Here is a 111,429-nt window from a genome sequence, read left to right as displayed (position 1 = left end):
CACCTTCGCGGTCAGTCCGGTGCTGGGCGGCGATGGCACGGTCACCGCGGTAACGGCGTCCGTCACCGACGTCACCGACGGGGCACTGGGCGAGTTCGACCTCTTGTCGTCGCGGCCGCGCCCGGCGGCCGGGGCGCCCGCCGAGCGGTCCGCCGGCCTGGTGCAATTGGACGCCGCGGTCCAGCAGGCCGACTCCGTCGCCGGTCTCCTCGACGCGGTGTTGAGCTCGCCGGTCGGCTCTGCCGACGCCGCTGCCGCCGCGATCGGTGTCGTCGTCGACGGCGAGGAGTACGTGCAGTTCGAATTCGCCGGATCGCTGCCCGCCGAATTGCGCGACCGCTACCACGTGGCGAGGTTGGACAGCCCGCTGGTAGGGGTCGACGTGATCGGGTCGGGCCGGCCGATGGTCGTCCCCGATACCCTCGAGCTTCCCGTGCGCTATGACCACGCCGTGCACGACACCGCCGCCAGCGTCCGCGCCTGCGTGGCGCACCCGTTGCGCGCGGGCAGCGGTCGCGTCGTCGGTGCGCTGATCCTGCTGTGGCCGCAACCGCGGCGATTTTCCGGCACCGAGCTCGAGATGTTCACCTGCACAGCCGATATCACGCAGTCGGCCCTGGACCGGATCAGGCTTGCGACACGTGAACACCGAATGGCCGTCGACTTCCAGGAGCACCTGCTGGACCTCGATCGCGGGTCGACCGCCGCGGTCGTTGCAGCGCTCTACCAGCCGGCCGGTGAGGTCATGCGGGTGGGCGGTGACTGGTATTCGGCGACCAAGCTCGACGATCCCGACCGCGTCGGGGTATCGGTGGGCGACGTGGTGGGCCACGGTCTGCCCGCGGCGATCGTGATGAGCAGGTTGCGGGCGGCGGTCACCGTGTCGGCGTTGACGGCCCCCGATCCGCCCCTGGTGCTCGGCGCCCTGGACAAATACGCGCTCACGGTCACCGGTGCGCACGGCGCGACGGTCGCCTACGCCGTCATCGACGCCGGCGGGGAACCGGCCTGCATCAGCTACCTGTGTGCCGGGCATCCATATCCGTTACTGGTGCTTCCGGAGCAGGGTCCGGTCTGCCTGGAAGCGGGGCGGCGCCCCCCGGTCGCGACCAGGGCCGGCGACGAGGCGCCGGCCGCCGCGACCGCCGAACTGCCGCCGGGCACCCTGGTGCTGCTGTACACCGACGGGCTGATCGAACGGGCCGGCGAATCGCTGGACGCCGGATTCGACCGGCTGAAGGCCGCCGCCGCCGATTGCGCCGACCTTCCCGTCGAATCGGTGTGTGCCGAGCTGCTGCACCGGTTGAGGCCGCCGGGCGGCTACCGCGACGACGCGGTCGTGCTTGCGCTGCGTCCCCGTCACGCGGCAAGGCGCAGCTTTGCCGTGGTCGTGCCGGCCGGTGCGCATCACGTTCCCGCGGCGCGCACCAGGCTGCGGGATTGGCTGAAAACGACGGCCATCGGGCGGGAAGAGGACATTCTGCTGGCGGTGGGCGAAGCCGTCACCAACGCGATCGAGCACGGCAGCGGCGGCCAGCCCGACAAGACGGTCTCTATCGAGGCGTTCCTGCGGCAAGACGCGGTGTCGATCACCGTCAGCGACTCCGGCCGCTGGGCCGGCGACTCGTCGGCCAGCCGGCGCAGCCGACGCCGTGGTCGGGGGCTCACCCTGATCAGCGGACTGGCCGACTACGTAGACACCGTGCGCACACCCGGGGGAACCCGGGTGACCCTACGTTTCGACCACGCGGCCGGTGCCTAGTCGACTTCTTCCAGCGCCTCGCCGATCTCCTCGAGGATCTGGCTGTGATGGTTGCTGGCCAACAGGTGTCCGGTGCCGATCACCAGGGCCACCGGCCAGTCGATCAGTTCGAACGCCGCCAAGGCGGCCAGCCCGCCGAAATAGGCCAGCTGCTCGGGTGGGGGAACGGTTACCCGTCCCACGATCGGCAGGTTCACCGCAAAGGTGTGTCCTGCGCGAATCTTCTCCACCGCCTCGCGTTGCGGCGTGTGCCGGCGCTCTTTCTTTTCCGCCATCATTTGCCTTTCGGTAATGAAGGATTTGCCGTCCTGCCGGTTGGCAGGGTCACCGTCGGAGCTATGACGACGACAGAACACCCGACCGAACCGTTAGCTTCGTCGTTCGCAATGTTGCTGAGGGGGCCCCTGACCGAACTTTATGCCCTGCTGTGGCGCGCTGGCGTGCTGGAGGTGGTGACGACCAAGCGGCGACAGTCGGAGTCGGAGCCCACTCCACCGGCATACCGCAGTGCAACGGGTTGATTATCCGGATCGGCTGAATCGACGCCTCGTCAGTTGGTGCTGCGCAGGTCGCCGGTGCCGGCCCTGCGGCCCGTCGTCTTCTTTGCGGCGGCCTTGACGGGCGACTTCCTCGGCGCCGGCTCGTCGGGTACCGGGGCAAGCTTGGCCTTGGCCGGCTGCACGGGTTGCACCGGCGGCTCGGGTTTTTGGCTCAGCCTGCGCAGCAGGAGGGCGCCGCCGCCGACGGCCAACAGGATCGGCCATTCCACCAAACCCGCCGCACCGATCGCGCCGATGGCCAGCGCGGCCGCCGGTGTCGACTTACTGCCGGTGCTGATCCCTTGCTGGATACCCTCGGCGGCGCCTTTGACGCCGCCCACGATGCCGTTGACGGCCGCCCCGCCGACGGCCCCGGCGGCCGACGTTGTCGCGGTCGCAGCGCGACTCACTGTTCGACCCATACTCCGCACTGCTCGATCGACGACGCCCATGATGACTCCTGGCCTAGGTTTTTCTCTGCTTTGTATACCCCGATGCCGTCCACATGACCAGACATTCACCCGGCCCGCAGATCGACGATGACCGGCGCGTGATCGCTGGGCGCTTTGCCCTTACGTTCCTCCCGGACGATCTGCGCGTTCACCACCCGGGCGGCCAACGCCGGTGAGCCGAGGATGAAGTCGATCCGCATGCCCTGCCTCTTCGGAAAGCGCAGCTGGGTGTAATCCCAGTAGGTGTATACGCCCGGGCCCGGTGTGAAAGGCCTTACCACGTCAGTGAATTGGGCGTTCACGATAGCGTCGAACGCCTGCCGCTCCGGGCCGGAGACGTGCGTGCAGCCCTGGTAGAACTCGGTGCTCCAGACGTCCTCGTCGGTGGGCGCGATATTCCAGTCCCCCATCAGTGCGATCGGCGCTGACGGATCCGCCTGTAGCCAGCCTTCGGCCGTGTTACGAAGCGCGGCAAGCCAATCCAGCTTGTAGGTGTAATGCGGGTCATCCAGTGCGCGGCCGTTGGGCACATACAGGCTCCACACCCGCACACCCCGACAGGTGGCGCCCAGCGCACGCGCCTCGGACCCGGCGGCGACATCGGCCTTGCCGCTCCAGCTCGGTTGCCCGTCGAAACCGACCTGCACGTCGTCCAGGCCGACGCGCGAGGCGATCGCGACGCCGTTCCACTGGTTGAAACCGACGTGCGCCACTTCGTAACCGCGTTCGATCAATGGCAGAGCGGGGAATTGGGTGTCCGAGCACTTGGTCTCCTGCATGGCCAGCACGTCCACCTCGGCCCGATCGAGCCAGTCGACCACGCGGTCCAGTCGGGTGCGGATCGAGTTCACGTTCCAGGTGGCCAGCCGCAGCAGCGGACCGTCGCCGCCCTCAACAGTGCCCTCGGGCATAGGTCGTCTCCCATCTCATCCGAACATCACGCGCGGAAGTAGCGGCGGCGGTGGTGCAGCCGGAAGCCCAGTGACTGAGCCGGTGCGGTGGAGCCGGTATCCGGGATGCACAGGTATGCCCGCGTCGCACCGCGCCCGGCGCCCCATGCCAACAGATTCTCCCAGTCCTGGACGGAGCGTTCGGCCGGCAGGGCCAGCCAGCGGGTGCCGTCGGGCGCCTCGGTCACGAGGCCACCCGCTGCGCCCCCGCCGGGGCCGTGCGGCGCAATCCCTATGTCTCGCATCAGAACTTGCTCGACGCTCGCACAGGCCAGACCGGGCGGTGTTGCCAGCAGCCGGTCCGGGATGGCCAGTCGCGTTGCCACCCCGCGGTCGGCATACCAGTCGACGATTGCCGGGATGGTGCCCGCTTGCGCCGAAATATGAAGCGGGACAGCTATATTGGCGTCCGGATCGGCACCGTGGCGGCGCAGCAGCCAGCCGCTCAGCCAGCTCTGCTCGGTTCCGGGCGAGGCGGCAGCGGCGGCGTATTCGAGATTTCGGATGTCGGCGGTGCGTACCGGCGTATGGGTGAGAATTCGCAGCGCCGTCACGTCCGCCGGGGCCACCTCGACCACCGCACCGGACTTCGTCTTTATGCGCACCGTCGGGTCGGTCGCCAGCAGGTGGCCCACCGCGTCGGTCAGCGGCGGTACCGACCCGGGCGGCCGCCGGTAGCGCAGCGTCACCCTCGTGCCGAGGGCCGGCCAGGCGACCATCAGTGACCGAACGGGTCGGGTCCCTCGCCCGGCAGCCAGGACAGGCCGGGAACGCCCCAGCCGTGCGACTTGATCGCCCGTTTGGCGGCCCGGGCGTGCCGGCCGATCAGGCAGTCCACATACAGAAAGCCGTCAAGGTGCCCGGTCTCGTGTTGCAGCATGCGGGCGAACAGACCGGTGCCCTCGATGGAGACCGGCTTTCCCTCGCCGTCCAGCCCGGTCACCCGTGCCCAGTCGGCGCGACCGGTGGGGAAGGACTCGCCGGGCACCGACAGGCAGCCTTCGTCGTCGTCATGGCCGGCGGACGGCATGGTTTCGGGGATTTCAGAGGTTTCCAGCACCGGATTGACGACGACCCCGCGGCGGCGGTTGGTCAGCCCGCGGTCGTCGGAACAGTCGTAGACGAACACCCGCAGCCCGTAACCGATCTGGTTGGCGGCCAGCCCCACGCCGTGGGCGGCGTCCATGGTGTCGTACATGTCCTTGATCAGCCCGGGCAGATCGGCCGGAAGCGATCCGTCCTCACCCACCGGGATCGGCGTCGTCGGAGTGTGCAAGACGGGATCGCCCACGATGCGGATGGGTACGACTGCCATGGTCGGCTAGCTTAAGGCTTGCCGACGCCGCGAACTCTGAGCGGCCCGGGACGGGCCGCGGGGCAAGTGTGACCAATCCGACGGAAGCCGCGCGCCGGGCGCGCCTGCCAGGCATCCTGCACCGCGCCCGGGCCGTACGCTGCGCAGCAACTCGGCCGACTCGCGGGTCCGGTTTCCGGCCCGGCCGATGCCGGCGTGTTTCAATAATCGCCGGAGAATGCCCCCAAGTTGGTCAGGTCATTCGAGTCGTCGAGTATTCGCCGGAAGGGTCCAGGGGAAGCGATATGGACAGCGCCATGGCGCGGGCACATCGATCGGGGGACAACTCTGAGATCGCCGACGGGCTGACCCGTCGCGAGCACGACATCCTGGCCTTCGAACGTCAGTGGTGGAAGTTCGCCGGCGTGAAGGAGGACGCCATCAAGGAGCTGTTCTCGATGTCGGCCACGCGCTACTACCAGGTGCTCAATGCGCTCGTCGACCGGCCCGAGGCGTTGGCGGCCGACCCCATGCTGGTGAAGCGTCTGCGCCGGCTGCGCGCCAGCCGGCAGAAGGCCCGGGCCGCGCGTCGGCTCGGCTTCGAGGTGACCTGACGCCCCCGCCCGAAGCGCTAGTGTGGGCTCGATGAACGAGCGCGTACCGGACTCTTCCGGGCTTCCCCTGCGGGCCATGGTGATGGTGCTGTTGTTCCTGGGCGTCATTTTTCTGCTGCTCGGCTGGCAGGCCCTGGACTCTGCCGGAAAGTCCGACGACGACGCGTCGCCGGTCACCACCGTGTCCAGCGCCACGGCACCGGCATCGTCGAGCGGCGCCAAACCCGCCGCGGCGAATGAGGCCGAGGTGCGGGTGTACAACATCTCGTCCAGGGAAGGCATCGCCAAGTCCACTGCCGACGACCTCAAGGCGGCCGGTTTCAAGGTGACCGAGGTGACCAACCTCGCGGTTTCGGATGTCCCGGCTACCACGGTCTATTACGGCGACGAGGGTGAGAGGGCCACGGCGGAGGCCGTCGGCAAAAAGCTGGGAGTGCCGGTGGAAAAGCGCATCTCGGCGCTCTCCGACCAGCCGCCGGGCGTCATCGTCCTGGTGATGGGCTGAGGCTCGACCCGCTCGGTCAGTTTGGGGTCGTCACGCTAGGCTCTGCGCTATGCCTAAGCCTGCCGGAAAGAAAGTCGCAGCCGTCACCGTCACCGCCGTTGCGGCGGCCGCTTGCACCCTGGCGAGCGCGTGCTCGTCGCCTCAGCAACCCACGACGACTCCGGGTACCACCCCGTCGGTGTGGACAGGTTCTCCGGCGCCCTCGGCCTCCGGCCGTCAGGAGGCGACGCCCAGTCCGCAGGCAGGGGCGTCGGCCCAGATGCTGATGACGGTTTTGAAGGGGCCCGACGGCGCGCAGGTCGCCACCGCCAAGTTCGAGTTCACCAACGGTTACGCCACCGTCACGGTGGCGACGAGCGGCAATGGTGTGCTTTCGCCCGGCTTCCACGGCATGCACCTGCACAAGGTGGGCAAGTGTGAGCCCAATTCCGTCGCGCCCAACGGTGGGGCGCCCGGCGACTTCTTGTCGGCGGGCGGGCATCTGCAGCTGCCCGGGTCCACCGGCCACGCCAGCGGTGACCTGCCGCCGTTGCAGGTGCGCAAGGACGGTTCCGGAATGCTGGTGACCACCACGGACGCCTTCACCATGGACGACCTGACGTCCGGCAGCAAGACCGCGATCATCATTCACGCGGGCGCGGACAACTTCGCCAACATCCCCGCGGATCGGTACAAGCAGAACGACGGGACACCGGGGCCCGACGAGACGACGATGACAACCGGTGACGCCGGCAAGCGGGTGGCGTGCGGTGTCATTGGATCCGGGTAGGGGCTCGGGTAAGGACGCGGGCGGCCTGCCGGCCACCCGGGCGCGCAGCCACATCGATTTCGCCCGCTCGCCGCGGCCCACCGTCGGTGTGGAGTGGGAGTTCGCTCTCGTCGACGCCCAGACCCGCGACCTGAGCAACGAGGCGACCGCGGTCATCGCCGAGATCGGTGAAAACCCGCGCGTCCACAAGGAATTGCTGCGCAACACCGTCGAAGTCGTCAGTGGCATCTGCGAAAACGCCGCGGAGGCGATGCAGGACCTGCGCGACACCCTGGGCCCGGCCCGGCAGATCGTTCGGGACCGCGGCATGGAGTTGTTCTGTGCCGGCACCCACCCGTTCGCCCAGTGGTCGAACCAGAAGCTCACCGACGCACCGCGTTACGCCGAGCTGATCAAGCGCACCCAGTGGTGGGGCCGGCAGATGTTGATCTGGGGTGTGCACGTGCACGTCGGAATCTCGTCGGCCAACAAGGTCATGCCGATCATGTCCTCGCTGCTCAACCAGTACCCGCATCTGCTGGCGCTCTCGGCGTCGTCGCCGTGGTGGGGTGGCGAGGACACCGGCTACGCGAGCAATCGGTCGATGATGTTTCAGCAGTTGCCCACCGCCGGGCTGCCGTTCCAGTTCCAAACGTGGTCGGAGTTCGAAGGTTTCGTCTACGACCAGAAGAAGACCGGGATCATCGACCACGTCGACGAGGTCCGCTGGGACATCCGGCCGTCGCCGCACCTCGGCACGCTCGAGGTGCGCATCTGCGACGGCGTGTCCAACCTGCGGGAGCTGGGTGCGCTGGTCGCGTTGACGCACTGCCTGATCGTCGACCTGGACCGGCGGCTGGAGGCCGACCAGCCGCTGCCCACCATGCCGCCCTGGCATGTCCAGGAGAACAAGTGGCGAGCGGCCCGCTATGGGCTGGACGCGGTGATCATCCTGGACGCCGAGAGCAACGAGCGGTTGGTCACCGAGGACCTCGACGACGTGCTGAACCGGTTGGAGCCGGTCGCCAAGTCGCTCAACTGCGCCGACGAACTGGCCGCGGTGGCCGACATCCCGCGCCGCGGCGGGTCATACCAACGGCAGCGGCGGGTGGCCGAGGAACACGACGGCGACCTGCGCTCGGTCGTCGACGCGCTCGTGGCCGAACTGGACATCTAGGCGAGTGCTGCGGCCGGCGGACGGGCCGCGGCAGCGACGCGCCGGAGCATCCTGCGCACCACGATCCGGTGCCCGCCGGTGCCGATGACCAGCGCGCGATACACCCTGCCGCGCGCCCCGGGGAAGGCCGCGAATGTCAACGCGCGCAACCGCACACCGTCGGCTTCGGGATCGATCTCGAAGACCAGACGGTAGGCCGCGAACGGGTGACGGCCCTTGAGCGCGAGCCGGCGCGGTGGCGTGGCTTCCTCGAGGCTGAAGCCGAACGGGACCGTTGTCGGATCGGCGGGGTCGCGACACGTCTTGGCCAGCAGCGCCGCCCAGGCGTCGGCCGGCGAGGCGGGGATCGCGATAGCATGCTCATCGATATAGGGTAATCGTTCCATATAGAAGGAACATACTAGATCGTGGCACCTCCGCGGAAGCACCAGACCGACGTGATCCTGGACGCCGCCCGCGCCCTGGTGCTCACCGCGGGTCCGCGCGCGGCCAGCGTCGCGGCGATCGCGCAGGCCAGCGGCGCCCCGGCCGGAACCCTGTACCACCGGTTCGGCAACCGTGACGGCGTGGTGCTCGCGGCCTGGCTGCGGGCACTGGACCGGTTCCAGCAGCGTGCCCTGGCGGCCGCCCGGGATCCGGCGGCCACCGCTGACCGGCGAGCCATGGGCATGGCCGTCGCGGCGATCACTTTTGCGCGCGAGCTGCCCGACGACGCGCGGCTGCTGCTGACCATCCGCCCGGCCGACCTGGTCGACGGCGAGCTCGGCGCGGCGTTTCGGGAGACGCTGGCCACGATGAACGCGCCGCTGCACGAAACCGTGGTTCAACTGGCCGAACAGCTCTACGGCAGCCGGGACCCGCGGGCTCTCGACGCGGTCAACCGCGCCGTCTCCGATCTGCCGTACGCGGTCGTGCGCCGCCACGCCCACGATGATCCGTTACCGGAGTGGCTGGAGGCCGATGTCGCCGCCGCCGCCCGGGCGGTGCTGCATAGTTATGGGGAGAAGGAGTGAGGCGGATGGAATCAATGGAAGTGGCGATGTTTCCGCTCGAGAACGCGCTGCTGCCGGGTGAGACCCTGCCGCTGCGCATTTTCGAACCGCGCTACACCGCGCTGGTCCGGGACTGCCTGGACCGGCCCGATCCGCGGTTCGGGGTGGTGCTGATCTCCCGGGGCCGCGAGGTCGGCGGGGGAGACGCCCGATGTGAAGTCGGAACCCTGTCGAGCATCACCGATTATGCGGACGCCGGCGCGGGCCGGTACGCGTTGGACTGCCGGATAGGTGATCGCATCCAGGTGCTGCAGTGGCTGCCGGACGATCCGTATCCGCGGGCCCGGGTGCGGGTGTGGCCCGACGAGCCGGGGCCGCCACTGACTCCCGCTGCGTTCCTTGACGTCGAGGACCGGGTATGGGCCCTGTTCGAGCGGATCGCCGACGTGCGTGGCGTCGACCTGCCGGATCGCGACGCGCTGCTCGACTACGGACCTGACGGCGCGGACCTGCCCACCATGCTGTATGCGTTGGCATCGCATGTTCCGATGGGCCCGGCCGACCGTTATGCCGTGCTGTCGGCTCCGTCTGCCGCCGACCGGTTGACCGCGCTGGTCGAGGCCGTGGATTCCGTTGCCGCGGTGGTGGAGTTTCAGCTGTCGGAGTGAATCATCGCGCTAGGGCGCTTCGGCGAACTGGCGCAGCGCCTGCACCTGCAGCGGGTCCAGCGACGGCCGCACCTTGTCCCGCGCGGCGGCCAGGTCGGCCGCGGTGACGTCGGCGGCGTCGATGGAGCGCCGCATCGCGGTCAGCGCGGCCTCGCGCAGCAACGCCACGCAGTCGGCGGCGCTGTACCCGTCCAGGCTGGCCGCCACCTCGTCCAGGTCGACATCGGAGCTCAGCGGAATGGATTTGCCTGCGGTGCGCAGGATTTCGCGGCGCGCCTGCGCGTCGGGCGGCTCGACGAACACCAACCGTTCCAGCCGGCCCGGGCGCAGCAGCGCCGGGTCGATCAGGTCGGGCCGGTTGGTGGCCCCCAGCACGACGACGTCCCGCAGCGGGTCGATGCCGTCCAGCTCGGTCAGCAGCGCGGCCACCACCCGGTCGGTGACTCCGGAATCGAAGCTCTGCCCACGGCGGGGCGCCAGCGCGTCCACTTCGTCGAGGAAGATCAGCGACGGCGCGGAATCGCGGGCGCGCCTGAACAATTCGCGCACAGCCTTCTCCGACGAGCCCACCCACTTGTCCATCAGCTCGGAGCCCTTGACGGAGTGCACGCTGAGCTGCCCGGTACTGGCCAAAGCGCGGACCACGAAGGTCTTGCCGCAGCCCGGCGGCCCGTAGAGCAGCACCCCGCGCGGCGGGTCCACGCCGAGCCGGGCGAAGGTGTCCGGGTGCTGCAGCGGCCACAGCACCGTTTCGGTCAGGGCCTGCTTGGCCTCCACCATGTCACCGACGTCGGCCAGGGTGACGCTGCCGACACTGACCTCCTCGCCGGCTGATCGGGACAGCGGCCTGATCACCGAGAGGGCGCCGACCAGGTCGTCCTGACTCAGCTTTGGTGGTTGACCGTCGCTGCTGGCCCGCGAGGCCGCCCGCAGCGCGGCCTCGCGCATCAGCGCCGCCAGGTCGGCGACCACGAAACCCGGTGTCCTGGCGGCGATCGCCTCCAGGTCGAGATCGGCGGTGGGCACGTTCTTCAGCAACGCCTCCAACAGCGCCTTGCGGGTACCGGCATCGGGCAACGGCAGCCCCAGTTCCCGGTCGCACAACTCGGGCGAGCGCAACCGGGCATCGATCTGGTCGGGCCGCGCCGACGTCGCGATCAACGCGACGCCGCCAGTGGCCACGGCGGTGCGCAGCTCGGTGAGGATGAGCGCGGCCACCGGCTCGGGGGTTTCGGGCAGCAAGGCATCGACATCGGTGATCAGCAGCACTCCGCCGCCATTGCTGACGTTGGCCACCGCCGTCGACACCGCCCTGAGCCGATCCTCGGCGGCCAGTGCGCCGGTGGCCGGGCCGTCCAGCTGCACCAGCCTGCGCCCGGCGCACACCGCCCGCACCAGCGTCACTTTGCCGACGCCGGCCGGCCCTGACACCAGGACGCCGAGGTTGGTGCCGGCGCCCAAACTCTTGAGCAGATGCGGTTCGTCGAGGGCCAGCTTGAGCCACTCGGTGAGCTTGGCCGCTTGCGGCTGCGCCCCCTTGAGCTCCTCGACCTGCATCTCGGGCGTGGACACGTCGACGGCCGGAATGGTGCCGGCCGTGCCAGGTACCGAGGTGCCCCAGGTGACCAGCGAGTTCGGTTGCACGCTGACCGGTCCGGCCGGGTCCACGCCGGTGACCGTCAACAGCTCCGAGGTCCAGCTGATGCCCACCGACGATGCCAGGGCACGGGTGGCCGCCGACGTCGACGTGCCCGGGCCCAGGTCGCGCGGCAGCAGTGAGACCGCGTCGCCGACCGTCATCACCTTGCCGAGCAGCGCCTGGCGCAGCGTGGCCGGCGACAACGACTGGGTGGCCAGCGTCGAACCGCTCAACGTCACGGTGCGCGCCCCGTACACGGTGACCGGACTGACGAGCACTTCGGTGCCCTCCCGCAGGCCGGCGTTGGACAGCGTGACGTCGTCCAGCAGCACGATACCGATCGGGATGTCGCCGCCGGCCATGGCCGCCACCGCGGCAGTGGTGCGTGACCCGGTGAGCGACACCGCATCCCACTCCCGGATACCCAGCGCGACGATAGTGCTCGGATGAAGGCGCACCACCCCGCGGCGCGAGTCGACTGCCGAGGTGTTCAGCCGGGCGGTGAGAGCGAGCTGATTGTGGCGTGCCACGTCACCTGCCCGGCTTGCGCAACCCGAGGCGCGCCATCGACCGCCGGTGTGGCTGGGCCCGCCTGGTCGCCCGCCGGGCGGCGCGCCGTTGCTTGTTGTCGTCCTCCCACGCCTCGGGGTGTTTGGCCAGCCATCGCTTGCTGCGCACCGCGAACGGGATGTGGCACACGTAGGAGATGATGATCACCCAGATCAGGACGTAGGGCGCCAGCACTGCCGCCGCCGCCGCGATCGCCAGCACCGCCAGCAGCGGGGCCGCCCAGTTCGGCGGTACCGCCAGGGTATGGAACTTCTTCATCGGGATCGCGCTGACCATCAGCAGCGACGTCCCGGTGATCCAGAAACCCAGGAACCAGATCGAGCTCCACCATCCCTCGCCGAACTGCAGCTGGAGGCCGATCGTCCCGATCATCGACACGGCGCCCGCGGGCGCCGGCATGCCGACGAAGTATTCCCTGGCGTAGGGCGGCAGCGTTCCGTCGTCCTGCTGGGCGTTGTACCTGGCCAGGCGCAACACGACGCACACCGCGTACAGCAATACGACCGCCCACCCGATCGGCCACTTGGACAACAGCGTCACATACACCACCAAGGCGGGCGTCACGCCGAAGTTCACCGAGTCAGCCAGCGAGTCGATCTCGGCGCCCATCCGGGACTGCGCGTCGAGGATGCGGGCCACCCGGCCGTCCAGCGCGTCAAGGATGGCGGCCACCGCGATCAGCGCCATGGCCGGTATGGGCATGTGGTCGAGCGCGAATTTGATCGAGGTGAGGCCCGCGCAGATGGACAGCACGGTCATGGCGCTGGGCAGCAGGTGCAGCGCCTCGGCGCGCCGGACCCGCGGTTTGTTGATCATGACAGCTCTGCCAGCACGGTCTCGCCGCCCAGGGTGCGCTGACCGAGGTCGACCAGGGGCCGCGTGCCCGGCGGCAGGTACGTGTCGAGTCGCGAACCGAAGCGGATCAGCCCGTAGGTTTCGCCGATGGCCAGCCGGTCGCCGACGTGGGCATTGCACACGATGCGGCGCGCCACCAGTCCGGCGATCTGGACGACGATCACCTCGGGGCCGTCAGCCGCCAGGTCCATCCGGATCCGCATGCTGTTGCGTTCGTTGGCCTCACTGGCTTCGGGCAGGTCGGCGGACAGGAAGCTGCCCGGGCGATGTTGCACGGCGATCACCTCGCCGCCCACCGGTGCCCGCTGCACGTGGACGTCCAGGATCGACAGGAAGATGCTGATGCGTGGTCTTGGTGTGTCGCCCAAGCTGAGTTCGGCCGGCGGGGCGGCCGTGTCGATGAGGCTGATCGTGCCGTCGGCGGGTGCGACGACGACACCGGCCCGGGTGGGGGGCACCCGATTGGGGTGTCGGAAGAAGCCCGCGCAGGCGCCCGCCGCCAGCAAACCCGTCCGGCGTACCCAACGGTGCCGGTAACCCGCGGCGGCCAGGGCCAGGCCGGCGCCGATGAACGGCCGCCCGCCCGGGTGAATCGGCGGAATGGTGGAGCGCACCAACTCGATCAGGTGCGCAGGACCTTCGGAAGAGCCAGGGCGTCGTGCCACGCGGGTCATCTTACGTAAGCGCCGAGGGCCGCCGTGGTTCGTTCGGCCGCGCGATGGGAAAGCAGCGGACTAGCCTGCTTGTCCGAGGAGTCCGATATTCCAACGCAAAGCCTCAGCGCCGCGCAACTGCGCCGGGCCAAGATTGGTGTCACCGCAGCATTCGTCGCCCATGCTGTGGTTTTTTCGTCGTGGGCGGCGCATATCCCGCAGGTCAAAGCCGCCCTCGGGCTGTCCGACGGAGCGCTGGGAACGGCGCTGTTCGGTGCGCCGCTCGGGTCGGTCCTGGCGACGTTGTTCAGCCACTGGGCGCTGCCGCGATGGGGCAGCCGGCGGTTGGTGCCCGTCCTGGTCGGCGGCTACGCGATAGCCCCGATGACGGTGGGCCTGGCCGGCTCCGGGCTGTGGCTGTTCCTGACGCTGATGCTGTGGGGCTGGTTCCAGGGCGCCCTGGACGTCGCGATGAACACCCAGGCCGGCACGGTGGAAAGACTGGAGCAGGCCCCGATCATGGCCCGCTTCCACGGCATGTGGAGTGTCGGCGCACTGGCGGGGGCGGTGATCGGGGCCGCCTGCGTGAGCGTGGGAATCGGGCTCGGCCCGCAGTTGACGGTGCTCGGCGTAGTGGTGCTCGTCGTGGTCGGGCCACTCACCCGGGGTCTGGTTCCCGATGAGGCCGTACCCGCCGCGGCCGGTGCGGGCGGACGTACCTGGATGACTCCCACGGTGGCCATTCTGGCCGCGGTGGCGTTCGCGTCCTTCCTGTGCGAGGGCGCCGCCACCGACTGGTCGGCCAACTACGTGCACGACGTGGTCGGAGCCGGTGCCGGCGTTTCAGCGCTGAGCTATGCGGCTTACACCCTGGCGATGGTCGTCATCCGGTTCGGCGCGATGGGGCTGCATGCGCGGGTTTCGGCGCGTCGGCTGCTGCCGGTCCTGGCGCTGCTCGGCGCGGTCGGCATGAGCGTCACGCTGGCCACTGCCGATCCGGTGATCAGCGTGATCGGGTTCGCCGCCCTGGGGGCGGGTGTGGCGCTGTTGGTGCCCACGGCGTTCAGCGCCGCGTACTCGGCGGCCGGGGGCGGGTCGGCGATTGCCCTGGTCGCCGCGACGGGCTGGGTGGGCTATCTGCTCGGCCCGCCGTTGATCGGTCACCTCGCCGAATGGGTGGGCCTGCCGGCGGCTTTGGTCACCATCCCGGTGGTGATCTCGGCCGCGGCCCTGGCCATCGCGGCGACGTCCGCATTCGAGGCCGCCGACGAATTCCACCGCTCTTAGCTCAGGTCCCACACCTGCACTTCGGTCCCCGCCGCCACCTCCACCACGTCCTCCGGGATGTCGAGCAGCGCGTTAGCCGAAGCCAACCAGCGCAGGTGGTGCGACGCGGGTGGTCCATAGCTGGTGACCTGTCCCGCCGCGGTGTCCAGCAGTGCGCGCCGGAACTGCCGCTTGCCGCGCGGCGAGGTCACCGACTCCGTAAGGACCGCGGTCCGCTTCGGGCGCCGGGGGTGCGGTAGTCCCATGGCCGCGCGCAGTGCTGGCCGGATGAACACCTCGAAGGACACCAGCGCGCTGACCGGGTTGCCGGGCAGCGTGATGATCGGCGTGCCGGCCACGACGCCGGCCCCCTGCGGCATGCCCGGCTGCATCGCCACCTTGACGAACTGAACCCCCTGGTCGCCGTCCCGGCCGAAGGCGTCCTTGACCACCTCGTAAGCCCCGGCGCTGACGCCCCCGCTGCTGATGATCAGGTCCGCCTCGGGCGCGTAGCGGTCCAGGACCGCGGTGAACTGCGCGACGTCATCCCCGGCGGTCGCGGTGGCCGCGACCTCGGCGCCCGCCTCCCGTACCGCGGCGGCCAGCATCACCGCGTTTGACTCGTAGATCTGCCCGGGCCGTAGCGGAGTCCCCGGCATCACCAGTTCCGAACCGGTCGAGATCAGCAGCACCCGCTGCCGCGGAACGACCGGCAATTCCGCCAGCCCCAGAGCGGCGAGCAGGCCGAGGGCGGCCGGTGTCACCACCTCACCCGCTCTGAGCACGGTGGTGCCGGCGGTGACGTCCTCGCCGGCCCGACGGATGTGCCTGCCGGGCTCGGAAGGCTGCCGGATCTGCACGGAGTGCACGCCGCCGTCGGTGGCCTCCACCGGCACGATGGCCGTCGCACCGGCCGGCACCGGAGCGCCGGTCATGATCCGGTGCGCGGTGCCGGGCTGCAGCGCCAGTTCGTCGGTTCGGCCGGCCGGGATGTCTTCGGCGACCGGCAGCACCGCCGGTCGTTCCGGCGTGGCCGCGGCGGTGTCCTCGGCGCGCACGGCGTAACCGTCCATCGCGGAGTTGTCGAACACCGGCAGCGACAACGGCGCGACAACGTCGTCGGCCAGCACCAGGCCCAAGGCGTCGGCCAGCGCCGCCGGCACGGCGGGACGGGCGTGGATCATCTGCGCGACGACGCGCTGGTGTTCGTCGACGGAGCGCATGTCAGACCGGGAACTTCACGTCGGTGAGGTCCTCGGAGACACGCCACAGCCGGCCCTGCAGTTCCGCATCGTGGGACTGCGCACTGGACTGCACCAGCTTGGGGTGGCCCCGTTGTTCCCCCAGGCCCTCGGGGCCGTAGTACTGCCCGCCCTCGACGGTCGGATCCGTGGCCGCACGCAGCGAAGGCAGGGCACCGGACTCGGCGCTCTGGAACAGCAGCGGCGCCACCATGTTGAGCGGCCGCAGCATCCGCGGGACATTGCGCGCGAGTTCGGTGGCCGAACCGCCCGGGTGCGCGGCGACGGCGATGGTGGGGGCCGCCGCGGCCGCCAGCCGGCGCTGCAATTCGTAGGTGAAGAGCAGATTGGCCAGCTTCGACTGCCCGTAGGCGCCGATCCGGCTGTAGTGGCGCTCCCACTGCAGGTCGTCGAAGTGGATCGCGGCACGCATGCGGTGGCCGAGGCTGCTGACCGTCACCACCCTGGAGCCGCGCACCGGGAGCAGATGGTCGAGCAGCAGGCCGGTCAGGGCGAAGTGGCCGAGATGGTTGGTGCCGAACTGCAGCTCGAAGCCGTCCGCGGTGACCTGCCTGGGCGTCCACATCACTCCCGCGTTGTTGATCAGCAGGTCGATGCGCGGGTAGGAGCCGCGCAGCTCGTCGGCGGCGCGGCGCACCGACGCCAGCGAGCTCAGGTCGAGTTGGGTCAGCGTGACGTCGACAGTTGCGCCCTCCGCGCCCGCGGCGGCAACGATGCGCGACAGCGCCGCGTTGCCTTTCTCCAGGTTGCGCACCGCCAGCACCACCCGCGCGCCGCGGAGGGCCAGCGCCGCGGCGGTGTGATAGCCGATCCCGGTGTTGGCGCCGGTGACGATGGCCGTCCGCCCGCTCTGGTCGGGTATGTCCGCTGTCGTCCACTTACGGTGTTGAATCCCGCTGGAAGCCATGGCCCGAACATACTCAGGCCGAAGCCGGCCACTGGGACGTACATTTGAGAACGTGATTACCACGAAGGGTCAATGCGATTCCGCACGACGCCCGGTTGTCGGGATCATCGGAGCAGGCGCCGGCGGCATCGCGATGGGAGTCCAGCTCGCCGCCGGGGGATACGACTTCACCATCTTCGACCGCGCCGACGGGTTCGGGGGCACCTGGCGGCACAACACCTTCCCCGGCGCCGCCTGCGACGTGCCGTCCCACTTGTATTCATTCTCGTTCGCGCTCAACCCGCGCTGGAGCAAGACCTACGCCAACCAGCCCGAGATCCTCGCCTATTTGGAGCGGGTCGCCGCCGACCACGGCCTGTCCGGCCACCTCCGACCCCGGACGGTGATCAGCACGGCCCGCTGGTCCGACGAACGCCGGCACTGGACACTGCACACCGCCGACGGTGCGGAGTACGAGTTTGATTTCGTGGTGAGCGCGGTCGGCATGCTCGATTTGCCGCACATTCCCGACATCCCGGGTGCGCGGCGGTTCCGCGGCCGCCAGTTCCATTCCGCGCGCTGGGACCACGGCAAATCGACGGCCGGCGAGCGGGTGGCCTCGATCGGCACCGGGGCCAGTGCGGTGCAGTACGTGCCGGTGGTCGCGCCGGCGGCCGCGCACTTGACGGTGTTCCAGCGCACGCCGATCTGGATCGCGCCGCGCTTCGACTTCGAGTTCACCCCGGAGCAGCACGAACTCTTCGAACGCGACCCGGCCCGCGCGCAGCAACTGCGCGACGAGGCCTTTGCGTCCTACGAGTCCTCCAGCTTCGACGTCGACGCGCCGCAGACCCGTGAGCAGACCGAACTGGCCCGCAGCTACCTGCTGCGCAAGGTGGCCGATCCGGTGCTGCGCGCCAAGCTGATGCCCGACTATCCCGTCGGCTGCAAGCGGCCGTTGCAGTCCCGGGACTGGTATCCGACCTTCGCGCTACCGCACGTCGCGCTGGAGACCACGCCGATCGCCGAGCTGACCGAGCGCGGCGTGCGGACCGCGGACGGTGTCGAGCATCGCGTCGACACCGTCATCTACGGCACCGGGTTCAAGGCGGCCGACTACCTGTCCAGCATCGACGTCTACGGCGCGGGCGGGCGCCGGCTGCACAAAGACTGGAGCGACGGCGCCGAGGCCTACCTGGGCACCGTGGTGGCCGGATACCCGAACCTGTTCACCCTGTACGGGCCGAACACCAACGGGGTGAACTCGATCCTCTATATCCACGAGGCACAAACCACCTTCGTCCGGCACATCCTCGACACCGCGCAACGGCGCGGGGCCCGCTCCGTGGCGGTCACCGAGACCGCGCAGCGGCGCTACAACGACGAACTGCAGGCTGCCATGGCGGGCAAGGTGTGGCTGGCCAACTGCAACAGCTACTACCGCCATGCCAGCGGCAAAGTGGTGACCCAGTTGCCCTCCAGCGGCCGGACCTTCTTCCAACGCACCCGCGCGATGAACCCGGGCGACTTCGTCTTCGGCGTCTAACTGAGCCGGTAGTCGCTGAGATCGATGGACACCATGAGTTCGTCGGGCAGCACCCGCCCGGCGCGATCGCACCGGTAGGCCCGGCGTGTGGTCGGCAGCATGATGCCGTCGACCTCCACCATGCCGGAGATGTACTGGATCGCGGCGAATCCGCCGGCGATTTCGACGCGGTAGTCGTGCCGGCACAGCAGGCAGTCGTTGCCGAAATAGAACTCCTGAACGGGGCCGTGGGTGGCCAACTCTGCCGGAAACCGCACCTGCAGTCCCCGCAGCCGTCCGCTGCGCTCGTCGTCGACCTCGACCTCGGCGGTGCTGACGCCGGGCAGTGCGATGAGGAACGGCGAGTTGAGATACGTCCACAGCGCATAACCGTTGAAGTACGCCCGCTGCAACGGGTCCCACGGCGTGCCGAGTTGGTGGCCGGCGAACGACTCCCGCGGGTCCATGCGCTCGGAGACCATCCGGCCGTCCAGCTTCTCGATCGCGATGCGGTGCGCGGTGAAATCGGTCTGCTGGTCGGCTGCGCCGAAGGGGTGCAGCGAGGCCCACCCGCGCTGGAGTGCGGCCGTCATGCGCCGTGGCGTGGCGTCCTGGGCCTGCCCCTTGAGCTGGAAAAGCTTGCCGCCGCTGACGATGGTGGCCTGGATCTGGCTGAATTGCCGCCAGCGGGCCAGGCCGCCGTGGGCGTCCAGCACCGATTCGCGAAGTCCGGACATCGCGGCTACGGCACGAAGTGGTTGTCGTGGCGCGCGAACCACTCGCGCCGCTCGTCGTCGGTCATGTCGGCCAGCGCCGGGAAGCCCTCGAAGTACGCCTCGCGCGGTGCGCCCGGTGCGAAGAGCATCAGCATCGACGCCGGTTCGTCCACTTCGTTGCGAAACCCGTGGATTCCCCCCGGCGGCACGTAGAGGAAGTCGCCCTGATGGCCGTCGACCCAGTTCTGGCCGTCGTAGAGGCGCATGGTGCCGTTCAGCACGAAGAAGGCCTCCGACATCGCGCGGTGGAAGTGCGGCCCGGGCCCGCCGCCGGCCGGCGCGATGTCGACCCGGTACAGGCCGTAGTCACCATCGGTGGCCTGCTGATTGGCCAGGTAGTGGTACCTGACTCCGAATTTCTCGTAGTCCGGGGGCTCGTCCGCCCGCTTGAGCCGGGCGCTGACCTCGGGTTGCGGTTTGTGGTATCGCGGCGGGGGATAAGGCGGCACGACCAGGGACATCGCCTTAGTCTGCCCCAACCTCGCAGCGACCCGACACTGGGAATTCGACGACGTGGCACGCCGGCGGAGCGTCGGGAGATTCACGGCCGACGCTTCAGCCCACGGCGAAAGGCCGCCCCTAGTGGCCGGGTCTTCTTGCACTCGGCATAGGCGAGTGCTAATAATGACGTTGGCACTCGGCATAGGCGAGTGCCAGGTCGGGACGGTGAGGTCCAGCACTCAGAACGCTGTGATCGTCCGTCGCGGGCACTGCGCCCGGCCAGCGTAAGTAATGGGGTTGTCGTCACCCGCGACCCCCATTTCATTCCCAATCCGGAGGAATCACTTCGCAATGGCCAAGACAATTGCGTACGACGAAGAGGCCCGTCGCGGCCTCGAGCGGGGCCTCAACGCCCTCGCCGACGCGGTAAAGGTGACGCTGGGGCCCAAGGGCCGCAACGTCGTCCTGGAGAAGAAGTGGGGAGCTCCCACGATCACCAACGATGGTGTGTCCATCGCCAAGGAGATCGAGCTGGAGGACCCGTACGAGAAGATCGGCGCCGAGCTGGTCAAGGAAGTCGCCAAGAAGACCGACGACGTTGCCGGCGACGGCACCACGACGGCCACCGTGCTGGCGCAGGCGCTGGTCAAGGAGGGTCTGCGCAACGTCGCTGCGGGCGCCAACCCGCTGGGCCTGAAGCGCGGCATCGAGAAGGCCGTGGAGAAGGTCACCCAGACCCTGCTCAGCTCGGCCAAGGACGTCGAGACCAAGGAGCAGATCGCGGCCACCGCGGGCATCTCCGCGGGCGACCAGTCGATCGGTGACCTGATCGCCGAGGCGATGGACAAGGTCGGCAACGAGGGCGTCATCACCGTCGAGGAGTCCAACACCTTCGGCCTGCAGCTCGAGCTCACCGAGGGCATGCGGTTCGACAAGGGCTACATCTCGGGCTACTTCGTCACCGACGCCGAGCGTCAGGAAGCCGTCCTGGAGGACCCCTACATCCTGCTGGTCTCCAGCAAGGTGTCGACCGTCAAGGACCTGCTGCCGCTGCTGGAGAAGGTCATTCAGGGCGGCAAGCCGCTGCTGATCATCGCCGAGGACGTCGAGGGCGAGGCGCTGTCCACCCTGGTCGTCAACAAGATCCGCGGCACCTTCAAGTCGGTGGCGGTCAAGGCCCCCGGCTTCGGTGACCGCCGCAAGGCGATGCTGCAGGACATGGCCATCCTCACCGGTGGTCAGGTCATCAGCGAAGAGGTCGGCCTGTCCCTCGAGACGGCTGATGTCTCGCTGCTCGGCAAGGCCCGCAAGGTCGTCATCACCAAGGACGAGACCACCATCGTCGAGGGCGCCGGTGACTCCGACGCCATCGCCGGCCGGGTGGCCCAGATCCGTGCCGAGATCGAGAACAGCGACTCCGACTACGACCGCGAGAAGCTGCAGGAGCGTCTGGCCAAGCTGGCCGGCGGTGTTGCGGTGATCAAGGCCGGAGCGGCCACCGAGGTGGAGCTCAAGGAGCGCAAGCACCGCATCGAGGACGCCGTCCGCAACGCCAAGGCGGCCGTCGAGGAGGGCATCGTCGCCGGTGGTGGCGTGGCGCTGCTGCAGGCGGCTCCGGCCCTGGCCGAGCTGAACCTCTCGGGCGACGAGGCCACCGGTGCCAACATCGTGCGGGTGGCGCTCGAGGCTCCGCTGAAGCAGATCGCCTTCAACTCCGGGCTGGAGCCCGGTGTGGTGGCCGAGAAGGTCCGCAACTCGCCCGCCGGAACCGGCCTGAACGCCGCCACCGGTGAGTACGAGGACCTGCTCAAGGCCGGCGTCGCCGACCCGGTCAAGGTGACCCGTTCGGCGCTGCAGAACGCGGCGTCCATCGCGGGCCTGTTCCTGACCACCGAGGCCGTCGTGGCCGACAAGCCGGAGAAGGCGGCCGCTCCGGCGGGCGACCCGACCGGCGGCATGGGCGGTATGGACTTCTAGCAGAGTCGACGAAAGAGCCCGGTCCCTTCGTCAAGGGGCCGGGTTTTTTCGTGAGCCTAGTTTCAGGAACACCGGGTACCTAGAACGCAATAGGGTCGGAGGCGGCAACTCGATGAGGGCGGAGTAGATCGCAGATGGATGTTCCTGACTGGGTATGGGCCCTGACCGTCCTAGGCATCTTGGGTCTGCTGGCGTTCGACTTCATCTTCCACGTCCGTAAGGCTCATGTCCCGACGCTGCGGGAGGCGGCGGTGTGGTCGGCGGCCTACGTCGGCATCGCCATCCTGTTCGGTGTCGGCCTGCTGATGTTCGGCAGTGGTGATGCGGGTCCGGAGTACTTCGCCGGGTACGTCACGGAAAAGGCGCTGTCGGTCGACAACCTGTTCGTGTTCCTGGTCATCATCGCCAGCTTCCGGGTGCCGCGCGAGGATCAGCAGAAGGTGCTGCTGGTCGGCATCGTGATCGCGCTGATCGCCCGGACCGGGTTCATCTTGCTGGGCGCCGCCCTGATCAATGCGTTCGCGTGGATCTTCTACCTGTTCGGCCTGATCCTGCTGCTCACCGCCGGCAGTGTGCTGAAGTCCGACCACGACGACGACTCCGAGAAGGCGGACAACTTCGTGGTGCGGATCGCGAAGAAGGTAATCCGGACCAGCGAGCACTACGACGGCGACAAGCTGTTCACCACGGTCGACGGTAAGCGTGCCATGACCCCGATGCTGCTGGTCATGGTGGCGCTTGGTGGCACCGACATCTTGTTCGCGCTCGACTCGATCCCCGCCATCTTCGGCCTCACCCAGCACGTCTATATCGTCTTCACGGCGACGGCGTTCTCGCTGCTCGGTCTGCGACAGCTCTATTTCCTGGTGGACGGCCTGCTGGACCGGCTCATCTACCTGTCCTACGGACTGGCGGCGATCCTCGGTGTGATCGGGGTGAAGCTGATCCTGCACGCCCTGCACGAGAACAACGTGCCGTTCATCAACGGCGGTGAGCCGGTGAAGGTGGTGGAGATCAGCACCTACACGTCACTGGCGGTGATCGTCGGCGTGCTGCTAGTCACCGTGGTGGCGTCGTTGCTCAGCCGCAAAGGCAAAGCCACGACGGCGATCGCCAATGCCCGGCGGCATGCCACGGCCTACCTGGACTCCGAATACACCCACGACGCCAACGAACGCGAACGCATCTTCCGCAAGCTGCTCGACGAGCGCGACCAGATCCTTGCGCTTGGACCGAAGTACCGCCGGCTGGTCCGCGACGAGCCGGCCCTGCGGGAACTGCTCGACCGCGCGGCCGCCAAACACGACGAGGCGGTCGAGCGCGGCGAAGCAGAGCAATTCGCCCGCAAAGGGTTGACGTCGTGAACGTGCCGGCGGCGTGCCATGTTTAACTCGCTGCTCGACGCGCTCGGTCACTCCTGGTGGGAGTATCCGCTGATTCTGGCCTTCTGCCTGTTCGACGCCGTCCTGCCCATTCTCCCGAGTGAAACGGTGCTTATCACTTGCGGGATCCTGGCCGCGGACGGCTCGATGACGTTGGGCTGGGTGATTCTGATGGGGGCGGTCGGCGCCTTCGCCGGGGACAATGTCGCGTACGGACTGGGCCACTCGGCCGACGACTGGGCCCGGCGCTGGCTCGCCCGCGGGCGTAACGGCGAACGGCGCCTGGCCTGGGCACATCGGGAACTTGACCGGCACGGCGGCCCACTGGTGGTCGTCGCGCGTTTCATCCCCGGCGGCCGCACGGTGACGACGATCTCCTGCGGCGTCCTCGAGTTTCCCTACCGCCAGTTCCTGGTCTACGACGGCATCGGCGTCGTCCTCTGGGCGACAGTGAGCACGCTGATCGGCTTCGTCGGTGGGCATACCTTCGAGGACCGACCGCTGGTGGCGTTCGCGGTGTCGTTCGGCGTGGCGCTGGTCTTCGCCGGGATCATCGAACTGATCAGGTGGCTGCGTGGCCGGCGAAGCAAGGCCGGGTCACCCCGCGCCGCCTAGTTGCAGGCCCAGTCGACGATCCAGCCGCCGCCGAGCCGGGAGATGGCACGGGCTTCGGCCATTCCGCGGGAGACCCCCACGCCGCCGTGATACGAAGCGCCGTCGTGAGCGACCGCACCGCAACGAGTGAAGGTGCTGACGACCTTGCAGCTGCTGTCACCGCATCGTTGCAGAGCCTGTTGCTGTGCACCGAGTTTGGACAGGTGGCGACGGGCCGTGCCCGCCGATCCGTCGTCGCCGTAGGCGATCGCACCGTAGTGGGTGACCAGGGGTGGCAACGTCGCGGGCTCGCGCGTGTGCGCCCTGGCCGGCTGAATCGGCGTGAAAAGCGCTGCGGCCACAACCGTTCCGAGTAGCACCGCGAGCCGATGACGTGGTGTGTGCGGCATTTCAGCTCCTGCCTGCTGCGCTGCGCCCGCGACAGGGCTCCGTCGACAGGACGGTCACGAATACGGGGCGTGCTTCTTGCGGGATCATGCACATGCGCTGCTCCCCTGGACGTGCGCCGGTGACCGCGCGGCCCAGCGGTGACAGCGTGGAGTAGACCGGCAGGTCGGTGCAGTCGCCGAAACGCCTTCCGAGCACGAACGTTTCGGTCTCGCCGGTGTCGTCGTAACGCACGGTCACCACCACGCCGCTTTCAGCGATGTCACTGGCGCCGGGTGCCGAACGCCCGACGACGGGATCCGTGCTTTCATCCCTGCCGTGTTGATGCGTCATCCAGACGCGTTGGTTGACAGCCATTTCGGTGTCCCTTCCTCTCTAGGTTGTCGTCGCCAGGGGCGGGCCGGACAACAGCAACCGCCCCTGACGACTCGGTGGCCCGCGCTGGGGCGATGCTCCGAAAAATCCTGGTAATTCCATGGTTCCCATTCTTGGAAGCTCAGTGTTTGCAGTACCCCAACAAGGGCGCAGCGGTTGGTTGTCGCCAGCCGACAACACGCTTGCGGCGAAGCTGCGATGCGTCAGGACCGGCCGAGGCGGCCGTTGCGGGCGGTGTGGACCAACTCGGGCTGCCAGCGGGCCAGCCGGGCGCGGTTGAGCGCCTTCCGGACGCCCACGAACACCAGCGCCGCGGCGGTCGCCACGTTCAACCAGATCGCCAGTGCCACGAACACCGCCCCGCGCGCGGCAGACATGCGCGGCGAGCCGGCATAGGTGCCGTCCGGATTGACCAGGACCGCGATCGTCTCGCCAGGTTTGGGTGCCATGCGCGCCTTGACCGTTCCGGTGTGTTCGGTACCGGCGGCGAACCAGCGGGCCCGGACCATGGTGGGATCGCTGCGGGCGGGGGCGTCGATCACCGTGGCGGTGAGCGTGGTCAGGCGCGCAGCCTGCTCGGCATGAAGGCGGGAACGGGAGTCATGGACTGCGGTGCCCGCCGCGCCGTGATCGCTACTTCCAGGGTGCCGTCGCCATCCGAGGTCAGACTTGCCCGGCTCGCACAATTGCACAGGGATGCTTTGTCGCGATTCGACAGCGACGGCGGTCAATCGTTGGCGCTGGCCGCCAGCTGGATCATCATGGCGAGCCGCTTCTCGGTGTCGTCGAGGGCAAGATTGGTGATCTCGGCCATCTTGCGCATCCGGTAACGCACGGTGTTCTCGTGCACTCCCAAACGGTTGCCGGCCTCCACAGGGTCACCCTGGGCCGCCAGCCACGCCCGCAGTGTCGCGACGTAGTCGGTCCCGTTGGCCTCGTCGTGCCGCCGCAGCTCGGCCACCGGTCCGCGATCCGGGAACCGGCCCGCCCGGGATGCCGTGCGCAACCGCTGCAGCAGGATGTCGTCCCACGACTCGTCGTAAGTAGGGATCGGGCCCCAGGGGGACACATCGGGCAGGGCCAGGCACTCGTCGGCCTCCTGCCGGGCGGCGGCGAGGTCGGACACCTCCGCCGCTCCGCTGATGCCGGCCGCCACTGTCACGCCGTCCGGCAGTGCGGCCCGCAGGCCGGTCACCCACCGACGGGCCGGCGTCGCCTCGCCGCCCGGAAGCAGCGTGTACACGGTACTGCCGACCAGGGCACTTCGGCCCGGCCGTGACCAGCCGAAACCTGCGGTGGCGCGCTCGAAAGCCAACAGCAGCGCGGCATCGCGCTCCGCGCCGATGGACGCTTGCACCGCGATCACCCGAAGCGGGCCGTGGGGCAGGCCCAGTCTGCTGGTCACCGTGGCGGCATCCGCGGTGCCCTCCAGCAACTGGATCACCAGCTCGGATTCGATCTGTCGCTCCAGGTCGGCACTGGCGCGGGAGCGCAACAGGTGTAGGGCCACAGTGTGCGCGCCATCGGCGAGCGCAGCGCGGGCGGCGCCGTCCAGCGGTTCAGTGCACGCCGCCCACAGCGATCCCATGAGTTCCCGGCCGGACCGTACCGCCACCACCATCCGGCCGGTCAAACCGTGCTCGGCGTCCGCCGGGAGGAACAAGGGCTCATCGGAGACCGCGAGGTGGGCGAACACGCCGCGGGCTTCGAAGAAATCCCGCAGCGGCCCCGGCATCTGCCGCCCGAGAATGGTTTGCACCCCCGCCGGGTCGGCGTGCCGCTGCAGCCGCGAATAGGCCAGCAGCTGCAGCAGCCGGTCGTGGATGAGCACTGCACTGCCGATCGCATCCGCCAGACTGTCGGTGAGCGCGAACAAGTCGGTGGGTCCCCGGCCGGAGTCCGTCTCGCGGCCCTCGAGTACCAGCCCGTAGGCCACGGCGGCCAACTCGCTCCACGGGAGCGACCTCTCGACCAGCATCACGGCGGGCTTCGCGGCACCGTTCCATGTCGCCGGCTCCACACCCTCGCGCACCAGCACGACAACGGCATGCGCCGAGGCGGCCCACTGCATCGCCTGATCGAATGAGCCGGCACCGACGGCCAGCAGAATGTCGCCGGTCACGGCAGCGCCGCCGGTTTCCTCGGGAATCACGACGCTGCGAAGTTCGGCCGATCTCTGAACCGACGACCACCGCAGCCGAACCCCGTAACTGCCCAGCACGTTTACCAGGCGGTCAAGGGTGATCACACTCCGCTCTCCAGCATTGTGAGCGGACGCCTACGGTTGCGGGTCGCCCGGCAGCGTGAACACCACGCAGTCGTGCAGGCAGCCTTTCGCCGCCTCGGGCGAGTCGGCGTTACGGTGCAGCAGGGCGCGCGTGGGCGTCACGGTACAGCGCACCGTCTCCTCGCCCGCCACGGCGATTTCGGCGCGGCCGTCCACGATCAGCGAGTAACCGCCCGGTTCAGGCGGTGGCCACACCAGGGTCACGTCGGCACGGTGCGCCAGGTTGGTACGGGTGCCCCCACCGATCAGACCGACATCGAGCCCGGCGAGATCACGCAGCACCGGCTTGACGGTCACCGTGTGGACACGGTAGCCGTCGTCGACGGTGATCAGGTAGGCGAACGGGAAATTCGGCAAGGCGTCGGCCAACCGCTGGAAGTCGACCGGCTTGCTGGTCTTTGCTGCCATGGGTCGAGGATAGGCGCGCGGCTACTCGGTTCGGATCGGGAACTGGATGACCCTGCTCTGGTCACCGGTGTCGCGCTCGGCCGGCGGGTAGAAGTTCGACTTCGGGATGCCCGAATTCGGCAGGCTCGGGGCGCCGATACCAGGCTCACGGCCGAGCGTGGTCCGCACCGCGGGGTCACTGGGGGAGGGGTTGACGAAACCCGTCACCGGGGTGCCGGCAGACGTTCTCAGGCCCGAGTTGGCAGCCGCGCTGCTGGTCGGGTTCGCGGTGACGGAGCCAGGCCCGCTGTCGACGGCCGGGGCCGAGGCGGGGGCGACAACCGGAGAGCTGCTCAGGCCGGAGTTCAACGCGCCCGCCAGGCCGGTGTGCAGCCCGCCCGTGTTGGCCAGGGCCGAGCTGAGCAGCCCCGAGCTCAACGCAGCCGTACCGAGGCCGCCGGTGGCGTAGTGGGCGGAGTTGGCCAGTCCCGCTTCCAGGCCGGCAGCGCCCACACCGGCGTTCTGGAACCCCGAGCCCAGGTAGCCCATCGAGCCGCCGAAGCCGGTGTTGACGCTGCCCGAGTTGCCGAGGCCGGTATTGAGCGAACCCGAGTTGCCGAGGCCGAAATTCCCGTCACCCGAGTTGAAGAACCCGGTGTTGCCCGTGCCCGAATTCCCCAGCCCGGTGTTGCCGGTACCGGAGTTGAACCCGCCGAACCCGAACTTCCCGTCGCCGCTCAGGCCCATGCCGAAGGCATCGCTGCCCGTGTTGCCCAGCCCGACGTTGCTGTTGCCCAGATTGCCGAAGCCCAGGTTGTTATTGCCGGTGTTGCCGATGCCGAGGTTGCCGCTGCCGGTGTTGCCGGCGCCGAAATTGTTGCTGCCGGTGTTGCCGATGCCCAGGTTGTAGTTGCCGACGTTGTTGTTGCCGATGTTTCCGCTGCCGGTGTTGCCGAAGCCGAAGTTGATCTGGCCGTTCTTGCCGAGGTCGATGCCTAGGTTGCGCAGCACCTGCTGCCATGGCGCCAGCTGGGCGGCCGCCGCCGACGCATCGAAGTGGTAGTTCGCCATGGCCGCCACGTCCAGCGCCCACATTTGCTCGTAGGCCGATTCGGTGTCCATGATGGCCGGCCAGTTCATGCCGAAGAAGTTCGTGGCGGCCAGCATCTGCACGAGGCCGCGGTTGGCCGCGACCACTGCCGGTTGCACGGTGGCGGCCACCGCTGTCTCGAAGGCGGTCGCCGTGGCGGCGGCTTGCGCGGCCGCGTGCTCGGCCTGGACCGCCGCCGCACTGAGCCAACTCATGTACTGGGTGGCGACAACCATCATGGCGGCCGCGGAAGCACCCTGCCACGAGCCACTGGTCAATTCCTGAGTAACGGCACTGAATGACGACACCGCTGAAGCGAGATCTTCGGCCAGACTGCCCCAAGCGGAGGCAGCAGAAAGTAGCGGTCCCGCACCGGGACCGGCGAACATTAATGCCGAGTTAATCTCTGGCGGCAACCACGCGAAATGCGGGCTTGTCACCACCCAAACTTACCCGGCAGAGCCCATTACCGTGGGCGTATCGGGTAACCCGCTACCGTTAATTCGCAGCGGCCCGTCAACCGGGAACGGGTGCCGGCTGCCGGCCGCGAACCAGCTTTCCCGGGCGGGCGGCGGTCGGCACGCCGTTCTCGGCGATCACTTCACCGGAAACCACGGTGGCGGCGTAGCCCTCGGCGGTCTGGTCCAGCCTGCGCCCGCCGGCCGGGAGGTCGTGGACGATGACCGGCTTGTGCAGCCGCAGCGCGGCGTGATCGATGACGTTCAGATCGGCCTTGAAGCCGGCGGCGATGCGCCCACGGTCGGCCAGCCCGGCGATCCGGGCCGGTACGGAAGTGAGTTCGCGGACGGCTTCGGCGACGCTGAATCGCCCGGTTTCGCGGTCACGCGCCCAGTGCGCCAGGAAGTAGGTGGAGTAGCTGGCGTCGCAGATCATGCCGTAATGGGCACCTCCGTCGCCCAGCCCGAGTACCACGTCGTCGCGGTGCAGAAGTTTGCCGACGGTGTCCAGCGAGTTGTTCTCCAGGTTGCTGGTGGCCACCAGCAGCATGGCCCGGCCATCGTCGTCGAGCAGCCGGTCATAGGCCTCCTCCCGCGGGTCGACGCCGCGGGCCCGGGCGCGGGCGCCGATGCTGTCGGACGGGTCGGGCTCGTAGTTGGGGTTGTCGTCCAACGGGAAGATCCAGTCCCACAACTGGGCCACAAACAGGATGGGGTGACCTTCACCCGGCTGGTCGGCCAGGATGCGGGCGCGCACCTGCGGCTTGCGCATCTCGGCTACCCGTTCGGCCAGCGGCAGGTGCGCGATCTCCCGGTAGCTCGGGTAGAGCACGAACGGGTTGGCCGTCAGCTGCAACCCGATGATCAGCCCGATCGGCCGGGGCAGCAACTGCGCGCAGACCCGGATCTCGCCGCCCGCGGCCGCATTGGCCTTCTCGATCATCGTGATGGCGTCCGGCCATGTCGGATCCCCCGCGTTGCCCACGACCAGGGTGAAAGTGACCGGCAGGCCGACGTCCTCGGCGACGTCGAACACCGTCTGCAGCACGGGCTGGTAGCCCCCGGCCGGGATGTCGGGTACGAACTGCAGCAGCCCACCGCCGCCGTCGACCACGCCCCGGGCGATCTCCTCGAGCTCTTCGCGGGCCGCGTCGTAGCTGGGGATCGGTGCGCCGCTCTCGGTCTTGTGGATGGTGAGCCGGGAGGAGGCGAAGCCCAGCGCCCCCACCTCCATGGCTTCGGTCGCCAGCGCCCGCATCCTGGCCAGGTCTTCGGCCGTGGCCGGCTCCCGGTCGGCGCCGCGCTGGCCCATCACGTAGACGCGCAGCGGGGAATGCGGCAGGTAGGCGGCCACGTCGATGTCGCGTTTGCCCGCGTCCAGCGCGTCCAGATATTCGGGGAACGTCTCCCAGGTCCACGGCAGCCCGTCGGTCATCACCACCCCGGGGATGTCTTCGACGCCGGCCATGACGTCGACGAGCACATCATGGTCTGCCTGCCGGCAGGGCGCGAATCCCACCCCGCAATTGCCCATCACCACCGTGGTCACCCCGTGTGCAGACGACGGCGTCAACCGGTCCGACCAGATGGCCTGGCCGTCGTAGTGGGTGTGCAGGTCGACGAAGCCCGGCGTGACCAGCAGGCCGGTCGCGTCGATTTGTCGCCGCGCCTCGGCACCGTTCAGGTCGCCGACCGCCGCGATGACCCCGCCTCGGACGGCTACGTCACCTACGTAAGGTTCACCACCCAGTCCGTCCACGATGGTGCCGTTGCGGATCAGAAGGTCGTAGGTCATCTAAATAATCTACGGCCGTGTCGGTGGGTCGTGCCAGGATCGCTGCCATGATCGATCACTTCGGCATCAATTGTGGTGAGTACGCCAAATCGCAGCAGTTCTATGACACCGTCCTGGGCGTGCTCGGGTACTCGCGCCAGATGGATTTCGGCGAGGCCATCGGGTACGGACGTGACGGGCAACCCGCATTCTGGATCGCCGACGCAACGGGCATGGGGCCCAATCGGGAAGTCCATATCGCGTTCCAGGCGGCCGACGAGGCCGCAGTGCGCGCGTTCCACGACGCGGCGGTGGGTCTGGGAGCCGAGTCGCTTCATGCCCCGCGGCTGTGGCCGGAGTACCACCCGGGCTATTTCGGTGCCTTCGTCCGCGACCCGGACGGCAACAACGTGGAAGCGGTGTGGCACGGCGCCCCGTAGGGTCGGGATTATGCCGACTTCCGAAGCCGCTGCCGTTCGGGAACTCCTGCGTGACGCTTTCACCCGCTTGATCGAACACGTCGGCGATGTGTGTCACGGTCTCACCGAGGAGGTTGCCGATTACCGGCCGACCGAGATTGCCAACAGCATCGCGTGGCTGCTCTGGCACAGTGCCCGGGTCCAGGACCTGCAGGTGGCCGACGTGGCCGGCGTAGCTCAGGCCTGGACCGGCGAGGGCTGGGTGGACCGGTTCAACCTCGACCTGCCGCGCAACGACACCGGCTACGGGCATGGGCCCGGCGAGGTGGCGAAGGTCCGCCCACCCGTGGACATGCTGCTGGGCTACTACCACGCGGTGCACCTGCTGACGATCGAGTACGTCGAGACGGTCACCCCCGACGAGCTGGCCCGGGTGGTCGACACGAACTGGGATCCGCCGGTGACCGCCAGCGCGCGGCTGGTCAGCATCATCGACGACTGTGCGCAACATCTCGGGCAGGCTGCCTATCTGCGGGGGATCGCCCAGTAGGGTTCCAACCCGTGCGTTTCCTCGCGATGGTGTTGTGCTGGCTGGTCGCCACCGCAGGGTTGGCGGTGGCGGTTCCGGCCTGCTGGGCGCAGACGACGATCGTGGACGAGGACGGCTACAGTGCGCTGGCCGAACAAGCCGCGCACGATCCGGCACTGCAGTCGGCGATGGCTTCGGAGCTGACCACCCGCGCGACGGCGCTGATCAATGAACGAAGCAACAGTCGCAATCCCGTCGACAGTTCGACGGTGCACGACGTGGCTGCGGCGTTCACGGCCGGTTCGGCGTTTCCGCCGCTGTTCGCCCGGGTGAACCGGGCCGCGCACGGCTGGTTGTTCGGCCCGCCGCAGTCCGGCGGCAACGAGCAATGGGTCCTCGACGTTGCCCCCATGCTCAAGGACACCGCCATCCAGCAGCAGCTGAACGCTTACAACGTGCAGGTGCCCGCGACGCTGAAGGTCCCGCTGACGGTATCGGCCGGCCAGCCGTTACGGCAGGGGCAATTGCACCGGGCCGCGGTGTGGGGGCCGTGGGCGAGCGTCGGCGCGACGGGCCTGACCGCTGTCTTCGCGGTGCTGACGCTCGTCACCGCCCGCCGCCGCGGCCGGGCGCTGACCGCCCTGGGCAGCTCGGCGCTGCTGGTCGGGGCGGCCGGCTGGGCGGGGGTGGAGGTCGCCGGACGGCGGATCAACGAGGCCCTCAACCGGACCACCGGGGACGTCCGTCAAATGGCCGATGTGATGGTAGGGCGCGCCGAAGACAGTCTGCATCTGTGGCTCAACCTGACGCTGGTCAGCGGTGCGGCGCTGGTGGCGCTCGGCGTCCTGGGCGCAATGGTCGGCGGACTGTTCCGGAAAAAGGCTTCAGCGCAGCGGTAACTTCGCCAGGATGGCACCGGTCGGCTGCGGCGATCCGGTACCGGGTTCGACAGTGAACGCCAGCGCGGTGGACCCGCCCAGGTTGTCCAGGGTCGCCTTGGTCGACGGCGAGACGGCCGCCGTTCCCATGGTTCCGGCCGACGTCGGGCCGTCGGCGCCGAGCAACCACATCTGATACACGGTGCCGGGCGAGGGTGGCGGCACATTGTTCATCACCAACACGCCGGCGTTGCGATCACGCGAGAACATCACCGTGGCCGTCCCCGGACCCAGCGGACCGGAGACGGTGCGCACATCGGGTGCGGCGAGCACCTGCTCGGCCACCGTCTGCGGCGGCGACGGCCGCATCGCCACCCCGATGCCGAACGCCCCCAATCCCACGGCAATCGCTGCGGCGGCAGCAAAAACTGCTGTGCGCCAACGTGATTGGTGGATCGCCGGTATGGTCACCGGTGCGGTCAGGGCCAGCACCGCGGCCCGCAGCTGATCCGGCGGTTCGGCGATACTCGACGATGCCAGCACCGCCATCGTCTCGCGGACGGCGCGGACCTCGTCGTTGAAGGCTGCGGCTATCGGCGCCGGCGCGGCCGCAACCCGACGGTCGATCTCGACGCGTTCTTCATCCGACACCGCGTGCAGGGCGTACGGCGTCGCCAGTTCGAGGAGCTCGAAATCGGTCGGGTCGGTCATGGTGCATCCAGGCAATTGCGCAGGCCCCGCAGCGCATCGCGCATGCGCGACTTGACGGTCGACAGGTTCGCGGCCAACCGCTGCGACACTTCGGCATAGGTGAGTCCGCCATAGTAGGCCAGCTCGATGCACTGGCGCTGTGTGTCGGTCAGCGACTCCAGGCAGTGTGCCACGCGGCGGCGCTCGTCGCCCGCTATCGCCGAATCCGCGACCACGTCGGTCGCCGTCTCGACATTGGCGATGCCGTACCGTGATTCGCGCGCAGTGCCCGCTTGTTCGCTGCGCACCCGGTCGATCGCGCGCCGGTGAGTCATGGTCAGCAGCCATGCCAGTGCCGACCCCTTGGCGGGGTCGAATTCCGCAGCGGTCCGCCACACCTCGAGATAAATCTCCTGGGTGGTCTCTTCGCTGTACCCGGCGTCACGCAACACCCTGGCCACCAGCCCGTACACCCGTGACTTCGTGTGGTCGTAGAACGCGGCGAAAGCGGAGTTGTCTCCCCGCGCGACCCGGCGCAGCAAGGCGTCGAGGTCGCTGCTGGGCGCCAGCGGTGCGGTCATCGATCGGTAGCCTAGCGCCAGCAACCACCCGGCCCGCCACGCCGGTCATGACTGACGCACCGAGCGGGGCGGCCGGGGGACGAAATAGGCCGTCCGCTCCTGGTAATCGGCGAATCCGGGTCGGCCCCTCATGTATCGCTCGGTCAAACGGGCGCCGCTCACATCGATGAGGAAGTAGGTCATCAACAGTGGCGACACCACGGTAGCCAGCGGCACCCAGCCGTTGACCGTGATCAGCCACAATCCCCACCACACGCAGGCGTCGCCGAAGTAATTGGGGTGACGCGTCCACGACCACAGACCGGTGTCCATGATGAGCCCGCGATGGGCCGGATCGGATTTGAATCGGCGCAATTGCCGGTCGCCCAGCGCCTCGAAGGTGAAACCGACCAGCCACAACGCCACGCCCAGGGCGGTGATGGCCAGCAACGGTCCGGTCGTGGCACCCGTTACCGCGGACAGTTGCAGCGGGAACGAGATGAACAGGGTCAGGAAGCCCTGCAGCAGAAAAACCCTGTACACCACCTGCCCCACCGAAGCGCCCCGCAGCAGGTCCGCGTAGCGACGGTCCTCACCCTTGCCGGCGGTTTTGTGATGGATGTGCCAGCTCAGCCGCAGACCCCAGATCGACACCAGCGCCAGCAGCAGCCAGCGTCGGGTGGGATCCCCGTGGCCCACCAGCGCCGCCACGGCCGCCACCGCGACGAACCCCAGGCCCCACGCGACGTCGACGACGTTGTAGCGGCCGATCCTGCGGGCGATGACGAAGGTGGCCGAATGCACGGCGGCCACCGCGAGGACGGAGGCTCCCGTCACCGCCAGGATGTCGCTCTCGCTCATCGGAGTTCCGCGGGTGTCAGCACATCATTTATTCGGAGTCGCAGGCCCCTCGGATGGCCGGAGCGGACCCCCGGCCCGCACCGGCTAGCGCTCGCCGCTGAGCGCCAGCGACTTGTCGGCGGGTTGGTCGCGGCGGGGGAGTGCGGGGCTGCGCGCCGGACGGGACCGCACCCGGATCGGCCACCAGAACCAGCGGCCGAGCAGCGCCGCGATCGAAGGCGTCATGAACGCCCGCACGATCAGTGTGTCGAACAGCAGACCCAGGCCGATCGTGGTACCCACTTGCCCGATCATCCGGGCGTCGCCAATGATCATGGATGCCATCGTGAAGGCGAACACCAGCCCCGCGTTGGTCACGACCTTGCCGGTGCCGCCCATCGATCGGATGATGCCGGTGTTCAAGCCGGCGTATATCTCCTGTTTGAAGCGCGAGACCAGCAGCAGGTTGTAATCCGAGCCGACGGCCAGCAGCACGATCACCGACATGGCAAGCACCAACCAGTGCAGCGGGATGCCCAAGATGTGCTGCCACACCAGCACTGACAGCCCGAACGAAGCGCCCAGCGACAGCGCTACGGTACCCACGATGACCGCGGCGGCCACGAAAGCCCTGGTGATGATCAGCATGATGATGAAGATCAGGCAGAGCGACGAGATGCCCGCGATCACCAGGTCCCACTTGGCGCCCTCGGAGATGTCCTTGAAGACGGCACCCATTCCGGCGACGTAGATCTTGGAGTCTTCCAGCGGCGTTCCCTTGAGTGCTTCTTCGGCCGCCGTACGGATCTTGTCGATGCTGGCGATTCCCTCGGCCGACGCCGGATCACCCCGGTGCAGGATGATGAACCGCGCCGCATGCCCGTCGGAGGACAGGAAGTTCTTCATGGCGCGTTTGAAGTCGGAATTCTTGAAGACCTCCGGCGGCAGATAGAACGAGTCGTCGTTCTTGGCGGCGTCGAACGCATGGCCCATCGCTGTCGCGTTGTCGCTCATCTCGTCCATCTGGTCGAAGATGCCCGACATCGTGCTGTGCATGCTCAGGATCATGGTGCGCATGCTGGCCATGGTCTCGATCATCGGCGGGAAGGTTTCGACCATCTGCGGCATCAGCACGTCGAATTGTTTGATGTCACCTACCAGGACATTCAGCTTCTCGTCTAAAGCGTCGATACCGTCGAGCGCGTCGAAGAGCGACCGAAACGTCCAGCAGATCGGGATGTCGTAGCAGTGCCGTTCCCAGTAGAAGTAGGAGCGGATAGGCCGGAAGAAGTCGTCGAAGTTGGCGAGTTTGTCGCGCAGGTCGTTGGTGATCTGCTGCATCTCCTCGGTGTCGCCGACCATCTTGTGGGTGACACCATTGAGCTGGGTCATCAGACCGTACATCCGCTGCATCAGGGCCATGGTCTTGGACATCTCGTCGGCCTGTTTGAGCAGGTCGTTCATCCGGTCGCGCTGGAACTTCAGGGTCTGCATCTGACCGGCGCTCTGCATGCTCATCTGGAACGGAATCGACGTGTGGTCCATCGGGGTGCCGTCCGGCCTGGTGATGGCCTGCACCCGGGAGATTCCGGGCACCCGGAACACGCCCTTGGCCAGCTTGTCCAGCACCAGGAAATCGGCCGGATTGCGCATGTCGTGATCCGACTCGATCATCAGAATCTCGGGTTTCATCCGAGCCTGGGAGAAGTGGCGGTCGGCGACGACGAAGCCCTGGTTGGCGGGTATGAAGCTGGGCAGGTAGGCGCGGTCGTCGTAGCTGGGGTTGTATCCAGGCAGGGTGATCAGGCCGATCAGGGCGATCACAAAGGTGACCGCGAGGATCGGCAGTGGCCAGCGCACCACGGCGGTGCCCACCCGGCGCCAGCCACGCACCGACAGCACCCGCTTGGGATCGAAAACGCCGAAGCGGCTGCCGACCACCAGAACGGCCGGACCCAACGTCAGCGCGACCAGAACCGCGACCAGCATGCCGACCGCGCAGGGCACGCCGAGGGTCTGGAAGTAGGGCATGCGGGCGAAGGCCAAACAGAATGTCGCGCCCGCGATGGTCAATCCGGATCCCAGGATGACGTGCGCGGTGCCGTGATACATGGTGTAAAAGGCTGTTTCCCGGTCTTCGCCGGCCTGCCGGGCTTCCTGGTACCGGCCGATGATGAAGATGCCGTAGTCGGTGCCGGCGGCGATCGCCAACGAAGTGAGCAGGCTGACCGCGAAGGTGGACAGCCCGATCAGCTCGTTGTTGCCCAGGATCGCGACGGCGCCGCGGGCCGCGCTGACTTCGATCCCGACGGTGACCAGCAGCAGAATCACGGTGAGCGGCGACCGATAGATGAACAGCAACATGCACAGGATCACCACAACCGAGGCAATGGTGACCTTCGCCATCGATTTGTCGCCGCTCTGTTGGAGATCTGCACCCAAAGCCGAGGCCCCGGTGACATAGGCCCTGAGCCCGGGAGGTGGCGGAGTGGCATCGACGATCTTGCGGATGGCGCCCACGGATTCGTTGGCCAGCGATTCGCCCTGGTTGCCGGCGAGATTCACCTGGACGGTAACGGCCCTGCCGTCGTTGCTCTGCGCGCCGGCCGCGGTGAGCGGATCGCCCCAGAAGTCTTGAATGCTCAGCACGTGCTTGTCGGCGCGCAATTTGCGCATCAGGCCGTCGTAGTACGTGTGCGCCGCGTCGCCGAGGGGCTGCTCACTTTCCAGGACGATGATCGCGAAGCTGTCCGTCTCCCCTTCCTGGAAGACGCGGCTGATCCGCTTGAGCGCGACGAAGGACGGCGCATCCTTGGGGCTCAGGGAAACCGAACGCGCCTGCCCGACGACTTCCAGCGACGGAACAAGCAGGCTGAGCAGCACGACGACAGCCACCCAGAACAGGATGATCGGCACCGCGAAGGCGTGGATCATGCGCGGGATGAAGGGGCGATTGGGACGGGCTTCGGCGATGGGAGGGCCGGCGTGCTCGTCGGCGTAGCTGGTACTCACGCGGACTTAACCAGGCAGAAGGTAAAGGCGTTCACGCCGTTGGAGATTCGCTCGGACTTGACCACGTCGTCGATCAGGATGCGGCAGCCGATGCTGTCGCTGTCGCCCTGGGCCATCAAGTTGCCGACCATCGCGGCTTTGGTGGTGCTGATGTGCAGCGACCAGGGCAGGCTCGCGCCGTCCACCCGCTGCGGGTCGGCGTTGACGTCGAAGTAACTGATGTTGGCGATCGTGCCCGCGGGACCGAACACCTCGTAGGTAATTCGCTTGGGGTTGAACGGCTCCGGGTTCTTCAGGTTGCTGTCCGCGTAGGAGGCGCGCTTTTCCGAGCCGAAGTAGCCATGGACCCGGTTCGCGATGAAGGCACCGGTGACCAGCACCGCCAAAACGACGAGTGCAATCCACACCCGCGACAGCACCTTGATAATTTCAGGTCCCTTTCACCGTTGGCATGACTCGGGGCGCACGATACCCGCCTTTGGAGACACTTGCGTACTCAATCAACTGGCCACACTGCGCAAATGGGCAGCGCCACCAACTCTATTAGCCTTACCTAAGTAGAACACGCTCGCGTCTGGGGCCCCGGGGGCGGACTCCTTCCTCTAGACGGCCGAGTCTAAGGCATATCGCGTGCGTAAAGGCCTCGATTCTTGGCCGCAAATCACGCCGTGTGCGTTATCCTCGGCCAGTGGCGCAACTCACTTTCCGGCGCGCCCGCACCGAGGAGAACAAGCGCCAACGGGCTGCGGCGCTGGTGGAGGCCGCCCGCTCGATCGCATCGGAAACCGGTGTCGCGTCGGTGACACTGACCGCCGTCGCCAGCCGGGCGGGAATCCACTACTCGGCGGTGCGCCGGTACTTCACCTCCCACAAGGAGGTGCTGCTGCATCTGGCCGCCGAAGGTTGGGTGCGGTGGTCGGGCACGGTGTGCGAGAAGTTGGCTGCGCCCGGACCGATGACCGCGGAGCGGGTGGCAGAAACTTTGGCCAAGGGCCTCGCCGCTGACCCGCTGTTCTGCGACCTGCTGGCCAACCTGCACCTGCATCTCGAGCACGAAGTCGAGATCGAACGGGTCATCGAGATTCGACGAACCATTTCCGCCGCCGCGATCGCACTTGCGGACGCCATCGAGCAGGCACTACCGGCGCTCGGACGGTCGGGCGCATTCGACATCCTCATCGCGGCCTACTCGCTGGCTGCGGCGTTCTGGCAGATCGCAAACCCGCCGGCGAGGATCTCTGACGTCTACCAGGAAGAGCCCGAGGTGCTGCCGGCCGAATGGAACATGGACTTCGGGTCCGCGCTCACGCGGGTGCTCACCGCAACCTGCATCGGCTCGCTTCCGAGGTCCCGATGAAACCGTCGGCGAAGGTCTTGATGCACAGGGGCTTTACGCACTGCGCCGAGAATTCCTACCGTGTGTGCATTAAGGTTAGAGTGCCTAAGTGGACAGACAGGCTAATTGGCTGGCGGCTCTCGTCACTGGTTAGGAAGCGCCCATGACGATGACTGAGCCAGAGACCGACCCGGTGACAACCCCCAATTCCGTTGGCGGCGAGGGCAATACAGCGACTCGCCAACGGGCCAAGCGCGGGGGGCTGTGGAGCCTCCTCACCCGGTTCTGGCTCATCCTCACCGTTCTGGCCGTCGTCGGGGTGGCGGGATTTTCGGTTCACCGGTTGCACGACGTGTTCGGCGTTCGCAGCGATTCGTTCGGGGGCGGTTCATCCGGTGATGTCATCGACCAGTTCAACCCCAAGACGATCACACTCGAGGTCTGGGGTTCGCCCGGCAGCACGGCGACGATCAGTTATCTCGATGAGAACTCCCATCCTCAGCAGGCTCTCAATGTGCCCCTACCGTGGAAGACGGAATTGAAGTCAACGAAGCCCGGTATCCCGGCCAACCTGATGGCGCAAGGAAACGGCAGCTGGATCGCGTGCCGGTTCCTCGTCAACAACAACGACGGACGCGGTGATGTCGTCAAGGCTCCCAATCATTCGCCCCCCAACGAAACGGTGAATGCCTTCGTGTACTGCCTGGACAAGTCCGCATGACACTTCCTGAGTCAACCTCAGGCCGTTTGCGGCAACAATCTCTGTGTTCCGCCATGGAGGTTGGGGTCGTAGGGCCGGTGGTCGCCCCAGCAGCGATAGATGACGCGGATCCAGGCGCGGGCGAGGATGCGTACGGCGTGCGGGTGGTCATGGCCGCGGGCGCGGGCTCGGGTGTAGATGTCGGCGGCCCAGGGACTTTGGTGGCGGCTGTTGTCGGCGAAGGTGGTCAGTGCGCGGCGGAAGCGTTTGTTGCAGGCCCAGCGGAAGTGCACGGCGTATTGCTTGCCGGATGCTTTGGTGACGGGTGTAGCGCCGGCCAAGGCGGCCACTGCGTCGGGTCCGTCGTAGGCTGCCCGGGAGTCGCCCCACTCGGCGAGCACCTGGGCGGCGTTGATCTGACCCGACCTTGGCAGCGACGTGAAGATCTCGGCGTCCGGGTGCTCCCCGAGGCGGGCGATGACGGAGCGGTCGAGGGTTTTGCAGGCGGTGTTGAGGGCCTCCAGAACGGTGACCAGAGCTATCACGGCGTCAGCGACTGCGACGGACAGGGCTGGGGTGGTCGTGCCCGCGGGAGCGCCGCGCAGCCGGCCCAGCAGCTCACTGGCTGTTCGGCGACCGGAGTAGCCGTGCTTGGCCAGGAAGGCGGCCACACGTTTTTCGCCGAGGCGGGCCGCCCGGACCGCGGTGGGATACTGCCGCAGGAACGCCAAGCTAATCGGGGATTCAACATCGGCGAAGATCGCCTTGGCGCCGGGCCAGTGGTCATCAAGCAGGGCGCTGAGTTGGTTGGTGGCCGAGACCCGCATGGCGACGATGTCGTCGCGGGTACGCACTACGGTCCGCAGTGCCTTGGTCTGCGCACTGTAGGGCGCTACGGGCTCCAGCCGGTGGCGGCGCAGCCGCAGATACTCAGCGATCACCAGCGCATCGCCAGCATCGGACTTCGCGCCGGAAATGACTTCGCCGTCGCGCCAGGCCTTGATGGCGTTCGGGGACACCGGGATGACCGGGTGGCCGGCCTCGAGCAGCAGGTCGACCAGCCGCCCGTTGGGCCGTTCGATCCCGATCTGTACATCAGCGGGATCGCCGAACTTGGCGAGTTTGCGGATCAACGTAGCGATGCCCTCGGCGGTGTGGTCAATCATGAACTGCGCCATAACTTTTCCTACCGTGGACAATACGCATACCGCGTGTGTGGCACCGGCCCAGTCCAGACCGACGTAAATGGTTTCTGTGGCGCTCTTCGACAACGGATCTCCTCAGGTTGGCAGCGACGACGCGGCGAGGGGATCGACCACCGGACGGTCACTAACTGGCGCTCTGCGGCGCGTCTTCCTGATGCCGGTCCGCGACCCCGGGAGGACCGAGGGCGGCGATGTCATGCAGGCCCTCTACGAGCGACCACCACTGGCCGTCACCTCGGCCCCCGCCGAGTCCCTTCAACGAATGCCCATCAGACATCCGCCGTAAGGATGGTGCCCTAGTGACCACCGAGGCTGATTCTGCCGCGCCGCCCATCTCGCAGCCGCTGATCCCGCCCTTCCTGCCTCGGATGATCCATCGGCTGGCACTGCCCATTGTGCTGGTGTGGTTGGGCATCGTCGTCATCACCAATACCGTTGCGCCGCAACTCGAGGTCGTCGCCAAGAACCATTCGGTGTCGCAGAGCCCCACAGATGCGCCGTCGTTCCAGTCGATGATGCAGGTCGGAAAGACGTTCAAGGAGTTTGATTCCGACAGCTCGGCAATGATCGTGCTGGAGGGCGACAAGCCGCTGGGGGCGGAGGCGCACCGCTACTACGACGAGATTGTCAGGCGAATCGAGCAAGACAAGAAACACGTTCAACACGTGCAGGATTTCTGGAGTGATCCGCTGACCGCTGCGGGCTCCCAGAGCCACGACCAGAAGGCCGCCTACGTTCAGGTTTACCTCGCCGGCAACATGGGCGACGGCCTATCCGGCGAGTCCGCCGACGCCGTCCGCAAGATCGTCAACTCTGTGCCCGCACCGCCGGGGATCAAGGCGTATGTCACCGGTGCGGGTCCGTTGTTCGCCGACCAGTCCCACGCGGGCGAGAAAGGCGTCGCAATAGTCACCATGGTCACGATCCTGGTGATTTTCGTGATGCTGCTCGTCGTCTACCGCTCGCTCGTCACCGTCCTGGCCGTGTTGTTCATGGTCTTCGTCGAATTGTTGGCAGCCCGAGGCGTCGTTGCGTTGCTGGCCAATTACGAGATCATCGGACTCTCCACGTTCGCCAACAATTTGTTGGTGTTGCTGGCGATCGCCGCCGGAACGGACTACGCAATTTTCGTCGTCGGCCGCTACCACGAGGCCCGCGGTCTGGGGGAGACTCGCGAAGAAGCCTTCTACACCATGTTCCACAGCACCGCGCATGTCGTGCTCGGGTCGGGCCTGACCATCGCCGGCGCGATGTATTGCCTGAGCTTCTGCCGATTGCCGTATTTCGAGTCCTTGGGCGCACCGTGCGCCGTCGGCATGTTGGTGGCGGTGTTCGCGGCGCTGACTCTGGGCCCCGCGGTGCTGGTCGTGGCGTCATTCTTCAAGCTCCTTGATCCGAAACGAAAGCTGCAGACTCGGGGCTGGCGCCGAATCGGCACGGCGATCGTCCGTTGGCCCGCACCGGTTTTCGCGGTCACGATCGCGATTGCCCTGATCGGTCTGATCGCACTGCCCGGCTACAAAACGGACTACGACACCCGTCATTTCCTACCCGCGGACACCCCCGCCAACATCGGTTACGCGGCCGCCGACCGGCACTTCAACCAGGCTCGGCTCAATCCTGAGCTGTTGATGATCGAGACCGATCACGACCTGCGTAACTCGGCCGACTTCCTCGTCCTGGACAAGGTCGCCAAGGCGGTCTTCCACATCCCCGGTATCGGTCGGGTGCAGACCATCACCCGGCCGTTGGGCACGCCACTCGACCACAGCACCCTCGGTTTTCAGATGGGCGCCCAAGCCGCGGGGCGGATTCAGACTCAGCACTTCCAAGATGAGCAGGCCAAAAATCTACTGAACCAAGCGGACGAGTTGCGCAAGACGATGGCCACGCTGCGGGAGCAGATGCAGGTCACCCAGGACCTCAGCGATACGACGCACGAAACCACCAAACTCACCAAAGAAACCGTGAAGATCACCGAGACACTGCGCGACAACATCGCCACCTTCGACGACTTCTTCCGGCCGATTCGTAGCTACTTCTATTGGGAGAAGCACTGTTACGACATCCCGATCTGCTGGGCGCTGCGGTCCATCTTCAATGCGCTCGACGGAATCGACCAGGTGGCGCAGAACATCCTGGCCCTCAGCCAGAACCTGGACAGGCTGGACGCGATTCAGCCCAGGCTGGTGGAATTGATACCCCCTCAGATCGAGAGCCAGCAGCGCAATCTGGACACCATCATGTCGAACTATGCGACAACTACGGGTCTCAACGACCAGGCCAGGGCGCAGTCCGACAACGCCACCGCCCAAGGGGATGCATTCGACCGAGCGAAGAACGACGACACGTTCTACCTCCCGCCGGAAGCGTTCCAGAGCCCGGACTTCGCGCGTGGGCTCAAACAGTTCATCTCGCCGGACGGGCACGCTGTCCGATTGATCATCTCGCACGAGGGCGACCCGGCTAGTCCGGAAGGCATCAACCTCATCGAACCGATCCAGCGGGCCGTGCACGAGGCGATCAAAGGCACGCCCTGGGAGGGAGCCAAGGTCTACCTCGGCGGCACCGCCGCGACGTACAAGGACATGCACGACGGCTCCAACATCGATCTGTTGATCGCCGGAATCTCGGCGGCGACATTGATTTTCGTCATCATGCTGGTGATCACCCGAAGCGTCGTGGCGGCCTTCGTGATCGTGGGCACGGTGTTGCTGTCGCTGGGCGCCTCGTTCGGACTCTCCGTGCTTTTGTGGCAGTACATCCTGGGCATCAAGTTGCACTGGATGGTGCTGGCGATGGCAATCATCCTGCTGCTTGCGGTCGGCTCGGATTACAACCTGTTACTGATCTCGCGGTTCAAGGAGGAAATCCAAGCCGGCCTCAAGACGGGGACGATCCGCGCGATGGCCGGTTCCGGCTCGGTGGTGACCGCCGCAGGTCTGGTGTTCGCCGCCACCATGGCGACGTTCGCGTTCAGCCCACTGCGCGTGATGGCCCAGGTGGGTACGACGATTGCGCTGGGTCTGCTGTTCGACACGTTGATCGTGAGATCCTTCATGACGCCCTCGCTGGCCACCTTGCTCGGGCGCTGGTTCTGGTGGCCGCAGCATGTGCGCCCACGGCCGGCCAGCAGCATGCTGCGACCGTACGGACCGCGTCCGGCCGTGCGTGCGCTGATCCGCAACTACATTGACGAACATCCACCGGGCGGACTGTTGAAACGACGCTGAGCCAATTCTGCGACGTGTGCGAGCCGAATCGGTGTAGCGAGACGGTCAGAGTGCGACAACGTCGCGCATGATGTCGCTCAGCTCGGACACCGGGGCACCGCACGTCAGGCAGTAGGCGCCGGAGGCGCGTCGGAGTTGACCCACCTGGACCACAACCTCGGCCTCGGCACGCCACAGACATGCGATGCAGACGATCTCGACGACATTGCCGAACGGGTCTACGTGCGGGTGATTGCATTCATCCACCGCGTGGCGATGGATGATGTACGTAGCCCTGTTGGTACAGCCAGGTTCGTATTGGCAGGTGATGGTCTGCCAGTCCAGGGCCGCGAGCGTGCCAGGGATGCCGTTGCCAGTTGTTTGGCTCATGCGATGGTCCTCCAGCTTCCGGAACGCAGTCGCACCCATCGCCATGGGGATCAGCGAATGTTCGGCTGGCCGGAGATCCATTATGAATACCTTTGGCCCGCCGCGGCAAGGGTCGGACTGATGCAGTTATCTGCGACCTGGTAGTTACGGCGCCGCGCGGTAAACCGTACTTTCCGATGACAACCTCATCATTGCGCAGGTCACCGGTCGCATCCATCCGTCAGACAGCCACCGAAGGGATGAATTCGGTGTCCACCGATTGGGGGACAAAGCCGGCGAAATCTGCCAACAGTCCCCCCGGTAGCAGGGCGACGGCGCTGCGGGCCTAGGGCCTGTTCACACAGAACGCCACACACAGAGCCGACACGGGAATGGAAACCCATTGCAGTTGCCCGTCCGCCTGGCGCTCGCAATAGATCGGGCCGGGATTCCCCCACACCTTTGCGCCTTCCGGTGAGCACTGCTTGCCCAGATCGGTATCGGCCTGCGCCGGGCCACTCCCGAGGAGGATGGCGATCGGAGCGACCGCCGCCACCATCGCCACGCCGACGAACCTCGGTGCGCCCATCATCCATCCCCTCCGGGAACGCCTTACGTCCAGTTCCAGACCGACATGTCACCGGCCGGGTATCCGTTGCACACCTCGGTGGCCTTGGCGACGACACCCTTGTTGTTGAAGAAGATCTTCATGTGATTGACCCAGGCGAAGGTCAGCGGGTCGCCGTTGTAGAAGTTCTCGGAATAGTCTCTGCGCTCCGCCGGTGACAGCGAGAAGAACCAGTGCGCCTTGTTCATCGTCGCGTCCTGAAGGTTTGCGTGGTTGTTGAAGTCGATCATGTATCGCTCGTAGTAGACCGGACTCGTGTCCCGCACGGCAGCCAGATACTGCTCGGCGTCGCAAGTGGTGGCGATCATTCTGCGAGGTACGGGGAAATCCTCGGTGGAATCGGCTACGGCCGCCTTCGGGAAGAACACCGCGAGGACCGCAACGGCGATGGTGAGAGCAAGAAGAAAAGTGCCTGCACGCAGGCCCATACGCAGCCGAGACATAGTGGTCACCGTAACACTTTCGAAGTTGCGAAGGTTTCCCGAGACGATTTCATAGTCGATCTTACTACCCATCACCATCAGGAACTATCACGTGTGACGGGTTCGGCCGCAGCTCCGGTGGCGCCTGACTGTAGTCGCCGAACGGGCCGTCCCGCCGCTCCACCGCAGCCCGCACGCCCTGGGTGCCGGCGGTGCGGATGAACTCGAGCGCATCAGGGGTGTTGCGCATCAGGCCGTCGAGAATGCCGCCCAGCAACTGCGTGGACGCCAGCCCCATGTTCTCGTAGGCCTGGTTGACGATCAGCTTCTGCGCCCTCAGCTGCGACAACGGGATCTGCGCCAGCTCGGCCGCGATTTCGGCGACCCGGGCCTCCAGGCGCTCGAACGGGACCGCCTCGTTGATCAGCTCGACGTCGGCGGCCTGCACACCGGTCAGCGGCCGTCCGGTCAGCGAGTGCCATTTCACTTTGGCCAGGCTCAGCCGGTACAGCCACATGCCCGTCAGATAGGCGCCCCACATCCTGCTGTACGGAGTGCCGATCACGGCGTCCTCACTGGCGATCACGATGTCGGCGCACAGCGCGTAGTCGCTGGCCCCGCCGACGCACCAGCCGTGCACCTGCGCGATCACCGGCTTGGACGCCCGCCAGATGGCCATGAACTTCTGCGTCGGCGCGGTCTCGCGCGCGCTGACCATCGCGAAATCCTTGCCGGGATCCCACTGGCCTTCGGTCATCATCGCCTCGCCCCAATGCTGGAAGCCGCCGCCGAAGTCGAAACCGCCGGAGAAGGCCCGCCCCGCGCCGCGCAGCACGATCACCTTGATGTCGTGGTCGCGTTCAGCCAATCCGATCGCCGCTTCGATCTCTTCAGGCATGGGCGGGACGATGGTGTTGAGCTGCTCGGGGCGGTTGAGCGTGATGGTGGCTACCGGTCCGGCCGTACGGTAAAGCAGCGTTTCGAATTCAGGGGTCGGCATAGCCCGAAGCGAAGCTCCTGGCGGACTGCGGTGTCAAGCGCGGCGGGTCAGCATTCCGCTCAGCATTCGGCGGGGGCCTGCTGGCGGCGCCTGAGCACCAACCCGACCGCCACAGCGACGGCGACGGCTGCGCAGGTGGCGAGCAGATACGCCCAATACCGTTCGAGTCCGCCGTAGAGCCCGGCGATGTGGTTGCCTGCGAAATACCCAGCGAAGACCCAGACTGCGACCCACACCGCCGACCCCAGGCCGTTGTAAGCCAGGTAGCGGCGCCAATCCATCCGGGCAAGCCCGGCGGCGATGCCACTGGCCTGGCGCAAGCCGTCGACGAAGCGTCCGACGGAGACCACGATGTGGCCACGCCTGGCGAAGAACCGTTCCGTTCGCGTCAGGCGGTCGGTGGTGAGGAACATATACGGCCCGAACCGCAACACCAGCTCACGGCCGCCGTAGCGGCCGATGGCGTAGCCGGCGTTGTCGCCGGCTACCGCCGCCAACAGTCCGGTGACCAGGACCAGGATGAGGTTCAAGTGGCCGCTGGAGGCATAAATTCCGCCCGCAATCAGGATGATCTGTCCGGGCAGCGGTATCCCCACTCCTTCCAGACCGACCAGGACCACGATGGCCGCGTACCCGAACCGGTCCAGGGTCGGGGCAAGCGAGGCGAAGATTCCCGGAAGTTGCGCGGACACGACTCCAAGGGTGCCCGAAGTCGCTCACCGGTAGACGTTGTCAGCGTCACAGCTACGTGACGGTTCCCAGCATCCGCCACAAGAACGAGTAGCTCAGCGCCGCCTTGAACGCCAGTTGTTCGTTGTCGGCGGCGCCACCGTGCCCGCCCTCGATGTTCTCGTAGTACCAGACGCGGTGGCCGGCGGCCTGCAGAGCGGCGGTCATCTTGCGCGCGTGGCCGGGATGCACCCGGTCGTCGCGGGTGGAGGTGGTCAGCAGAATCGGCGGATACTTCGGGTCGGATGAAACGTTCTGGTACGGCGAGTACTCCGAGATGAACGCCCAGTCGTCCGGGTTGTCCGGGTCGCCGTACTCGGCCATCCACGAGGCGCCGGCCAGCAGCAGGTGATAGCGCTTCATGTCCAGCAGGGGCACGCTGCAGACCAGCGCCCCGAACTTCTCCGGGTACTTGGTCAGCATGATTCCCATCAGCAGGCCGCCGTTGCTCCCACCCTGGGCACCGAGTTGCCCGACCGTGGTGATGCCGCGCCGGACGAGATCTTCGGCCACCGCGGCGAAGTCCTCGGCCACCTTGTGGCGGCCTTCGCGCATCGCCTGGGTGTGCCAGCCCGGCCCGTACTCGCCGCCGCCGCGGATGTTGGCCAGCACGTAGGTGCCGCCGCGGGCCAGCCACAGCCGGCCCAGCACTCCGCTGTACCCCGGGGTGTTGGACGTCTCGAAGCCGCCGTAACCGTAGAGCAGCGTGGGGGCGGGCCCATCGGCTCCGGTGGGGCGCACCACGAAATACGGAATCGACGTGCCATCCTGTGACGTCACGAAATGCTGTGCGACGGCCATTTTTTCGGCATCGAAGAACGAAGGTGCCGACTTGATCGGCTCCAGCTCGCCGGATCCGGCGCCGCGCAGCAGGCGCGACGGTGTGGTGAATCCGCTGGAGTCCAGGAAGAACTCGTCGCCGGTCTCGTCGGCGGCGACGATCACGGTGTTGGTCGACTCGGGCACGCCCGGTAGGGGTTCACGCTGCCAGCTACCCGGTGTGACGATCTCCACCCGGCTGGCGACGTCCGCCAGCGAGACGATGAGCAGCCGGTCTTTGGTCCATGCGTAGTGGTAGAGGCAGGTGTGCTCGTCGGGCTCGAAAATGACGGTGAGTTCCCGTGTACCACTGATGAAGTCGTCGTAGTTGGCTGCCAGCAGGGAGCCGGCGCGATAGGTGGTGTCGCCGACGGCCCAGTCGGTACGCAAGTCGATCAGCAGCCATTGCCGGTGCACCGACATGCTGCTGACGTCGGTAGGCACCTCGATGGGCACCAGTTCGGCGCCGCGCAACTCGTAGCGCCGGCGGTTCCAGAAGTCCAGCGAACGCCCGACAAAGGTGCGTTCGAAGCCGGGGGTGCGGTCCTTGGAGCCGCCGGCGCTGACGTCGGTGCGCTCGCCCTCGAAGACCGTCTCCGCCTCCGCCAGCGGTGTACCGCGTCGCCACCGCTTGACGATTCGTGGATAACCGGATTCGGTCATCGAGTCGGGGCCGAAGTCGGTGCCTACCAGTACGGTGTCGGGATCGTCCCAGCCGATCTGCGACTTGGCTTCCGCCAGCTTGAACCCGTCTGCAACGAATTCCCTTGTCAGCATGTCGAATTCGCGTACTACAACGGCATCAGACCCGCCCGGGGAAAGGCTCACCAGGGCGCGGGTGAGTTCGGGTTCGATCACGTCCGCGCCGGCCCAGACCCAGTTCTGGTTGTCGGCGCGGCCCAATGCATCCACGTCGATCAGCACATCCCACTCGGGCGACTCGGTACGGTAACTGTCCAGCGTGGTACGCCGCCACAGGCCGCGGGGATTGGTGGCGTCGCGCCAGAAGTCGTACAGATATTCGCCGCGCCGACGCACGTAAGGTATCCGCGCGTCGGTGTCGAGCACTTCCAGCGCCTCGGTGCGCATCTGCTCGAAGTCGTCGTCGCAGAATTCCGCTTTGGTCGGCTCGTTGCGCGCGCGCACCCAATCCAGCGCCTCCTCGCCGGTGACGTCTTCGAGCCAGAGGTAGGGGTCTTCGGCAGCCTCGGATGACATACAAGCCATTCTGGCCGCAGCGGTAATGTGAGCTGTATTACATGAACTAACGAGGAGCCGAGCAGATGCCAGTTTTCGCACGTCCAGGTTCTTCCGGGGCGCTGATGTCATATGAGTCGCGGTACGGAAACTTCATCGGCGGCGAGTGGGTGGCGCCGGCTGCGGGACGCTACTTCGAGAACCCTTCGCCGGTGACCGGCCAGCCGTTCTGCGAGATTCCGCGATCCGATGAAGCCGACGTCGAAAAAGCCCTTGACGCTGCACATTCCGCCGCTCCGGGGTGGGGCAGGGCAGCCGCCGCCGAGCGGGCCGCGATCCTGAACAAGATCGCCGACCGTATGGAGGAGAACGCACCTGCGCTGGCGGTGGCCGAAGTCTGGGACAACGGCAAACCGATCCGCGAAGCGATTGCCGCCGACATCCCACTGGCCGCCGATCATTTCCGGTACTTCGCGGCCGCGATACGGGCCCAGGAAGGCGCGTTGTCCCAGATCGACGAGGACACCGTCGCTTACCACTTCCACGAACCGCTCGGCGTGGTCGGCCAGATCATTCCGTGGAACTTCCCCATCCTGATGAGCGCCTGGAAACTGGCTCCGGCTCTGGCGGCGGGCAACGCCGTGGTGCTCAAGCCCGCCGAGCAGACGCCGGCCTCGATCCTGTACCTGATGTCGCTGATCGGTGACCTGCTGCCGCCGGGAGTGGTCAACATCGTCAACGGCTTCGGCGCGGAAGCCGGCAAACCGCTGGCCTCGAGCAACCGGATCGCCAAGGTCGCCTTCACCGGCGAGACCAGCACCGGGCGACTGATCATGCAGTACGCCTCGCAGAACCTGATCCCGGTCACCCTCGAGCTCGGCGGCAAGAGCCCCAACATCTTCTTCTCCGACGTGATGGCCGCGGGCGACGACTTCCAGGACAAGGCACTCGAAGGCTTTACCATGTTCGCCTTGAACCAGGGCGAGGTGTGCACCTGCCCGTCGCGCAGCCTCATCCAGTCCGACATCCACGACGAATTCCTGGAGTTGGCCGCCATCCGGACCAAAGCCGTCCGGCAGGGTGACCCGCTGGACTCCGAGACCATGCTGGGTTCGCAGGCCTCCAACGACCAGTTGGAGAAGATCCTGTCCTACATCGAGATCGGCAAAGGCGAGGGAGCCCGCGTCGTCACCGGCGGCGAACGGGCCGAGCTGGGCGGCGACCTGTCCGGGGGTTTCTACGTGCAGCCGACGATCTTCACCGGCAACAACAAGATGCGGATCTTCCAGGAGGAGATCTTCGGTCCGGTGGTGGCGGTGACGCCGTTCGACAGCTACGACGACGCGATCGGCATCGCCAACGACACCCTCTACGGGCTGGGCGCGGGGGTCTGGAGCCGCAACGGCAACACCGCCTACCGGGCCGGTCGCGACATCAAGGCGGGGCGGGTGTGGGTGAACTGCTACCACGTGTACCCGCCGCACTCGGCCTTCGGCGGCTATAAGCAGTCGGGCTTCGGGCGCGAGGGCCACAAGATGGCGCTCGAGCACTACCAGCAGACCAAGAACCTCCTGGTGTCCTACTCCGACAAGGCGATGGGCTTCTTCTGATCGCTCCGGCGGGTGCGGCCCCGGCGCCGAAAGTGAACTGCTGCAAGCCGAACCTGTGAGGACCGGCGCGGCGGCGAGCGTGGCGAAATGCAGTCAAGGCGAGGCCATCTTGTGACCGAAAACTCGCCGGGGACATGCCGGATACCGCTGCGGTAGTTCAGTAAGGTCGTCCCTTGTGATACCCCTTCCGCGTGCGTGGCTGCTGGCCGGCGGCATGCTCGTCGGCAGCGCGATTGGTCAGTTGCTGGCGGTGGCGTCCAGCCTGCTGATCCACGCCCGGATCCGTCCCGACATCGCCATCGCGCTGGTGGTCGGCATACCCGCCGTGGTCGGCCTGTCAGTGGTCCTGTTCTCCGGTCGTCGCTGGGTGACGATGCTCGGCGCGGCGATCCTGGCGTTGGGACCGGGCTGGCTCGGCATGCTCGTGGCATTGCAGGTGGTTTCCGGTGGCAGATAACAAGACCGAGCTGGAACGGGAGTTCAGCCCGGGCACTGAACCTTTCGTCCCGGACTTCGACTCCGGCGAGGTGCCGGTAGTGCCCAAGTACGACGCCGGTGAACCCTCGGTGCCGTTCGTACCGGATTTCGACACCGACTCTCAGCCGTTGCCGCCGGTCGATATCGAAGAGCCGGCCAGAAAGTTCCGGCCGGCGCCGGCCAAGGATCCCGAGCCGGTGACGCCGGTGGCGGCGGCGGATGCGGCGACCGAACCGCCCGGCCCCGTTGCCGTCCCCGGGCGCTACCTCTACCTGAAATGGTGGAAGTTCGTACTGGTGCTGTTCGGGGTGTGGTTCTTCGCCGCAGTCTTCGGGCTGAGCCTGTTCTATTGGTGGTACCACACCCTCGACAAGACTCCGCCGGTGTTCGCGACATTCGTCTACGTCGTGGCGTGCACGGCCGCCGGGCTGATCCTGGCGATGGTGGAGTCCAAGCCCCTCATCGCCGCCCTGGCCATCGCGGTGATGTCGGCGCCGTTCGCCTCGGTCGCCGCCGCGGCGCCGCTGTACGGCTCCTATTACTGCGAGCGCGTGACGACACCGTGTCTGATGGGCGTGGTGCCCGAATAATCTGCTAGCAGCTGGGCTCGTGACCTCCCGCGGTGTGCTTTCTGTGGGAAGTCGTCGCCCACTAGTGTGGGCTCGTGACTTCCCGCGGTGTGCTTTCTGTGGGAAGTCGTCGCCCACTAGTGTGGGCTCGTGACTTCCCGCGGTGTGCTTTCTGTGGGAAGTCGTCGCCCACTAGTGTGGGCTCGTGACTTCCCACTATGACGTCGTCGTTCTCGGAGCAGGTCCCGGCGGATACGTAGCAGCCATTCGAGCCGCACAGCTCGGGTTGAGCACCGCAATCATCGAACCGAAATACTGGGGCGGCGTCTGCCTCAACGTCGGCTGCATCCCGTCGAAGGCGTTGCTGCGCAACGCCGAACTCGCCCACATCTTCACCAAGGAAGCCAAGGTCTTCGGCATCAGCGGGGAGGCCACCTTCGACTACGGGGTCGCGTTCGACCGCAGCCGCAAAGTGGCCGACGGGCGAGTGGCCGGCGTGCACTATCTGATGAAGAAGAACAAGATCACCGAGATCCATGGGTACGGCAAGTTCACCGACGCCAACACCATCTCGGTCGAGCTCAACGACGGCGGCACCGACGAGGTCACGTTCGACAACGCGATCATCGCCACCGGCAGCAGCACCCGGCTGGTCCCCGGCACGTCGCTGTCGGAGAACGTGGTGACCTACGAGACGCTGATCATGACCCGGGAACTGCCGAAGTCGGTCGTCATCGCCGGCGCCGGCGCCATCGGCATGGAGTTCGGCTACGTGATGAAGAACTACGGCGTCGACGTCACCATCGTCGAGTTCCTGCCGCGCGCGCTGCCCAACGAGGACGCCGACGCGTCCAAGGAGATCGAGAAGGCGTTCAAGAAGCTCGGCATCAAGGTCCTTACCGGCACCAAGGTCGAGTCGATCACCGACGACGGCTCCGAAGTCTCGGTCAGCGTCAGCAAGGACGGCAAGTCCGAGGAGCTCAAGGCCGAGAAGGTGTTGCAGGCCATCGGTTTTGCGCCCAACGTCGAGGGCTACGGTCTGGACAAGGCCGGGGTGGCGCTCACCGACCGCAAGGCCATCGGCATCACCGACTACATGCAGACCAGCGTGCCGCACATCTACGCGATCGGTGACGTCACCGGCAAGCTGATGCTGGCTCACGTCGCTGAGGCCATGGGTGTGGTGGCGGCCGAAACCATCGCCGGCGCAGAGACTTTGGCGCTTGGTGACTACCGGATGCTGCCGCGCGCCACGTTCTGCCAGCCCAATGTCGCCAGCTTCGGGCTCACCGAGGAGCAGGCTCGCGACGAAGGCTATGACGTCGTGGTGGCGAAGTTCCCATTCACCGCCAACGCCAAGGCGCACGGGGTCGGTGACCCCAGCGGCTTCGTCAAGCTCATCGCCGACGCCAAGTACGGCGAGCTGATCGGTGGACATCTGGTCGGCCACGACGTGTCCGAGCTGCTGCCGGAGCTCACGCTGGCGCAGAAGTGGGACCTGACCGCCACCGAACTGGCCCGCAACGTACACACACACCCGACCATGTCCGAGGCGCTGCAGGAGTGCTTCCACGGCCTCGTCGGCCACATGATCAACTTCTAGTCTTCTCTCCGAGGCCGCGACGCCTCGGCAGCAACCGGCCGCCGCGTGCTGCACCGGGACACCGCGGACGGCCGTGCACCCGCACCCGAACCCGGCGTTTACATGCGCTTTCTATGAAAAAGCGCGATCATACGCACCATTATTGACGAAAAATATTTCGTAATCTAAATTTCGTGCTAGATGGCTCGACGCGGCCTCTGGCGGCGAGGAAACTCACTGACGGTTGACCGCCTCGTGAACCGGATCCTGTTGCCGAAGATCGAGGGTGGAACACATGAGAATCACGGCCCTTCCCGTGGCGCTCGCTGTCTTGGCGGGGCTTGGGCTCGGTGTCGCGGCATCACCGGCCGCGGCCGAGGCTCCGACGATGGACGGCGTGTACCACTACGCCGACGAGGACGGCGACGTGGGGACGTGGACGATCAGGACCACCTGCAACCCCCAGTGCGTCGCCCACGTGACGACCGAGCCGGGACGAGGGTTCGATGCTCGGCTGGAAAATGGCCGTTATGTCAATTCACGGATGATCCAGGACGGGCTGGAATGTCCGGCTTATCTGGTCGGCGAGGTGCTGTTCCCGGCGAGGAATCATCCGGTGGACGTCATCCAGTGGTGGGACCCCGTGACGCTGACGGGCGAGGTGGACTTCCTGCATGGCTCACCGCCGTGCCATCTCGACGATCACCGCGACAGATTCACGCTCACCCCGATCGGTTAGCTGCAATCGCGGGTAGCACCGCACAGTCGCAGGCCCCGCGGGAGATACCATCGCCAAGTGTTCATGTCCCGCAACGAGGAGTCCCGGCACGGCGCTGTGGTGGTGGGCGCGATCGGCGGTTTGCTCGTCGGCTACATGCTGTGGCTCGCAGCCATCACCATCGGCGATGACGTGACAACGGTGAGTCGGTGGAGCCTGGCGGTGCTGGTGGTGTCGGGTGCACTGGCGGTCGGCGCGGTGATCGGCGGACTGATGATGCGCTGGCGTCGCCGGTACGGATGGTCGGCGTTCGCATTCGGCCTGCCGGTACTGCCCGTGGTGTTGACGCTGGCCGTACTGGCCAATCTGTATCTCTGACGCTACCGCGGGTTGTCCAGCGGAATTCGCAGCGCGGTGATGGTCGCGGCCAGCCCGTCGTACTGCGTTGCCAGCATGCAGAATTCGATCAAGTGAGCCCGGTTGAGGTGACTCGCCAGTTGCAGCCAGGTTTCCTCGCTGATCGTGCGGTCCTTGATCAGCTCGTCGGTCGCGTTCAACAGCGCCTGCTGGCGGGCGCTGAGTACCTTGCGCGGCCCGTCGCCGGGCGGCGCGTCGGGCCAGGCGAAGATGGTGGCCTGCGTCTGGGCATCAAGCCCCGCTTTGCGCGCCATCCCGCGATGATGCTGAAGTTCGTACTCGCAGGACCGTAGGTGGGCGACGCGCAGAATGATCAACTCCGTGTCGATCGTCGGCAGCCGGCCCCGCAGCAGGCGTCCGGAATAGATCGCCCACGTCCAGAACAGGCCCTGGCGGGACCCGAGCGTGGTGAACAGGTGCATCTCCGGCGCCCGCACCTTTCGGGCGGCGAGCTTCGCGACTACCCAGTTGATCGGACCCAACTGGCGAAACCGCCCGGGCGCAATGCGGGCCACCTCATTGCCGCTCATGGTTGCTTCACCAGGTAGGGGGAGACGGTGCTGCGATGCTCGTCGATATCGAGCGCGCGACCGAGGGCCGGAAACGCCCGCTGCGGACAGTTGTCCCGTTCGCAGACCCGACAGCCCGCGCCGATCGGCGTTGCGATCAATTCCAGATTCCCAGACAAGCTCAGCCCCTCTGAGTAGACGAGTCGGTGCGCGTGGCGAAGTTCGCAGCCGAGCCCGATCGCGAAGGTTTTTCCGGGCTGACCATACCGGGCCGCGCGCCGTTCGACGGTGCGGGCCACCCACATATAGTTGCGCCCGTCGGGCATCTGAGCGATCTGCACCAGGATTTTGCCGGGGTTGGCGAAAGTTTCGTAGACGTTCCACAGGGGGCAGGTGCCGCCGGTGGAGGAGAAGTGAAAGCCGGTGGCAGACTGACGCTTTGACATGTTTCCGGCCCGGTCGACCCGGACGAACGACAGTGGCACGCCGCGCATGGAGGGGCGTTGCAGCGTGGAGAGCCGGTGCGCGATGGTCTCGTAGCTGATCTGGTAGAAGGCGCTGAGCCGTTCGACGTCGTAGCGGAAATTCTCGGCGACGTCGTGGAACTGGCGGTAGGGCAACACCGCGGCGGCGGCAAAGTAGTTCGCCAGGCCGAGCCGGGCCAGGGTCCGTGACTCGTCGCTGGTGAACTTGCCGTTGGTGACCAGGCTGTCGATCAGCTCGCCGTACTCGAGGTAGGCCAACTCGGCGGCCATCTTGAATACCTGCTGCCCTGCGGCCAGGTGGTTGCTCATCTCCAGCGTCTTGTTCTGCGGGTCGTAACGGTGCAGCACGGTGTCGCCCAGATCGATGCGCCGGGTGATGTGCACCCCGTGGACCTCGGTGAGCCGGCGAGTCAATTCACCGGCCAGGTCGCCATGGTGCATCCGCATCGTGACGGTCAGTTCTTCGGCAGCCGTGTCCAGCTCGTGCAGGTAGTTCTGCCGCTCATAGAAGTAGTCGCGCACCTCTTCGTGGGGCATGGTGATCGACCCGCTGCCGCTGCTGCCGTCGAAATAGCGCTCCTCGGTGGCGGCGGCGAGCTGTGCGGTGGTGATCCGGTAGCGGCGGTGCAGGTTGACCACCGCTCGCGCCAGGCTCGGGTGGGTATTGACCATCTCGGCGATCTCGGTCGGGTCGATGTCGATGTCCAGGTCGCGGTCCATGGTCACCTCGCGCAGTTCGGCGACCAACCGGGTGTCGTCCTGGGAGGCGAAGAAGGTGGCGTCCACTCCGAACACCTCGGTAATCCGCAGCAGCACCGCTACCGTCAGCGGGCGGACGTCGTGCTCGATCTGGTTCAGGTAGCTCGGCGAGATATCCAGCATCTGGGCCAGCGCGGCCTGGCTGAACCCCCGCTCACTACGCAGCTGGCGGACGCGCGCGCCGACAAACGTCTTGGACATCCTGATCAGCGTAGTCGGCATTGCGAAGCCCTAAATTTGCAGACTTGGCAGCCAAAGTCAGATTGGTATTTCGAGTGGGTCGTTGGCATGATTCGCTTCGACGTTCCGAGGCTTAAGTGGTCTTGGCACGAGGAGGAAACGGGGAGCAGCGCCGTGAGCCTGGACAAAAAGTTAATGCCGGTGCCCGACGGTAGCCCCGACGTGTTCGGCCGCGAGTGGCCACTGCGCGTCGGCGACATCGACCGGACCGGGCGGTTGCGGTTGGACGCGGCATGCCGGCACATCCAGGACATCGGGCAGGACCAGCTGCGCGAAATGGGTTTCGAGGAGACCCATCCGCTGTGGATCGTGCGCCGCACGATGGTGGACCTGATTCGCCCCATCGAGTTCCAGGACATGTTGCGGTGCCGGCGCTGGTGCTCGGGCACCTCCAACCGATGGTGTGAGATGCGGGTCCGTATCGACGGACGCAAGGGCGGCCTGATCGAGTCCGAGGCATTCTGGATCCACGTGAACAAGGAGACAGAGATGCCGGCCCGCATCGCCGACGACTTTCTCGCGGGTCTGCACAAGACCACCGCCGTGGAGCGACTGCGTTGGAAGGGTTACCTGAAACCGGGCAGCCGCGACGACGCCACCGAGATCCACGAGTTTCCCGTCCGCGTGACTGACATCGACCTGTTCGACCACATGAACAATTCGGTGTATTGGAGCGTCATCGAGGATTACCTGGCGTCCCATCCCGAGTTGGTGGCCGGGCCGCTGCGGGTGACCATCGAGCACGAGGCCCCGGTCGCGCTGGGCGACAAGCTGGAGATCATCTCCCAGGTGCACCCGCCCGGTTCGACCGAACAGTTCGGTCCCGGACTGGTCGACCGGACTGTTACAACGCTCACATATGCCGTCGGTGACGAGACGAAAGCCGTCGCCGCGCTGTTCACTCTCTAACAGGACAAGCGTCCCGGTAAATTGCCGATGACCTGCGGGTTTCGGTTACCCGTCGGTAGCTTCTGAACCGGTTCAGTAGTTCGCCAGCTTCGCAAAGTTCGCAAAATGACCACAAGTCATAGCCGAAATTCGCAAGTGGAATGGGTGGACCTGCGGGAATGCGGTGTGCCATGGTCGAGTTAGCACGTCAGTGAAGTTGAGGTGAAGTTCCAGCCTCGGACTTCCATCTGCGCGGCGGTGGACACGGTTCATCGCAAGCAAATTCAGTCAAAGAATGACCGTAAGGAGCAGCCTCATGTCCGAAGTCGGTACCCCGAAGAGCGCTGAGCAGATTCAGCACGACTGGGACCACAACCCCCGCTGGAACGGCGTCAAGCGCACCTACACGCCGCAGGACGTCGTGGCGCTGCAGGGTCACGTCGTCGAGGAGCACACTTTGGCCCGCCGCGGCGCCGAGGTGCTCTGGGAGCAGCTGCACTCGATGGACTTCGTCAACGCGCTGGGCGCGCTGACCGGCAACATGGCCGTTCAGCAGGTCCGCGCCGGCCTGAAGGCGATCTACCTGTCCGGTTGGCAGGTCGCCGGTGACGCCAACCTCTCTGGCCACACCTACCCCGACCAGAGCCTGTACCCGGCCAACTCGGTGCCGCAGGTCGTGCGCCGGATCAACAACGCACTGCTTCGCGCCGACGAGATCGCCAAGGTCGAGGGTGACCGGTCGGTGGACAACTGGCTGGCTCCGATCGTCGCCGACGGTGAAGCGGGCTTCGGTGGCGCGCTCAACGTGTACGAGTTGCAGAAAGCGATGATCGCCGCCGGGGTCGCCGGTTCGCACTGGGAAGACCAGCTGGCGTCGGAGAAGAAGTGTGGCCACCTCGGTGGCAAGGTGCTGATCCCCACGCAGCAGCACATCCGCACCCTGACCTCGGCGCGTCTGGCCGCTGACGTCGCGGATGTTCCGACGGTTGTCATCGCGCGCACCGACGCCGAGGCCGCCACGCTGATCACCTCCGACGTCGACGAGCGGGACCGCCCGTTCATCACCGGCGAGCGCACCAACGAAGGCTTCTACCGGATCAAGAACGGTCTCGAGCCCTGCATCGCCCGGGCCAAGGCCTACGCTCCGTTCGCTGACCTGATCTGGATGGAGACCGGTACCCCGGACCTGGAGCTGGCCAAGAAGTTCGCCGAGGGCGTCAAGAGCGAGTTCCCGGACCAGCTGCTGGCCTACAACTGCTCGCCGTCGTTCAACTGGAAGAAGCACCTCGACGACGACACCATCGCCAAGTTCCAGAAGGAGCTCGGGGCGATGGGCTTCAAGTTCCAGTTCATCACGCTGGCCGGCTTCCACGCGCTGAACTACTCGATGTTCGATCTGGCCCACGGCTACGCCCGCAAGCAGATGAGCGCGTACGTCGAGCTGCAGGAGCGCGAGTTCGCCGCCGAGGAGCGTGGCTACACCGCCACCAAGCACCAGCGCGAGGTGGGTGCCGGTTACTTCGACCGGATCGCCACCACCGTCGACCCCACCTCGTCGACGACCGCTCTGGCCGGCTCCACCGAAGAGGGCCAGTTCCACTGAGTTAGGTTGAGCTAGTCTGCCGAGCAGGCGCAAAATCGCACTTTTGCAGCGCAATTGATGCGATTTTGCGTCTGCTCGCGGTTATGAGAGGAGCATAGGGTGGCGATTGAGCGGGTGGGTGTAGTAGGAGCCGGGCAGATGGGTTCCGGTATCGCGGAAGTCTCCGTGCGCGCGGGCGTCGCCGTAACGGTTTTCGAGACGACCGATGCGCTGATCACCGCGGGCCGCGGCCGCATCATGAAGTCACTGGAGCGCGGTGTCAGCGCCGGCAAGGTCACCGAGCGGGAGCGCGACCGCGCGTTGAGTCTCCTTACGTTCACCACCGAGCTCGGTGATCTGGCCGACCGCCAGCTGGTGATCGAGGCCATCGTCGAGGACGAGGCGGTGAAGGCTCAGGTATTCGCCGAGCTGGACCGGGTGGTCACCGACCCGGAGGCGGTGCTGGCCTCGAACACATCCAGCATCCCGATCATGAAGATCGCCGCTGCCACCAAGAACCCGCAGCGAGTGCTCGGGCTGCACTTCTTCAACCCCGTCCCCGTACTGCCGCTGGTCGAGCTGGTCAGCACCCTGGTCACCGACGAAGGTGCGGCTGCCCGTACCGAGGAGTTTGCCAGTGCGGTGCTGGGCAAACAGGTCGTGCGGTGTTCGGATCGATCCGGCTTCGTGGTGAACGCCCTGCTGGTGCCCTACCTGCTCGCGGCGATCCGGATGGTCGAGGCGGGATTTGCCACCGTCGAAGACGTCGACAAGGCCGTGGTGGCCGGGTTGTCGCACCCGATGGGTCCGCTCAAGCTGTCCGACCTCGTCGGTCTGGACACCCTCAAGCTGATCGCCGACAAGATGTACGACGAATTCAAAGAGCCGCTCTACGGACCGCCACCTCTGTTACAGCGCATGGTCGAGGCCGGCTTGCTGGGCAAGAAGTCCGGCCGCGGTTTTTACACGTACTGAGTCAGCTGCGCAGGCCGGCTCCGGCTACTTCGCCAGGGTGAACTGGTCGACGTCGGTGTATCCCTCGCGGAATAGCTTCGCGCACCCCGTCAGGTACTTCATGTAGCGCTCGTACACCTTCTCCGACTGGATCGCTATCGCCAGGTCCTTCTTGGCCTCGAGAGCGGCTGCCCAGATTTCCAGCGTCCGCGCGTAGTGCCGTTGCAGCGACTGAATCCGCTTCATCGAGAAGCCCGCCGCCTCCGAGTGCTCTTCGACCACCGGAACGGTCGGCAGGTAACCGCCCGGAAAAATCTCGGCCAGGATGAACTGGCTGAAGTGAACGATCTCGTGGGTCAGCGGCAGGCCCTTGGACCTGGCCTCTTTGAAGGTGGGCCGGACGATCGTGTGGAGCAGCATGACGCCGTCGCTGGGCAGCACCTGGTAAGCCATCTTGAAGAAGTGTGGGTAGCGCTGGCGGCCGAAGTGCTCGAAGGCACCGATGGACACGATGCGGTCGACGGGCTCGTGAAACTTCTCCCAGCCTTCCAGCAACACGCGTCTGGTGCGCGGGGTGTCCATTTCGTCGAATTTCTTCTGGACGTGGGCGGCCTGGTTCTCCGATAACGTCAGGCCCACCACGTTGACGTCGTATTTCTCGATGGCGCGCCGCATGGTGGCGCCCCAGCCGCAGCCGATGTCGAGCAACGTCATCCCGGGTTCGAGGCCCAGTTTGCCCAACGCGAGGTCGATCTTGGCCAACTGCGCCTCTTCCAGCGTCATGTCCTCACGCTCGAAGTAAGCACAGCTGTAGGTCTGAGTCGGGTCCAAGAACAGGCGGAAGAATTCGTCGGACAGGTCATAATGCGCCTGCACGTTGCCGAAATGGGGCGTGAGTTGCACGGCCATTTGCAAAGTCAGCCTTTCTCTTGTCGGGGTTGCTCCCGGACAAATATCGACCAGTAGGACCTGCAGCGCCCCCGATGCATTCCCTGCATGTTATCCGCTGCTTTTGAGTACAGTTGCCAGCTTTACGTCACACTTGCGGCGGCCGCACCTGGCGGACGGGCACTTCACCCTTCGCGAGACTGCTCCCCGGTGGGCACGATCGGCGACGGATGCGGCTGTGCCCGGAACTTCTCGAGGGACCCGCCTGCCTCGACGATTCCGCACAATGCGCTCCAGCTCAGCATCGTCAGATAGTCGATCAGTTCGTCGCTGCTCATCCGTGGGTCCGACATCCAGGAATGTGTGGCCAACTGCACACCGCCCACGATCAGGTAGGCCCAAGGTTCCACGCCGCCGACGTCCACGCCGGCCTCACGCATGCGGCGGCGCAGCATCACCGCGATCATCCGGGCGATGATCCGCTCGGAGTCGGCGATCACTTTGCTCTTGCTGCCCGAGCTGTTCGCCATCACAAACCCGTACGGCTCCGGTTCGGACGCCATCGTGTCGACGTACACCCGGATGACCTCACGGGTGAGCTCGTACCCGTCGAGGTTGGACGACAGTGCCGCGGCCATGTTGGGAATCAAGGTGGTCTGGGCAAACCGCATCATTACTGCCGTGGTGAGGTCGTTCTTGTCGACGAAGTAGCGGTAGAGGACGGTCTTCGAAACTCCGATTTCCGCGGCGATCTCGTCCATGCTCAGGAAGCGGCTCTGCCGGCGAATCGCCTCGATCGTGCCGTCCACCAACTCATTGCGGCGGTCCACCTTGTGTTGGTGCCAACGCCGCTTGCGGCCATCGGTCTTCGCGTTCCGAGCCGGGATGTGTTGTGCCACTGTCGCCGATTCCCATTCACTACCTGGACGGATCGATACTACGGCTTGCGGCGACCCGTTGAGCGGATCGCCGGACTGCGTGAGCCTTCCGAACAGTGTGGGTAACACTAACCGGTGGTTGCGATAGCGGATGATGGTGTGGTGGCACACAGAGCCTTGCCGGCAGGGGTGGGCGCAGCCGCTCCGCCGGGGCCGGGAAGGGGCGGGGGACGGCACAACCGGACATCCCTCGCGGAATCGTTCGCGGGCGCCGACCCCGCCGCCGACGCTGAACGGCGCGCCGCGCTGCGGCGGATGAAGGTGGTGGCGCTGGGTTTCCTGGTCGGCGCCACCGTGGTGTTCCTACTGTGCCGATGGGCCAACGCGCACGGCACGGCGCCGGTGTGGGTGGGTTACGTCGGTGCCGCGGCGGAGGCCGGCATGGTAGGCGCCCTGGCGGACTGGTTCGCGGTGACCGCGCTGTTCAAGCATCCGCTGGGGATCCCGATCCCGCACACCGCCATCATCAAGCGCAAGAAAGACCAGCTCGGTGAGGGCCTGGGCACCTTCGTGCGAGAGAACTTCCTGTCTGCGGCGGTGGTGGAGACCAAGCTCCTTGACGCCCAGGTGCCCAGCCGGCTGGGTAAGTGGTTATCCGAGCCGGCACACGCCGAACGGGTGGCGGGCGAGGTGGCCACCGTGCTGCGGGTGCTGGTGGAACTGCTGCGGGACGAGGACGTCCAGCAGGTGATCGACCGGATGATCGTGCGCCGCATCGCCGAACCGCAGTGGGGCCCGCCAGTGGGCCGGGTGCTGCAGACGCTGCTGGCCGAGCATCGTCAGGAAGCGCTGATCCAGTTGCTGGCTGACCGGGCGTTCCAGTGGTCGCTCAATGCCGGCGTGGTCATCCAGCGGGTGGTCGAGCGTGACTCGCCGACCTGGTCGCCGCGCTTCGTCGACCATCTGGTCGGCGACCGCATCCACCGCGAACTGATGGACTTCACCGACAAGGTGCGCCGCAACCCCGACCACGAACTGCGTCGATCGGCGACCCGCTTCCTGTTCGAGTTCGCCGACGACCTGCAGAACGATCCCGACACCATCGCGCGCGCCGACGCCGTCAAAGAGCAGTTGATGGCGCGGGACGAGGTTGCGAAGGCCGCCGAGACGGCCTGGACGACGCTCAAGAGGCTGGTGCTCGAAGGCGTTGACGACCCCTCCAGCACGTTGCGCACCCGAATCGCCGACACGGTGATCCGCATCGGGGAGTCGTTGCGTGACGATGCCGGGCTCCGGGACAAGGTCGACGAGTGGATGGTGCGGGCTGCTCAGCACCTGGTTTCGCAATATGGGGTAGAGATCACAGCGATCATCACCGAGACGATCGAACGCTGGGACGCCGAGGAAGCAAGCCGTCGAATCGAGTTGCATGTGGGACGTGACCTGCAGTTTATCCGGATCAACGGCACTGTCGTGGGCGCGCTCGCCGGGCTGGCGATCTATGCCATCGCCCAAGTGCTCTTCTGATGAGCGCTAACAAGCGCTTGCAATAGCAAGCACTCCTCCGTAATCTGGTGGGCGTAAGCAAACAAATGTCTGACGCAGGAGTGACTGATGCCGCCGGAGGAGAAACTGGGCACCAAAGTGTCCACAAAAGCCTCTGACGTGGCCTCCGACATCGGGAGCTTCATCCGTTCGCAGCGCGAGACGGCGCAAGTCTCGATGCGCCAGCTTGCCGAACGTTCGGGTGTCAGCAACCCGTACCTGAGTCAGGTCGAACGGGGACTGCGCAAGCCGTCCGCCGACGTCCTGGCTCAGATCGCCAAGGCGCTACGGGTTTCCGCTGAGGTCCTCTACGTGCGGGCCGGGATTCTAGAGCCGAGCGAGACCAGTCAGGTTCGTGACGCCATCGTCACCGACAACGCGATCACCGAGCGTCAGAAGCAGGTTCTGTTGGACATTTACGCGTCCTTCACCCAGCAGAACGAAGCCAGCCGTGAGGAGTGTCCGAGCGAATCCGACGACGAAGGTCACCCGGAGGCAGGTTAACAAGACACGGAAGTGATCGGTCCCCGGTGCCACTGCGCTTCGATAACCGACCCAACCGACTCGACCATCAGGAGGTTTTCCGCAAGTCGCGCGCCAGATGTCAATCCGCGGGTCTTGACATTTCCTGCCACAGGAGCCGACGCTTGCGCCCTTTTCCCACCAGTTAGATATAACCCTGATATTGAAATCAAAGAAAGGAATCATCATGGCTGAGAACAACAACATTGAGGACCTGAAAGCCCCGTTGCTCGCGGCGCTCGGTGCCGCCGACCTGGCTCTGGCCACCGTCAACGACTTGATCGTCACCCTGCGTGAGCGTGCCGAGGAGACCCGCACCAACCTGCGCGAGCGCGCCGAGGAGACCCGCACCGACACCCGCAGCCGGGTTGAGGAGAGCCGCGCCCGCCTGACCAAGCTGCAGGAGGACCTGCCCGAGCAGTTCACCGAGTTGCGCGAGAAGTTCACCACGGAGGAACTGCGCAAGGCTGCCGAGGGCTACGTCGAGGCTGCCACCTCGCGCTACAACGAGCTGGTCGAGCGCGGCGAGGCCGCTCTGGAGCGCCTGCGCAGCCAGTCGGCCTTCGAGGACGCGTCGGCTCGTGCCGAGGGCTACGTCGACCAGGCCGTGGAGCTGACCCAGGAGGCGCTGGGCACCGTCGCGTCGCAGACCCGCGCCGTCGGTGAGCGTGCCGCCAAGCTGGTGGGCATCGAGCTGCCGAAGAAGGCGGAGCCCGCAGCCCAGAAGGCCGCTCCGGCCAAGAAGGCCGCCCCGGCCAAGAAGGCCGCCCCGGCCAAGAAGGCTCCGGCCAAGAAGGCTTCGGCCAAAAAGGTCACCCAGAAGTAGTCCGGGCCGGATCCTACGAGTCGACTCCAAGTCGCCGCACTTCGGCGACTTGGACCGAAAAAACGCCACTCGACTCCAAGTCGCCGCACTTCGGCGACTTGGAGTCGACGTTTTTGAGGCCGCCCGCATAGTCTTGTGGGCGTGCAAGCCGTAGGTACCGTCATGTTCGTTCTGTGGGTCGCAGTCGCGGTGGCGACGGTGTACGCGTTCGTGCACGCCGCGCTGCAGCGCTCGGACGCATATACCGCCGCCGACAAGCAGACCAAACCGCTGTGGCTGGTCATCCTCGGCGGTGCGTTGGCGCTGATCACCATCCTCTACGGCATTTTCGGCGTGATGGCGATCGCGGCGGCCGCGGTTGCGACGGGGGTCTATCTGGTCGACGTGCGGCCCAAGCTCCTCGAGGTGCAGGGTAAGTCGCGCTAGCGGATGAAGGTCGTATTGGTGGCGCCGGCGGCCGTGCTGTTCGCACTGCTGGGCGCCGTTCCGGCGGATGCCGATCCGGGCCTGGCCGGCTCGTCCTACGCGCCACCCTTCGTGGACCACACCGAGTGGGCCCCGTGGGGGAGGCTGCAGAGTCTGCGCGTCTATCCGACCCCGTCGGGGCGCGCCGCGTCCCGGACAGCACGCGGCACCGCGACCTCTCACGATGCCGACGAGGCGTGGTCTGAGGTACTCGCGAGGTCACCCGAGGCCGGCACACCCGGCATGCACGCGCAGTTCGTTTGCCACTGGCAGTTCGCCGAGATCGCGCAACCCGGCAAGACCAGCTGGAACCTCGAGCCGTGGCGCCCCGTCACTGATGACGCCGGGATGGTGGCGTCCGGATGCAATCCAGGCGCACCGGAGGAACCGTTCTGATGGGCCGACCGCCAACCCGCGCTCAGCTGGCGGCGACGGTCGATCACACCCTGCTGAAACCGGAGGCCACCGAAGCCGACATCGCGGCGTTGGTTGCCGACGGCGTCGAACTGGGGGTCTACGCCGTCTGTGTCTCGCCGTCCATGGTGCCGGTCGCCGTCGCCGCAGGCGGTGTTCGGGTGGCAGCGGTGGCCGGCTTTCCGTCCGGCAAGCACCTGTCCGCGGTCAAGGCTCAGGAGGCGTCGGCTGCGGTTGCCGCCGGCGCCGGCGAGATCGACATGGTGATCGACATCGGCGAGGCGCTGGCCGGCCACTTCGACGCCGTGCGGACCGATATCGCCGCGGTGCGGGCCGCCGCCCCCGGCGCCGTGCTCAAGGTGATCGTGGAGTCGGCCGTGCTGCTCAGCATGGCCGGCGAGGACACGCTGACGGCCGTCTGTCGAGCCGCCGAAGAAGCCGGCGCCGACTTCGTCAAGACCTCGACCGGGTTCCATCCCGCCGGCGGGGCGTCGGTGCGCGCCGTCGAGCTGATGGCCAGAGCCGTCGGTAGACGGCTGGGCGTCAAGGCCAGCGGCGGCATCCGCAGCGCCGCCGATGCGATGGCCATGCTCGATGCCGGTGCTACCCGGCTGGGTCTGTCCGGCACCCGGGCGGTACTGGACGGACTGGGACAGCTCTAGCTGCCGCTCACAGGTCGGCGAAGCAGGGGTCGGTGTTGCCGGCCGGGATGGTGGCGTTGCGGGCCGCGAAGCGGCTCACCACGCCGGTGTCGGTGACCTCCACGCTTTCGGCGCGGATGCCCATCGGATAGTTCTTGGTGAGACTCGAGGTGTAGTCGTTCAGTGTGGACTGCACGGATTCCTTCGGCAGCGAGAAACCCAGCGTGTTGAAGCTGACGATCTGCAGTTCGATGCCCCCATTGACCACCACCGGTTTGGCGGTGATGTCGTTGAGCATGCCCTTCAACTCGACCGTGCCGTCCTTGGGGTGCGTGGTGACGCTGCTGGTGACGAACTCGCCCAGAATCGGGATCGCGTTCTGGACCGACTCCTTGATGCCCTGAGAGGTCCAGGTGACGACGGCGTCGATCGCGCCCACCGTGCCCTTGGAGTCCGACGTGTGCTCGACCTTGACGTCCTGGATGCTGAGCTGCAGCTTCATTCCCTTGGCGTCGCGGATCTGGTTACCCGCCGTCTCGATCGTGATGTTGGTGTAGTGATCGGTGGCCACCTGCCACAAAACCAGCGGAGTCACGCCGAATGACGCGGTGGCCTGGTCTTTGACCACGCACGCCGTCGCCGCGGCAACCTTGTTGTTGGCTTCGTGGCGGACGTAGAGCTCCGCACCGATCAGACCTGCGACCAGCAACGAAAACACGATGATCAGGACCAGCAGAATGGCCAGCGGGTCGCGTCGGGAACGCCTCTTCTTCTTGACCTCGGCCGGCTGGTCTGTGGGCTGGGCGATCGGGGTCGTCCGGTCGGCGCCCGGCGTGGGCGGCGGGGTATGGGCGATTCGCCGGGTGTCGGCATTGGCGGCGGCCGGTTGATCGGCCTGCTGTGGAGGGGGAGCGGCCGGAGGCTGCTGGCCGCGTCCGGCCAGGGGATCGCCGGGATGCAGCCTGCCTGCGGAGGGATCCGCGGGAGCCGGAGGCCGACCGAGTGGTCCTTGATCACCCGGGCGCGCCCAACCTGACGGGCCTTCGTTGCGGGGTCCCTGCGGAGTCGTCACCTTCGCGATTCTGCCCTATCGACGCGTGCGAAGCTTGAGCGGTTGCGCAGCACCGCGATGTTGTCGCGGGCCTTGACCACCTCCCCGAGGTCGACGTCGGTCACGACCAGTTGCGGCTGAGAGCCCGCCGAGGCCACCACTTCTCCAAACGGGGACGCCACCAAACTGCCCCCTACGCCCGTGGGAGCGCTCGACCCGCTCACGGTGTCGCCCGGGTCGGCCTGCCCGACGGCGACGACGAAGCTGGTTGCATCCAGCGCCCGGGCCCGCGCCAGCAAGGTCCACTGCTCGAGTTTGCCGGGCCCGGAACCCCAGGACGCGCACACCACGATGAGTTGGGCGCCGCGGTCGGCCAACTCGGTGTAGAGCGCCGGAAATCTGATGTCATAGCAGAGCGTTAAACCGACTACCACGCCGTTGACCTCAACGACTACCGGTTCGCGGCCGGGCGCCACGGTCCGTGATTCGGTGAACCCGTAGGCGTCGTAGAGATGGATCTTGTCGTAGCGGGTATCGGGCTCGTGGGGTGTGCCCGGACCCACCGCGATCAGCGTGTTGGTCACCCGGCCGTCCCCGGAGGGGGCGAACATTCCGGCGATCACGGTGATGCCCGCGGCTGCCGCGATGCGGCGGACACCGGCCGCCCACGGACCGTCCACCGGCTGCGCGATCGGTCCCAGCGGCACACCGAACCGGCACATGGTCGCCTCGGGGAACACCACCAGGGCGGCGCCCGCCGCGGCAGCCCGGTCGGTGTACTCGCGCACCAGCTCCAGATTCGCTGCCGGATCGGTGCCGCTGAGGATCTGGGCGAGCGCGATTCGCATGAACGCCAGCTTATGAGCCGCCGAGCCACAGCGTCATGAAGCGCTGCTCGATTGACACCAGCTCACCCAGTTGGTGGCCGATGAGCCGCTCCAGCTTGCCGCCGATGAACGGGACGCGCACCTGGACGGTGAGTTGGACGCTGATCCGGGAGCCACCGGATGGGTGGACCGGCAGCAGCGCCGCGGTGCCCCAGAGGTTCACCGGCGCGCCCACGATCGATCCGGCGATCGACCCGGTTGCGACACCATCCCTGATCGGGCCCCAGGTCTCCTCGCGCCGCACGCAAAGATCACCCCGGTGCAACTGGGTCACCAGCGCGGGCAGGTTGTGGCTCAGCACCGTCTGATGGGTGATCACCTCGATGGTGCCGTCATCGCCGGACTCGCCACCGATACGCATCCGCTCCAGGCGGGCGACGTCGACCGGCGTTTCCGCCAGCCTGCCCTGCCAGTAGGCCAAGTCGTGGAAGGCCCGGTGAACCTCTTCGACGCTGCCCTCAAAGTCGGCCGACATGTCGAATGAACGCGGCATAGCTGGTCAGGCTACCGTTACCGCACATGAGACCGAGCGAGGGCGGTTCGCTCTTTGCCGGCGCGCGCGTCACCGAATCGGTACCGCTTGCGCCGTTCACCACGCTGCGGGTGGGCCCGGTGGCCCGACGCGTAATCTCCTGCGACAGTACCGATCAGGTGATCGCCGTGTTGCGTGCGCTGGACCATCAAGCCAGCGGCTTGGCTGACGGTCCGGTCCTGGTGTTTGCTGGCGGCTCGAACTTGGTGATCGGAGACGGACTTGCCGACCTGACGGTGGTGCGCCTGCAGAATGCCGGAATCACTGTCGACGGCCAGAAGGTGCGCGCCGAAGCGGGTGCGGTGTGGGACGACGTGGTGGTCCGGTCCATCCAGCACGGCTTGGGCGGGCTGGAGTGCCTGTCGGGCATCCCCGGTTCGGCTGGAGCCACGCCGGTGCAGAACGTCGGGGCTTACGGCGTGGAGGTATCCGACACCATCACCCGGGTCAGGCTGTTGGATCGGGCCAGCGGTGACGTGGGTTGGGTGCCGGCGCAGGAGCTTCGGTTCGGGTACCGCACCAGCATGCTCAAGCGGGCGGACGGACTCCATCTGCCCGCGATCGTCCTGGAAGTGGAGTTCGCGCTGGATGCCGGGGGACGCAGCGCACCGCTGCGCTACGCAGAGCTGACGACGGCGCTGGGCGCGGCCGGCGGCGAGCGCGGCGATCCCCGAGCGGTGCGCGCGGCGGTGCTGGCGCTGCGGGCCAAGAAGGGCATGGTGCTCGACGCCGGTGACCACGACACGTGGAGCGTGGGCTCCTTCTTCACCAACCCGGTCGTCACTCCGCAGGAGTATGAAAGGCTGGCCGCAGCGACCGACGGCCCGGTGCCGAACTATCCGGCCCCCGGAGGCGTCAAGCTGGCGGCGGGCTGGCTGGTGGAGCGTTCCGGGTTCGGGAAGGGATACCCGGATGAGAACGCCCCGTGCCGGCTCTCCACGAAGCACGCGCTGGCCCTGACCAACCGCGGCGCGGCGACCGCGGAGGACGTGATACTACTTGCGCGCACGGTCCGGGACGGGGTTCGCGACGTGTTTGGTATCACACTGCAACCCGAGCCTGTCCTGGTCGGATGCACCCTGTAGGCGCGTTTTTCGTGCGCGATGATGCCCGCCCCGCGTATCAGCAGTGGGAGAGAGGGTGTTTGGGCCGGTATCTTTAGCTGTTGTGAACACCTCCAGCACCCCCTCGAGCCACGGGCCGATCAATCGGCGCGCGGCTTTGGCGGCGCTCGGGCTCGGGGTGTTCGCGCCGGGCGTACTGGCCGCATGCGCGGGTGGCAAGGTCACCCCGCAATCGGAGAAGAAGCCACCGGCGGCGCCCAAGCTCAGTTACCAGCCGGCCAATGCGACCGAAGACGTGGTACCGATCGCCCCGATCAGCGTCGCAGTCACCGACGGCTGGTTCCAGCGGGTCGCGCTGACCAACTCGGCCGGTAAACCCGTCGCCGGCATGTTCAACCAGGACCGCACGGTCTTCATGACCACCGAGCCGCTGGGCTACGACACGACATACACCTGGAGCGGGTCCGCCGTCGGCCATGACGGCAAGGCCGTCCCGGTGGCGGGCAAGTTCATCACCGTGACGCCGAAGAAGAAGGTCGACGGCGGGTTTCAACTTTCCGACGGCCAGACCGTCGGGATCGCGGCGCCGATCATCATCCAGTTCGACTCTCCGATCAGCGACAAGGCCGCCGTCGAGCGGGCGCTGACCGTCAAGACCAACCCGCCCGTCGAGGGCAGTTGGGCGTGGTTGCCGGACGAGTCCCAAGGCGCCCGCATCCATTACCGGCCCCGGGAGTACTACCCGGCAGGCACCACCGTTAGCGTGGACGCGAAGTTCTATGGGCTGCCGTTCGGTGACGGCGCCTACGGTCTGCAGGACATGTCGTTGAACATCCAGATCGGCCGCCGGCAGATCGTCAAGGCCGAGGTCACCTCACACCGCATCCAGGTGGTCACCGACGCCGGCGTCATCATGGACTTCCCGTGCAGCTACGGCGAGGCCGACAAGGCCCGCAACGTCACCCGTAACGGCATCCACGTGGTCACCGAGAAGTACGCCGACTTCTACATGTCCAACCCGGCCGCGGGCTACAGCAATGTGCACGAGCGCTGGGCGGTGCGGATCTCCAACAACGGCGAGTTCATCCACGCCAACCCGTCCAGTGCCGGTGCTCAGGGCAACAGCAACGTGACCAACGGCTGCATCAACCTGTCGACCGCCGACGCCGCGGAGTACTTCCCGACGGCGATGTACGGCGACCCGGTCGAGGTGACCGGCAGCTCGATCCAGCTCTCCTACTCCGACGGTGACATCTGGGACTGGGCCGTGGACTGGGATACCTGGGTGTCCATGTCGGCACTGCCCCCGCCTGCCGCGCGCCCGCCGGGCAGCAAGATCCCCGTCACCGCCCCGGCCACTCCGTCGACAGCGCCCACCCTGTCGGGCACGCCGACCACCTCTAGTTCTGGGCCAGGTGGTTAGACCGTACGGGTCGCTCGACGGCTGGCACTAGCTTGGTCGCGGGGCCGGATGACGATCTGGTCCAGATTGACGTGCGACGGGCGCGACGCCACGAACCCGATCACCTCGGCGATGTCGGTGGCGACCAATGGCGTCATCCCTGCGTAGACGGCCTCGGCGCGCTGCTCGTCGCCGTCGAAACGGACCAGGGAGAATTCGGTCTCCACGGCGCCGGGGGCTATCTCGGTGAGTCGCACCGGCTTTCCCAGCAGTTCCCCGCGCAACGTGCGGTGCAACGCGCCCTGCGCGTGCTTGGCCGCTGTGTAGCCGGCCCCGCCGTCGTAAATCTCAAGCGCGGCAATCGAAGTCACGGTGACTATCAGGCCGTCCCCGGACTCGATCAGCTTGGGCAGCAGTGCGCGGGTCATCCGCAGGGTGCCCAGCACGTTGGTCTCCCACATCCACCGCCAGTGCTCCATATCGGCGTCGGCCACCGGGGCCAGGCCTTTGGCGCCGCCGGCGTTGTTGACCAGTACGTCCACCCGGTCCAGGTCGCGGGCCAGCGCCACCACATCCTCGTCCTTTGTGACGTCGGCCACAACGGCGGTGCCGCCGATCTCTGCGGCCAGCGCGGTTATCCGGTCGGCCCTGCGTGCCACGGGAATGACGTGAAAGCCTTGGGCTGCAAGGACTCTAGCGGTCGCTTCGCCGATTCCGGAACTGGCTCCGGTCACCACCGCGACTGGCTTGTCCGGCTCGAGGGAACTCATCGGGACAACTCTAGTAAACGTGCTAAATTCTCGGTGTGTACTGCAGTGCCTCGTTCCGCACGACGACCGCGTGTTTCTACGTGGGCGCGTGTTGTTGTCGCGCACTTTGCCGCGCCTGAACTGACGCAAGTCGCGGGTGTGGCCAGGGACCCGGCCATCGGAACTCGTAAAAGGACTGCCAGTGCACTCGACTACTCTCACCCACCAATCGCACAGCCGCACCGGGCAAAACGGACAGTTGCGGGCGTATCGCCAGGTCGTGCCAGCGACGTTGCACCTGTCTGACTCCGCGGCGGCGTCGGTGTTCCGCGCCGTGCGGCTGCGCGGGCCGGTTGGCCGCGACGTCATCGCCAGCGTCACCTCACTGAGCATCGCCACGGTCAACCGGCAGGTCATTGCGCTGCTTGACGCCGGACTGCTGCGTGAACGCGCCGACCTTGCCGTCTCCGGGGCGATCGGGCGCCCGCGGGTACCGGTCGAGGTCAACCACGAGCCCTTCGTCACGCTGGGCATCCACGTCGGCGCGCGCACCACCAGCATCGTGGCCACCGACCTGTTCGGTCGCACCCTCGACACGGTGGAGACGCCGACCCCGCTCAACGCCGCCGGCCCCGCACTGACGTCGCTGGCACACAGCGCCGGTCGGTATCTGCGCCGCTGGCACCGGCGGCGCGCGTTGTGGGTCGGCGTGGCGATCGGCGGCACCGTCGACAGCCCGACCGGCCTGGTTGACCACCCCCGGCTGGGCTGGCGGCAGGCGCCCGTCGGGCCCGTGCTGGCCGATGCGCTGGGCCTACCGGTATCGGTGGCATCCCACGTGGACGCCATGGCCGGAGCGGAACTGCTGTTGGGCGTGCGCAGGTTCGCGCCGGGCTCCTCGACCAGCCTGTACGTGTATGCCCGCGAGACCGTCGGCTATGCCCTGGTGATCGGCGGGCGGGTGCACTGCCCGGCCAGCGGTCCGGGCACCATTGCGCCGCTGCCGGTGCAGTCGGAGCTGTTGGGTGGCTCCGGGCAACTGGAATCGACCGTCAGCGACGAGGCCGTGCTGGCCGCCGCCCGCCGGCTCCGGATCCTGCCGGAGACGGCGCCCGTCACCCGCCCCGGGGCCTCGACGACCGCGATGGCCGACCTACTGCGAGTGGCGCGGGCCGGTAACCTGCAGGCCAGGGAGCTGTTGTCGGAGCGGGCGCGGGTGCTCGGCGGGGCCGTGGCTCTGCTGCGTGACCTGCTCAATCCCGACGACGTGGTGGTCGGCGGCCAAGCGTTCACCGAGTACCCGGAGGGGATGGCGGACGTGGAGGCCGCCTTCGCCGAGCGCTCGGTACTGGCGCCGCGCGACATTCGGATCACCGCGTTCGGCAACCGCGTGCAGGAGGCGGGGGCGGGCATCGTCTCGTTGGACGGGCTTTACGCCGACCCGTTGGGGGCGATGCGCCGGTCGGGCGCCCTGGGCACCCGGCTGGTGGACGCCGAGGCCGAGGCCGTGGCGAAGTAGCAGTCCGGTCGGCCAGTCCGTGCGCCTGAGCTTGCGTCGCGGCGCGTCCTGTAAAGATGACAGGTGTGCGCTACTACGACGAACCCCGCCGGGTTGCCCTGCTGGCGGTGCACACCTCGCCGCTGGCGCAGCCGGGCACCGGTGATGCCGGCGGGTTGAACGTCTATGTGCTGCAGAGCGCGCTGCACCTGGCCAAGCGGGGCATTGAGGTGGAGATCTTCACCCGCGCGACCGCGTCGGCCGACCCGCCGTTGGTCCGGGCGGCACCCGGCGTGCTGGTCCGCAACGTGGTGGCAGGGCCATTCGAGGGTCTGGACAAGTACGACCTGCCGACCCAGCTGTGCGCCTTCGCTGCGGGGGTGTTGCGAGCCGAAGCCGCGCACGAGCCGGGTTACTACGACATCGTGCACTCTCATTACTGGCTGTCCGGGCAGGTCGGCTGGCTGGCCCGCGACCGTTGGGCGGTGCCCCTGGTGCACACCGCGCACACGCTGGCCGCGGTGAAGAATGCGGCGCTGGCCGAGGGGGACACGGCTGAGCCGCCGTTGCGCACGGTCGGTGAACAACAGGTCGTCGACGAGGCCGACCGGCTCATCGTCAACACCGATGATGAAGCGCAACAGTTGATTTCGCTCTACCGTGCGGATCCGGCGCGGATTGACGTGGTGCATCCCGGTGTCGACCTCGAGGTGTTCCGGCCGGGTGACCGCGCGGCGGCGCGGGAAAGGCTGGGGCTGGCGCCCGATGAACCGGTAGTCGCCTTCGTCGGGCGTATCCAACCGCTGAAGGCGCCCGACATCGTGCTACGCGCGGCGGCGCGGCTGCCGGGTGTGCGCATCATCGTGGCCGGCGGGCCGTCCGGTAGCGGCCTGGCCTCTCCGGACGGGCTGGCACGGCTGGCCGATCAGCTGGGCATCGCCTCGCGGGTGACGTTCTTGCCGCCGCAGTCGCGCGAAGATCTGGCCACCGTGTTCCACGCGGCCGATCTGGTCGCGGTGCCGAGCTATTCGGAATCATTCGGCCTGGTCGCGGTGGAGGCGCAGGCGTGCGGCACGCCGGTGGTGGCAGCCGCGGTGGGCGGGCTGCCGGTGGCGGTGCGCGACGGGGTCACGGGCACGCTGGTATCCGGCCATCAGGTCGAACGGTGGGCCGACGCCATCGACGGTTTGTTGCGGGTCAGCGCGGGCCCGCAGGGTTGGGCGATGAGGCGGGCGGCCGCCAAGCATGCCGCCGCGTTCTCCTGGGAGAACACCACCGATGCGCTGCTGGGCAGCTACCGGCGCGCGATCGACGATTTCAGCAGCGAGCGTCAGCGGCGGGTGCGCGACCTCGTCGCCAAGCGCAAGCCCTGGCGCTGGTCGGCCCGGCGGGGGGTCGGCGCGTGAGTGTCGAGCGGGTGATCGAGGACGCGCTGCGCGCCAGCGAGCTGAACTACACCAAACACGGGGGCGCGCGGGGTGGGCTGCCGGGCATCATCGTGGAGTTGCCCGGGGAGCGCAAACTCAAGACGAACACCATCTTGAGCATCGGGGAGCACTCGGTGCGCATCGAGGCCTTCGTGTGCCGCAAGCCCGACGAGAATCACGAGGGCGTGTACCGGTTCCTGCTCAAGCGCAACCGCCGCCTCTACGGCGTCGCATACACCCTGGACAAGGTCGGCGACATCTATCTCATCGGCCGGATGTCGCTGGCGTCGGTTGACGCCGACGAGATCGACCGCGTGCTCGGTCAGGTCCTCGAGGCGGTGGATTCAGACTTCAATACGTTGCTGGAGTTGGGTTTTCGATCGTCGATTCAAAAGGAATGGGAGTGGCGGGTCTCCCGCGGCGAGTCGCTGAAGAACCTGGAAGCGTTCGCGCACCTGATAGACGACGAAGACGGTGACGCGACCGCGTGAGAGACTTGCCGGCATGGGAGACACTGCCACGCTGGTGCTGCTGCGCCACGGCGAGAGCGAATGGAACGCCCTCAATCTCTTCACCGGCTGGGTTGACGTAGGGCTGACCGAGAAGGGCCGTGCCGAGGCGGTGCGCGGTGGCGAACTGATGGCCGAACAAGACCTGCTGCCCGACGTGCTCTACACCTCGTTGCTGCGCCGAGCGATCAGCACCGCGCACCTGGCGCTGGATGCCGCCGACCGGTTGTGGATTCCGGTGCATCGCAGTTGGCGGCTCAATGAGCGCCACTATGGCGCACTGCAGGGTTTGGACAAGGCGGAGACCAAGGAACGCTACGGCGACGAACAGTTCATGGCCTGGCGGCGCAGCTACGACACGCCGCCGCCACCCATCGAGAAGGGCAGCAAGTTCAGCCAGGATGCCGACCCCCGCTACGCGAACATCGACGGCGGTCCGCTCACCGAATGCCTGGCCGACGTGGTGGCGCGCTTCCTGCCGTACTACACCGACGTCATCGTTCCGGAGCTGCGTACCGGGAAAACGGTCTTGATCGCCGCGCACGGCAACTCCCTGCGTGCCCTGGTCAAGTATCTCGACCAGATGTCTGACGAGGACGTCGTCGGCCTGAACATCCCGACCGGCATTCCGCTGCGCTACGACCTGGACGCGCAGTTGCGCCCGGTGGTTCCCGGCGGCACCTACCTGGATCCGGAAGCGGCCGCCGCGGGTGCAGCGGCCGTGGCCGGCCAGGGAACGGCGAAAGGCTGACTCCCGCCGAATTCCGGCGGGGAAAGAGCCGGTTGCTAAACATCGCGTTAACGAGATGAGAACACCTGGCGCGAAGCGTGTGACTTGTCCGATTTTGGCCGCGCTCCGCTAGGGCAGCGTTCACCCGATTTGTAGGATTCGGGTGTGACTGTGTTCTCGGCACTGTTGCTGGCCGGGGTCTTGTCCGGGCTGGCACTGGCCGTAGGCATCGTGGTGGGATCCCGGCTGTCGCGGCAGGTGGGGCAGCACCGCCAGCGTGCCGCGAATGACTGGACGGGTATCACCGTCGCGCAGATGCTGCAACGAATCGTCGCTTTGATGCCCATGGGTGCGGCGGTCGTCGACACTCACCGCGACGTCGTGTACCTCAACGATCGCGCCAAGGAACTCGGTCTGGTGCGTGATCGGCAACTGGACGACGCGGCGTGGAAGGCTGCGCAGCAGGCCCTGGGCGGCGAGGACGTGGAGTTCGACCTGGCACCGGTCAGGCGACCGGGCGGCAGGCCGGGACTGTCGGTACACGGACATGCCCGATTGTTGAGTGAGGACGACCGCCGTTTTGCCGTGGTGTTCGTCCATGACCAGTCCGACTACGCCCGCATGGAAGCGACCAGGCGCGACTTCGTGGCCAACGTCAGTCACGAGCTCAAGACTCCGGTCGGCGCGATGGCGTTGCTCGCCGAAGCTCTGCTGGCTTCCGCCGACGACCCCGAGACGGTTCGCCGCTTCGCGGAGAAGGTGCTCATCGAGGCCAATCGGTTGGGTGACATGGTGGCCGAACTGATCGAGCTGTCCCGACTGCAAGGTGCCGAGCGGTTGTCCAACGTGACCGATGTCGACGTCGACACCGTGGTCTCCGAGGCAATTTCGCGCCACAAAGTGGCAGCTGAGAACGCCAACATCGAGATCCGCACCGATGCCCCCAGTGGTCTGCAGGTGCTGGGCGACCAGACGCTGCTGGTGACGGCGCTGGCCAACCTGGTGTCCAACGCGATCGCCTACTCGCCGCGCGGGTCCTTGGTGTCGATCAGCCGGCGCCGGCGCGGTGACAACATCGAGATCGCCGTCACCGACCGGGGCATCGGCATCGCCTTAGAAGACCAGGAGCGGGTGTTCGAGCGCTTCTTCCGCGGCGACAAGGCGCGGTCGCGCGCCACCGGTGGCAGTGGCCTGGGGTTGGCCATCGTCAAGCACGTCGCGGCCAACCATGGCGGCAGTATCGGCGTGTGGAGCAAGCCGGGAACCGGATCGACGTTCACGTTGTCGATACCGGCGTTCGGCTCGGCGTCCCCGGCGCCGGCATCCGAGACCAACGAGGAACCTGAGCAACTGCTCGGCCGTGACGTCCGGGCCAGGTCCCAACGAGAGGAAGAACTGAGTCGCTGATGACACCGGTAATTCCTGCTTGGCGGGGACGACCAAGCAATGAGGAGGAGCAGCGCCGATGACATGCGCGAACGACGATGCATTGCCAAGCAATGAGGAGGAGCAGCGCCGATGACATGCGCGAACGACGATGCATTGCCAAGCAATGAGGAGGAGCAGCGCCGATGACAAACGTGCTGATTGTGGAAGACGAGGAGTCGTTGGCCGATCCGCTGGCCTTTCTGCTGCGCAAAGAGGGCTTCGAGGCCACGGTGGTGACCGACGGTCCCTCGGCGCTGTCCGAGTTCGACAGGGCCGGCGCAGACATCGTGCTGCTGGATCTGATGCTGCCCGGCATGTCGGGCACCGACGTGTGCAAGCAGTTGCGTGCCCGCTCCAGCGTGCCGGTGATCATGGTGACCGCCCGGGACAGTGAGATCGACAAGGTGGTCGGCCTGGAACTGGGCGCTGACGACTATGTGACCAAGCCGTATTCGGCACGCGAGCTGATCGCCCGAATCCGGGCGGTATTGCGGCGCGGCGGCGACGACGACTCCGAGATCAGCGACGGGGTTCTCGAGTCGGGCCCGGTCCGGATGGATGTCGAACGGCACGTAGTTTCGGTGAATGGTGATGTGATTACGTTGCCGCTCAAGGAATTCGACCTGCTGGAATATCTGATGCGCAACAGCGGGCGGGTGCTGACCCGCGGCCAGCTGATCGATCGGGTGTGGGGTGCGGACTACGTCGGTGACACCAAGACCCTCGACGTCCACGTCAAGCGGCTGCGGTCCAAGATCGAGGCCGACCCGGCCAACCCGGTGCACCTGGTGACGGTGCGCGGGCTGGGCTACAAGCTGGAGGGTTAGCCCGGCCGATAGGGCGGGGGTTCCGCTGCCTGCGTGCAGCGGCCGGCCAGATGCCGTAGCGGTGCTTGCCAACGGCCACTAACTTCATGTGGCCGTGATCACGAGCCCGTCGTCGCCGTTATCGCCCTGCACTCCACCCGGTCCGCCGCTGCCGCCTAAGCCTCCGAGACCAGGTCTGACACCCCTACCCCCAAAGACGTCACCGCCTTTCCCACCGTTACCACCCGGTGTCAGGTCTGCAGCGCTGTCGCCCCCGTCGCCACCGCGGCCGCCGGTTGCCGATCCGAAGCCTTCCCTAGTTGTCCCCGATCCGCCCGCCCCGCCAATTCCGCCGGTGCCGCCATCACCGCCATCCCCTCCCGCGCCGCCGGTGGCGTTGCCGGGCATACCGGGGCAGGCCAAAGAAACGCACACGAACTCCACATCAATTGGAGGTCAATTGTTGCGCCCGGTCACGACGGGTGATCCACGAGTAAGGCCATCGACGCCGACGCAGTCCTAGCGCGCTCCCATCACCTCCTCGGCTACCGCAAGCGCCAGCGCCATGATCGACACCTGCGGGTTGACCTCAGGGCAGCTGGGCAGGATCGAAGCGTCGGCCACCCAGACCCCTCGGACGCCGCGCAACCGGCCGGCCGAATCGACCGGGCAGACCTGCCCGTCGGAGCCGGCGGCCGCGGTCCCGGTCGGATGGAAGGCGGCCAAGTGCAGGCTCCGGGGGCTGGTGCGGGCCAGCAGGTCCTGCAGTTCGGCCGCCGATTTCACCGTGGGTGCACCGGGCAGACCGGTGAGCACTTCGACCGCGCCGGCCGCGAACAGCAACCGGCCGATGGCCTGCAGCGCCACTCGCAGCTTGGCGATCTCGGCCGGCGCGATGTCATAGCGCACCACCGTCTCGCCGCGAACCGAGTGCACCGAGCCGACGCCCTGGTCGGCCACCATCGCACCGAACGTCGCCACCCGGGGCGCCTGGTCGAGCCAACGCAGCAATTCGGCGCCATAACCCGGGAACACCATCGATCCCATGCCCGGTGGCGTCGAGGTCGCCTCGATCAGCACGCCGTCGGACTCGTGGAATTCGTGTACCGCCGCGCTCTGCAGCACGCCGCGCCAGGCGTACACGTCCTCCTCGAACCGCCCGGCCAGCACCGACGCGGGATGCAGCGCGAGATTGCGGCCCAGCCGCGGATGCTGACCGATGCCGCTGCGCCGCAGCAACATCGGTGTTTCCGTTGCACCGGCTGCGACGATGACGGTATCGGCGAGGATGTCGATCACGGTGCCGTCGGGCCGGCGGGCCCGCACACCGTAGGCGCGTCCATCCCGGATCAGCACCTGTTGCACGCGCGCTTCGGAGATGATGCGCGCCCCGGCCGCGCATGCCTGGGGCAGCGCGTTGAGGTGTACACCGAATTTGGCGTTGTGGGGGCAGCCTATTGCGCACTGGCAGCACCCTTCGCACCCGGGGGCGTTGCGGGGGATGGGTGCCGCCCGCCAGCCCAGTGCCCCCGCGGCATCGAGCAGCAGGTTGCCATTGCGGCCCATGACGTCCAGCGGCACCGGGGCGACCTGCAAGGTGCGCTCGACCTCGTCCAACTGGACTTTCAGCCGGTCCGGGTCGGCGAAGGCCAGGCCGAATTCGTCGCGCCAGCGGCGTTGCACGGCATCCGGTGGGCGGAAGCAGGTGCCGGAGTTCACCACCGTGGTGCCGCCGACCGCACGGCCCATCGGCAGCACCACCGCCGGGCGACCCAGCGCGACGGTGGCCCCGGCGCCCCGGTAGAGACCGGCGTAACGGTCGATCGGGTGCGTGGTGCGGAACTCCTCGACGGTCCAGCGCCGTCCCTCCTCGAGCACCACGGTGGCAAGGCCGGCCCGAGCCAGGGTGCGGGCCGCCATCGCGCCGCCGGCACCGGATCCGACGATCACCACATCGGTGGTGACGACAGAGGCGCTGTCGGCCGATCGCGTGATGTCCAACGCTGCGTCCGGACGCACCGCGGCTTCGTTCTGGGCGCGCGAAAGTAGCTCGGCGGCATAGGTATCCGCGCCGTTGGCCAGTAGCCCGATCACCTTCATGCCTTCGACGGCGGCGCCGGCATCGGCGTTGAGCGCCGCGATGCGGTGCAGCACCTGTTCCCGTTCACCGGGCCCGAGCCGTGCCAGCGACCGGCCAGTGGTGAGATAGCTCGCCGCCGCCAGGGAGAACAATCCGGCCCGCACCGCGAGCCGCGAGGTGGCAGGCATCCGCGACAGGTAACGGTTGACCCGTTCGACGAACTCCGTCTCGGTGGGCCCGCCGTGCTCCTGCGGCAGCAGGGCGGTGCCGAAGGAGGCTATGGCGGATCGGCCGACTCGATCGGTCAGCTTGCTCATGAGCGTGCGGCCACTCGCCGCCCCAACGCCCGGCCGAGCTTGAGGAAGAACGGGTAGGTGGCGAAGATACCTCCGGCCGCGGCGTGCGCCGGCCAGTCCAGCTCCTCGGTGTTCAGGTGGAACGCGCCGGAATTCCACATGAAGTCGCGGCCGTTCTGGGCGCGGAACGGGCGCCACAGAAAGCCCAGGCCGGGAACGTTGTTGTACAGACCGAATGATCCGGCGAAGAAGACCCCCAGCACCGCGGCCTCGACGACGTCGCGCCGCTCGGGAGGCAACCGCCGCTCGATAAGCAGTCCGGAGGCGAACAGCAGTGGCGGGTCCAGGGCGAAACTCACGACAGGGTCCTTTCGTTGACGGGCGGTGCCTGCTGTCCGCGCAGGCCGACTTCGGTGTGTCCGGTGCCGAGCACCGACCAGCTGCGTTCGACCACGCGGGTGCCGTTGCGGCGGTGACTGATCTCGATGTGGACGTCCGCCTGCTCGGTGTTGGTACATACGCACGTCCCGCCGTCGGGATCGGTGTACCGCAGGCTCACGCAACGTTCAGGTGGCTGGTCGACGCGGATCAACACCGCGCGCCTACCGATGCGCCCCTCAAGTTGCCAGTGCTCCAATCCCAGCGTCGTGCGCATTCGCAGCGACGGCAGAACGCTTGCGGGCCAATCCTTTCCGTCGATCCGAAAGCGGACGAACGCCAGCGGGGCCAGCCGGTTCAGCCCGGGCTTGTGCGAAACCGCGGTGACGGCTTCCAGTACATCGCCGTCGCCGAGGTCGGCATGAATCCACCCCCACCGCCTGGCGTTGCCGTGCCCGTAGATGTGGGCGACGTTGCCGCGCCACCCGTCGAGGCAGAGGTTTTCGTCGTCGACGGTCAGCGCCCCGGCGAAGTCGGCCGTGGGGGCCGCCACCACCTGGGCGCCGGGCAGCACCTCCCGTTCCCACGCCAAGCGGGGAAACGTCCACAGCGGCGCGCCGGTGTCCTTCCACGAGAGGTTCCAGGCCAGCGACCCCGCCCGTCCGCTCAGCAATTCCGGACCCACCGCTGCGCCGGCCGCGTCGAACCACGCTGAACCCGCGGCGGGTTGGACGGGTTCGGGGCCGAAACGCTCGGTTCGGGGTGATCCCTGCGGCGGGAACCAGGCCACCCAACCGTGCGCGTACGGTGCGCCCGCTGTCGGCGCCACGGTTTCGCAGTGCACCCACAGCCCGGCGCGCGTCACCGGATCGGACAGGGTCGCATACCAGACCTCCAGGCGTCCTGGTGCGCCCCGCCAGCGCGGGGCCGCGGCCGATCGCGATTCTTCGTCCACTGCGTCTCCTCCGTCGGGGCATGTGCCGGGTTGTGGCTTCCTGACTGACAGAATACAATATTGGTTGAGCCAATGAACCAATCAACATCGATACCCCCGCCGGAGCGGCAGCGCGTCGACGAACAGATCGCCGCGTCCATCGCCGACGCCATCCTCGATGGCGTGTTCCCGCCTGGTTCGACGCTGCCGCCCGAACGCGAACTCGCCGATCAGCTGGGTGTCAACCGCACGTCCTTGCGCCAGGGCCTGGCCCGGCTACAGCAGATGGGTCTGATCGAGGTCCGGCAGGGCAGCGGCAGTGTGGTGCGGGATCCGGCGGGTCTCACCCATCCGGCGGTAGTGGAAGCCCTGGTTCGCAAGTTGGGACCGGAGTTTCTGGTCGAGTTGCTCGAGGTGCGGGCGGCGCTGGGTCCGGTGATCGGCCGGCTGGCTGCCCAGCGCGGCAATCCGGAGGATCACCAGGCGTTGGCCGCCGCGCTGGCCGCGGTCCGTGCTGCGGATACTTCCGCCGCGCGGCAAGCGGCCGACCTGGCCTACTTCCATGTCCTCATTCACAGCACCCGCAACCGTGCGCTGAGTTTGCTATACCGCTGGGTGGAAGACGCCTTCGGGGGCCGTGAACACGAACTCACCCGCGCCTACGACGATCCCGGGCCCGTGATCGCCGACTTGCAGGCGATCACCGACGCCGTAGCCGCGAACGATGCCGCGGACGCCGCCGCCGCCGTGGAGGCGTACCTGAACGCCAGCGCCCTGCGGATGGTGATGGCTTACCGGGGCTCCTGAGGCCGAAGGGCCGTCGCTAAGGCGTACCGTTCGTCCCGTACCGGCCGTACAACAGTCCACCGGTCCCGCCGGTGCCGCCCGGCGCCTGGCCGAAACCGTTCCCGCCGTTGCCGCCGTTGCCGATCAACCACGCATTGCCGCCGCCACCGCCGACCGCGTCGAAGTTGCCGCCGGTCCCTGCGTTTCCTCCGGCGCCGCCGTTGCCGATGAATTTGGCGTCGCCGCCGGCACCACCGCTGCCGACGAAGTTGCCGTTGCCCCCGGTTCCGCCGCGACCGCCATTGCCGAAGCCCGCGGCGGATCCGCCGGCTCCACCGCCGCCGCCAGATCCGTTTGCGGGTGCGTTACCGCCGAGCCCGCCGGCACCTCCAGAACCGAACAAGCCGGTGGCAGCGCCGCCCCGGCCGCCGCCGCCTGCAACCCCACCGAGGCCTGAGGCATTCCCGCCGTTTCCGCCGGTCCCCCCGTTGCCGTACAGCAGTCCGCCGTTGCCTCCGTTGCCCCCGCCCCCAGCGGCCCCGAGGCTGGTGTTGGAGCCCCGGCCGCCGACCCCGCCGTCGCCGATCAACCCACCGTTGCCACCGTTCCCGCCGACCCCGGCCAGGGCGTTGGCACCGGCACCGCCGTTGCCGAAGAAGAATCCGGCGCTGGTGCCGGACTGACCGCTGTCGACGCCGCCGTCACCGCCGTTGCCGATCAGCACTCCGGCCTTGCCAGCGGCTCCACCGGTGATGCCGAATCCACCATCGCCGCCGTTGCCGATCAAGAAGCCGGCGGTTCCGCCGTTGCCGCCGGCCCCGGGCAACCCGGTGGATCCGATGCCCGCGCCGCCGCCGGCACCGCCGTCGCCGAACAACAATCCGCCACCGCCGCCGGCACCGCCGTTGGCGGCGACGCCGGCGACGTTGCCGCCGCTACCACCGGCGCCCCCGGCTCCGCCGTTGCCCCACAACCTCCCGCCCAAGCCGCCGGCCCCCCCATTGCCGCCGTCACCCACCGTCAGTCCGTCACCTCCGTTGCCGCCGGCGCCGCCGTCGCCGAACAGCAAGCCACCCCGGCCGCCGCCGCCGCCGCTGGCGCCGGCCCCGCCGGCACTGCCGCCGCTGCCTCCGTTGCCGCCGTTGCCGCCGGTGCCGAAAAGTCCGGCGGCACCGCCCGCACCGCCGACGCCACCGATGTCGCCGGGGCCACCCCTGCCGCCCGCGCCACCATTACCGCCGCTGCCGAACAATCCGCCGGCCGCGCCGTTACCGCCGGCACCGCCGGGGGCTTGGTTCCCGCTGTTCGCGCCCGCCCCGCCGTTACCGCCTCGGCCCCACAGCAGGCCGGCGGCCCCACCGTTGCCGCCGGGGCCGGCGGCACCCTGGTTGAGGGTCCCGGAGCCACCATTTCCGCCGTTGCCGATCAATATCCCGGCGTCTCCGCCGTTTTGCCCGCTGCCTGCCGGTGCTGCCGCGCCGTTACCGATCAGCGGGCGACCCAGCAGGGTCTGGGTAGGGGTGTTGATGGCGTCCAACAGAAGCTGCAGGGGTCCGGTGTTGGCGGTCTCAGCGGTGGCATATGACGCCGCGCTTCTCGTGATGGCCGCGACGAATTGCTCATGGAAAGCGGCGGCTTGGAGGCTCAGAGCCTGATAGCTCTGCGCTTGTCGACCGAATAGCGCCGCCACCGCTGTCGACACTTCGTCGGCAGCCGCCGGCAGCAACCGCCTTGTCGTTGCCGCCGCGGCGTTGTTGGCTATCTGGATGGTTGATCCAAGTCGAGCCAGATCGCTCGCTGCCGACGCCACCAGATCGGGGCTGGACACCACAAAAGACACGGTCGACTCCCTATCCGGTGGTCCAGGCGCAACCCGAATCGGCCCGGAGCCAGTCGTGCGATATTAGCGTCGACAGGTCGGCCGGTGATTCGTTTGAGCCAACCTGCTCGGGTATTGGGCCCCTACTCGGCGGCCCGGGTCGCCGGGTGCACTGCAATGAGCCCTAATTGGCTGCGGCGCTTGCACATTGCGGCCAGCTCCGCATAGGCCTTCGCGCCGAGCAACTCGGTGAGTTCGTCGGCGAGGCTTTCCCAGACCTGCTTGGCGCCCACATGGGCGGCCGGATCGCCGGTGCAGTACCAGTGTAGGTCGGCACCGCCCGAACCCCAGCCGCGGCGGTCGTATTCGGTGACGGTGGTCTTGAGGATCTCGGTGCCGTCGGGCCGGGTCACCCACTCCTGACTGCGCCGGATGGGTAGCTGCCAGCACACATCAGGTTTCATCGACAGTGGTGGCACGCCCAGCTTGAGGGCTTTGCTGTGCAGTGCGCAGCCGACCCCGCCCGGAAACCCGGGCCGGTTCAGAAAGACGCACGCGTTCTTGTGTTTGCGGGTGCGGTACTGCGGTTCGCCGTCGTTCTCGTCGAGCTCCAGGTACCCCTTGCGGCCCAGGCCTTTGTCACGGAACTGCCAGTCGTCCTCGGTCAACTTCTGCACCGCGTCGTCCAACCGGGCGCGGTCGTCGTCGTCGGACAAGAAGGCGCCATGAGAGCAGCATCCGTCGTCCGGGCGGCCCGCCACGGTGCCCTGACAGGCCGGGGTGCCGAATACGCACGTCCACCGGGACAACAGCCAGGTCATATCGGCCGCAATCAGGTGTTCGGGATTGTCGGGGTCCAAGAACTCCACCCACTCGCGGGTGAAATCCAGATCCACCTCGTGTCCCGGCCGCCAGTTCGCCACGGGTGCAACGTTAGTCCACGATTGCGGCGACCACCGGCTGCGTTGTCGGTGTGGCCGCCCCGCGCCGCGTCACGGCCCGAGATGTGCGTGCAGCGGCCGCCCGACTACCTTGAATCCGTGCGATTGGGCGTGTTGGACGTGGGCAGTAACACCGTCCACCTACTGGTGGTGGATGCGCACCGTGGTGGGCACCCGACGCCGATGAGTTCGACGAAGGCCACCTTGCGCCTGGCCGAGGCGACCGACAGTTCCGGCAAGATCACCCGACGCGGCGCCGACAAGCTGGTTTCCACCATCGACGAATTCGCCAAAATCGCCATCAGCTCCGGCTGCGCGGAGTTGATGGCCTTCGCCACCTCGGCGGTACGTGATGCCGAGAACTCCGACGACGTGCTGGCCCGGGTGCGCAAGGAAGCCGGCGTCGAGTTGCAGGTGCTGCGCGGCGTCGACGAGTCCCGGCTGACGTTCCTGGCGGTGCGGCGCTGGTTCGGGTGGAGCGCGGGACGCATCATCAACCTCGACATCGGCGGCGGCTCGCTGGAGGTCTCCAGCGGTGTCGACGAGGAACCCGAGGTCGCGATGTCGCTGCCGCTGGGTGCCGGGCGGTTGACCCGCGAGTGGCTGCCCGACGATCCGCCCGGGCGGCGCCGGGTGGCGATGCTTCGGGACTGGCTGGACGCGGAGCTGGCCGAGCCGAGCGCAACCGTGCTCGAGGCCGGCGAACCCGACCTGGCGGTCGCGACGTCGAAAACGTTCCGGTCGCTGGCGCGTCTCACCGGAGCGGCTCCGTCGGCGGCCGGTCCGCGGGTGAAGCGGACGCTGACGGCCAACGGCCTCAGACAACTCATATCTTTCATCTCTAGGATGACGACCGCTGACCGGGCAGAACTGGAAGGAGTCAGCGCCGAGCGGGCGCCGCAGATTGTGGCGGGTGCTCTGGTGGCGGAGGCGAGCATGCGAGCGCTGTCGATAGAACAGGTGGATATCTGCCCGTGGGCGCTCCGGGAAGGTCTCATCTTGCGCAAACTCGATGCCGAAGCCGACGGAACCGCACTGGTGGAGAATTCGGTGCGGGATGCTGGATATCAGGTAGTTGATCGGAACGCGCCCACCCGATCGAGAGGCAAACCATGACCGGACCGGATTCCGAGGACACCAAGCAGATCTCGGTGGCCGAACTGCTGGCCAGGAATGGAACCATCGGTGCCCCGGCGGTCACCCGCCGCCGCCGGCGCCGGCGCGGTGACGACTCGGTGACAGTAGCCGAATTGACCGGCGAGATTCCGATCATCCGGGATGACCCGCCGGCGCCGCGGGCCGTCGCGCCGCCGCAGACCGACAGGGAAGTCCCGGTCGCCGAGCCGCCGCCGGCGCCTGCGGCCGAGCCCGTCGTCGAGCAGGTCTCCGAATCGGCCGCCGGCAGCACAGCGGAATCGCCCAAGACCGTGTATTGGGCCGAGCCCGAACCACGCTGGCCGAAATCCGAACCGCTCGCCACGCGCCGGACCGGGCCCGAACGCAGCGAATACCCGAGGCCGGTGCGCCACCTGGAAGAGGTGGGCGACGCCGACGGGCAGTCCGGCGCCGAGGGGATGAGTCCGGATCCGGTGGGGCATTACACCGACGCCTCGGTGGACGTGATGGACGACGAGGTGCGCGAGGCGGAGTCGGCGGTCGAGGAATCGGCGTACGCGGGCTCCTATCTGCAGGAGGCGGCAGACGGTAGCGAACGCACGCTGTTCGGCGGACAGTCGATCGCCGATGAGGTCGCCCGCCGGGGCGGTGAGCGCAAGGCCGCCGGGGAGCACGACCTAGACGCTGATGCTCAGGCCCCTTCCCGCCGGTCGGGGGGCACCCTGGCGGCACTCGGTCGCGGCGCGTTGACCGTGCTGCAGTCCATCCTGGCCGTTGCCTTCGGCGCCGGCCTGTTCATCGCATTCGACCAGCTGTGGCGGTGGAATTCCATCGTCGCGCTGGTGCTTTCGGTGCTGGTGATCCTGGGTCTGGTGGTCGGCGTCCGGGTGGTCCGCAAGACCGAGGACATCGCCAGCACGTTGATCGCGGTCGCGGTGGGTGCGCTGATCACCCTCGGACCGATGGCGCTGCTGCACACGGGTCAGATGCTCTAGACAGACAGTGCGCCCAGCAATCAAAGTCGGCTTGTCCACGGCCTCGGTGTATCCCCTGCGAACCGAGGCTGCGTTCGAGTATGCGGCCAGACTCGGCTACGACGGTGTCGAGTTGATGGTGTGGGGTGAGTCAGTCAGCCAGGACATCGACGCCATCGGCCGGTTGTCTCGGCGCTACCGCGTGCCGGTGCTGTCGGTGCACGCGCCCTGCCTGCTGATCTCCCAGCGGGTGTGGGGCGCCAATCCGATCGTGAAGTTGGACCGCAGCGTGCGCGCCGCCGAGCAGCTGGGAGCACAGACCGTGGTGGTGCACCCACCCTTTCGCTGGCAACGGCGTTATGCCGAGGGATTCAGCGAACAGGTCAAGGCTCTGGAAGAATCCAGCAGCGTCATGGTGGCCGTGGAGAACATGTTCCCGTTCCGCGCCGACCGGTTCTTCGGCAGCGATCAGAGCCGGCAACGCATGCGCCGGCGTGGCGGCGGGCCCGGTCCGGCGATCTCGGCGTTCGCGCCGTCCTACGACCCGCTGGACGGCAATCACGCGCACTACACGCTCGACCTTTCGCACACCTCCACCGCCGGCACCGACTCGCTGGAGATGGCGCGCCGGATGGGCACCGGGCTGGTCCATTTGCATCTCTGCGATGGCAGCGGCCTGCCGGCCGATGAGCATCTGGTTCCCGGCCGCGGCACCCAACCGACCGCCGAGGTGTGCCAGATGCTGGCCGCGAGTGATTTCACCGGTCACGTGGTGCTGGAAGTGTCCACCTCAGGCGTCCGGTCGGCCGCCGAGCGCGAAGCGATGCTCATCGAGTCGTTGCAGTTCGCCCGCACCAACCTGCTGCGATGAGCGCGTTGTTCTCCGCCGCGATGGCGTTGCGCGAAGTCGACTCCGGGCCGAACGGTCCGGTACTGGAGGGCACGCTCGACCAGAACTGGACCATCGGCCCCAAGGTGCACGGCGGTGTGATGGTCGCGCTGTGCGCCAAGGCCGCCCGGACCGCGTTCGGCGGGGACAACCTGCACCCGGTCGCCGTGTCGGCGAACTTTCTGTCGGCACCCGACCCGGGACCGGTGCGGCTGGTGACGTTCCTGCGCAAGCGCGGTCGCCGGATCACCGTGGCCGATGTCGAGTTGATGCAGGGCGACCGCACCGCGGTGCACGCCGTCGTCACACTCGGCGAGCCCGAACATCATCTTCCGGGCGAGAGCGAGCCGCTGCTGACGGCGAATCCGGTGCTGGATCTGATGGCTCCCGAGCCGCCGGCCGATCTGGCGCCGATCACCGCCGGCCACCGGTTGGGCGGGCTGGTGAACCTTGGCGCCGGCTGTGATATCCGGCCGCTGCTTTCCACGATGGAAACCGCCGGCGACGGGCGGCCCCCGGTGATCCAGATGTGGGCCCGTCCGCGCGACGTCGCTCCCGATGCAGAGTTCGCGTTGATGTGCGGCGATCTGTCGGCTCCGGTGACGTTCGCCGTGGACCGCACGGGCTGGGCGCCGACCGTTCAGCTCACTGCCCTGCTGCGGTCCCTGCCGGCCGACGGGTGGCTGCGTATCGTCGCCACCTGCGTCGAGATCGGGCACGACTGGTTCGACGAGGACCATATCGTCGTCGACGAGCTGGGCCGCCTGGTGGTGCAAGCGCGCCAGCTGGCGATGGTGCCTGCCCGGTAACCGGGCCGCGCTGTCTGGAATGCTTTCCGGCATGGCGAGAATCGCGATCATCGGCGGTGGCAGCATCGGTGAGGCTCTGCTGTCGGGCCTGCTGCGGTCAGGGCGGCAGGTGAAAGACCTCGTGGTGGCCGAACGCATGCCGGATCGGGCCAAGTACCTGTCCGACACCTACGGCGTGCTGGTGGTGACCTCGGTCCGGAACGCGGCCGAGAACGCGACCTTCGTGGTGGTCGCCGTCAAGCCGGCTGACGTCGAGGCGGTGATCGACGACCTCGCCGACGCGGCCGCAGCGGCCGAGCACGACAGCGCCGAGCAGGTGTTCGTCACGGTTGCGGCGGGCATCACCCTCACCTACTTCGAGTCCAAGTTGCCGGCCGGAACGCCGGTCATCCGGGCGATGCCCAACGCGGCGGCGCTGGTCGGCGCCGGGGTGACCGCGCTGGCCAAGGGTCGCTTCGTCACCCCTGCCCAGCTCGACGAGGTCTCCGCGCTGTTCGACGCGGTCGGCGGGGTGCTCACGGTCTCCGAGCAGCACCTGGACGCGGTGACTGCGCTATCGGGCTCGGGCCCGGCCTACTTCTTCTTGCTGGTCGAGGCCTTGGTCGACGCCGGCGTAGCGGTGGGTCTGAGCCGCCAGGTGGCCACCGATCTGGCGGCGCAGACCATGGCCGGGTCGGCGGCGATGCTCTTGGAGCGGATGGATGAAGGGCGCCGGCCGGTCGACGGCGAGCCGATCGGGCTGCGGGTGGACACCTCGCCGGCACAGCTGCGGGCCTCGGTCACCTCGCCCGGCGGTACCACGGCGGCCGGCCTGCGTGCGCTGGAACTGGGCGGATTGCGGGCGGCTGTCGACGCGGCGGTACAAGCTGCGAAAAACCGCTCTGAACAGCTGAGAATTACATCCGAATAATTCAAGATTTTTGAACCGATTGTCTCTCACCAGTACCAGTAACCCCACTAGTCCCGCTATTCTCCTTGTGTATGCCCGTGTGGGTGCCAGCGGAGGGGAAGCCGTTGGCATTGCGTGGGCCTGACACGATTGGGTTGCGATGACGTCAACGAATGGGCCGTCGGCACGGGATTCTGCAGGTAAAGCGGCACGCGATGCCGGTCCGGCGGACGCTGCGCAGTCCCGGACACAATTCCTCACGGTCGCCGAGGTTGCGGCGCTGATGCGGGTGTCCAAGATGACGGTGTACCGGTTGGTGCACAACGGTGAGCTGCCCGCGGTTCGGGTGGGGCGGTCCTTCCGCGTCCATGCCAAGGCCGTCCACGACATGCTGGAGACGTCGTACTTCGACGCCGGCTAGCCGCTCCGGCCGGTTTGGTGTTGTGGGCCTGCCGTTCGGTAAGGTGGCGGGGTCCATTTGTGGCCTTTGACGGCCGGTGAGATAGCGGAGTTCATGGGTTCAGTAATCAAGAAGCGGCGCAAGCGTATGTCCAAGAAGAAGCACCGCAAGCTGCTGCGTCGCACCCGGGTGCAGCGCAGAAAACTTGGCAAGTAAGTTCTGCCCGCGCGAACCGACGCCCGTCCGTAACGCCTCCGCTCCTTCTCGTCGCTAGGCTGTCAAGGTGGATTCGTCGAACGGCCAGGACGATGGGGGCGGCACCGCCGGCGACACCGTGCACTACCCGAAGGTGGTGTTGGTCACTGGGGCGTGCCGGTTCCTGGGCGGTTACCTGACGGCTCGCCTGGTGCAGAACCCCCTGATCAACCGCGTCATCGCGGTGGACGCGATCGCGCCGAGCAAAGACATGCTGCGCCGGATGGGCCGCGCGGAGTTCGTCCGCGCCGATATCCGCAACCCGTTCATCACCAAGGTGATCCGAAACGGCGACGTGGACACCGTGGTGCATGCCGCTGCCGCGTCGTACGCGCCACGCTCGGGCGGTACCGCGGCGTTGAAGGAGCTCAACGTGATGGGGGCGATGCAGCTGTTCGCCGCCTGTCAGAAGGCGCCCTCGGTACGCCGCGTGGTGCTGAAGTCGACCTCCGAGGTGTACGGCTCGAGCCCGCACGACCCGGTCATGTTCACCGAGGACAGCAGCAGCCGTCGGCCCTTCCGCGAGGGCTTCGCCAAGGACAGTCTCGACATCGAGGGATACGTGCGCGGGCTGGGCCGGCGCCGGCCCGATATCGCGGTCACCATCTTGCGGTTGGCCAACATGATCGGCCCGGCAATGGACACCTCGCTATCGCGTTATCTGGCGGGGCCTTTGGTGCCGACGATGTTCGGCCGCGATGCCCGGCTGCAGCTGCTGCACGAGCAGGATGCGCTGGGCGCGCTGGAGCGTGCGGCGATGGTCGGCAGGGCCGGCACCTTCAACATCGGTGCCGACGGAATCATCATGTTGTCCCAAGCGATTCGCCGTGCCGGCCGAATTCCGTTGCCGGTACCGGGATTTGGGGTATGGGCTCTCGATTCACTACGACGTGCCAACCGGTACAACGAGATCAGTCGCGATCAGTTCGCGTATTTGAGCTACGGCCGCGTGATGGACACCACCAGGATGCGTTCTGAACTGGGTTATCAACCCAAATGGTCGACGGCGGACGCGTTCGACGATTACCTGCGCGGGCGCAACTTGACTCCCATAATCGACCCACATCGGGTACGCTCCTGGGAGGGTCGTGCCATAGCTTTGGCGCAGCGCTGGGGTAGCCGTAGTCCCATTCCTTGGTCGGGGTAGTGAATAGATTTGGGTAAGAAACGTGGCGGGTGAGCCCAGAGCGAATGTTATTCCACTGCACAGCAATCGGGGTCGTGTAGCGGCGCGTCGCCGTGCCGATCAACGTACGGAGGCGTCGCGTCAGCACCCGTCATTGATCGCCGATCCGAGCGGACGTGCAACGGCCGAAGAGGTCGCCGCCGTCGTCCGCGAGATCGACGAGCACCGCCGGGCGGCGGGCGGCTCGTCGGCCGGCGAGGTCCCACTCAACGATGTAGCCCAGCGTGTGGCCGCGGTCGCCGGTTTCCTGCGGCAACGCCTGATCGGCGACTACAGCGTCGACGAATTCGGGTTCGACCCGCATTTCAACGACGCGATCGTCCGGCCCCTGCTGCGGTTCTTCTTCAATTCGTGGTTCCGGGTCGAAGTCAGCGGCATCGAGAACATCCCCAGCGATGGTGCGGCGTTAGTCGTCGCCAATCACGCCGGAGTGCTGCCGTTCGACGGCCTGATGCTGTCGGTGGCGGTGCACGACGAGCACCCGGCGCAGCGCGACCTACGCCTGCTGGCCGCGGACATGGTGTTCGACCTGCCGGTGGTGGGGTCGGCGGCACGCAAGGCCGGGCACACCATGGCCTGCACGGCCGACGCGCACCGGCTGCTGGCTGCCGGTGAGCTCACCGCAGTATTCCCCGAGGGATACAAGGGCCTGGGTAAGCGCTTCGAGGATCGCTACCGATTGCAGCGGTTCGGGCGCGGTGGCTTCGTTTCGGCCGCGTTGCGCACCAAGGCGCCGATCGTGCCGTGCTCGATCATCGGGTCCGAAGAGATCTACCCGATGCTCACCGATGTGAAGCTGCTGGCGCGGCTGTTCGGCCTGCCGTACTTCCCGGTGACACCGCTGTTTCCGTTGGCCGGTCCCGCCGGGCTGGTGCCGTTGCCCTCCAAGTGGCGGATCGCGTTCGGCGAGCCGATCCACACCGCCGATTACGCCCCGGGCGACGCCGACGACCCGATGGTCACCTTCGAGCTGACCGACCAGGTGCGCGAGACCATCCAGCAGACGCTGTACCGGCTGCTGGCGGGGCGTCGCAACATCTTCTTCGGCTGACCCGGGACGCCACCAAACGTAAACCGCCGCTGCGACTTTCGTGAGTCGCAGCGGCGTTACGGTAGTGCGTCGGATTACTTGACCAGGGTGAACTGGCAGACGTTGGTGTAGCCGTCGCGGAACAGGTCCGAACAGCCCCGCAGGTACTTCATGAAGGTTTCGTACTCCTGCTCGCCCTTGAGCTCGATGGCCTTCTCCTTGTTCGCTTCCAGCGCGTCGGCCCAGGCGTTCAAGGTGGGAACGTAGTTCTTCCCGATGAAGTGGTGGCGCTCGATCTTGAAACCGGCCTCGGTCGAGTAGCGGTCCACCTGCTCGACCTGCGGCAACTTCCCCCCGGGGTAGATCTCCCGGAGGATGAAGCTGATGAAGCGCAACAGGGTCATCGTGGTCTTCAGGCCCATCTTCTTGCCCTCTTCGGCAGTGGGCACCACGATGGTGTGCAGCAACATCCGGCCGTCATTGGGTAGCAGGCTGTAGTACTTCTTGAAGAAGGTGGCGTAGCGCTCGTATCCGGCGTCGCCGGCGCCATCGGCGAAGTGCTCGAACGCGCCCAGCGACACGATGCGGTCAACGGGTTCGTCGAACAGCTCCCAGCCCTGCAACCGCACCTCTTTGCGGCGTGGGCTGTCCATCTCGTCAAACTTCTGCTGGCAGTGGGCGAGTTGGTTCTCGCTGAGCGTCAGACCGATCACATTGACGTCGTAGTGCTCGACGGCGTGCCGCATGGTCGAACCCCAGCCGCTGCCGATGTCGAGCAGCGTCATCCCGGGCTCGAGGTTGAGCTTGTCCAGTGCGAGCTTGCGCTTGGCGAACTGTGCCTCTTCGAGCGTCTTGGTCTGCGGCTCATCGATGTTCGGATTTTCGTCGAAGTACCCGCAGCTGTATGTCATTGACGGATCGAGCCACAGCTTGAAGAACTCGTTCGAGCGGTCGTAGTGCGACTGCACATCCTCTACCGGCGGCTGTAGTTGGGTCCCACCCGTGGTGCCATCTGTCATGAAAGGGACGCTACCTGCTGGGTTCAGATCGATGCAATTGCGGCCACGGTAGCCTCGGTGTCGGAATCATGCTGCGCCGCTTCGCCCAGCATGGTGACAACGCTGGTGATCACCGGCTTACCTTCGCCGTCGGTCACTTCGCTGCGGATTTCGGCCAACACCGTGCCGTGTGACTGGATCACGGAGTCGAGGTAGGTGTCGAAGTGCAACTCGTCACCGACCACGATCGGGCGGTGGAACTTGAACTTCTGGTCGCGGTGCATGACCCGGGCGATGTTGATCGGGATGCTGAACTTGGTGAAGATCTCGAGCTGCACCCGTCGCCCCGCGATAGCCAGGAACGTCAGCGGCGCCGGCAGGCAGTCGTAACCGGCCTCGGCGGCGGCGGCTTCATTCTGGTGGATCGGGTTTTCGTCTTTGACCGAAAGCGCGAATTCACGGATCTTTTCGCGTCCGACCACGAAGTAGTCTTCCTGCCGGTAGTGCTTACCGATGATGCCTTCGGCTCCCTGGGGAACAGTCATGCCGCCGCTTTCCGATCGAAGAGTTAGCTCAGCGGCGCAGCCTATCAGCGCGGTTGGCGACGGGAGGCCAGAGCCGCCAACGCGCCGCCCGCCGCGCCCAGCGCCAGTGCCGAGGGGACCCCGATGCGGGCGGCCTTGCGGGCGGTGCGGAAGTCGCGGATTTCCCATCCCCGCTCGCGGGCCAGGCTGCGCAGGCGGGCATCCGGGTTGATCGCGACCGCGGTGCCCACCAGGGACAGCATGGGGACGTCGTTGTAACTGTCGGAGTATGCGGTGCAGCGCTTGAGGTTGAGTCCCTCCCGGATCGCCAGCGAGCGCACCGCATGCGCCTTGCCGGTCCCGTGCAGGATGTCACCCACCAGCCGGCCGGTGAAGATTCCGTCCACCGATTCAGCGACCGTGCCCAGGGCGCCGGTCAGGCCCAGCCGCCGGGCGATTGTCGACGCGAGCTCATAGGGGGTCGCGGTGATCAGCCACACCTGCTGGCCGGCGTCGAGGTGCATCTGGGTGAGTTCGCGGGTCCCCGGCCAGATCTTGTCGGCGATGATCTCGTCGTAGATCTCGTCGCCCAGCCGTATCAGTTCGTCGACGGACCGGCCTTCGATGAAGGTGAGGGCCTTGCGCCGGCCGGCGGCGACGTCCTGGCTGTTCTCCCTGCCGAGAATCTGAAACTTGGCCTGCGCGTAGACGAAGCCGAGCACGTCGCGATAGGTGAAGTAGTCCCGCGCCGCCAGTCCGCGGCCGAAGTGCACCGCTGAGGACCCCTGCACCAAGGTGTTGTCCACATCGAAGAACGCGGCAGCGGTCAGATCGATGGGCGGCTGGGGGCGCTCGGTCGGGTTGGCGCGGATGTCGACCAGCGCCCGTTCGGCGCTGGCGTTGGCGGCCAGTGACTCCAGGTCGACGCGACCGCTCACTGGGTCAGAGGAAGCCATGGAAGAGATGAGCCAAACCTCCCAAGTCGCTGAGTAGCCCGGTTCCCGGTCCGGTGAAAGCTGTCGAATCGAAAACAACCCTATCCGGCCGGGGCGAAACCAATGCCAGACTGGTGGTCATGACAACGCCCGGGATCCGGCCGCAGGTGCAACTGCTGACCCGCGCCGGTTGCGTGATCTGCGAGCGGATGCACGCCCGGCTGGCCGAGTTGGCCGCCGAGCTCGACTTCGACCTGTTCAGCATCGACGTCGACGCTGCCGCGGAGGCCGGAAGACCTGAATTGCGGGCCGAATTCGGCGACCGGCTCCCGGTGGTGTTGCTCGACGGCCGGGAGCACAGCTATTGGGAGGTCGACGAACCACGGTTACGGGCCGACCTGGCGGTCCGGTGACCGCCTCGCGCCGTGCGGCCTGGACTCGATATTTGGTGGCCCACCTGACAACCGTCTACCGTAGTCATCAGTTCACTTTCCAAAGCTGCAAGGGAGCGGGCCAGGTGATGCTGCCGTGAGCATCCTGCTCTTCGGGGTTTCGCACCGCAGTGCGCCGGTCTCCGTGCTGGAACAACTCAGTGTCGACGAGTCGGATCAGGTCAAGATCGTCGACTTGGTGCTGCAGTCGCCACTGGTGAGCGAAGCCATGGTGCTCTCGACGTGCAACCGCGTCGAGGTCTATGCCGTCGTCGAGGCGTTTCACGGCGGACTGTCGGTGGTCGGTCAGGTGCTGGCCGAGTACTCGGGTCTGCCGATGGGTGATCTGACCAAACACGCCTACGTCCGCTACAGCGAGGCCGCCGTCGAGCACCTGTTCGCGGTGGCCAGCGGGCTGGATTCCGCGGTGGTCGGTGAGCAGCAGGTACTCGGTCAGGTGCGCCGCGCCTATGCCTCCGCCGAGGCCAACAGCGCGGTCGGACGGGTCCTGCACGAGTTGGCTCAGCGCGCGCTTTCGGTGGGCAAGCGGGTGCACTCCGAAACAGCGATCGACGCTGCGGGCGCCTCGGTCGTGTCGGTCGCCCTCGACATCGGCGAACGCAAGCTGGGCAGCCTTGAGGGCAAAACGGCCGTCGTGATCGGCGCCGGCTCGATGGGGGCGCTGGCGGCGGCACACCTGACGCGCGCCGGCATCGGCCGGGTGCACGTGCTGAACCGGTCGCTGGCCCGGGCCCGGCGGTTGGCCGACCGGATGGAGGTATCGGGCATACCGGCGCAAGCGCTGACGCTCGATCGACTGCCCCACGCGCTGGCCGACGCCGATGTGGTGGTCAGCTGCACCGGGGCGGTCAGCCCGGTGGTGTCGCTGGCCGACGTGCACCACGCGCTGGTCAGCGCCCCCCGCGACGAGGCGCACAAGCCCCTGGTCATCTGCGATCTCGGCATGCCGCGCGACGTCGACCCGGCGGTCGCCGGACTGCCGGGTGTGCTGGTGGTCGATGTCGATCGGGTGCAACACGAACCGTCGGCGCATGCCGCGGCCGCCGACGTGGACGCGGCCCGCCGCATCGTGGCCGCCGAAGTCGCGGCCTATCTGACCGGACAGCGGATGGCCGAGGTCACACCGACGGTCACCGCGCTGCGCCGGCGTGCCGCCGACGTCGTCGAGGCGGAGTTGCTGCGGTTGGACAACCGGTTGCCCGGCCTGGACTCCGCCGAGCGCGAAGAGGTGGCCCGGACCGTGCGCCGGGTGGTGGACAAGCTGCTGCACGCACCCACGGTGCGAATCAAGCAACTGGCCAGCGCGCCGGGCGGCGACAGCTATGCCGAGGCGCTGCGCGAACTCTTCGAACTGGAACAGACCGCCATAGACTCCGTAGCGTCCGTCGCCGCCGTCGCCACCGGTGAATTCGCTTCTCCGTCAACGGAACTCGACGGTCCATCGGCCGAGTGACTGATTGGCACACGTGATCCGGATAGGCACTCGGGGCAGCCTGCTGGCCACCACCCAGGCCGCGACCGTAAGAGACGCGCTGATCGCCAACGGCCATCCGGCCGAATTGGTGACCATCAGCACAGCCGGTGACCGCTCGTCGGCTCCGATCGAGACGCTGGGTGTGGGAGTGTTCACCACCGCACTGCGCGAGGCCATCGAGGACGGGCGCGTCGACGCGGCTGTGCACTCGCACAAAGATTTGCCGACCGCCGCCGACCCCCGGTTCGTCATCGCGGCCATACCGCCGCGCAACGACCCCCGCGACGCGGTCGTCGCCCGCGACGGGCTGGTGCTCGGGGAGTTGCCGGTGGGTTCGCTGGTGGGCACCTCCTCCCCGCGACGGGCCGCACAGCTTAGGGCATTGGGTCTCGGTTTGGAAATCCGCCCCCTACGAGGCAACCTAGATACCAGGTTGAACAGGGTAAGCAGTGGTGATCTGGACGCCGTCGTGGTGGCCCGGGCCGGATTGGCCCGACTGGGCCGTCTGGATGACGTCACCGAGACGCTGGAGCCGGTGCAGATGTTGCCAGCGCCAGCTCAGGGCGCTCTCGCCGTCGAATGCCGGGCCGGCGACAGCCGGTTGGCAGCGGTGTTGGCGGAGCTGGACGACGCCGACACGCGCGTGGCGGTCACCGCGGAGCGTGCTCTGCTCGCCGAACTGGAGGCCGGTTGCTCCGCACCGGTGGGCGCGATCGCGGAAGTGGTCGAGTCCATCGATGAGGAGGGGCGGGTCTTCGAAGAGCTGTCGCTGCGCGGCTGTGTGGCGGCACTCGACGGATCCGACGTGATCCGCGCGTCCGGGATCGGCACCACCGATCGGGCACGGGAGTTGGGACTCTCGGTCGCCGCGGAGTTGTTCGAGCTCGGCGCCGCAGAGTTGATGAGGGGAGCGCGGGAAGACCCCCCGCGAGGAAATTGAAAGAGACGTGGGAGCGACAACGATGACGCGAGGGCGTAAGCCGACACCGGGCCGCATCACATTCGTGGGCTCCGGTCCCGGCGACCCCGGTCTACTGACCACCCGGGCGGCCACGGTGCTGGCGAACGCGGCCTTGGTGTTCACCGACCCCGATGTGCCCGAGCCGGTCCTGGCGCTGATCGGCAAGGACCTGCCTCCGGTTTCGGGCCCGGCGCCCGCCGAGGCGACGCCCGGTAGCTCCGACGCCGTGGTGGGAGGTGCACCGAGCCCCGAGACCGCCGCCGCCGTGATCTCGGAAGGCCCCGACGTTCGTCCCGCGCTGGGCGATCCCACCGAAGTCGCCAAGACGCTGACCGCCGAGGCCCGCTCCGGCGTCGACGTGGTGCGGCTGGTGGCGGGTGACCCACTGTCGGTAGACGCGGTGATCACCGAGGTGAACGCCGTCGCCCGCGCCCACCTGCATGTCGAGATCGTGCCCGGCCTGGCCGCGACCAGTGCGGTTCCGACCTACGCGGGATTGCCGCTGGGGTCCTCGCACACCGTCGCCGACGTGCGTGACCCCAATGTGGATTGGGAGGCCTTGGCCGCCGCTCCCGGGCCGTTGATTCTGCAGGCCACCGGTTCGCACCTGGCCGACGCCGCCCGCACCCTGATCGACCACGAGCTGGCCGACAACACACCGTGCGTGGTGACCGCGCAAGGCACCACCTGCCAGCAGCGTTCGCTCGAAACGACACTGCAGGGCCTGACCGACCCCGCCGTGCTGGGCGGCGCCGATCCGGCCGGTCCACTGACCGGGCCGCTGGTGGTGACGATCGGCAAGACGGTGGCCAGCCGGGCGAAGCTGAACTGGTGGGAGAGCCGGGCACTGTACGGCTGGACCGTGTTGGTACCCCGTACCAAGGACCAGGCCGGTGAGATGAGCGAGCGGTTGGCGTCGTACGGCGCGCTGCCCATCGAGGTGCCGACCATCGCCGTCGAGCCGCCGCGCAGCCCCGCGCAGATGGAACGCGCCGTCAAGGGCTTGGTGGACGGCCGGTTCCAGTGGGTGGTGTTCACCTCGACCAACGCGGTGCGCGCGGTGTGGGAGAAGTTCGGCGAGTTCGGTCTGGACGCCCGCGCGTTCTCCGGGGTGAAGATCGCCTGCGTCGGCGAGTCGACGGCCGACCGGGTGCGCGCGTTCGGCATCAGCCCGGAACTGGTGCCCTCCGGCGAGCAGTCGTCGATGGGACTGTTGGACGAATTCCCGCCCTATGACAGCATTTTCGATCCGGTCAACCGGGTTCTGCTGCCGCGCGCGGACATCGCGACCGAGACGCTGGCCGAGGGACTGCGCGAACGCGGCTGGGAGATCGAGGACGTCACCGCCTACCGGACCGTGCGGGCCGCCCCGCCACCTGCGTCCACCCGGGAGATGATCAAGACGGGTGGCTTCGACGCGGTGTGCTTCACCTCCAGCTCCACCGTGCGCAACCTCGTCGGCATCGCGGGCAAGCCGCACGCGCGCACCATCATCGCCTGCATCGGGCCCAAGACCGCCGAGACCGCGGCCGAATTCGGCTTACGGGTGGATGTCCAGCCGGAGACGGCAGCGGTGGGCCCGCTGGTCGACGCGCTGGCCGAGCACGCCGCCCGGTTGCGCGCCGAGGGGGCGCTGCCGCCGCCGCGCAAGAAGAGCCGCCGGCGCTAGTGGCGTTCAGCGGCTATCCGCGGCAGCGGCCGCGCCGGCTCCGCTCCACCCCGGCCTTGCGTCGTTTGGTGGCGCAAACCTCCTTGGAGCCAAGGCATTTGGTGCTGCCGATGTTCGTCGCCGACGGCATATCGGAACCGCGACCCATCCCTTCCATGCCGGGTGTGGTGCAACACACCCGCGACTCGCTGCGCAGTGCGGCCGCCGATGCGGTGGCCGCCGGCGTCGGCGGACTGATGCTGTTCGGCGTGCCCCGCGAACAGGACAAGGACGCCGTCGGGTCGGCCGGCACGGATCATGACGGTGTCCTCAACGTGGCGCTGCGTGATCTGGCCAAGGATCTCGGCGATGCCACCGTGCTGATGGCCGACACCTGCCTGGACGAGTTCACCGACCACGGACACTGCGGGGTGGTGGACGCGTCGGGCCGGGTGGACAACGACGCGACGTTGGCCCGGTACGTGGAACTGGCTGTAGCGCAAGCCGATTCGGGTGCGCACGTGGTAGGACCGAGCGGCATGATGGACGGCCAGGTGGGTGCGATCCGGGACGGTCTGGACGCGGCCGGGTACTCCGACGTCGCCATCCTCGCGTATGCCGCCAAGTTCGCCTCGGCGTTCTACGGCCCGTTTCGTGAGGCGGTGTGCTCGAGCCTGTCCGGTGACCGGCGCACCTATCAGCAGGAGCCGGGCAACGCCCGGGAGGCGCTGCGGGAGGTCCAGCTGGACCTCGAGGAGGGTGCCGACGTTGTGATGGTCAAACCCGCAATGGGATACCTCGACATCGTGGCAGCAGCAGCGGCCCAGTCGCCGGTTCCGGTGGCCGCGTATCAGGTTTCGGGGGAGTACGCGATGATTTGTGCGGCGGCGGCGAATAATTGGATCGACCAACGTGCCGCGGCGGTGGAGTCGTTGACCAGCATCAGACGTGCGGGGGCGGATTTCGTGCTGACTTACTGGGCGGCCGACGCGGCGAGGTGGCTCGCATGACGGAGGCACACATGGGATCGACACCGCAGGCCGGGGACAAGCGGCTGTTCTACGAATCTGGCGCGAGCTGGTACTGGGTGCTGGCAGGACCGCTGTCCGCGGTGTCGCTGATCTACATCCAGCACGTCAACCATGTCCCGATCTCCCTGCTGGTGCCGGCGGTCTTCCTGGTCCTGGTGTCTGCCTTCGTGGCGTTGCAGGTGAAGGCGGCGCGGATCCACACGTCGGTGGAACTCACCGAGGACGCCCTGCGCCAGGGCACCGAGACCATCCTGGTGCGCGAGATCGTCAAGGTGTTTCCCGAGGCCGAGAACTCGGTGGCCTCCGGCAAGCCGCTGGCCAGGTGGCAGTCGGCGCGGGCGCTGGGTGAACTGGTCGGAGTGCCGCGCGGCCGGTACGGCATCGGTTTGAAGCTCAGCGGCGGCCGCACCGCACAGGCGTGGGCGCGTCGTCACCGTCACCTGCGGGACGCGCTGACGCCGTTGGTGGAGAAGCGGATGGGGCCTTATGTCCCCGAGGTCGCCGACGAGCTGGATCCGTTCGACGACGACGAGTCGATGCTGTGACCGCCCGCGCGGTAGTGGAGTTGGTGCTGGCTGCCGCCGCGCTGGTGGCGACCGTGCTCAGCTGGCTGCACACCCGCTCGACGATCGCGGTCGCGCCGGTGGCCGACGGCCAGCCCCCGACCGTGTCGGTCGTTTACGACCCGCAGCAATTGGTGCTGACGCTGTTGCTGGCGACGGTGGCCGGGATTTTCGCCGTGGTGGGGCTGAGTAGGCTCAGGCGGGCTAAGCGGACTTCTTGACCAGCGGCAGCACCAGCTGGCGGCGCCCGTTGATGCTGTCGGCCAGGTAGCCAAGCGCCTCGTGCACCGAGCGGGTCATCGGAAGCGTTGCCTCAGCGGGGTCGCTGACGTCGCCCAGCAGGGCGCTCACGACGGGATTGGCCACGATCATCCACTCCACGCCGGCCGCGCGGCATTCGTCGTCTAGGACGTCGAACAGCGCCACTCCGGCCGAGGAGAAATGGGTCACCGCACTCAGATCAAGTACCACGGCTTTGTCGCACAGCACGAAACGCCGAACGGATTCACCGACTTGGTCGACGTTGACGGCGTCGATCTCGCCGCTGATGGTCACGACGGTGGCCAGGTGCCGACAATGCGCCCGGATCCGGGCGCCACTGCACTCGACGGCGCCGGAAACGTGCGGTGTGATTGCGGTAGTCATCAAAGAGCCCCATTTCCCCGTGGCAGGCCGACCAAAACCCTGGTCTCTAAGGTGCCCGCAAAACATAAGGAGACTGGTAGCCGCGACTAACTTCTTGCTAAGAAGCGGCTCGTCGGACGTCCCGAGATCCTGCGCAGCGGCTCCGCTGTTAGGCTGCCGGTTGCCGGTCGGGGGGCTGGACAGCGGCGGGAACGCCCCGGTTGGCCGGTGAATGACGGATCGAGTTGCGGAAAATAGCAAAGAACCCAGGCGGAAAGAACCTCGTGCGCAGCGTAGAGATGAAGGCCGAGATCCGCGGGGAGATCAAGGCACTGACCGGGCTGCGCATCATCGCGGCGCTGTGGGTGGTGCTGTTCCACTTCCGCCCGATGTTGACCGACGTGTCGCCCGAGTTCCGCGAGAACCTGGCACCGGTACTCAACTGTGGCGCCCAGGGCGTCGACCTGTTCTTCATCCTCAGTGGGTTCGTGCTGACCTGGAACTACCTCGACCGCATGGGTGGGGCGTGGTCGACACGTGCCACGGTGCACTTCCTGTGGCTGCGGCTGGCCAGAGTGTGGCCGGTGTACCTGCTCACCATGCACCTGGCCGCCTTGATCGTGATTCTGAGCCTGCACGTCGGGCACGTGCCCCTACCGGAGGTCAGGGACCTCACCGCCATCAGCTACGTGCGTCAGGTCCTGTTGGTGCAGTTGTGGTTCGAGCCGTTCTTCGACAACACCAGCTGGGACGGGCCGGCCTGGTCGATCAGCGCGGAATGGCTGGCCTACCTGTTGTTCGGCCTGATCGTCCTGGTGATCATGCGGTTGGAGCGGACCACCCGGGCGCGCAGCCTGATGGTGCTGTCCTTCGCCGCGTGCCTGCCGCCCGTGCTCCTGCTGCTGGCCAGCGGCTATTTCTATACGCCGTGGAGCTGGCTGCCCCGCATCGTCACCCAGTTCATCGCGGGTGCGTTGGCATGTGCCGCGGTGCGCAGGTTGCGGCTGAGCACCCGTGCCCGGCACGTGGCGGGATACCTCTCGCTGCTGCTGGTTGTCGCCATGGTGGGCATCCTCTACTGGTTCGACGCGCACCCGATCAGCGGTGTGGTGGACAGCGGGGGGGTGGTGGACGTGCTGTTCGTGCCGCTGGTCATCACGCTGGCAATCGGCCTGGGCAGCCTGCCGTGGGTGCTCTCGACCCGGGTGATGGTGTACGGCGGCGAGATCTCGTTCTGCCTGTACATGATTCACGAGCTGGTGCACACCGCGTGGGGATGGGCGGTGTTGCAGTTCGAGCTCACGCCGCAGGACAACCCGTGGAAGTGGAATGTCATCGCGCTGATCGGGATTGCGGTGTTGTTGTCGGTCCTGATGTACCACTTCGTCGAGGAGCCGGCCCGGCGCTGGATGCGCCGGATGGTCGGCGCCAGACCCGCGCCCGCGGGTAGCCGGCCGGACGACTCACCCACCGCCAGGTTGCACCCGATCGACGGTGCGTTGTCCGAGGTTTCCTCGCGCGCGGTGTGACGGGCGCTCGCCGGCCGCCCGCCAGGGTCAGGTCGCGCTGACTCCCGGGATCCGGCCCTCCCGGAATGCCTCGACGAAATGCCGGTGGTCGTCACGCACGACCGCGGCGTACTCCAGCCCGAACGTGACCATGTCGGCGACGAAGTCGTCGAGGCGGTCACCGATCACCGCGACGATCGCCTCCTCGGTCTGGAAGTCGACCAGCGACTGGTCGCTGTCGGCGTCACCTACGCAGTGCACCTTGGCGACCGCCTGCCCGAGCTGTTCGACGACCTCGGCGATTTCGTCGGGTTCGGTCAGGTCGTCCCACTCCAAGTCGGATTCATACGGGGACAACTCGTTGACCACGAAGCCGACTCCGTCTATTTCGGTGTAGCCGAGCAGCTGGTCGGCGTGGGCTTGCAGCGCACGCTGGGAGATCGCGGTGCGATGCCCGTGGTGCTTGAAAAAATCCCGCACTTGCGGATCGGTGACCACCCGGCTCGGCGCGGCGACGTTGCCCTGCTTCATCGACAATACGATGTCGTTGTCGAGCGCCTGATTGAAACCCTCGATCAGGATCGTGTAGTTGGGCAGGCCCGCGCTGCCGATGCCGAAGCCCGTCTTGCCGATCACGTCCTTGACGTCGTAGGTGACCTGGTGCCGGCGCGTGGTGTTCGGGATGGTCTGCAGGTAGCGCCCGAAGGCGGCAATCACCTTCTCGCGTTCGGCGTCGTCGAGCCGGCGAACTCCGGGCGCGTCGCGGAACTGACGGTCCCATTGATCCACCCGCGTCATCTTGTCCAGCATTTCCGCGCGCGTCGACAACCGCGCCGATTGCAGGGCCGCCAGCACCGCGCCACGGGCGGTCTGCAGATTCAGAGAGAACGACGAGTCGTCGTCGACGTCGACGAACCAGTGCACCTGCTCCACGTAGGAGCGGACGAACGTCTCGATCAACCGCGAGATCTCCGCGTCGGACAACGCCTTCTGCCAGCACATCAGGGCGACGCTGCCGGCGAACCGTTGCAGATCCCAGGAGAAATGACCGATGTAGGCCTCGTCGAAGTCGTTCACGTCAAAGATCAGCACGCCGGAGCCGTCCATGTAGGTGCCGAAATTCTCCGCGTGCAAATCGCCCTGGATCCATACCCGTCCGGTGCGCTCGTCGGCCCAGCGGTCCTCCCGGTCGGCCATGTCCGCGTAGAACAGACACGCACTGCCCCGGTAGAACGCGAACGGGTCGCCGGCCATCTTGCGGAACTTGGTGCGAAACGCGTCCGGGTCGGCCTTCATCAGGTCTTCGAATGCCCCGACGAGACAGTCGACGATGAACGATTCGCGGTCCGTGCTCTTGGCCATGACACTGTCTACCCCGCGTCGCGGCAAACAACGCCGGCTGCCGGAATTGCCCCGAAATGCCGGGGCCGCAAGCGAGTTGACCGATGGTTGGCGTCGGGCCCTCGTACGATTTCAGGTAGATGCATTCCAGGCGTTCACACGGAGGTCGCAGTGACTCGGCTGGCCACCTTCATCTTCAGCCTCACCGCGGTGGCGGCGGTGGCTTTGTCGCACCCGGCCGATCCGGTGCAGGTCCGGCCGTATCGGGCGCTCACCCTGGACCTGCGGCTCAAACCCGTCGCCGTGATCGGCGACTCGTACACCACCGGCACCGATGTTGGCGGTCTGGGACCGAACTCGTGGACTGCCCGGACCTGGGAAACGCTCACCGCCCCCGGCCTGCGCATCGCCAGCGAAGTGGCGGCCGAGGGGAGAGCCGGGTACGGGGTACCGGGCGACCACGGCAGCATCTTTGCGGACCTGACGGCCCGGGCGGTCCGGCCCGACGACGTGCTGGTGGTGTTCTTCGGTTCCCGCAACGACCAGGACGTCGACCCGGTGCTGCTGGCCCAGCGCGTGCACGCCACGTTCGCCCTTGCCCGCCGGCTGGCGCCGGCCGCGCGGTTTCTGGTGATCGGACCGCCGTGGCCGACGGCGGAAGTGCCGGTGGCGGTGTTGGTGATTCGCGATGTGCTGGCAGGCGCGGCGTGGGGCGCCGGCGCGGACTTCGTTGACCCGATCGGCGATCGCTGGTTCGTGGACCGGCCCGACCTGATCGGGACGGACGGCGTGCACCCCACCGATGCCGGGCATGAGTACATGGCGGACAAGATCGTGCCACTCATTCGGTGGCAACTGTCGAAGTGAGACAAGCGCCGGCGGACGACGCGTGCAGTGCGCCGGCGTCGATCAGTCTTCTGCGTGCCTGTCGTAGTCCCAACGCTCGAGGCGTGCCTGCAATTGGACTAGCCCAAGCCCGGCGACTGGCGCGGCTGCGGTAAGCAGAACCAACAGCATCGGACTCATGTCAAAACCTCCAAAACCCTTCTATTGGTATCACGTTCGCCGTCATCGCGAGGTTCATTCGCCGATAAAACGCCGCCGTGTCATTCATTTGTTATGGCGCGGTCGGCCAGCGCCCCCATGACGGGCGCCAGGAGCTGCGCGTATTGCGTGGTGATGTGGTTGTCGTCGCGGAATACCAGGGTGTCGCCGACGATCACCGGGCAGCGTTGCGCACTGCAGAACAAGTCGGTCAGGTCCGCATACGCGCCGCCGGCCGCGGTGGTCACCCGTTGCTCGGCCCCGATGCCGTCACCGTTGACCGCAATCGATCTCAGCGGCGCGCAGGCGCCGGCGTCGTCGAGATGGGCGGACAGGCACGTCGGCGCCGACGACTGCGGGTCGGCCACCGGACCCAGCACCAGAACTCGTGAGCCCACGGCGCGCAGTTGCGCCACCACCCGGGCCAGCGCGTCGATCCACGCCGGATCGTAGGAGGCGAAGCTGAAGTCGGCGTGGTATCGGCGGCTCATGCTCAGCACCACCAGTTCCGGCCGTTCGGCCTGCAGTCGGCTGACGATCTCCCCGCGCCATTGTTCGCACTCGGTGTACTTGCGGCCCAGGTATGGGCTGACGATCGGAATGTCCAGGAAGGGGCAGGTGACCTTGGCCATCGCCTCCAGCCGCCAATGCCGTTGCTCGGCGACCTGGCGCAGCGCCGGCTCCCACATCGCCGCATGCGAGTCGCCGATGAGCGCGACGGTGATGCGGGAAGCGGCCGAAGCGTCCCCCACCACGGACGCGCATTCGCTCTGACCGACGTCGCGCCAGGACCGCATGCAGCCGTTGACGAAAATCGCTGCCTTGTCGCCGGGTGCCAGCGCCAGGGGCGGCTTGAGGTTGGACGGCACCGCGTGCAGCCCGTCCGAGCCGGCCAGCATCTCGCGCGCTTGGTCGAACGCCTGCCGGACGGCCGCTTCCCGGGGACTCAGCCGGGTGTCGGGCGGCGGGGGCAGGGCGACGATTCTGGCCTGCGGGGCAGCGTTGCCGTGCCCCACCGGCGCGGGCACCGCGGTCAGCAAGACCGCGCACGCGCATGCCGCCACTGCGCTGGCGGCGCCGGCCGCCAGCAGGCTGGCCTTGGCGGAGCGGCGCAGCGCAGCGGCGAACCGGCCGGGGTTCTCGACGGCGTGCATGGTGATCACCGCGAGGCCGGCCGACACCGTCGTCGCCGCCAGCCGGCCCGGCAACCCGCCGGGATCGCCCAGCAGCGGCGGCAACAGCAGCAGCACCGGCCAGTGCCACAGGTACCACGAGTAGGACACCCGGCCGACGGCCCGCATCACCGGAGGGCACAGCACCCGGCCGACGCCCATGCCGCCGGTGACGCAACCGGCACCGATCACCAGCGCGGTGCCCAGCACCGGCAGCAGTGCCGAGGTGCCGGGGTAGGGCGTGTGGGGGCCCAGCTGGGTACAGGTCAGCAGGATGAGTGCCAGGCCGCCGCACCCTGCGATGGTGGCGGGCCGCAGCGGCAGCCGCTTCCACTGGCTGACCGTGAGCGCCACCAGGCCGCCGACGGCCAGCTCCCAGGCCCGGGTCGGTAGCGAGAAAAACGCCCATGGGGGTGAGCTGCGGGTCCACCACACCGCCGCCGTCAGCGAGGCGGCGCCGACCAGCGCCAGTACCACCGCGTACGGCGCCTTACCCGGCGTGCTTTCGCGGCCGACGCGCCGGACCAGCCATGCGGTGCCGATGATCAGGGCCGGCCACAGCAGGTAGAACTGTTCCTCCACACCCAGGGACCAGTAATGCTGGAACGGCGACGGCGGCAGGTCCGAGACCATGTAGTCGGTGCCTTGGGCGGCGAACCGGTAGTTGCCGACGTAGAGCATGCTGGCGATGCCGTCGATGAACACCCGCCGGGCCTGCAGCGGCGGCAGTACCGCGGCCGCGACCGCCGCGGTCACGACGCCGACGGTGGCGGCGGCCGGCAACAGGCGCCGGGCTCGGGCAGCGTAGAAGCGGCCCAGCGCAACGGTTTTCGTGGTCTGTACCTCGCGCCAGAGCAGGCCGGTGATCAGGTAGCCGGAGATGACGAAGAAGACGTCCACGCCGATGTAGCCGCCGCCGATGCCGGGAAGGCCCGCGTGGTAGAGCACGACGGCGATCACGGCGACGGCGCGCAGGCCTTCGATGTCGGGCCGGAAGGGGGTGCGAGGGGTATCCGCATCGGTCATGATCTAGGTCGCCATCCAGGCCAGCTCGCCCGGCAGCTGCGCACGCCAGTAGTCGACGTCGTGGCCGCCCGGGGAGAAGCTGCCCGCCGGCTTCTTCTTCAGCTGGCTGACGAATTGGCTCGAGGCGAAGAAGAAGCGGTCGCCGATGCCGCAGTCGACCCGGATGGGGATGGAGTTCAGCACCGGCAAGCCGAACACGGTGTTGCGGTTCCAGTCGTCGATACTGTCGAACGCGCCGGGCGCGCTGCCGATGTAGGACATGTACAGCGCCGGGCTGATCGCACAGATACCCGCGGTGCGTGCCGGACCCAGCCGGGCGCCCAGCAGCAGCGCGCCATAGCCACCCATCGACCAGCCCAGGAAACCGACCCGCGAGGTGTCCATGCCCATCGAGGTCAGCATCGGCAGCAGCTCTTCGAGCACCATGGTGCCGGAGTCCTCGCCGTTGGCCCGGCGGTGCCAGTAGCTGCTCGCGCCACCGTCGACGCCTACCACCGCGAACGGTGGCTTGCCTGCGCTGACCAGTTGCGCGAGTGCATCCTCCACGCCGCAGTCCAGCATCATGTTGGCGTCGCCGTCTTTGCCGTGCAGCGCGATCACCGGGCGCGGCATCCTGGTCTGCCCCGGCGGCATGGCGATCACCCAATTGGTCTTGATGCCGCCGCGGGCGGCCGAGACGAACGAGCCGGTCAGTTTGGTCGGCAACGTCTTGCCCGCCGTCGGCGGGTCGAACGGACTGGGCGCGGTCGGTGCGGCCATGGTGGTGAGTGGATCGAGCAGGGCGCTCAGCGCCCAGACACCGGCCGCCCCGGCGCCGGCACCCATACGCAGCACCGAACGGCGGGTCAGGTCGGCCACGATCGTCAATGATGCCGCGCGGAAGCGGGTTTGATGTCCCTGCCACGCCGTATTGCAAGACAGTCGTAACGACGGCGTGATCGGCAGCCGTCCGAGCTGCTAGCGTCCGGTGATGCCGCACTGGCAAGGCCAAGCTGACGGCCGGCGCGAACAACCGCCGGACGACGGCCCGGCTGTCCCGGCCGCTCCTGGCGAGCCGGCCGGGAAACCCACGCTGGAACAAGGACTTTCGCAGCGCCAGCTGAGTATGATCGCCATCGGCGGCGTGATCGGCGCCGGGCTGTTCGTCGGCTCGGGGGTGGTGATCTCCGAAACCGGTCCGTCGGCGTTCCTGAGCTACGCAATTTGTGGTCTGCTGATCGTCCTGGTGATGCGGATGCTGGGCGAGATGGCCGCGGCGAATCCGTCGACCGGGTCGTTCGCCGACTATGCCGCGACCGCGCTGGGCGGTTGGGCGGGTTTCTCGGTCGGCTGGCTGTACTGGTACTTCTGGGTCATCGTCGTCGGCTTCGAGGCGGTCGCCGGCGGAAAGGTGCTCAACTACTGGTTCCCGGCGCCGCTGTGGCTGTCCGCGTTGGGTCTGATGTTACTGATGACGGCCACCAACCTGTTCTCGGTGTCATCCTTCGGGGAGTTCGAATTCTGGTTCGCCGGAATCAAAGTGGCGACCATCGTGATCTTCCTCGCGTTGGGGACGGCGTTCGTCACCGGCCTGCTGCCCGGCCATCATCTGGACGTCGCCAACCTGACGGCTCACGGCGGCTTCTTTCCCAAGGGCGTGGCGGCGGTTTTCGCCGCCATTGTGGTGGTGATTTTCTCGATGGTGGGTGCCGAAGTGGTCACCATCGCCGCCGCGGAGAGTCGCGATCCCGAACGCGCGATTGCGCGGGCGACGAGGTCGGTGGTCGCGCGCATCGTCGTCTTCTTCGTCGGCTCGGTGCTGCTGCTGGTGGTCATCATGCCGTGGAACTCGGTGGAACTCGGTGCCTCGCCCTATGTGGCGGCGCTGCGGCACATGGGTATTCCCGGCGCGGATCAGATCATGAATGCCGTGGTGCTCACCGCGGTACTGTCGTGTCTGAACTCGGGCCTGTACACGGCATCACGAATGTTGTTCGTACTCGCCGGCCGGGGGCAGGCGCCGGGCAAGCTGGTCAGCCTGAGCCGGCGGGGTGTTCCCGCGGCGGCGATCGGCTTTTCTTCGCTGGTGGGCTTTTTGTGTGTGTTGATGGCCTGGTTGGCGCCCGATACCGTATTCCTCTTCCTGCTGAACTCTTCCGGTGCGGTCATCTTGTTCGTTTATCTGCTGATCGCCGTATCGCAGATCGTGTTGCGCCGCCGGGCATCTGCGGAGAAGTTGCGGGTGAAGATGTGGCTGTTTCCGGTGCTGTCCGTACTCACGGCGGGGGGAATCGTCGCGGTGCTTGTGCAGATGGCGTTCGACCGGGGCACCCGCAGCCAGCTGTGGCTGAGCCTGTTGTCCTGGGCGGTGGTCTTGATCGTGTATCTCCTGACGCCGAATTTCCGTCGTAATCGGATGGCCCGCAGGATAATTGGAGATCCCGGTGAAGACGCCGGCTGAGCCGGCGCGGGTTTGGGTGCGGCGAGTCAGTTTGGACTACTGCGGCGAGGGTAACCGGCCAGATCGGGTCGAGACACACACGCAACAGCCCTGGGAGACAAAGGCACTATGTTCATTCACAACAAGGATCTGCAGTTCGAGGTACGCGTCAACCAGCCGGATCCCCGGTTCGCCTCGCTGCTGATGGAGCAGTTCGGCGGGGCCAACGGCGAGCTGACCGCCGCCCTTCAATACTTCATTCAGGCTTTCGTGCTGCGGGAGAAGAATCCCAAGATGTACGACCTTTTCATGGATATCGCCACCGAGGAACTCAGCCACCTGGAAATGGTCGGGTCGTTGATCACCATGTTGCTGGACGGTTTGAACGACGACCTCAAGCTGGCCAACGACCGCTGCGACTGGATGCCGCTGGTGGCCGGCAAGGACGGTCGGGAACAGGCCATCCACCAGGTCGCCGTCAACCCGATGTTCTTGGTGCTCAGCGGCGGTGGACCCGACGCCAAGGATTCCGCGGGCAACAACTGGACCGGAGCGTTCATCGACGCCAACGGTGACCCGACGGTAGACCTGCGCAACAACCTTGCCGCGGAGTCGCGCGCTAAGGTCGTCTACGAGTACCTCAAGCAGTTCACCGACGACCCGGGCGTTCAGGAGACGTTGACCTTCCTGATGACCAGAGAAGTCGCGCACTACCAGCAGTTCACCGCCGCTCTCAACGAACTGCCGGTCAACTTCCCGCCCGGCACTCTGGCCGGCGACGAACGGTTCCAGAACGTGGCCTTCAACATGTCCAACGGCGGAGGCTCGGTGCGGGGGCCGTGGAACCAGGGCCAGGGTCCGTGGCCCGAGGGCACCGAATGGCAGTACGTGGAAGAACCGACCACGCAGTGGCTCGGCAGCACCCTTCGGCAGAACACCGGCATGGACACCAACCCCGAAGGCTCGCCTGCGGTTCCCAGTGAGAAGCCGTTCGCCCACGAGCAGCGGATGCCCACCGCGTAGC

General features: G+C 67.2%; 117 protein-coding genes (1 of these 117 only partly in view). 63 read left to right on the top strand and 54 right to left on the bottom strand.

Annotated elements, in window-relative coordinates:
* Positions 1-1,762 carry the 3' portion of a SpoIIE family protein phosphatase gene (locus AC5Y7D_RS15615; RefSeq protein WP_499925478.1) on the top strand. The gene continues 404 nt to the left of window position 1, outside the view, so 1,762 of the gene's 2,166 nt are visible here — the last part of the coding sequence; its start codon lies beyond the left edge, outside the window; the stop codon is at positions 1,760-1,762.
* Here the strand turns inward: AC5Y7D_RS15615 and AC5Y7D_RS15610 are convergent.
* The gene (locus AC5Y7D_RS15610; RefSeq protein WP_499925475.1) at positions 1,759-2,040 is read right to left on the bottom strand and encodes a hypothetical protein; all 282 of its coding nucleotides are present in this window, start codon (positions 2,038-2,040) and stop codon (positions 1,759-1,761) included. The genes AC5Y7D_RS15615 and AC5Y7D_RS15610 overlap by 4 nt on opposite strands.
* 60 nt (positions 2,041-2,100) lie before the next feature.
* Between AC5Y7D_RS15610 and AC5Y7D_RS15605 the strand changes: the two genes are divergently transcribed.
* Positions 2,101-2,283, top strand: a complete 183-nt coding sequence (locus tag AC5Y7D_RS15605) for an Rv1535 domain-containing protein (RefSeq protein ID WP_499925473.1) — start codon at positions 2,101-2,103, stop codon at positions 2,281-2,283.
* A 29-nt stretch (positions 2,284-2,312) separates the two neighbouring features.
* Here AC5Y7D_RS15605 and AC5Y7D_RS15600 read toward each other — a convergent pair whose 3' ends face one another.
* The 4 genes from AC5Y7D_RS15600 to AC5Y7D_RS15585 form a co-directional block, all read right to left on the bottom strand.
* On the bottom strand, positions 2,313-2,753 hold the full coding sequence (locus AC5Y7D_RS15600; protein WP_499925471.1) for a hypothetical protein: 441 nt from the start codon (positions 2,751-2,753) through the stop codon (positions 2,313-2,315).
* A 65-nt stretch (positions 2,754-2,818) separates the two neighbouring features.
* Positions 2,819-3,625 (bottom strand): exodeoxyribonuclease III, encoded by an 807-nt coding sequence (locus AC5Y7D_RS15595; RefSeq protein WP_499925653.1) that lies wholly within the window; start codon positions 3,623-3,625, stop codon positions 2,819-2,821.
* 65 nt (positions 3,626-3,690) lie between these two features.
* On the bottom strand, positions 3,691-4,422 hold the full coding sequence (locus AC5Y7D_RS15590) for a GNAT family N-acetyltransferase, cg3035/Rv0428c family (RefSeq protein WP_499925469.1): 732 nt from the start codon (positions 4,420-4,422) through the stop codon (positions 3,691-3,693).
* Positions 4,422-5,018 (bottom strand): peptide deformylase, encoded by a 597-nt coding sequence (locus tag AC5Y7D_RS15585; protein ID WP_499925466.1) that lies wholly within the window; start codon positions 5,016-5,018, stop codon positions 4,422-4,424. Before AC5Y7D_RS15585 ends, AC5Y7D_RS15590 begins: the two co-directional genes overlap by 1 nt.
* A 284-nt stretch (positions 5,019-5,302) precedes the next feature.
* Between AC5Y7D_RS15585 and napA the strand changes: the two genes are divergently transcribed.
* From napA to AC5Y7D_RS15565, 4 genes are read left to right on the top strand one after another with little or no spacing between them, the layout of a single operon-like run.
* Positions 5,303-5,611 (top strand): nucleoid-associated protein NapA, encoded by a 309-nt coding sequence (gene napA, locus AC5Y7D_RS15580; RefSeq protein ID WP_499925463.1) that lies wholly within the window; start codon positions 5,303-5,305, stop codon positions 5,609-5,611.
* Positions 5,612-5,642: 31 nt separating this feature from the next.
* Positions 5,643-6,116, top strand: a complete 474-nt coding sequence (locus AC5Y7D_RS15575; RefSeq protein ID WP_499925461.1) for a LytR C-terminal domain-containing protein — start codon at positions 5,643-5,645, stop codon at positions 6,114-6,116.
* A gap of 49 nt (positions 6,117-6,165) precedes the next feature.
* Complete coding sequence (gene sodC / locus AC5Y7D_RS15570; protein ID WP_499925459.1) at positions 6,166-6,885, top strand: superoxide dismutase[Cu-Zn]; 720 nt, start codon at positions 6,166-6,168, stop codon at positions 6,883-6,885.
* Positions 6,886-6,910: 25 nt separating this feature from the next.
* Positions 6,911-8,041, top strand: a complete 1,131-nt coding sequence (locus tag AC5Y7D_RS15565) for a glutamate--cysteine ligase (protein WP_499925651.1) — start codon at positions 6,911-6,913, stop codon at positions 8,039-8,041.
* On the opposite strand, the gene AC5Y7D_RS15560 is transcribed toward AC5Y7D_RS15565, so the two are convergent.
* Entirely contained in the window at positions 8,038-8,427 is a 390-nt protein-coding gene (locus AC5Y7D_RS15560) for a hypothetical protein (protein ID WP_499925457.1), read from the bottom strand. The two genes, AC5Y7D_RS15565 and AC5Y7D_RS15560, sit on opposite strands and share 4 nt — an antisense overlap.
* A 21-nt stretch (positions 8,428-8,448) precedes the next feature.
* On the opposite strand from AC5Y7D_RS15560, the gene AC5Y7D_RS15555 reads away from it, so the two are divergent.
* Both AC5Y7D_RS15555 and AC5Y7D_RS15550 read left to right on the top strand, forming a co-directional pair.
* Positions 8,449-9,054, top strand: a complete 606-nt coding sequence (locus AC5Y7D_RS15555; protein WP_499925455.1) for a TetR/AcrR family transcriptional regulator — start codon at positions 8,449-8,451, stop codon at positions 9,052-9,054.
* A 5-nt stretch (positions 9,055-9,059) separates the two neighbouring features.
* Positions 9,060-9,701 carry an LON peptidase substrate-binding domain-containing protein gene (locus AC5Y7D_RS15550; protein WP_499925452.1) on the top strand — a complete coding sequence of 214 codons (642 nt, stop codon included), beginning with the start codon at positions 9,060-9,062 and terminating at the stop codon, positions 9,699-9,701.
* Positions 9,702-9,710: 9 nt separating this feature from the next.
* Here AC5Y7D_RS15550 and AC5Y7D_RS15545 read toward each other — a convergent pair whose 3' ends face one another.
* From AC5Y7D_RS15545 to AC5Y7D_RS15535, 3 genes are read right to left on the bottom strand one after another with little or no spacing between them, the layout of a single operon-like run.
* Positions 9,711-11,870, bottom strand: a complete 2,160-nt coding sequence (locus tag AC5Y7D_RS15545; protein WP_499925450.1) for an AAA family ATPase — start codon at positions 11,868-11,870, stop codon at positions 9,711-9,713.
* Between the two features lies 1 nt (position 11,871).
* The gene (pssA, locus tag AC5Y7D_RS15540) at positions 11,872-12,726 is read right to left on the bottom strand and encodes a CDP-diacylglycerol--serine O-phosphatidyltransferase (protein WP_499925448.1); all 855 of its coding nucleotides are present in this window, start codon (positions 12,724-12,726) and stop codon (positions 11,872-11,874) included.
* Positions 12,723-13,430, bottom strand: a complete 708-nt coding sequence (locus AC5Y7D_RS15535; RefSeq protein ID WP_499925445.1) for a phosphatidylserine decarboxylase — start codon at positions 13,428-13,430, stop codon at positions 12,723-12,725. Before AC5Y7D_RS15535 ends, pssA begins: the two co-directional genes overlap by 4 nt.
* A gap of 78 nt (positions 13,431-13,508) precedes the next feature.
* Here AC5Y7D_RS15535 and AC5Y7D_RS15530 point away from each other — a divergent pair, with 78 nt between their 5' ends.
* Entirely contained in the window at positions 13,509-14,705 is a 1,197-nt protein-coding gene (locus AC5Y7D_RS15530) for an MFS transporter (RefSeq protein WP_499925443.1), read from the top strand.
* Here the strand turns inward: AC5Y7D_RS15530 and moeA are convergent.
* Positions 14,702-15,907, bottom strand: a complete 1,206-nt coding sequence (gene moeA, locus AC5Y7D_RS15525) for a molybdopterin molybdotransferase MoeA (RefSeq protein WP_499925440.1) — start codon at positions 15,905-15,907, stop codon at positions 14,702-14,704. The genes AC5Y7D_RS15530 and moeA overlap by 4 nt on opposite strands.
* Before the next feature lies 1 nt (position 15,908).
* Positions 15,909-16,853, bottom strand: a complete 945-nt coding sequence (locus tag AC5Y7D_RS15520) for an SDR family NAD(P)-dependent oxidoreductase (RefSeq protein WP_499925438.1) — start codon at positions 16,851-16,853, stop codon at positions 15,909-15,911.
* A gap of 52 nt (positions 16,854-16,905) precedes the next feature.
* Between AC5Y7D_RS15520 and AC5Y7D_RS15515 the strand changes: the two genes are divergently transcribed.
* A complete protein-coding gene (locus tag AC5Y7D_RS15515) occupies positions 16,906-18,378 on the top strand; it encodes a flavin-containing monooxygenase (RefSeq protein WP_499925436.1) in 1,473 nt (490 codons plus the stop codon).
* Here the strand turns inward: AC5Y7D_RS15515 and AC5Y7D_RS15510 are convergent.
* Together AC5Y7D_RS15510 and AC5Y7D_RS15505 are read right to left on the bottom strand one after the other, a co-directional pair.
* The gene (locus AC5Y7D_RS15510; RefSeq protein ID WP_499925434.1) at positions 18,375-19,094 is read right to left on the bottom strand and encodes a hypothetical protein; all 720 of its coding nucleotides are present in this window, start codon (positions 19,092-19,094) and stop codon (positions 18,375-18,377) included. The two genes, AC5Y7D_RS15515 and AC5Y7D_RS15510, sit on opposite strands and share 4 nt — an antisense overlap.
* A gap of 5 nt (positions 19,095-19,099) precedes the next feature.
* The gene (locus AC5Y7D_RS15505) at positions 19,100-19,594 is read right to left on the bottom strand and encodes a cupin domain-containing protein (RefSeq protein ID WP_499925432.1); all 495 of its coding nucleotides are present in this window, start codon (positions 19,592-19,594) and stop codon (positions 19,100-19,102) included.
* Positions 19,595-19,925: 331 nt separating this feature from the next.
* Here AC5Y7D_RS15505 and groL point away from each other — a divergent pair, with 331 nt between their 5' ends.
* The 3 genes from groL to AC5Y7D_RS15490 all read left to right on the top strand — a co-directional run bounded on the left by groL (position 19,926) and on the right by AC5Y7D_RS15490 (position 23,548).
* Positions 19,926-21,551 carry a chaperonin GroEL gene (gene groL, locus AC5Y7D_RS15500; RefSeq protein WP_499925429.1) on the top strand — a complete coding sequence of 542 codons (1,626 nt, stop codon included), beginning with the start codon at positions 19,926-19,928 and terminating at the stop codon, positions 21,549-21,551.
* A gap of 134 nt (positions 21,552-21,685) precedes the next feature.
* Positions 21,686-22,915: a TerC family protein gene (locus AC5Y7D_RS15495; protein ID WP_499925426.1), complete on the top strand. Its 1,230-nt coding sequence runs from the start codon at positions 21,686-21,688 to the stop codon at positions 22,913-22,915.
* Between the two features lie 18 nt (positions 22,916-22,933).
* The gene (locus AC5Y7D_RS15490) at positions 22,934-23,548 is read left to right on the top strand and encodes a DedA family protein (protein WP_499925424.1); all 615 of its coding nucleotides are present in this window, start codon (positions 22,934-22,936) and stop codon (positions 23,546-23,548) included.
* Here the strand turns inward: AC5Y7D_RS15490 and AC5Y7D_RS15485 are convergent.
* The 7 genes from AC5Y7D_RS15485 to AC5Y7D_RS15455 all read right to left on the bottom strand — a co-directional run bounded on the left by AC5Y7D_RS15485 (position 23,545) and on the right by AC5Y7D_RS15455 (position 30,327).
* On the bottom strand, positions 23,545-23,937 hold the full coding sequence (locus tag AC5Y7D_RS15485) for a DUF4189 domain-containing protein (RefSeq protein ID WP_499925422.1): 393 nt from the start codon (positions 23,935-23,937) through the stop codon (positions 23,545-23,547). The genes AC5Y7D_RS15490 and AC5Y7D_RS15485 overlap by 4 nt on opposite strands.
* Before the next feature lies 1 nt (position 23,938).
* On the bottom strand, positions 23,939-24,292 hold the full coding sequence (locus AC5Y7D_RS15480) for a GreA/GreB family elongation factor (RefSeq protein ID WP_499925420.1): 354 nt from the start codon (positions 24,290-24,292) through the stop codon (positions 23,939-23,941).
* A gap of 221 nt (positions 24,293-24,513) precedes the next feature.
* On the bottom strand, positions 24,514-25,002 hold the full coding sequence (locus AC5Y7D_RS15475) for an Rv1733c family protein (protein WP_499925418.1): 489 nt from the start codon (positions 25,000-25,002) through the stop codon (positions 24,514-24,516).
* A 35-nt stretch (positions 25,003-25,037) separates the two neighbouring features.
* Positions 25,038-26,558, bottom strand: coding sequence for a PucR family transcriptional regulator (locus tag AC5Y7D_RS15470; protein WP_499925416.1), 1,521 nt, complete (start codon positions 26,556-26,558; stop codon positions 25,038-25,040).
* Between the two features lie 30 nt (positions 26,559-26,588).
* Positions 26,589-27,005: a pyridoxamine 5'-phosphate oxidase family protein gene (locus AC5Y7D_RS15465; RefSeq protein ID WP_499925415.1), complete on the bottom strand. Its 417-nt coding sequence runs from the start codon at positions 27,003-27,005 to the stop codon at positions 26,589-26,591.
* Positions 27,006-27,026: 21 nt separating this feature from the next.
* On the bottom strand, positions 27,027-28,514 hold the full coding sequence (locus tag AC5Y7D_RS15460; RefSeq protein WP_499925413.1) for a PPE family protein: 1,488 nt from the start codon (positions 28,512-28,514) through the stop codon (positions 27,027-27,029).
* A 76-nt stretch (positions 28,515-28,590) separates the two neighbouring features.
* On the bottom strand, positions 28,591-30,327 hold the full coding sequence (locus tag AC5Y7D_RS15455; protein WP_499925411.1) for an N-acyl-D-amino-acid deacylase family protein: 1,737 nt from the start codon (positions 30,325-30,327) through the stop codon (positions 28,591-28,593).
* Between the two features lie 47 nt (positions 30,328-30,374).
* On the opposite strand from AC5Y7D_RS15455, the gene AC5Y7D_RS15450 reads away from it, so the two are divergent.
* The 3 genes from AC5Y7D_RS15450 to AC5Y7D_RS15440 are packed head-to-tail and all read left to right on the top strand — an operon-like array spanning position 30,375 to position 32,153.
* Positions 30,375-30,746 (top strand): VOC family protein, encoded by a 372-nt coding sequence (locus AC5Y7D_RS15450; RefSeq protein WP_499925649.1) that lies wholly within the window; start codon positions 30,375-30,377, stop codon positions 30,744-30,746.
* A gap of 10 nt (positions 30,747-30,756) precedes the next feature.
* Positions 30,757-31,275, top strand: a complete 519-nt coding sequence (locus tag AC5Y7D_RS15445; RefSeq protein ID WP_499925410.1) for a mycothiol transferase — start codon at positions 30,757-30,759, stop codon at positions 31,273-31,275.
* Positions 31,276-31,286: 11 nt separating this feature from the next.
* Positions 31,287-32,153: a hypothetical protein gene (locus AC5Y7D_RS15440; RefSeq protein WP_499925408.1), complete on the top strand. Its 867-nt coding sequence runs from the start codon at positions 31,287-31,289 to the stop codon at positions 32,151-32,153.
* Here AC5Y7D_RS15440 and AC5Y7D_RS15435 read toward each other — a convergent pair.
* The 5 genes from AC5Y7D_RS15435 to AC5Y7D_RS15415 form a co-directional block, all read right to left on the bottom strand.
* The gene (locus tag AC5Y7D_RS15435; RefSeq protein ID WP_499925407.1) at positions 32,139-32,843 is read right to left on the bottom strand and encodes an anti-sigma factor; all 705 of its coding nucleotides are present in this window, start codon (positions 32,841-32,843) and stop codon (positions 32,139-32,141) included. The genes AC5Y7D_RS15440 and AC5Y7D_RS15435 overlap by 15 nt on opposite strands.
* Positions 32,840-33,403, bottom strand: coding sequence for a sigma-70 family RNA polymerase sigma factor (locus AC5Y7D_RS15430; RefSeq protein WP_499925405.1), 564 nt, complete (start codon positions 33,401-33,403; stop codon positions 32,840-32,842). The genes AC5Y7D_RS15435 and AC5Y7D_RS15430 overlap by 4 nt, the downstream gene beginning before the upstream one ends.
* A 45-nt stretch (positions 33,404-33,448) precedes the next feature.
* The gene (locus tag AC5Y7D_RS15425) at positions 33,449-34,243 is read right to left on the bottom strand and encodes a DUF1295 domain-containing protein (protein ID WP_499925403.1); all 795 of its coding nucleotides are present in this window, start codon (positions 34,241-34,243) and stop codon (positions 33,449-33,451) included.
* A gap of 84 nt (positions 34,244-34,327) precedes the next feature.
* A complete protein-coding gene (locus AC5Y7D_RS15420; RefSeq protein WP_499925648.1) occupies positions 34,328-37,156 on the bottom strand; it encodes an MMPL/RND family transporter in 2,829 nt (942 codons plus the stop codon).
* A gap of 74 nt (positions 37,157-37,230) precedes the next feature.
* The gene (locus AC5Y7D_RS15415) at positions 37,231-37,653 is read right to left on the bottom strand and encodes an MmpS family transport accessory protein (protein ID WP_499925401.1); all 423 of its coding nucleotides are present in this window, start codon (positions 37,651-37,653) and stop codon (positions 37,231-37,233) included.
* Between the two features lie 251 nt (positions 37,654-37,904).
* Between AC5Y7D_RS15415 and AC5Y7D_RS15410 the strand changes: the two genes are divergently transcribed.
* Together AC5Y7D_RS15410 and AC5Y7D_RS15405 are read left to right on the top strand one after the other, a co-directional pair.
* On the top strand, positions 37,905-38,591 hold the full coding sequence (locus AC5Y7D_RS15410; RefSeq protein WP_499925399.1) for a TetR/AcrR family transcriptional regulator: 687 nt from the start codon (positions 37,905-37,907) through the stop codon (positions 38,589-38,591).
* A 142-nt stretch (positions 38,592-38,733) separates the two neighbouring features.
* Positions 38,734-39,291, top strand: a complete 558-nt coding sequence (locus AC5Y7D_RS15405; protein WP_499925398.1) for an MmpS family transport accessory protein — start codon at positions 38,734-38,736, stop codon at positions 39,289-39,291.
* A gap of 17 nt (positions 39,292-39,308) precedes the next feature.
* Here the strand turns inward: AC5Y7D_RS15405 and AC5Y7D_RS15400 are convergent, their stop codons facing one another.
* Together AC5Y7D_RS15400 and AC5Y7D_RS15395 are read right to left on the bottom strand one after the other, a co-directional pair.
* The gene (locus tag AC5Y7D_RS15400) at positions 39,309-40,541 is read right to left on the bottom strand and encodes an IS110 family RNA-guided transposase (RefSeq protein WP_499925396.1); all 1,233 of its coding nucleotides are present in this window, start codon (positions 40,539-40,541) and stop codon (positions 39,309-39,311) included.
* Positions 40,542-40,599: 58 nt separating this feature from the next.
* Positions 40,600-40,752, bottom strand: coding sequence for a hypothetical protein (locus AC5Y7D_RS15395; RefSeq protein WP_499925394.1), 153 nt, complete (start codon positions 40,750-40,752; stop codon positions 40,600-40,602).
* 91 nt (positions 40,753-40,843) lie between these two features.
* On the opposite strand from AC5Y7D_RS15395, the gene AC5Y7D_RS15390 reads away from it, so the two are divergent.
* Entirely contained in the window at positions 40,844-43,708 is a 2,865-nt protein-coding gene (locus AC5Y7D_RS15390; protein WP_499925646.1) for an MMPL/RND family transporter, read from the top strand.
* A gap of 45 nt (positions 43,709-43,753) precedes the next feature.
* On the opposite strand, the gene AC5Y7D_RS15385 is transcribed toward AC5Y7D_RS15390, so the two are convergent.
* The 6 genes from AC5Y7D_RS15385 to AC5Y7D_RS15360 all read right to left on the bottom strand — a co-directional run bounded on the left by AC5Y7D_RS15385 (position 43,754) and on the right by AC5Y7D_RS15360 (position 48,881).
* Positions 43,754-44,077, bottom strand: coding sequence for a hypothetical protein (locus AC5Y7D_RS15385; protein WP_499925392.1), 324 nt, complete (start codon positions 44,075-44,077; stop codon positions 43,754-43,756).
* 325 nt (positions 44,078-44,402) lie between these two features.
* A complete protein-coding gene (locus tag AC5Y7D_RS15380; RefSeq protein ID WP_499925390.1) occupies positions 44,403-44,645 on the bottom strand; it encodes a hypothetical protein in 243 nt (80 codons plus the stop codon).
* Positions 44,646-44,668: 23 nt separating this feature from the next.
* Entirely contained in the window at positions 44,669-45,127 is a 459-nt protein-coding gene (locus AC5Y7D_RS15375; RefSeq protein ID WP_499925388.1) for a DUF5078 domain-containing protein, read from the bottom strand.
* A gap of 64 nt (positions 45,128-45,191) precedes the next feature.
* Positions 45,192-46,106, bottom strand: coding sequence for a crotonase/enoyl-CoA hydratase family protein (locus tag AC5Y7D_RS15370; RefSeq protein ID WP_499925385.1), 915 nt, complete (start codon positions 46,104-46,106; stop codon positions 45,192-45,194).
* Between the two features lie 59 nt (positions 46,107-46,165).
* Entirely contained in the window at positions 46,166-46,798 is a 633-nt protein-coding gene (locus tag AC5Y7D_RS15365) for a DedA family protein (RefSeq protein WP_499925383.1), read from the bottom strand.
* Between the two features lie 52 nt (positions 46,799-46,850).
* Positions 46,851-48,881, bottom strand: coding sequence for a prolyl oligopeptidase family serine peptidase (locus AC5Y7D_RS15360; RefSeq protein WP_499925381.1), 2,031 nt, complete (start codon positions 48,879-48,881; stop codon positions 46,851-46,853).
* 56 nt (positions 48,882-48,937) lie between these two features.
* Here AC5Y7D_RS15360 and exaC point away from each other — a divergent pair, with 56 nt between their 5' ends.
* From exaC to AC5Y7D_RS15330, 6 genes are all read left to right on the top strand, one after another.
* Positions 48,938-50,461 carry an acetaldehyde dehydrogenase ExaC gene (exaC, locus tag AC5Y7D_RS15355; protein WP_499925378.1) on the top strand — a complete coding sequence of 508 codons (1,524 nt, stop codon included), beginning with the start codon at positions 48,938-48,940 and terminating at the stop codon, positions 50,459-50,461.
* Positions 50,462-50,636: 175 nt separating this feature from the next.
* Positions 50,637-50,918 (top strand): putative holin, encoded by a 282-nt coding sequence (locus AC5Y7D_RS15350; RefSeq protein ID WP_499925376.1) that lies wholly within the window; start codon positions 50,637-50,639, stop codon positions 50,916-50,918.
* Positions 50,908-51,528, top strand: coding sequence for a hypothetical protein (locus tag AC5Y7D_RS15345; protein WP_499925375.1), 621 nt, complete (start codon positions 50,908-50,910; stop codon positions 51,526-51,528). The genes AC5Y7D_RS15350 and AC5Y7D_RS15345 overlap by 11 nt, the downstream gene beginning before the upstream one ends.
* A 184-nt stretch (positions 51,529-51,712) precedes the next feature.
* Positions 51,713-53,110, top strand: coding sequence for a dihydrolipoyl dehydrogenase (gene lpdA / locus AC5Y7D_RS15340; RefSeq protein ID WP_499925373.1), 1,398 nt, complete (start codon positions 51,713-51,715; stop codon positions 53,108-53,110).
* 274 nt (positions 53,111-53,384) lie between these two features.
* Positions 53,385-53,828: a hypothetical protein gene (locus AC5Y7D_RS15335; protein ID WP_499925370.1), complete on the top strand. Its 444-nt coding sequence runs from the start codon at positions 53,385-53,387 to the stop codon at positions 53,826-53,828.
* A 63-nt stretch (positions 53,829-53,891) separates the two neighbouring features.
* Positions 53,892-54,185 (top strand): hypothetical protein, encoded by a 294-nt coding sequence (locus tag AC5Y7D_RS15330; RefSeq protein WP_499925644.1) that lies wholly within the window; start codon positions 53,892-53,894, stop codon positions 54,183-54,185.
* A 2-nt stretch (positions 54,186-54,187) separates the two neighbouring features.
* On the opposite strand, the gene AC5Y7D_RS15325 is transcribed toward AC5Y7D_RS15330, so the two are convergent.
* Both AC5Y7D_RS15325 and ramB read right to left on the bottom strand, forming a co-directional pair.
* Complete coding sequence (locus tag AC5Y7D_RS15325; protein ID WP_499925368.1) at positions 54,188-54,754, bottom strand: carboxymuconolactone decarboxylase family protein; 567 nt, start codon at positions 54,752-54,754, stop codon at positions 54,188-54,190.
* Positions 54,751-56,178: an acetate metabolism transcriptional regulator RamB gene (gene ramB, locus AC5Y7D_RS15320; protein ID WP_499925366.1), complete on the bottom strand. Its 1,428-nt coding sequence runs from the start codon at positions 56,176-56,178 to the stop codon at positions 54,751-54,753. Before ramB ends, AC5Y7D_RS15325 begins: the two co-directional genes overlap by 4 nt.
* Positions 56,179-56,331: 153 nt before the next feature.
* Between ramB and AC5Y7D_RS15315 the strand changes: the two genes are divergently transcribed.
* The 3 genes from AC5Y7D_RS15315 (at position 56,332) to AC5Y7D_RS15305 (ending at position 59,662) form a co-directional block, all read left to right on the top strand.
* Positions 56,332-57,126, top strand: coding sequence for an acyl-ACP thioesterase domain-containing protein (locus AC5Y7D_RS15315; protein ID WP_499925364.1), 795 nt, complete (start codon positions 56,332-56,334; stop codon positions 57,124-57,126).
* 295 nt (positions 57,127-57,421) lie between these two features.
* Entirely contained in the window at positions 57,422-58,708 is a 1,287-nt protein-coding gene (aceA, locus tag AC5Y7D_RS15310; protein WP_499925361.1) for an isocitrate lyase, read from the top strand.
* A 99-nt stretch (positions 58,709-58,807) separates the two neighbouring features.
* Positions 58,808-59,662 (top strand): 3-hydroxybutyryl-CoA dehydrogenase, encoded by an 855-nt coding sequence (locus tag AC5Y7D_RS15305; protein WP_499925359.1) that lies wholly within the window; start codon positions 58,808-58,810, stop codon positions 59,660-59,662.
* A 24-nt stretch (positions 59,663-59,686) separates the two neighbouring features.
* On the opposite strand, the gene pcaA is transcribed toward AC5Y7D_RS15305, so the two are convergent.
* Both pcaA and AC5Y7D_RS15295 read right to left on the bottom strand, forming a co-directional pair.
* Positions 59,687-60,550 (bottom strand): cyclopropane mycolic acid synthase PcaA, encoded by an 864-nt coding sequence (gene pcaA / locus AC5Y7D_RS15300; RefSeq protein WP_499925358.1) that lies wholly within the window; start codon positions 60,548-60,550, stop codon positions 59,687-59,689.
* Positions 60,551-60,714: 164 nt separating this feature from the next.
* Positions 60,715-61,428: a TetR/AcrR family transcriptional regulator gene (locus AC5Y7D_RS15295; RefSeq protein ID WP_499925357.1), complete on the bottom strand. Its 714-nt coding sequence runs from the start codon at positions 61,426-61,428 to the stop codon at positions 60,715-60,717.
* Between the two features lie 138 nt (positions 61,429-61,566).
* Between AC5Y7D_RS15295 and AC5Y7D_RS15290 the strand changes: the two genes are divergently transcribed.
* From AC5Y7D_RS15290 to deoC, 6 genes are all read left to right on the top strand, one after another.
* On the top strand, positions 61,567-62,934 hold the full coding sequence (locus AC5Y7D_RS15290) for a DUF445 domain-containing protein (RefSeq protein WP_499925354.1): 1,368 nt from the start codon (positions 61,567-61,569) through the stop codon (positions 62,932-62,934).
* A gap of 87 nt (positions 62,935-63,021) precedes the next feature.
* Positions 63,022-63,456, top strand: coding sequence for a helix-turn-helix domain-containing protein (locus AC5Y7D_RS15285; RefSeq protein WP_499925351.1), 435 nt, complete (start codon positions 63,022-63,024; stop codon positions 63,454-63,456).
* Positions 63,457-63,661: 205 nt separating this feature from the next.
* Entirely contained in the window at positions 63,662-64,300 is a 639-nt protein-coding gene (gene hbhA, locus AC5Y7D_RS15280; protein ID WP_499925347.1) for a heparin-binding hemagglutinin HbhA, read from the top strand.
* A 162-nt stretch (positions 64,301-64,462) separates the two neighbouring features.
* Positions 64,463-64,726 carry a DUF2516 family protein gene (locus AC5Y7D_RS15275; RefSeq protein WP_499925343.1) on the top strand — a complete coding sequence of 88 codons (264 nt, stop codon included), beginning with the start codon at positions 64,463-64,465 and terminating at the stop codon, positions 64,724-64,726.
* A gap of 3 nt (positions 64,727-64,729) precedes the next feature.
* Entirely contained in the window at positions 64,730-65,161 is a 432-nt protein-coding gene (locus AC5Y7D_RS15270; RefSeq protein WP_499925339.1) for a DUF2599 domain-containing protein, read from the top strand.
* Positions 65,161-65,841, top strand: coding sequence for a deoxyribose-phosphate aldolase (gene deoC, locus AC5Y7D_RS15265; RefSeq protein WP_499925336.1), 681 nt, complete (start codon positions 65,161-65,163; stop codon positions 65,839-65,841). The genes AC5Y7D_RS15270 and deoC overlap by 1 nt, the downstream gene beginning before the upstream one ends.
* A gap of 7 nt (positions 65,842-65,848) precedes the next feature.
* On the opposite strand, the gene AC5Y7D_RS15260 is transcribed toward deoC, so the two are convergent.
* Genes AC5Y7D_RS15260 through AC5Y7D_RS15250 form a run of 3 tightly spaced genes read right to left on the bottom strand, consistent with a single transcriptional unit; the run spans position 65,849 to position 68,251 of the window.
* Positions 65,849-66,892 carry an LmeA family phospholipid-binding protein gene (locus AC5Y7D_RS15260; protein WP_499925335.1) on the bottom strand — a complete coding sequence of 348 codons (1,044 nt, stop codon included), beginning with the start codon at positions 66,890-66,892 and terminating at the stop codon, positions 65,849-65,851.
* Entirely contained in the window at positions 66,889-67,719 is an 831-nt protein-coding gene (locus tag AC5Y7D_RS15255; RefSeq protein WP_499925333.1) for a carbon-nitrogen hydrolase family protein, read from the bottom strand. Before AC5Y7D_RS15255 ends, AC5Y7D_RS15260 begins: the two co-directional genes overlap by 4 nt.
* A 10-nt stretch (positions 67,720-67,729) precedes the next feature.
* Positions 67,730-68,251 carry a DUF2505 domain-containing protein gene (locus AC5Y7D_RS15250; protein WP_499925331.1) on the bottom strand — a complete coding sequence of 174 codons (522 nt, stop codon included), beginning with the start codon at positions 68,249-68,251 and terminating at the stop codon, positions 67,730-67,732.
* A gap of 26 nt (positions 68,252-68,277) precedes the next feature.
* Between AC5Y7D_RS15250 and AC5Y7D_RS15245 the strand changes: the two genes are divergently transcribed.
* Positions 68,278-69,375, top strand: a complete 1,098-nt coding sequence (locus tag AC5Y7D_RS15245; RefSeq protein ID WP_499925329.1) for a UDP-N-acetylmuramate dehydrogenase — start codon at positions 68,278-68,280, stop codon at positions 69,373-69,375.
* 43 nt (positions 69,376-69,418) lie between these two features.
* Positions 69,419-70,777: a L,D-transpeptidase gene (locus AC5Y7D_RS15240; RefSeq protein ID WP_499925325.1), complete on the top strand. Its 1,359-nt coding sequence runs from the start codon at positions 69,419-69,421 to the stop codon at positions 70,775-70,777.
* Here the strand turns inward: AC5Y7D_RS15240 and AC5Y7D_RS15235 are convergent.
* Positions 70,774-71,526 (bottom strand): SDR family NAD(P)-dependent oxidoreductase, encoded by a 753-nt coding sequence (locus AC5Y7D_RS15235; protein ID WP_499925323.1) that lies wholly within the window; start codon positions 71,524-71,526, stop codon positions 70,774-70,776. The genes AC5Y7D_RS15240 and AC5Y7D_RS15235 overlap by 4 nt on opposite strands.
* Positions 71,527-71,707: 181 nt before the next feature.
* Here AC5Y7D_RS15235 and AC5Y7D_RS15230 point away from each other — a divergent pair, with 181 nt between their 5' ends.
* From AC5Y7D_RS15230 to regX, 6 genes are all read left to right on the top strand, one after another.
* Entirely contained in the window at positions 71,708-73,024 is a 1,317-nt protein-coding gene (locus AC5Y7D_RS15230) for an ROK family protein (RefSeq protein ID WP_499925321.1), read from the top strand.
* Between the two features lie 56 nt (positions 73,025-73,080).
* Positions 73,081-74,409 (top strand): D-inositol-3-phosphate glycosyltransferase, encoded by a 1,329-nt coding sequence (gene mshA / locus AC5Y7D_RS15225; protein ID WP_499925318.1) that lies wholly within the window; start codon positions 73,081-73,083, stop codon positions 74,407-74,409.
* Positions 74,406-74,921 carry a type III secretion system chaperone family protein gene (locus AC5Y7D_RS15220; protein ID WP_499925314.1) on the top strand — a complete coding sequence of 172 codons (516 nt, stop codon included), beginning with the start codon at positions 74,406-74,408 and terminating at the stop codon, positions 74,919-74,921. The genes mshA and AC5Y7D_RS15220 overlap by 4 nt, the downstream gene beginning before the upstream one ends.
* A 13-nt stretch (positions 74,922-74,934) precedes the next feature.
* Entirely contained in the window at positions 74,935-75,690 is a 756-nt protein-coding gene (locus AC5Y7D_RS15215; protein ID WP_499925310.1) for a phosphoglyceromutase, read from the top strand.
* A 144-nt stretch (positions 75,691-75,834) separates the two neighbouring features.
* Complete coding sequence (locus tag AC5Y7D_RS15210) at positions 75,835-77,076, top strand: sensor histidine kinase (protein ID WP_499925307.1); 1,242 nt, start codon at positions 75,835-75,837, stop codon at positions 77,074-77,076.
* Positions 77,077-77,240: 164 nt separating this feature from the next.
* The gene (regX, locus tag AC5Y7D_RS15205) at positions 77,241-77,924 is read left to right on the top strand and encodes a two-component sensory transduction protein RegX (RefSeq protein WP_499925304.1); all 684 of its coding nucleotides are present in this window, start codon (positions 77,241-77,243) and stop codon (positions 77,922-77,924) included.
* A gap of 84 nt (positions 77,925-78,008) precedes the next feature.
* Here regX and AC5Y7D_RS15200 read toward each other — a convergent pair whose 3' ends face one another.
* The 4 genes from AC5Y7D_RS15200 to AC5Y7D_RS15185 form a co-directional block, all read right to left on the bottom strand.
* Positions 78,009-78,338, bottom strand: a complete 330-nt coding sequence (locus AC5Y7D_RS15200) for a hypothetical protein (protein ID WP_499925302.1) — start codon at positions 78,336-78,338, stop codon at positions 78,009-78,011.
* 84 nt (positions 78,339-78,422) lie between these two features.
* On the bottom strand, positions 78,423-80,300 hold the full coding sequence (locus tag AC5Y7D_RS15195) for a GMC family oxidoreductase N-terminal domain-containing protein (RefSeq protein ID WP_499925300.1): 1,878 nt from the start codon (positions 80,298-80,300) through the stop codon (positions 78,423-78,425).
* Positions 80,297-80,638 carry a hypothetical protein gene (locus tag AC5Y7D_RS15190; protein WP_499925298.1) on the bottom strand — a complete coding sequence of 114 codons (342 nt, stop codon included), beginning with the start codon at positions 80,636-80,638 and terminating at the stop codon, positions 80,297-80,299. Before AC5Y7D_RS15190 ends, AC5Y7D_RS15195 begins: the two co-directional genes overlap by 4 nt.
* Positions 80,635-81,612 (bottom strand): tocopherol cyclase family protein, encoded by a 978-nt coding sequence (locus AC5Y7D_RS15185; protein ID WP_499925295.1) that lies wholly within the window; start codon positions 81,610-81,612, stop codon positions 80,635-80,637. Before AC5Y7D_RS15185 ends, AC5Y7D_RS15190 begins: the two co-directional genes overlap by 4 nt.
* A 72-nt stretch (positions 81,613-81,684) precedes the next feature.
* Between AC5Y7D_RS15185 and AC5Y7D_RS15180 the strand changes: the two genes are divergently transcribed.
* Positions 81,685-82,398: a FadR/GntR family transcriptional regulator gene (locus AC5Y7D_RS15180; RefSeq protein WP_499925291.1), complete on the top strand. Its 714-nt coding sequence runs from the start codon at positions 81,685-81,687 to the stop codon at positions 82,396-82,398.
* Between the two features lie 16 nt (positions 82,399-82,414).
* Here the strand turns inward: AC5Y7D_RS15180 and AC5Y7D_RS15175 are convergent, their stop codons facing one another.
* Together AC5Y7D_RS15175 and AC5Y7D_RS15170 are read right to left on the bottom strand one after the other, a co-directional pair.
* Entirely contained in the window at positions 82,415-84,217 is a 1,803-nt protein-coding gene (locus tag AC5Y7D_RS15175) for a PE family protein (RefSeq protein ID WP_499925289.1), read from the bottom strand.
* Positions 84,218-84,339: 122 nt separating this feature from the next.
* Positions 84,340-85,119, bottom strand: a complete 780-nt coding sequence (locus AC5Y7D_RS15170) for a DUF3109 family protein (RefSeq protein ID WP_499925286.1) — start codon at positions 85,117-85,119, stop codon at positions 84,340-84,342.
* 117 nt (positions 85,120-85,236) lie between these two features.
* Here AC5Y7D_RS15170 and AC5Y7D_RS15165 point away from each other — a divergent pair, with 117 nt between their 5' ends.
* The 9 genes from AC5Y7D_RS15165 (at position 85,237) to AC5Y7D_RS15125 (ending at position 92,706) form a co-directional block, all read left to right on the top strand.
* Complete coding sequence (locus AC5Y7D_RS15165; RefSeq protein WP_499925283.1) at positions 85,237-86,253, top strand: Ppx/GppA family phosphatase; 1,017 nt, start codon at positions 85,237-85,239, stop codon at positions 86,251-86,253.
* Positions 86,250-87,248: an Rv0497 family membrane protein gene (locus tag AC5Y7D_RS15160; protein WP_499925281.1), complete on the top strand. Its 999-nt coding sequence runs from the start codon at positions 86,250-86,252 to the stop codon at positions 87,246-87,248. The genes AC5Y7D_RS15165 and AC5Y7D_RS15160 overlap by 4 nt, the downstream gene beginning before the upstream one ends.
* A 7-nt stretch (positions 87,249-87,255) precedes the next feature.
* Positions 87,256-88,098: a sugar phosphate isomerase/epimerase family protein gene (locus AC5Y7D_RS15155; protein ID WP_499925277.1), complete on the top strand. Its 843-nt coding sequence runs from the start codon at positions 87,256-87,258 to the stop codon at positions 88,096-88,098.
* Positions 88,095-88,925 (top strand): thioesterase family protein, encoded by an 831-nt coding sequence (locus AC5Y7D_RS15150; RefSeq protein WP_499925274.1) that lies wholly within the window; start codon positions 88,095-88,097, stop codon positions 88,923-88,925. Before AC5Y7D_RS15155 ends, AC5Y7D_RS15150 begins: the two co-directional genes overlap by 4 nt.
* Positions 88,926-88,956: 31 nt before the next feature.
* Positions 88,957-89,835 (top strand): pyrroline-5-carboxylate reductase, encoded by an 879-nt coding sequence (gene proC / locus AC5Y7D_RS15145; RefSeq protein WP_499925270.1) that lies wholly within the window; start codon positions 88,957-88,959, stop codon positions 89,833-89,835.
* Between the two features lie 139 nt (positions 89,836-89,974).
* Positions 89,975-90,235: a cell division/environmental response transcriptional regulator gene (locus AC5Y7D_RS15140; RefSeq protein WP_499925268.1), complete on the top strand. Its 261-nt coding sequence runs from the start codon at positions 89,975-89,977 to the stop codon at positions 90,233-90,235.
* A 93-nt stretch (positions 90,236-90,328) separates the two neighbouring features.
* Entirely contained in the window at positions 90,329-90,430 is a 102-nt protein-coding gene (locus tag AC5Y7D_RS15135) for a 30S ribosomal protein bS22 (protein ID WP_003402602.1), read from the top strand.
* A gap of 67 nt (positions 90,431-90,497) precedes the next feature.
* Positions 90,498-91,616, top strand: coding sequence for an SDR family oxidoreductase (locus tag AC5Y7D_RS15130; protein ID WP_499925266.1), 1,119 nt, complete (start codon positions 90,498-90,500; stop codon positions 91,614-91,616).
* Positions 91,617-91,623: 7 nt separating this feature from the next.
* Complete coding sequence (locus AC5Y7D_RS15125) at positions 91,624-92,706, top strand: lysophospholipid acyltransferase family protein (RefSeq protein ID WP_499925643.1); 1,083 nt, start codon at positions 91,624-91,626, stop codon at positions 92,704-92,706.
* 74 nt (positions 92,707-92,780) lie between these two features.
* On the opposite strand, the gene AC5Y7D_RS15120 is transcribed toward AC5Y7D_RS15125, so the two are convergent.
* Genes AC5Y7D_RS15120 through AC5Y7D_RS15110 form a run of 3 tightly spaced genes read right to left on the bottom strand, consistent with a single transcriptional unit; the run spans position 92,781 to position 95,163 of the window.
* Positions 92,781-93,704 (bottom strand): cyclopropane mycolic acid synthase family methyltransferase, encoded by a 924-nt coding sequence (locus AC5Y7D_RS15120; protein WP_499925264.1) that lies wholly within the window; start codon positions 93,702-93,704, stop codon positions 92,781-92,783.
* A 23-nt stretch (positions 93,705-93,727) separates the two neighbouring features.
* On the bottom strand, positions 93,728-94,228 hold the full coding sequence (locus AC5Y7D_RS15115) for an FAS1-like dehydratase domain-containing protein (RefSeq protein ID WP_499925263.1): 501 nt from the start codon (positions 94,226-94,228) through the stop codon (positions 93,728-93,730).
* 44 nt (positions 94,229-94,272) lie between these two features.
* Positions 94,273-95,163 (bottom strand): HAD family hydrolase, encoded by an 891-nt coding sequence (locus AC5Y7D_RS15110; protein WP_499925262.1) that lies wholly within the window; start codon positions 95,161-95,163, stop codon positions 94,273-94,275.
* A gap of 119 nt (positions 95,164-95,282) precedes the next feature.
* Here AC5Y7D_RS15110 and AC5Y7D_RS15105 point away from each other — a divergent pair, with 119 nt between their 5' ends.
* The 7 genes from AC5Y7D_RS15105 (at position 95,283) to AC5Y7D_RS15075 (ending at position 101,492) form a co-directional block, all read left to right on the top strand.
* Positions 95,283-95,555, top strand: a complete 273-nt coding sequence (locus AC5Y7D_RS15105; protein ID WP_499925261.1) for a glutaredoxin family protein — start codon at positions 95,283-95,285, stop codon at positions 95,553-95,555.
* A gap of 115 nt (positions 95,556-95,670) precedes the next feature.
* Complete coding sequence (locus tag AC5Y7D_RS15100) at positions 95,671-97,047, top strand: glutamyl-tRNA reductase (RefSeq protein WP_499925260.1); 1,377 nt, start codon at positions 95,671-95,673, stop codon at positions 97,045-97,047.
* Positions 97,048-97,060: 13 nt separating this feature from the next.
* Positions 97,061-98,008, top strand: a complete 948-nt coding sequence (gene hemC, locus AC5Y7D_RS15095) for a hydroxymethylbilane synthase (protein ID WP_499925641.1) — start codon at positions 97,061-97,063, stop codon at positions 98,006-98,008.
* 22 nt (positions 98,009-98,030) lie between these two features.
* On the top strand, positions 98,031-99,698 hold the full coding sequence (locus tag AC5Y7D_RS15090) for a bifunctional uroporphyrinogen-III C-methyltransferase/uroporphyrinogen-III synthase (RefSeq protein ID WP_499925259.1): 1,668 nt from the start codon (positions 98,031-98,033) through the stop codon (positions 99,696-99,698).
* Complete coding sequence (gene hemB / locus AC5Y7D_RS15085; RefSeq protein ID WP_499925257.1) at positions 99,698-100,687, top strand: porphobilinogen synthase; 990 nt, start codon at positions 99,698-99,700, stop codon at positions 100,685-100,687. The genes AC5Y7D_RS15090 and hemB overlap by 1 nt, the downstream gene beginning before the upstream one ends.
* Positions 100,688-100,698: 11 nt before the next feature.
* Positions 100,699-101,253 carry a transport-regulating membrane protein Mce1N gene (gene mce1N / locus AC5Y7D_RS15080; protein ID WP_499925639.1) on the top strand — a complete coding sequence of 185 codons (555 nt, stop codon included), beginning with the start codon at positions 100,699-100,701 and terminating at the stop codon, positions 101,251-101,253.
* Entirely contained in the window at positions 101,250-101,492 is a 243-nt protein-coding gene (locus AC5Y7D_RS15075) for a hypothetical protein (RefSeq protein ID WP_499925256.1), read from the top strand. The genes mce1N and AC5Y7D_RS15075 overlap by 4 nt, the downstream gene beginning before the upstream one ends.
* On the opposite strand, the gene AC5Y7D_RS15070 is transcribed toward AC5Y7D_RS15075, so the two are convergent.
* A complete protein-coding gene (locus AC5Y7D_RS15070; protein ID WP_499925254.1) occupies positions 101,476-101,916 on the bottom strand; it encodes an STAS domain-containing protein in 441 nt (146 codons plus the stop codon). The two genes, AC5Y7D_RS15075 and AC5Y7D_RS15070, sit on opposite strands and share 17 nt — an antisense overlap.
* 278 nt (positions 101,917-102,194) lie before the next feature.
* Between AC5Y7D_RS15070 and AC5Y7D_RS15065 the strand changes: the two genes are divergently transcribed.
* Positions 102,195-103,424, top strand: coding sequence for an acyltransferase family protein (locus AC5Y7D_RS15065; RefSeq protein ID WP_499925637.1), 1,230 nt, complete (start codon positions 102,195-102,197; stop codon positions 103,422-103,424).
* Positions 103,425-103,451: 27 nt separating this feature from the next.
* On the opposite strand, the gene AC5Y7D_RS15060 is transcribed toward AC5Y7D_RS15065, so the two are convergent.
* On the bottom strand, positions 103,452-104,765 hold the full coding sequence (locus tag AC5Y7D_RS15060; RefSeq protein ID WP_499925252.1) for a DUF2252 domain-containing protein: 1,314 nt from the start codon (positions 104,763-104,765) through the stop codon (positions 103,452-103,454).
* 150 nt (positions 104,766-104,915) lie between these two features.
* Here AC5Y7D_RS15060 and AC5Y7D_RS15055 point away from each other — a divergent pair, with 150 nt between their 5' ends.
* A complete protein-coding gene (locus AC5Y7D_RS15055; protein WP_499925250.1) occupies positions 104,916-105,611 on the top strand; it encodes an Rv0518 family GDSL lipase in 696 nt (231 codons plus the stop codon).
* A gap of 239 nt (positions 105,612-105,850) precedes the next feature.
* Here the strand turns inward: AC5Y7D_RS15055 and AC5Y7D_RS15050 are convergent, their stop codons facing one another.
* Together AC5Y7D_RS15050 and AC5Y7D_RS15045 are read right to left on the bottom strand one after the other, a co-directional pair.
* Positions 105,851-107,986 carry an acyltransferase family protein gene (locus AC5Y7D_RS15050; protein WP_499925249.1) on the bottom strand — a complete coding sequence of 712 codons (2,136 nt, stop codon included), beginning with the start codon at positions 107,984-107,986 and terminating at the stop codon, positions 105,851-105,853.
* Between the two features lie 3 nt (positions 107,987-107,989).
* Positions 107,990-108,811 carry an alpha/beta hydrolase gene (locus tag AC5Y7D_RS15045; RefSeq protein WP_499925636.1) on the bottom strand — a complete coding sequence of 274 codons (822 nt, stop codon included), beginning with the start codon at positions 108,809-108,811 and terminating at the stop codon, positions 107,990-107,992.
* A gap of 145 nt (positions 108,812-108,956) precedes the next feature.
* Here AC5Y7D_RS15045 and AC5Y7D_RS15040 point away from each other — a divergent pair, with 145 nt between their 5' ends.
* The gene (locus AC5Y7D_RS15040; protein ID WP_499925247.1) at positions 108,957-110,426 is read left to right on the top strand and encodes an amino acid permease; all 1,470 of its coding nucleotides are present in this window, start codon (positions 108,957-108,959) and stop codon (positions 110,424-110,426) included.
* 108 nt (positions 110,427-110,534) lie between these two features.
* Positions 110,535-111,428: a manganese catalase family protein gene (locus tag AC5Y7D_RS15035; RefSeq protein ID WP_499925246.1), complete on the top strand. Its 894-nt coding sequence runs from the start codon at positions 110,535-110,537 to the stop codon at positions 111,426-111,428.
* Position 111,429: the final 1 nt, after the last annotated feature.

This window comes from Mycobacterium sp. NGS49 (genome assembly GCF_059812565.1).
The sequence above is the reverse complement of the archived record's forward strand: the minus strand, read 5'-3'. Positions and strand labels throughout refer to the sequence as shown.

Coding starts and splice junctions, on each gene's coding strand:
- AC5Y7D_RS15610 (WP_499925475.1), bottom strand. CDS start 2,040: ATGATGGCGGAAAAGAAAGAGCGCCGGCACACGCCGCAACGCGAGGCG.
- AC5Y7D_RS15605 (WP_499925473.1), top strand. CDS start 2,101: ATGACGACGACAGAACACCCGACCGAACCGTTAGCTTCGTCGTTCGCA.
- AC5Y7D_RS15600 (WP_499925471.1), bottom strand. CDS start 2,753: ATGGGCGTCGTCGATCGAGCAGTGCGGAGTATGGGTCGAACAGTGAGT.
- AC5Y7D_RS15590 (WP_499925469.1), bottom strand. CDS start 4,422: ATGGTCGCCTGGCCGGCCCTCGGCACGAGGGTGACGCTGCGCTACCGG.
- AC5Y7D_RS15585 (WP_499925466.1), bottom strand. CDS start 5,018: ATGGCAGTCGTACCCATCCGCATCGTGGGCGATCCCGTCTTGCACACT.
- napA (WP_499925463.1), top strand. CDS start 5,303: ATGGACAGCGCCATGGCGCGGGCACATCGATCGGGGGACAACTCTGAG.
- AC5Y7D_RS15575 (WP_499925461.1), top strand. CDS start 5,643: ATGAACGAGCGCGTACCGGACTCTTCCGGGCTTCCCCTGCGGGCCATG.
- sodC (WP_499925459.1), top strand. CDS start 6,166: ATGCCTAAGCCTGCCGGAAAGAAAGTCGCAGCCGTCACCGTCACCGCC.
- AC5Y7D_RS15560 (WP_499925457.1), bottom strand. CDS start 8,427: ATGGAACGATTACCCTATATCGATGAGCATGCTATCGCGATCCCCGCC.
- AC5Y7D_RS15550 (WP_499925452.1), top strand. CDS start 9,060: ATGGAATCAATGGAAGTGGCGATGTTTCCGCTCGAGAACGCGCTGCTG.
- pssA (WP_499925448.1), bottom strand. CDS start 12,726: ATGATCAACAAACCGCGGGTCCGGCGCGCCGAGGCGCTGCACCTGCTG.
- moeA (WP_499925440.1), bottom strand. CDS start 15,907: ATGCGCTCCGTCGACGAACACCAGCGCGTCGTCGCGCAGATGATCCAC.
- AC5Y7D_RS15520 (WP_499925438.1), bottom strand. CDS start 16,853: ATGGCTTCCAGCGGGATTCAACACCGTAAGTGGACGACAGCGGACATA.
- AC5Y7D_RS15510 (WP_499925434.1), bottom strand. CDS start 19,094: ATGTCCGGACTTCGCGAATCGGTGCTGGACGCCCACGGCGGCCTGGCC.
- AC5Y7D_RS15505 (WP_499925432.1), bottom strand. CDS start 19,594: ATGTCCCTGGTCGTGCCGCCTTATCCCCCGCCGCGATACCACAAACCG.
- groL (WP_499925429.1), top strand. CDS start 19,926: ATGGCCAAGACAATTGCGTACGACGAAGAGGCCCGTCGCGGCCTCGAG.
- AC5Y7D_RS15495 (WP_499925426.1), top strand. CDS start 21,686: ATGGATGTTCCTGACTGGGTATGGGCCCTGACCGTCCTAGGCATCTTG.
- AC5Y7D_RS15490 (WP_499925424.1), top strand. CDS start 22,934: ATGTTTAACTCGCTGCTCGACGCGCTCGGTCACTCCTGGTGGGAGTAT.
- AC5Y7D_RS15485 (WP_499925422.1), bottom strand. CDS start 23,937: ATGCCGCACACACCACGTCATCGGCTCGCGGTGCTACTCGGAACGGTT.
- AC5Y7D_RS15480 (WP_499925420.1), bottom strand. CDS start 24,292: ATGGCTGTCAACCAACGCGTCTGGATGACGCATCAACACGGCAGGGAT.
- AC5Y7D_RS15465 (WP_499925415.1), bottom strand. CDS start 27,005: ATGGCAGCAAAGACCAGCAAGCCGGTCGACTTCCAGCGGTTGGCCGAC.
- AC5Y7D_RS15455 (WP_499925411.1), bottom strand. CDS start 30,327: ATGACCTACGACCTTCTGATCCGCAACGGCACCATCGTGGACGGACTG.
- AC5Y7D_RS15450 (WP_499925649.1), top strand. CDS start 30,375: ATGATCGATCACTTCGGCATCAATTGTGGTGAGTACGCCAAATCGCAG.
- AC5Y7D_RS15445 (WP_499925410.1), top strand. CDS start 30,757: ATGCCGACTTCCGAAGCCGCTGCCGTTCGGGAACTCCTGCGTGACGCT.
- AC5Y7D_RS15435 (WP_499925407.1), bottom strand. CDS start 32,843: ATGACCGACCCGACCGATTTCGAGCTCCTCGAACTGGCGACGCCGTAC.
- AC5Y7D_RS15430 (WP_499925405.1), bottom strand. CDS start 33,403: ATGACCGCACCGCTGGCGCCCAGCAGCGACCTCGACGCCTTGCTGCGC.
- AC5Y7D_RS15425 (WP_499925403.1), bottom strand. CDS start 34,243: ATGAGCGAGAGCGACATCCTGGCGGTGACGGGAGCCTCCGTCCTCGCG.
- AC5Y7D_RS15420 (WP_499925648.1), bottom strand. CDS start 37,156: ATGATCCACGCCTTCGCGGTGCCGATCATCCTGTTCTGGGTGGCTGTC.
- AC5Y7D_RS15405 (WP_499925398.1), top strand. CDS start 38,734: ATGACGATGACTGAGCCAGAGACCGACCCGGTGACAACCCCCAATTCC.
- AC5Y7D_RS15395 (WP_499925394.1), bottom strand. CDS start 40,752: ATGTCTGATGGGCATTCGTTGAAGGGACTCGGCGGGGGCCGAGGTGAC.
- AC5Y7D_RS15390 (WP_499925646.1), top strand. CDS start 40,844: ATGATCCATCGGCTGGCACTGCCCATTGTGCTGGTGTGGTTGGGCATC.
- AC5Y7D_RS15385 (WP_499925392.1), bottom strand. CDS start 44,077: ATGAGCCAAACAACTGGCAACGGCATCCCTGGCACGCTCGCGGCCCTG.
- AC5Y7D_RS15380 (WP_499925390.1), bottom strand. CDS start 44,645: ATGGGCGCACCGAGGTTCGTCGGCGTGGCGATGGTGGCGGCGGTCGCT.
- AC5Y7D_RS15375 (WP_499925388.1), bottom strand. CDS start 45,127: ATGTCTCGGCTGCGTATGGGCCTGCGTGCAGGCACTTTTCTTCTTGCT.
- AC5Y7D_RS15370 (WP_499925385.1), bottom strand. CDS start 46,106: ATGCCGACCCCTGAATTCGAAACGCTGCTTTACCGTACGGCCGGACCG.
- AC5Y7D_RS15360 (WP_499925381.1), bottom strand. CDS start 48,881: ATGGCTTGTATGTCATCCGAGGCTGCCGAAGACCCCTACCTCTGGCTC.
- exaC (WP_499925378.1), top strand. CDS start 48,938: ATGCCAGTTTTCGCACGTCCAGGTTCTTCCGGGGCGCTGATGTCATAT.
- AC5Y7D_RS15335 (WP_499925370.1), top strand. CDS start 53,385: ATGAGAATCACGGCCCTTCCCGTGGCGCTCGCTGTCTTGGCGGGGCTT.
- AC5Y7D_RS15330 (WP_499925644.1), top strand. CDS start 53,892: ATGTCCCGCAACGAGGAGTCCCGGCACGGCGCTGTGGTGGTGGGCGCG.
- AC5Y7D_RS15325 (WP_499925368.1), bottom strand. CDS start 54,754: ATGAGCGGCAATGAGGTGGCCCGCATTGCGCCCGGGCGGTTTCGCCAG.
- ramB (WP_499925366.1), bottom strand. CDS start 56,178: ATGTCCAAGACGTTTGTCGGCGCGCGCGTCCGCCAGCTGCGTAGTGAG.
- aceA (WP_499925361.1), top strand. CDS start 57,422: ATGTCCGAAGTCGGTACCCCGAAGAGCGCTGAGCAGATTCAGCACGAC.
- pcaA (WP_499925358.1), bottom strand. CDS start 60,550: ATGGCCGTGCAACTCACGCCCCATTTCGGCAACGTGCAGGCGCATTAT.
- AC5Y7D_RS15285 (WP_499925351.1), top strand. CDS start 63,022: ATGCCGCCGGAGGAGAAACTGGGCACCAAAGTGTCCACAAAAGCCTCT.
- hbhA (WP_499925347.1), top strand. CDS start 63,662: ATGGCTGAGAACAACAACATTGAGGACCTGAAAGCCCCGTTGCTCGCG.
- AC5Y7D_RS15275 (WP_499925343.1), top strand. CDS start 64,463: ATGTTCGTTCTGTGGGTCGCAGTCGCGGTGGCGACGGTGTACGCGTTC.
- AC5Y7D_RS15270 (WP_499925339.1), top strand. CDS start 64,730: ATGAAGGTCGTATTGGTGGCGCCGGCGGCCGTGCTGTTCGCACTGCTG.
- deoC (WP_499925336.1), top strand. CDS start 65,161: ATGGGCCGACCGCCAACCCGCGCTCAGCTGGCGGCGACGGTCGATCAC.
- AC5Y7D_RS15255 (WP_499925333.1), bottom strand. CDS start 67,719: ATGCGAATCGCGCTCGCCCAGATCCTCAGCGGCACCGATCCGGCAGCG.
- AC5Y7D_RS15250 (WP_499925331.1), bottom strand. CDS start 68,251: ATGCCGCGTTCATTCGACATGTCGGCCGACTTTGAGGGCAGCGTCGAA.
- AC5Y7D_RS15245 (WP_499925329.1), top strand. CDS start 68,278: ATGAGACCGAGCGAGGGCGGTTCGCTCTTTGCCGGCGCGCGCGTCACC.
- AC5Y7D_RS15235 (WP_499925323.1), bottom strand. CDS start 71,526: ATGAGTTCCCTCGAGCCGGACAAGCCAGTCGCGGTGGTGACCGGAGCC.
- mshA (WP_499925318.1), top strand. CDS start 73,081: ATGACAGGTGTGCGCTACTACGACGAACCCCGCCGGGTTGCCCTGCTG.
- AC5Y7D_RS15215 (WP_499925310.1), top strand. CDS start 74,935: ATGGGAGACACTGCCACGCTGGTGCTGCTGCGCCACGGCGAGAGCGAA.
- regX (WP_499925304.1), top strand. CDS start 77,241: ATGACAAACGTGCTGATTGTGGAAGACGAGGAGTCGTTGGCCGATCCG.
- AC5Y7D_RS15195 (WP_499925300.1), bottom strand. CDS start 80,300: ATGAGCAAGCTGACCGATCGAGTCGGCCGATCCGCCATAGCCTCCTTC.
- AC5Y7D_RS15180 (WP_499925291.1), top strand. CDS start 81,685: ATGAACCAATCAACATCGATACCCCCGCCGGAGCGGCAGCGCGTCGAC.
- AC5Y7D_RS15160 (WP_499925281.1), top strand. CDS start 86,250: ATGACCGGACCGGATTCCGAGGACACCAAGCAGATCTCGGTGGCCGAA.
- AC5Y7D_RS15150 (WP_499925274.1), top strand. CDS start 88,095: ATGAGCGCGTTGTTCTCCGCCGCGATGGCGTTGCGCGAAGTCGACTCC.
- proC (WP_499925270.1), top strand. CDS start 88,957: ATGGCGAGAATCGCGATCATCGGCGGTGGCAGCATCGGTGAGGCTCTG.
- AC5Y7D_RS15140 (WP_499925268.1), top strand. CDS start 89,975: ATGACGTCAACGAATGGGCCGTCGGCACGGGATTCTGCAGGTAAAGCG.
- AC5Y7D_RS15135 (WP_003402602.1), top strand. CDS start 90,329: ATGGGTTCAGTAATCAAGAAGCGGCGCAAGCGTATGTCCAAGAAGAAG.
- AC5Y7D_RS15120 (WP_499925264.1), bottom strand. CDS start 93,704: ATGACAGATGGCACCACGGGTGGGACCCAACTACAGCCGCCGGTAGAG.
- AC5Y7D_RS15115 (WP_499925263.1), bottom strand. CDS start 94,228: ATGACTGTTCCCCAGGGAGCCGAAGGCATCATCGGTAAGCACTACCGG.
- AC5Y7D_RS15110 (WP_499925262.1), bottom strand. CDS start 95,163: ATGGCTTCCTCTGACCCAGTGAGCGGTCGCGTCGACCTGGAGTCACTG.
- AC5Y7D_RS15105 (WP_499925261.1), top strand. CDS start 95,283: ATGACAACGCCCGGGATCCGGCCGCAGGTGCAACTGCTGACCCGCGCC.
- AC5Y7D_RS15090 (WP_499925259.1), top strand. CDS start 98,031: ATGACGCGAGGGCGTAAGCCGACACCGGGCCGCATCACATTCGTGGGC.
- mce1N (WP_499925639.1), top strand. CDS start 100,699: ATGGGATCGACACCGCAGGCCGGGGACAAGCGGCTGTTCTACGAATCT.
- AC5Y7D_RS15070 (WP_499925254.1), bottom strand. CDS start 101,916: ATGACTACCGCAATCACACCGCACGTTTCCGGCGCCGTCGAGTGCAGT.
- AC5Y7D_RS15065 (WP_499925637.1), top strand. CDS start 102,195: ATGAAGGCCGAGATCCGCGGGGAGATCAAGGCACTGACCGGGCTGCGC.
- AC5Y7D_RS15060 (WP_499925252.1), bottom strand. CDS start 104,765: ATGGCCAAGAGCACGGACCGCGAATCGTTCATCGTCGACTGTCTCGTC.
- AC5Y7D_RS15050 (WP_499925249.1), bottom strand. CDS start 107,986: ATGACCGATGCGGATACCCCTCGCACCCCCTTCCGGCCCGACATCGAA.
- AC5Y7D_RS15045 (WP_499925636.1), bottom strand. CDS start 108,811: ATGGGTGCCGGCGCCGGGGCGGCCGGTGTCTGGGCGCTGAGCGCCCTG.
- AC5Y7D_RS15040 (WP_499925247.1), top strand. CDS start 108,957: ATGCCGCACTGGCAAGGCCAAGCTGACGGCCGGCGCGAACAACCGCCG.
- AC5Y7D_RS15035 (WP_499925246.1), top strand. CDS start 110,535: ATGTTCATTCACAACAAGGATCTGCAGTTCGAGGTACGCGTCAACCAG.